Origin of the sequence: Micromonospora sp. NPDC000663 (genome assembly GCF_042898105.1) — a bacterium.
Lineage (GTDB): Bacteria > Actinomycetota > Actinomycetes > Mycobacteriales > Micromonosporaceae > Micromonospora.
In genome coordinates this window covers 225,978-339,678 of record NZ_JBIAYR010000005.1, presented here as the reverse complement: position 1 = coordinate 339,678, position 113,701 = coordinate 225,978, and the positions used below count along the sequence as shown (strand labels likewise).

105 protein-coding genes (2 of these 105 only partly in view) are annotated in these 113,701 nt (G+C 72.7%); 55 read left to right on the top strand and 50 right to left on the bottom strand.

The window, feature by feature from the left end; translation table 11 throughout:
- Positions 1-539, top strand: the 3' end of a protein-coding gene (locus ACFY1S_RS20110) for a phytoene desaturase family protein (RefSeq protein WP_387120054.1). Its footprint begins 949 nt before the window's first position; the window shows 539 of its 1,488 coding nt (coding positions 950-1,488); its start codon lies beyond the left edge, outside the window; its stop codon occupies positions 537-539.
- A 10-nt stretch (positions 540-549) separates the two neighbouring features.
- On the opposite strand, the gene ACFY1S_RS20105 is transcribed toward ACFY1S_RS20110, so the two are convergent.
- Entirely contained in the window at positions 550-1,263 is a 714-nt protein-coding gene (locus ACFY1S_RS20105) for a CDP-alcohol phosphatidyltransferase family protein (RefSeq protein WP_387120293.1), read from the bottom strand.
- Positions 1,264-1,284: 21 nt separating this feature from the next.
- The gene (gene metF / locus ACFY1S_RS20100) at positions 1,285-2,202 is read right to left on the bottom strand and encodes a methylenetetrahydrofolate reductase [NAD(P)H] (protein ID WP_364362575.1); all 918 of its coding nucleotides are present in this window, start codon (positions 2,200-2,202) and stop codon (positions 1,285-1,287) included.
- A gap of 247 nt (positions 2,203-2,449) precedes the next feature.
- Between metF and ACFY1S_RS20095 the strand changes: the two genes are divergently transcribed.
- Both ACFY1S_RS20095 and ACFY1S_RS20090 read left to right on the top strand, forming a co-directional pair.
- Entirely contained in the window at positions 2,450-2,842 is a 393-nt protein-coding gene (locus tag ACFY1S_RS20095; RefSeq protein ID WP_387120051.1) for a helix-turn-helix domain-containing protein, read from the top strand.
- A 9-nt stretch (positions 2,843-2,851) separates the two neighbouring features.
- A complete protein-coding gene (locus ACFY1S_RS20090) occupies positions 2,852-3,934 on the top strand; it encodes a polyprenyl synthetase family protein (RefSeq protein ID WP_387120048.1) in 1,083 nt (360 codons plus the stop codon).
- Between the two features lie 126 nt (positions 3,935-4,060).
- On the opposite strand, the gene ACFY1S_RS20085 is transcribed toward ACFY1S_RS20090, so the two are convergent.
- Entirely contained in the window at positions 4,061-4,450 is a 390-nt protein-coding gene (locus ACFY1S_RS20085; RefSeq protein ID WP_364362572.1) for an Rv2175c family DNA-binding protein, read from the bottom strand.
- A 188-nt stretch (positions 4,451-4,638) separates the two neighbouring features.
- On the opposite strand from ACFY1S_RS20085, the gene pknB reads away from it, so the two are divergent.
- Together pknB and ACFY1S_RS20075 are read left to right on the top strand one after the other, a co-directional pair.
- Positions 4,639-6,621, top strand: coding sequence for a Stk1 family PASTA domain-containing Ser/Thr kinase (pknB, locus tag ACFY1S_RS20080; protein ID WP_387120044.1), 1,983 nt, complete (start codon positions 4,639-4,641; stop codon positions 6,619-6,621).
- Complete coding sequence (locus ACFY1S_RS20075; protein ID WP_387120042.1) at positions 6,621-7,502, top strand: deoxyribonuclease IV; 882 nt, start codon at positions 6,621-6,623, stop codon at positions 7,500-7,502. Before pknB ends, ACFY1S_RS20075 begins: the two co-directional genes overlap by 1 nt.
- 64 nt (positions 7,503-7,566) lie before the next feature.
- Here the strand turns inward: ACFY1S_RS20075 and ACFY1S_RS20070 are convergent, their stop codons facing one another.
- The 4 genes from ACFY1S_RS20070 to ACFY1S_RS20055 form a co-directional block, all read right to left on the bottom strand.
- Complete coding sequence (locus ACFY1S_RS20070; protein ID WP_387120039.1) at positions 7,567-8,595, bottom strand: threonine aldolase family protein; 1,029 nt, start codon at positions 8,593-8,595, stop codon at positions 7,567-7,569.
- Positions 8,588-9,994, bottom strand: a complete 1,407-nt coding sequence (locus tag ACFY1S_RS20065; RefSeq protein WP_364362568.1) for a class II 3-deoxy-7-phosphoheptulonate synthase — start codon at positions 9,992-9,994, stop codon at positions 8,588-8,590. Before ACFY1S_RS20065 ends, ACFY1S_RS20070 begins: the two co-directional genes overlap by 8 nt.
- Before the next feature lie 81 nt (positions 9,995-10,075).
- Positions 10,076-10,624 carry a hypothetical protein gene (locus ACFY1S_RS20060; protein WP_387120035.1) on the bottom strand — a complete coding sequence of 183 codons (549 nt, stop codon included), beginning with the start codon at positions 10,622-10,624 and terminating at the stop codon, positions 10,076-10,078.
- Between the two features lie 179 nt (positions 10,625-10,803).
- Positions 10,804-12,414: a glycosyl hydrolase family 18 protein gene (locus tag ACFY1S_RS20055; RefSeq protein ID WP_387120032.1), complete on the bottom strand. Its 1,611-nt coding sequence runs from the start codon at positions 12,412-12,414 to the stop codon at positions 10,804-10,806.
- A gap of 162 nt (positions 12,415-12,576) precedes the next feature.
- On the opposite strand from ACFY1S_RS20055, the gene ACFY1S_RS20050 reads away from it, so the two are divergent.
- Positions 12,577-13,065, top strand: coding sequence for a glutathione peroxidase (locus ACFY1S_RS20050; protein ID WP_387120029.1), 489 nt, complete (start codon positions 12,577-12,579; stop codon positions 13,063-13,065).
- A gap of 35 nt (positions 13,066-13,100) precedes the next feature.
- On the opposite strand, the gene ACFY1S_RS20045 is transcribed toward ACFY1S_RS20050, so the two are convergent.
- On the bottom strand, positions 13,101-13,943 hold the full coding sequence (locus ACFY1S_RS20045) for a GNAT family N-acetyltransferase (RefSeq protein ID WP_387120026.1): 843 nt from the start codon (positions 13,941-13,943) through the stop codon (positions 13,101-13,103).
- 97 nt (positions 13,944-14,040) lie between these two features.
- Between ACFY1S_RS20045 and ACFY1S_RS20040 the strand changes: the two genes are divergently transcribed.
- Positions 14,041-14,715 carry an NADPH-dependent F420 reductase gene (locus ACFY1S_RS20040; protein WP_387120023.1) on the top strand — a complete coding sequence of 225 codons (675 nt, stop codon included), beginning with the start codon at positions 14,041-14,043 and terminating at the stop codon, positions 14,713-14,715.
- A gap of 28 nt (positions 14,716-14,743) precedes the next feature.
- Here ACFY1S_RS20040 and ACFY1S_RS20035 read toward each other — a convergent pair whose 3' ends face one another.
- A complete protein-coding gene (locus tag ACFY1S_RS20035) occupies positions 14,744-16,345 on the bottom strand; it encodes a glycosyltransferase 87 family protein (protein WP_387120020.1) in 1,602 nt (533 codons plus the stop codon).
- Positions 16,346-16,654: 309 nt separating this feature from the next.
- Between ACFY1S_RS20035 and ACFY1S_RS20030 the strand changes: the two genes are divergently transcribed.
- The gene (locus ACFY1S_RS20030) at positions 16,655-17,572 is read left to right on the top strand and encodes a DUF4397 domain-containing protein (protein ID WP_387120017.1); all 918 of its coding nucleotides are present in this window, start codon (positions 16,655-16,657) and stop codon (positions 17,570-17,572) included.
- Positions 17,551-18,213 (top strand): class F sortase, encoded by a 663-nt coding sequence (locus ACFY1S_RS20025; RefSeq protein WP_387120014.1) that lies wholly within the window; start codon positions 17,551-17,553, stop codon positions 18,211-18,213. The genes ACFY1S_RS20030 and ACFY1S_RS20025 overlap by 22 nt, the downstream gene beginning before the upstream one ends.
- Before the next feature lie 8 nt (positions 18,214-18,221).
- Here ACFY1S_RS20025 and ACFY1S_RS20020 read toward each other — a convergent pair whose 3' ends face one another.
- The 5 genes from ACFY1S_RS20020 to ACFY1S_RS20000 all read right to left on the bottom strand — a co-directional run bounded on the left by ACFY1S_RS20020 (position 18,222) and on the right by ACFY1S_RS20000 (position 21,779).
- Entirely contained in the window at positions 18,222-18,572 is a 351-nt protein-coding gene (locus tag ACFY1S_RS20020; RefSeq protein ID WP_387120011.1) for a DUF2203 domain-containing protein, read from the bottom strand.
- Between the two features lie 46 nt (positions 18,573-18,618).
- Positions 18,619-19,437: a pyrroline-5-carboxylate reductase gene (proC, locus tag ACFY1S_RS20015; protein WP_139584494.1), complete on the bottom strand. Its 819-nt coding sequence runs from the start codon at positions 19,435-19,437 to the stop codon at positions 18,619-18,621.
- Between the two features lie 73 nt (positions 19,438-19,510).
- Complete coding sequence (locus ACFY1S_RS20010) at positions 19,511-20,539, bottom strand: 6-phosphofructokinase (RefSeq protein WP_139584498.1); 1,029 nt, start codon at positions 20,537-20,539, stop codon at positions 19,511-19,513.
- Between the two features lie 161 nt (positions 20,540-20,700).
- Positions 20,701-21,204: a pyridoxamine 5'-phosphate oxidase family protein gene (locus ACFY1S_RS20005; RefSeq protein WP_387120007.1), complete on the bottom strand. Its 504-nt coding sequence runs from the start codon at positions 21,202-21,204 to the stop codon at positions 20,701-20,703.
- Between the two features lie 77 nt (positions 21,205-21,281).
- Complete coding sequence (locus tag ACFY1S_RS20000; RefSeq protein WP_387120290.1) at positions 21,282-21,779, bottom strand: polyadenylate-specific 3'-exoribonuclease AS; 498 nt, start codon at positions 21,777-21,779, stop codon at positions 21,282-21,284.
- Positions 21,780-22,040: 261 nt separating this feature from the next.
- Here ACFY1S_RS20000 and ACFY1S_RS19995 point away from each other — a divergent pair, with 261 nt between their 5' ends.
- The gene (locus ACFY1S_RS19995; RefSeq protein WP_007463121.1) at positions 22,041-22,733 is read left to right on the top strand and encodes a Crp/Fnr family transcriptional regulator; all 693 of its coding nucleotides are present in this window, start codon (positions 22,041-22,043) and stop codon (positions 22,731-22,733) included.
- A 76-nt stretch (positions 22,734-22,809) separates the two neighbouring features.
- Here the strand turns inward: ACFY1S_RS19995 and ACFY1S_RS19990 are convergent, their stop codons facing one another.
- Positions 22,810-23,007 (bottom strand): hypothetical protein, encoded by a 198-nt coding sequence (locus tag ACFY1S_RS19990; protein ID WP_139584492.1) that lies wholly within the window; start codon positions 23,005-23,007, stop codon positions 22,810-22,812.
- A gap of 161 nt (positions 23,008-23,168) precedes the next feature.
- On the opposite strand from ACFY1S_RS19990, the gene ACFY1S_RS19985 reads away from it, so the two are divergent.
- Entirely contained in the window at positions 23,169-26,693 is a 3,525-nt protein-coding gene (locus ACFY1S_RS19985) for an adenylate/guanylate cyclase domain-containing protein (RefSeq protein ID WP_387120002.1), read from the top strand.
- 6 nt (positions 26,694-26,699) lie between these two features.
- Here the strand turns inward: ACFY1S_RS19985 and ACFY1S_RS19980 are convergent, their stop codons facing one another.
- Positions 26,700-27,377, bottom strand: coding sequence for a lysophospholipid acyltransferase family protein (locus ACFY1S_RS19980; protein ID WP_387119999.1), 678 nt, complete (start codon positions 27,375-27,377; stop codon positions 26,700-26,702).
- Positions 27,378-27,799: 422 nt separating this feature from the next.
- Between ACFY1S_RS19980 and ACFY1S_RS19975 the strand changes: the two genes are divergently transcribed.
- The gene (locus tag ACFY1S_RS19975; RefSeq protein WP_387119996.1) at positions 27,800-28,651 is read left to right on the top strand and encodes a DUF308 domain-containing protein; all 852 of its coding nucleotides are present in this window, start codon (positions 27,800-27,802) and stop codon (positions 28,649-28,651) included.
- 159 nt (positions 28,652-28,810) lie between these two features.
- Complete coding sequence (locus ACFY1S_RS19970) at positions 28,811-30,292, top strand: trehalose-6-phosphate synthase (RefSeq protein ID WP_387119993.1); 1,482 nt, start codon at positions 28,811-28,813, stop codon at positions 30,290-30,292.
- 19 nt (positions 30,293-30,311) lie between these two features.
- On the opposite strand, the gene ACFY1S_RS19965 is transcribed toward ACFY1S_RS19970, so the two are convergent.
- The 6 genes from ACFY1S_RS19965 to ACFY1S_RS19940 form a co-directional block, all read right to left on the bottom strand.
- Entirely contained in the window at positions 30,312-31,106 is a 795-nt protein-coding gene (locus ACFY1S_RS19965) for an alpha/beta hydrolase (protein WP_387120287.1), read from the bottom strand.
- 126 nt (positions 31,107-31,232) lie between these two features.
- On the bottom strand, positions 31,233-32,627 hold the full coding sequence (locus tag ACFY1S_RS19960) for a flavin-containing monooxygenase (protein ID WP_387119990.1): 1,395 nt from the start codon (positions 32,625-32,627) through the stop codon (positions 31,233-31,235).
- A gap of 115 nt (positions 32,628-32,742) precedes the next feature.
- Positions 32,743-33,447 carry an endonuclease/exonuclease/phosphatase family protein gene (locus ACFY1S_RS19955; protein ID WP_364362552.1) on the bottom strand — a complete coding sequence of 235 codons (705 nt, stop codon included), beginning with the start codon at positions 33,445-33,447 and terminating at the stop codon, positions 32,743-32,745.
- Positions 33,448-33,458: 11 nt separating this feature from the next.
- Complete coding sequence (locus tag ACFY1S_RS19950; RefSeq protein WP_364362551.1) at positions 33,459-34,406, bottom strand: ROK family glucokinase; 948 nt, start codon at positions 34,404-34,406, stop codon at positions 33,459-33,461.
- A 76-nt stretch (positions 34,407-34,482) separates the two neighbouring features.
- Positions 34,483-35,175 (bottom strand): hypothetical protein, encoded by a 693-nt coding sequence (locus ACFY1S_RS19945; protein WP_387119987.1) that lies wholly within the window; start codon positions 35,173-35,175, stop codon positions 34,483-34,485.
- A gap of 28 nt (positions 35,176-35,203) precedes the next feature.
- Positions 35,204-35,659, bottom strand: a complete 456-nt coding sequence (locus tag ACFY1S_RS19940) for an SRPBCC family protein (protein ID WP_387119984.1) — start codon at positions 35,657-35,659, stop codon at positions 35,204-35,206.
- Positions 35,660-35,811: 152 nt separating this feature from the next.
- Here ACFY1S_RS19940 and ACFY1S_RS19935 point away from each other — a divergent pair, with 152 nt between their 5' ends.
- The 7 genes from ACFY1S_RS19935 (at position 35,812) to ACFY1S_RS19905 (ending at position 44,066) form a co-directional block, all read left to right on the top strand.
- Positions 35,812-37,620, top strand: a complete 1,809-nt coding sequence (locus ACFY1S_RS19935) for an AMP-dependent synthetase/ligase (protein ID WP_387119981.1) — start codon at positions 35,812-35,814, stop codon at positions 37,618-37,620.
- A 14-nt stretch (positions 37,621-37,634) separates the two neighbouring features.
- Entirely contained in the window at positions 37,635-39,326 is a 1,692-nt protein-coding gene (locus ACFY1S_RS19930; RefSeq protein WP_364362547.1) for a GAF domain-containing sensor histidine kinase, read from the top strand.
- 7 nt (positions 39,327-39,333) lie between these two features.
- Positions 39,334-40,002, top strand: coding sequence for a response regulator transcription factor (locus ACFY1S_RS19925; RefSeq protein ID WP_007072219.1), 669 nt, complete (start codon positions 39,334-39,336; stop codon positions 40,000-40,002).
- Positions 40,003-40,193: 191 nt separating this feature from the next.
- Complete coding sequence (locus tag ACFY1S_RS19920; protein ID WP_387119978.1) at positions 40,194-41,003, top strand: SAM-dependent methyltransferase; 810 nt, start codon at positions 40,194-40,196, stop codon at positions 41,001-41,003.
- Positions 41,004-41,082: 79 nt separating this feature from the next.
- On the top strand, positions 41,083-42,741 hold the full coding sequence (locus ACFY1S_RS19915; RefSeq protein ID WP_387120284.1) for a putative bifunctional diguanylate cyclase/phosphodiesterase: 1,659 nt from the start codon (positions 41,083-41,085) through the stop codon (positions 42,739-42,741).
- Positions 42,742-42,800: 59 nt separating this feature from the next.
- On the top strand, positions 42,801-43,385 hold the full coding sequence (locus ACFY1S_RS19910) for a TetR/AcrR family transcriptional regulator (protein ID WP_387119975.1): 585 nt from the start codon (positions 42,801-42,803) through the stop codon (positions 43,383-43,385).
- A gap of 12 nt (positions 43,386-43,397) precedes the next feature.
- Positions 43,398-44,066: a lysophospholipid acyltransferase family protein gene (locus tag ACFY1S_RS19905; protein WP_387119973.1), complete on the top strand. Its 669-nt coding sequence runs from the start codon at positions 43,398-43,400 to the stop codon at positions 44,064-44,066.
- Positions 44,067-44,079: 13 nt separating this feature from the next.
- Here the strand turns inward: ACFY1S_RS19905 and ACFY1S_RS19900 are convergent, their stop codons facing one another.
- The 4 genes from ACFY1S_RS19900 to ACFY1S_RS19885 all read right to left on the bottom strand — a co-directional run bounded on the left by ACFY1S_RS19900 (position 44,080) and on the right by ACFY1S_RS19885 (position 46,891).
- Entirely contained in the window at positions 44,080-45,204 is a 1,125-nt protein-coding gene (locus tag ACFY1S_RS19900) for a glycosyltransferase family 4 protein (RefSeq protein ID WP_387119969.1), read from the bottom strand.
- Positions 45,201-46,460: a M48 family metallopeptidase gene (locus ACFY1S_RS19895; RefSeq protein WP_387119966.1), complete on the bottom strand. Its 1,260-nt coding sequence runs from the start codon at positions 46,458-46,460 to the stop codon at positions 45,201-45,203. The genes ACFY1S_RS19900 and ACFY1S_RS19895 overlap by 4 nt, the downstream gene beginning before the upstream one ends.
- Positions 46,457-46,600, bottom strand: coding sequence for a hypothetical protein (locus ACFY1S_RS19890; RefSeq protein ID WP_387119964.1), 144 nt, complete (start codon positions 46,598-46,600; stop codon positions 46,457-46,459). Before ACFY1S_RS19890 ends, ACFY1S_RS19895 begins: the two co-directional genes overlap by 4 nt.
- Positions 46,601-46,672: 72 nt before the next feature.
- Complete coding sequence (locus tag ACFY1S_RS19885) at positions 46,673-46,891, bottom strand: hypothetical protein (protein ID WP_387119961.1); 219 nt, start codon at positions 46,889-46,891, stop codon at positions 46,673-46,675.
- A 249-nt stretch (positions 46,892-47,140) separates the two neighbouring features.
- On the opposite strand from ACFY1S_RS19885, the gene ACFY1S_RS19880 reads away from it, so the two are divergent.
- On the top strand, positions 47,141-47,641 hold the full coding sequence (locus ACFY1S_RS19880; RefSeq protein ID WP_387119958.1) for a hypothetical protein: 501 nt from the start codon (positions 47,141-47,143) through the stop codon (positions 47,639-47,641).
- Between the two features lie 20 nt (positions 47,642-47,661).
- Here the strand turns inward: ACFY1S_RS19880 and ACFY1S_RS19875 are convergent, their stop codons facing one another.
- Positions 47,662-48,381: a DinB family protein gene (locus ACFY1S_RS19875; RefSeq protein WP_387119955.1), complete on the bottom strand. Its 720-nt coding sequence runs from the start codon at positions 48,379-48,381 to the stop codon at positions 47,662-47,664.
- Positions 48,382-48,489: 108 nt separating this feature from the next.
- On the bottom strand, positions 48,490-49,941 hold the full coding sequence (locus tag ACFY1S_RS19870) for an NYN domain-containing protein (RefSeq protein ID WP_387119952.1): 1,452 nt from the start codon (positions 49,939-49,941) through the stop codon (positions 48,490-48,492).
- A gap of 127 nt (positions 49,942-50,068) precedes the next feature.
- On the opposite strand from ACFY1S_RS19870, the gene ACFY1S_RS19865 reads away from it, so the two are divergent.
- From ACFY1S_RS19865 to ACFY1S_RS19845, 5 genes are all read left to right on the top strand, one after another.
- Complete coding sequence (locus ACFY1S_RS19865; protein ID WP_387119949.1) at positions 50,069-51,823, top strand: DEDD exonuclease domain-containing protein; 1,755 nt, start codon at positions 50,069-50,071, stop codon at positions 51,821-51,823.
- Between the two features lie 128 nt (positions 51,824-51,951).
- Positions 51,952-53,745, top strand: a complete 1,794-nt coding sequence (locus ACFY1S_RS19860) for a RelA/SpoT family protein (protein ID WP_387120281.1) — start codon at positions 51,952-51,954, stop codon at positions 53,743-53,745.
- A 53-nt stretch (positions 53,746-53,798) separates the two neighbouring features.
- Positions 53,799-54,341: an NUDIX hydrolase gene (locus tag ACFY1S_RS19855; RefSeq protein WP_139585795.1), complete on the top strand. Its 543-nt coding sequence runs from the start codon at positions 53,799-53,801 to the stop codon at positions 54,339-54,341.
- Complete coding sequence (locus ACFY1S_RS19850; protein ID WP_387119945.1) at positions 54,338-55,201, top strand: NDP-sugar synthase; 864 nt, start codon at positions 54,338-54,340, stop codon at positions 55,199-55,201. Before ACFY1S_RS19855 ends, ACFY1S_RS19850 begins: the two co-directional genes overlap by 4 nt.
- Positions 55,202-55,280: 79 nt before the next feature.
- Entirely contained in the window at positions 55,281-55,568 is a 288-nt protein-coding gene (locus tag ACFY1S_RS19845) for an Lrp/AsnC family transcriptional regulator (RefSeq protein WP_139585793.1), read from the top strand.
- A gap of 68 nt (positions 55,569-55,636) precedes the next feature.
- Here the strand turns inward: ACFY1S_RS19845 and ACFY1S_RS19840 are convergent, their stop codons facing one another.
- The 5 genes from ACFY1S_RS19840 to ACFY1S_RS19820 all read right to left on the bottom strand — a co-directional run bounded on the left by ACFY1S_RS19840 (position 55,637) and on the right by ACFY1S_RS19820 (position 60,806).
- A complete protein-coding gene (locus tag ACFY1S_RS19840) occupies positions 55,637-56,326 on the bottom strand; it encodes a DUF4142 domain-containing protein (RefSeq protein ID WP_387119942.1) in 690 nt (229 codons plus the stop codon).
- 192 nt (positions 56,327-56,518) lie between these two features.
- A complete protein-coding gene (locus ACFY1S_RS19835) occupies positions 56,519-58,150 on the bottom strand; it encodes a cytochrome b N-terminal domain-containing protein (RefSeq protein WP_387119939.1) in 1,632 nt (543 codons plus the stop codon).
- The gene (locus tag ACFY1S_RS19830) at positions 58,147-59,235 is read right to left on the bottom strand and encodes a ubiquinol-cytochrome c reductase iron-sulfur subunit (RefSeq protein ID WP_387119936.1); all 1,089 of its coding nucleotides are present in this window, start codon (positions 59,233-59,235) and stop codon (positions 58,147-58,149) included. Before ACFY1S_RS19830 ends, ACFY1S_RS19835 begins: the two co-directional genes overlap by 4 nt.
- Positions 59,236-59,299: 64 nt before the next feature.
- Positions 59,300-60,136 (bottom strand): cytochrome c, encoded by an 837-nt coding sequence (locus ACFY1S_RS19825; RefSeq protein ID WP_364362534.1) that lies wholly within the window; start codon positions 60,134-60,136, stop codon positions 59,300-59,302.
- Positions 60,137-60,206: 70 nt separating this feature from the next.
- Positions 60,207-60,806 (bottom strand): heme-copper oxidase subunit III, encoded by a 600-nt coding sequence (locus tag ACFY1S_RS19820; RefSeq protein WP_139585788.1) that lies wholly within the window; start codon positions 60,804-60,806, stop codon positions 60,207-60,209.
- Positions 60,807-60,914: 108 nt separating this feature from the next.
- Between ACFY1S_RS19820 and ACFY1S_RS19815 the strand changes: the two genes are divergently transcribed.
- The 4 genes from ACFY1S_RS19815 (at position 60,915) to ACFY1S_RS19800 (ending at position 63,818) form a co-directional block, all read left to right on the top strand.
- Positions 60,915-61,835 carry a cytochrome c oxidase assembly protein gene (locus tag ACFY1S_RS19815; protein ID WP_387119932.1) on the top strand — a complete coding sequence of 307 codons (921 nt, stop codon included), beginning with the start codon at positions 60,915-60,917 and terminating at the stop codon, positions 61,833-61,835.
- 107 nt (positions 61,836-61,942) lie between these two features.
- Positions 61,943-62,338 (top strand): hypothetical protein, encoded by a 396-nt coding sequence (locus tag ACFY1S_RS19810; protein ID WP_357993430.1) that lies wholly within the window; start codon positions 61,943-61,945, stop codon positions 62,336-62,338.
- Between the two features lie 92 nt (positions 62,339-62,430).
- Positions 62,431-63,477 (top strand): anthranilate phosphoribosyltransferase, encoded by a 1,047-nt coding sequence (gene trpD / locus ACFY1S_RS19805; RefSeq protein ID WP_387119928.1) that lies wholly within the window; start codon positions 62,431-62,433, stop codon positions 63,475-63,477.
- Between the two features lie 134 nt (positions 63,478-63,611).
- Entirely contained in the window at positions 63,612-63,818 is a 207-nt protein-coding gene (locus tag ACFY1S_RS19800; protein WP_387119925.1) for a hypothetical protein, read from the top strand.
- Positions 63,819-63,912: 94 nt separating this feature from the next.
- On the opposite strand, the gene ACFY1S_RS19795 is transcribed toward ACFY1S_RS19800, so the two are convergent.
- Positions 63,913-64,338 (bottom strand): cytochrome c oxidase subunit 4, encoded by a 426-nt coding sequence (locus ACFY1S_RS19795; protein WP_387119922.1) that lies wholly within the window; start codon positions 64,336-64,338, stop codon positions 63,913-63,915.
- 10 nt (positions 64,339-64,348) lie between these two features.
- Positions 64,349-65,320 carry a cytochrome c oxidase subunit II gene (gene coxB / locus ACFY1S_RS19790; protein WP_387119919.1) on the bottom strand — a complete coding sequence of 324 codons (972 nt, stop codon included), beginning with the start codon at positions 65,318-65,320 and terminating at the stop codon, positions 64,349-64,351.
- A 311-nt stretch (positions 65,321-65,631) separates the two neighbouring features.
- Between coxB and ACFY1S_RS19785 the strand changes: the two genes are divergently transcribed.
- Entirely contained in the window at positions 65,632-66,783 is a 1,152-nt protein-coding gene (locus ACFY1S_RS19785; protein WP_387119916.1) for a cysteine desulfurase family protein, read from the top strand.
- The gene (locus tag ACFY1S_RS19780; protein WP_387119913.1) at positions 66,780-67,013 is read left to right on the top strand and encodes a sulfurtransferase TusA family protein; all 234 of its coding nucleotides are present in this window, start codon (positions 66,780-66,782) and stop codon (positions 67,011-67,013) included. Before ACFY1S_RS19785 ends, ACFY1S_RS19780 begins: the two co-directional genes overlap by 4 nt.
- A gap of 116 nt (positions 67,014-67,129) precedes the next feature.
- Here the strand turns inward: ACFY1S_RS19780 and ACFY1S_RS19775 are convergent, their stop codons facing one another.
- The 3 genes from ACFY1S_RS19775 to ACFY1S_RS19765 form a co-directional block, all read right to left on the bottom strand.
- Positions 67,130-68,107 carry a carbohydrate kinase family protein gene (locus ACFY1S_RS19775; protein ID WP_387119910.1) on the bottom strand — a complete coding sequence of 326 codons (978 nt, stop codon included), beginning with the start codon at positions 68,105-68,107 and terminating at the stop codon, positions 67,130-67,132.
- 163 nt (positions 68,108-68,270) lie between these two features.
- Positions 68,271-68,639, bottom strand: coding sequence for an iron-sulfur cluster insertion protein ErpA (erpA, locus tag ACFY1S_RS19770; RefSeq protein ID WP_007463211.1), 369 nt, complete (start codon positions 68,637-68,639; stop codon positions 68,271-68,273).
- Positions 68,640-68,810: 171 nt separating this feature from the next.
- Positions 68,811-69,950 (bottom strand): glycerate kinase, encoded by a 1,140-nt coding sequence (locus tag ACFY1S_RS19765; RefSeq protein WP_387120278.1) that lies wholly within the window; start codon positions 69,948-69,950, stop codon positions 68,811-68,813.
- Positions 69,951-70,018: 68 nt separating this feature from the next.
- Between ACFY1S_RS19765 and nadA the strand changes: the two genes are divergently transcribed.
- The 6 genes from nadA to ACFY1S_RS19735 all read left to right on the top strand — a co-directional run bounded on the left by nadA (position 70,019) and on the right by ACFY1S_RS19735 (position 80,097).
- Positions 70,019-71,218, top strand: coding sequence for a quinolinate synthase NadA (nadA, locus tag ACFY1S_RS19760; RefSeq protein WP_387119907.1), 1,200 nt, complete (start codon positions 70,019-70,021; stop codon positions 71,216-71,218).
- A 212-nt stretch (positions 71,219-71,430) separates the two neighbouring features.
- Positions 71,431-72,786 carry a UDP-N-acetylglucosamine 1-carboxyvinyltransferase gene (gene murA, locus ACFY1S_RS19755; RefSeq protein WP_387119904.1) on the top strand — a complete coding sequence of 452 codons (1,356 nt, stop codon included), beginning with the start codon at positions 71,431-71,433 and terminating at the stop codon, positions 72,784-72,786.
- 113 nt (positions 72,787-72,899) lie between these two features.
- On the top strand, positions 72,900-73,493 hold the full coding sequence (locus ACFY1S_RS19750) for a DUF3043 domain-containing protein (protein WP_364362524.1): 594 nt from the start codon (positions 72,900-72,902) through the stop codon (positions 73,491-73,493).
- 145 nt (positions 73,494-73,638) lie between these two features.
- Positions 73,639-74,199, top strand: coding sequence for a helix-turn-helix domain-containing protein (locus ACFY1S_RS19745; RefSeq protein WP_387119901.1), 561 nt, complete (start codon positions 73,639-73,641; stop codon positions 74,197-74,199).
- A 392-nt stretch (positions 74,200-74,591) separates the two neighbouring features.
- Positions 74,592-79,055 (top strand): WG repeat-containing protein, encoded by a 4,464-nt coding sequence (locus tag ACFY1S_RS19740; RefSeq protein WP_387119898.1) that lies wholly within the window; start codon positions 74,592-74,594, stop codon positions 79,053-79,055.
- Positions 79,056-79,098: 43 nt separating this feature from the next.
- Positions 79,099-80,097 carry an aldo/keto reductase family protein gene (locus ACFY1S_RS19735; RefSeq protein ID WP_387119895.1) on the top strand — a complete coding sequence of 333 codons (999 nt, stop codon included), beginning with the start codon at positions 79,099-79,101 and terminating at the stop codon, positions 80,095-80,097.
- A 55-nt stretch (positions 80,098-80,152) separates the two neighbouring features.
- On the opposite strand, the gene ACFY1S_RS19730 is transcribed toward ACFY1S_RS19735, so the two are convergent.
- Together ACFY1S_RS19730 and ACFY1S_RS19725 are read right to left on the bottom strand one after the other, a co-directional pair.
- Positions 80,153-80,950, bottom strand: coding sequence for a site-2 protease family protein (locus ACFY1S_RS19730; RefSeq protein WP_364362520.1), 798 nt, complete (start codon positions 80,948-80,950; stop codon positions 80,153-80,155).
- Positions 80,950-81,150, bottom strand: a complete 201-nt coding sequence (locus tag ACFY1S_RS19725; protein ID WP_007463228.1) for a hypothetical protein — start codon at positions 81,148-81,150, stop codon at positions 80,950-80,952. The genes ACFY1S_RS19730 and ACFY1S_RS19725 overlap by 1 nt, the downstream gene beginning before the upstream one ends.
- A gap of 177 nt (positions 81,151-81,327) precedes the next feature.
- On the opposite strand from ACFY1S_RS19725, the gene ACFY1S_RS19720 reads away from it, so the two are divergent.
- The 3 genes from ACFY1S_RS19720 to ACFY1S_RS19710 all read left to right on the top strand — a co-directional run bounded on the left by ACFY1S_RS19720 (position 81,328) and on the right by ACFY1S_RS19710 (position 85,345).
- Positions 81,328-83,211, top strand: a complete 1,884-nt coding sequence (locus tag ACFY1S_RS19720; RefSeq protein ID WP_387119892.1) for a bifunctional adenosylcobinamide kinase/adenosylcobinamide-phosphate guanylyltransferase — start codon at positions 81,328-81,330, stop codon at positions 83,209-83,211.
- Positions 83,201-83,974 (top strand): adenosylcobinamide-GDP ribazoletransferase, encoded by a 774-nt coding sequence (locus ACFY1S_RS19715; RefSeq protein ID WP_387119889.1) that lies wholly within the window; start codon positions 83,201-83,203, stop codon positions 83,972-83,974. The genes ACFY1S_RS19720 and ACFY1S_RS19715 overlap by 11 nt, the downstream gene beginning before the upstream one ends.
- Positions 83,975-84,040: 66 nt before the next feature.
- A complete protein-coding gene (locus ACFY1S_RS19710; RefSeq protein WP_387119886.1) occupies positions 84,041-85,345 on the top strand; it encodes a DUF2314 domain-containing protein in 1,305 nt (434 codons plus the stop codon).
- A gap of 57 nt (positions 85,346-85,402) precedes the next feature.
- On the opposite strand, the gene gcvT is transcribed toward ACFY1S_RS19710, so the two are convergent.
- Entirely contained in the window at positions 85,403-86,533 is a 1,131-nt protein-coding gene (gcvT, locus tag ACFY1S_RS19705; RefSeq protein ID WP_387119883.1) for a glycine cleavage system aminomethyltransferase GcvT, read from the bottom strand.
- A gap of 162 nt (positions 86,534-86,695) precedes the next feature.
- Here gcvT and ACFY1S_RS19700 point away from each other — a divergent pair, with 162 nt between their 5' ends.
- Positions 86,696-88,270 carry a leucyl aminopeptidase gene (locus tag ACFY1S_RS19700; RefSeq protein ID WP_364362515.1) on the top strand — a complete coding sequence of 525 codons (1,575 nt, stop codon included), beginning with the start codon at positions 86,696-86,698 and terminating at the stop codon, positions 88,268-88,270.
- A gap of 45 nt (positions 88,271-88,315) precedes the next feature.
- On the opposite strand, the gene ACFY1S_RS19695 is transcribed toward ACFY1S_RS19700, so the two are convergent.
- Positions 88,316-88,645, bottom strand: coding sequence for a hypothetical protein (locus ACFY1S_RS19695; protein WP_357991777.1), 330 nt, complete (start codon positions 88,643-88,645; stop codon positions 88,316-88,318).
- A 178-nt stretch (positions 88,646-88,823) separates the two neighbouring features.
- Here ACFY1S_RS19695 and lpdA point away from each other — a divergent pair, with 178 nt between their 5' ends.
- Together lpdA and sucB are read left to right on the top strand one after the other, a co-directional pair.
- Positions 88,824-90,215, top strand: coding sequence for a dihydrolipoyl dehydrogenase (lpdA, locus tag ACFY1S_RS19690; RefSeq protein WP_387119880.1), 1,392 nt, complete (start codon positions 88,824-88,826; stop codon positions 90,213-90,215).
- Between the two features lie 66 nt (positions 90,216-90,281).
- Positions 90,282-92,120, top strand: a complete 1,839-nt coding sequence (gene sucB / locus ACFY1S_RS19685) for a 2-oxoglutarate dehydrogenase, E2 component, dihydrolipoamide succinyltransferase (RefSeq protein ID WP_387119877.1) — start codon at positions 90,282-90,284, stop codon at positions 92,118-92,120.
- 65 nt (positions 92,121-92,185) lie between these two features.
- Here the strand turns inward: sucB and ACFY1S_RS19680 are convergent, their stop codons facing one another.
- Positions 92,186-93,121: an SDR family NAD(P)-dependent oxidoreductase gene (locus ACFY1S_RS19680; protein ID WP_387119874.1), complete on the bottom strand. Its 936-nt coding sequence runs from the start codon at positions 93,119-93,121 to the stop codon at positions 92,186-92,188.
- Between the two features lie 147 nt (positions 93,122-93,268).
- Between ACFY1S_RS19680 and ACFY1S_RS19675 the strand changes: the two genes are divergently transcribed.
- The 3 genes from ACFY1S_RS19675 (at position 93,269) to ACFY1S_RS19665 (ending at position 95,817) form a co-directional block, all read left to right on the top strand.
- Entirely contained in the window at positions 93,269-93,838 is a 570-nt protein-coding gene (locus ACFY1S_RS19675) for a TetR/AcrR family transcriptional regulator (RefSeq protein WP_387119871.1), read from the top strand.
- Between the two features lie 46 nt (positions 93,839-93,884).
- Entirely contained in the window at positions 93,885-95,222 is a 1,338-nt protein-coding gene (locus tag ACFY1S_RS19670) for a low temperature requirement protein A (RefSeq protein ID WP_387119868.1), read from the top strand.
- A gap of 61 nt (positions 95,223-95,283) precedes the next feature.
- Entirely contained in the window at positions 95,284-95,817 is a 534-nt protein-coding gene (locus ACFY1S_RS19665) for a hemerythrin domain-containing protein (RefSeq protein WP_387120275.1), read from the top strand.
- 3 nt (positions 95,818-95,820) lie between these two features.
- Here ACFY1S_RS19665 and ACFY1S_RS19660 read toward each other — a convergent pair whose 3' ends face one another.
- A complete protein-coding gene (locus tag ACFY1S_RS19660; RefSeq protein ID WP_387119865.1) occupies positions 95,821-96,186 on the bottom strand; it encodes a MerR family transcriptional regulator in 366 nt (121 codons plus the stop codon).
- Between the two features lie 56 nt (positions 96,187-96,242).
- Between ACFY1S_RS19660 and ACFY1S_RS19655 the strand changes: the two genes are divergently transcribed.
- Complete coding sequence (locus ACFY1S_RS19655) at positions 96,243-97,232, top strand: aldo/keto reductase (RefSeq protein ID WP_387119862.1); 990 nt, start codon at positions 96,243-96,245, stop codon at positions 97,230-97,232.
- Positions 97,233-97,374: 142 nt separating this feature from the next.
- Positions 97,375-98,292, top strand: a complete 918-nt coding sequence (locus tag ACFY1S_RS19650) for a TIGR01777 family oxidoreductase (protein WP_387119859.1) — start codon at positions 97,375-97,377, stop codon at positions 98,290-98,292.
- A 68-nt stretch (positions 98,293-98,360) separates the two neighbouring features.
- On the opposite strand, the gene ACFY1S_RS19645 is transcribed toward ACFY1S_RS19650, so the two are convergent.
- Positions 98,361-99,596 (bottom strand): PHB depolymerase family esterase, encoded by a 1,236-nt coding sequence (locus tag ACFY1S_RS19645; protein ID WP_387119855.1) that lies wholly within the window; start codon positions 99,594-99,596, stop codon positions 98,361-98,363.
- 211 nt (positions 99,597-99,807) lie between these two features.
- Here ACFY1S_RS19645 and ACFY1S_RS19640 point away from each other — a divergent pair, with 211 nt between their 5' ends.
- Together ACFY1S_RS19640 and lipB are read left to right on the top strand one after the other, a co-directional pair.
- Positions 99,808-101,634 (top strand): DUF2079 domain-containing protein, encoded by a 1,827-nt coding sequence (locus ACFY1S_RS19640; RefSeq protein ID WP_387119852.1) that lies wholly within the window; start codon positions 99,808-99,810, stop codon positions 101,632-101,634.
- A 60-nt stretch (positions 101,635-101,694) separates the two neighbouring features.
- Positions 101,695-102,336: a lipoyl(octanoyl) transferase LipB gene (lipB, locus tag ACFY1S_RS19635; protein WP_387119849.1), complete on the top strand. Its 642-nt coding sequence runs from the start codon at positions 101,695-101,697 to the stop codon at positions 102,334-102,336.
- Positions 102,337-102,376: 40 nt separating this feature from the next.
- Here the strand turns inward: lipB and aspS are convergent, their stop codons facing one another.
- Positions 102,377-103,663: an aspartate--tRNA(Asn) ligase gene (gene aspS, locus ACFY1S_RS19630; protein ID WP_387119847.1), complete on the bottom strand. Its 1,287-nt coding sequence runs from the start codon at positions 103,661-103,663 to the stop codon at positions 102,377-102,379.
- A gap of 443 nt (positions 103,664-104,106) precedes the next feature.
- On the opposite strand from aspS, the gene lipA reads away from it, so the two are divergent.
- Positions 104,107-105,102, top strand: coding sequence for a lipoyl synthase (gene lipA / locus ACFY1S_RS19625; RefSeq protein ID WP_139583263.1), 996 nt, complete (start codon positions 104,107-104,109; stop codon positions 105,100-105,102).
- A 53-nt stretch (positions 105,103-105,155) separates the two neighbouring features.
- A complete protein-coding gene (locus tag ACFY1S_RS19620; RefSeq protein WP_387119844.1) occupies positions 105,156-106,742 on the top strand; it encodes a hypothetical protein in 1,587 nt (528 codons plus the stop codon).
- Between the two features lie 60 nt (positions 106,743-106,802).
- Here the strand turns inward: ACFY1S_RS19620 and ACFY1S_RS19615 are convergent, their stop codons facing one another.
- Both ACFY1S_RS19615 and ACFY1S_RS19610 read right to left on the bottom strand, forming a co-directional pair.
- Positions 106,803-109,691 (bottom strand): AAA family ATPase, encoded by a 2,889-nt coding sequence (locus ACFY1S_RS19615; protein ID WP_387119841.1) that lies wholly within the window; start codon positions 109,689-109,691, stop codon positions 106,803-106,805.
- 122 nt (positions 109,692-109,813) lie between these two features.
- Positions 109,814-109,981, bottom strand: a complete 168-nt coding sequence (locus tag ACFY1S_RS19610) for a hypothetical protein (protein WP_387119838.1) — start codon at positions 109,979-109,981, stop codon at positions 109,814-109,816.
- 206 nt (positions 109,982-110,187) lie between these two features.
- Here ACFY1S_RS19610 and ACFY1S_RS19605 point away from each other — a divergent pair, with 206 nt between their 5' ends.
- Positions 110,188-110,874, top strand: coding sequence for a DUF4191 domain-containing protein (locus ACFY1S_RS19605; protein WP_364362497.1), 687 nt, complete (start codon positions 110,188-110,190; stop codon positions 110,872-110,874).
- Positions 110,875-111,313: 439 nt separating this feature from the next.
- On the opposite strand, the gene ACFY1S_RS19600 is transcribed toward ACFY1S_RS19605, so the two are convergent.
- Positions 111,314-111,712 carry an RDD family protein gene (locus ACFY1S_RS19600; protein WP_387119834.1) on the bottom strand — a complete coding sequence of 133 codons (399 nt, stop codon included), beginning with the start codon at positions 111,710-111,712 and terminating at the stop codon, positions 111,314-111,316.
- Between the two features lie 263 nt (positions 111,713-111,975).
- On the opposite strand from ACFY1S_RS19600, the gene glnA reads away from it, so the two are divergent.
- The gene (glnA, locus tag ACFY1S_RS19595) at positions 111,976-113,400 is read left to right on the top strand and encodes a type I glutamate--ammonia ligase (RefSeq protein ID WP_387119832.1); all 1,425 of its coding nucleotides are present in this window, start codon (positions 111,976-111,978) and stop codon (positions 113,398-113,400) included.
- Positions 113,401-113,481: 81 nt separating this feature from the next.
- Here glnA and ACFY1S_RS19590 read toward each other — a convergent pair whose 3' ends face one another.
- Positions 113,482-113,701 carry the 3' end of a tyrosine-type recombinase/integrase gene (locus ACFY1S_RS19590; RefSeq protein ID WP_387119830.1) on the bottom strand. It continues 563 nt past the right edge of the window, so 220 of the gene's 783 nt are visible here — the last part of the coding sequence; its start codon lies beyond the right edge, outside the window; it ends in the stop codon at positions 113,482-113,484.

Here is a 113,701-nt window from a genome sequence, read left to right as displayed (position 1 = left end):
TCGCCGGCAGCACCGGGCTGGCCCACCACAACGTCTTCTTCCCGGGCGACTACGACGCCGAGTTCGACGCCGTCTTCGGCGACCCGGGGCGGGGCGTACGGGCCCGACCGGCCGTCGACCCGACGGTGTTCGTCACGGTGGCCGACGACCCGACGGCCCGTCCGGCCGGGCACGAGGCGTGGTTCGTGCTGGTGAACGCCGCCCGGCAGGGCACCGCCGCGGGCGCGGTCGACTGGCGCCGCCCCGGGCTCGCCGACGCGTACGCCGACCGGATCCTGGAGGTGCTGGCCGAGCGTGGCGTCGACGTCCGGGACCGGTTGCTGTTCCGCGAGGTCCGTACGCCGGCCGACCTGGACGCGGCGACAGGCGCCCCGGGCGGCTCGATCTACGGCACCGCCGGCGGGCTGCTCCGCCCGGCCAACCGGGGCCCGGCGCACGGGCTGTGGCTCGTGGGCGGCTCCAGCCACCCCGGCGGCGGGCTGCCGATGGTGACCCTCTCCGCGCAGATCGTCGCCGACGAGATCGGCCCCGCCTGGTAGGGCCGGCCGCTCAGCCGGCGTCGAGCAGCGCGCGACGGACGGTGGACAGCAGCTGCCCCAGGCCGAAGGCGGCCAGCAGCACCCACACCGCTGTCGCCATGGTGATGGTGCCGGCGGCCAGGTCCGGCTCGATGAGCCCGGCCAGCCCGGCGACGAGCAACCCGACGAGCCCCACCGAGACCCGGGTGGGGCGCTCGCCCACTGTCACCGCACCGATCTCGCGCATGCCTGCCGAGACCGCGCGGGCCCGCACGTACTCGTGCAGCCAGGACAGCGCCCCGCCCGCCGCGACCAGCGCGCCCGGGGCGCCGAGCAGCCAGAACGCCAACAGCCACGCCACCTCACCGAGCCGGTCGGCGAGCGAGTCGTAGACGTAGCCGAGGCGTGTGGTGCGGCCGGTGGCGACGGCCACCGCACCGTCCACGCTGTCGGCCACGGCGGCGAGCAGGACGAACAGCGCGCCGAGGAACGGCCCGTCGCCCGGCCGGCCCACCAGCAGCGGTACGCAGAAGCAGAGCAGCACCCCGGCCACGGTGACGGCCGTGGGACCGACCCGCAGCCGGCCCAGCACGTACCCGACGTGGTACGCGAACCGCAGCCACGCGCGTACCACAGGCGCGGCGGCACGGGGGTCGAAACCGCCGTGCAGCCGCGCCCACGCCGTGGCGTACTGATCCCAGTTCAGCTGTGTGCCCACCTGGGGATCAACCGCCGTGCCGGGCATGAGGTGTCGCGGGACCACAGTTCACACCCGTGCGCCGACCTTCAGGTTCTGCCAGACCTCACGGGTGGCGGTGGACCGGTTCAGGGTGATGAAGTGGATCCCCGGCACGCCCTCGTCCAGCAGTCGGCGACTCATCTCGCTGGCCTGCTCGATGCCGAGCTGACGGACCGCCTCCGGGTCGTCGGCGACGCGCTCGAAGCGGGCCGCCAGCGCCGGCGGGAAGGGCGCCCCGGACAGCTGCACGGACCGCTCGATGGTGCCGATCTGGGTCACCGGCATCACCCCGGCCAGGATCGGCGTGGCACAGCCGGCGGCGGCCACCCGGTCACGCAGGCGCAGGTAGTCGTCGGCGTCGAAGAACATCTGGGTGATCGCGAACTCGGCGCCGGCCCGGCACTTGCGGACGAAGTGCGCGGTGTCGCTTGCCACGTCGGGCGAGCGGGGGTGCTTGTACGGGAAGGCCGCGACGCCCACGCTGAAGTCGCCGGAGTCGCGGACCAGGCGGACCAGGTCCTCGGCGTAGTCCACGCCCTCGGGATGGCGGACCCACTCACCGCCCGGGTTGCCCGGGGGGTCGCCGCGCACCGCCAGCACGTTGCGTACCCCCACCCCGGCGAGCCGGCCGATGACGTGCCGCAGCTCGGCGACGGAGTGGTTGACGGCGGTGAGGTGGGCCATCGGCAGCAGGGTGGTGTCGGTGGCGATCCGTTCGGTGACGGCCACGGTGGTGTCCCGGGTCGAGCCGCCCGCTCCGTAGGTGATCGACACGAACGACGGGCGCAGCGACTCCAGCTCGCGGATGGCCTGCCACAGCAGCCGCTCCCCCGCCTCGGTCTTGGGCGGGAAGAACTCGAACGAGAAGGTCGGCTGGCGGTCACGGATGAGCTCCCCGATCGCCGGTTGGGGATTGGGGAGTACCGAGGGAAGACCGAGCGCCACGAACCGACTCTAGCGGGCGACGCCACCGCGACCCAGGCGCTTCCCACAGCGGGGGCGTGGCACCGCCGCGCGGGCCGGTCCGGCGGGCGCGAAGGCGTCGTACCCCCGGGGTAGGAATGGGTGGCGCGTACGGGTCGACGGGGGCCGACCGGGCTCGCGCGGGGGTCGGCAGCCGCGTGGTGGCGGTCCGGTTCCGTCCGGTCGGGCGGGTGGTCGTCACCGCGCCGACGCACCGCCGGGAGGACCGATGACCCCGCACCCACCACCGCGCCCGGCGCAGCTCGGGCCGCTGCTGGCCCGCCGTCGGCTGGCCCTGGGCTGGAGCCAGCAACGCACCGCAGCCGAGTTGTGCGCCGCCGCCGGAGTGCCGACGTTGAGCCGGCACGAGGTGTCGAGGTGGGAGCGGCAGCGGCGGGTGCCCGGCGGTTTCTGGCTCGGCTGGCTGGCCGTCGTGCTTGACGTACCCCTGGTGGTGCTCGCCGCGGCCGCGGCCGCCACCCGGCGGGCCGCCCCGGCGCGTGCCGCCGGGCCGGGTCGGCGGGCCGCCGGGCCCGGTGGCCGCCCGGCCGGGCGGACGGGTCCGGGTCGACCCGTTGGGAGTACGCGTGGCGGTGCACCACGCGCGTCGGCGACCGGCTAGCGTCGGGGCGTGACCCACGCTGCTCCCGTTTCTCCCGTCGACCGCGCCGGCCTGCGACAGCGTGTCGACAAGGCTCTCACCGAGTTCCTGGCCGGCCAGCGGACCCGGCTGATCCGGGTGGACGACGCCCTGGTCGAGGTGGCGGAGGCGATCGAGGCGTTCGTGCTCGGCGGTGGCAAGCGGCTGCGTCCGGCCTTCGCCTACTGGGGTTTCCGGGGCGCCGGCGGGGTGGATGGCGACCATGTGCTCACCGCCCTCGCCTCGCTGGAGTTCGTGCAGGCCAGCGCCCTGATCCACGACGACCTGATGGACCGCTCCGACACCCGCCGCGGTGATCCGGCGGTGCATCGTCGGTTCGCCGAGCAGCACCGGACGGCCGGCTGGGGTGGTGACCCGGACGGGTTCGGCGACGCCGCCGCGATCCTGCTCGGCGACCTGTGCCTGGTCTGGTCCGACGAGCTGCTGCACTCCGCCGGGCTGGACCTGCGGGCGGTGGCCCGGGCCCGGCCGGTCTTCGACGAGATGCGCACGGAGGTCACGGTCGGGCAGTACCTCGACGTGTTGACCCAGGTCACCGGGGACACGTCGGTGGAGCGGGCCAGCAAGGTCGCCAGGTACAAGTCGGCGAAGTACACGGTCGAGCGGCCGTTGCTGCTGGGCGCCGCGCTGGCCGACGCGCCGCCGGAGGTGTGCACCGCCTACTCGGCGTACGGGCTGCCGCTGGGCGAGGCGTTCCAGCTCCGCGACGACGTGCTGGGGGTCTTCGGTGACCCGGCGCTGACCGGCAAGCCGGCCGGTGACGACCTGCGCGAGGGCAAGCGCACCTATCTGGTGGCGGCGGCCGTGGAGACCACCGACGACGCCGGGCGGGAGCTGCTGCTCAGCCAGCTCGGCGACCCCGAGCTGGACGAGCGGGGGGTGGCCCGGCTGCGCGAGCTGATCACCGCGAGTGGCGCTCTGGCCCGTACCGAGCAGCGGATCGTCACGCTCACCGACACCGCGCTGGCGGCCCTGAGCGCCGTGGACCTCGACACCGAGGCCCGCCAGGCCCTGGTCGACCTGGCGATAGCGGCAACCCGCCGAGCCGACTAACCTCCCACCCCACCCCCGGCTCCCGCTGGGTTGATCATGAAGTTAGCGGCACTGGCCTCGGCGTGTCGCGCCGCCAACTTCATGATCAACGGAGGGCGCGGGGCCGGGGGGCGGGGTGGTGGGGGGTTAGAAGCCGACGGCTTGGGCTCGGCGCTTGACCTCGCGGGCCTGGTCCCCGGACAGGGCCGCCGCCGGGGTGTTGCCGGGGAGCGTGTCGTCGGGCTCGTAGAGCCAGCGCAACGCGGCCTCGTCGTCGTAGCCGTTGTCGGAGAGCAGGTTGAGCACGCCGGGCAGGTGCTTGAGTACGGTCTCGTTGGCCACCAGGTCGGCCGGGATCCGGCGGACGCCGTCGCGGCGGACCGCCAACAGCTCCCGGTCGCGGATCATCTGGTGCACCTTGCTGATCGACACGTCGAGGCGCTCGGCGACGTCGGGCAGGGTGAGCCAGCCGGCCGGGTCGGCGGGTCCGGCGAGTTCGGGGCCGGGCACGGCCTGGTCGGGTACGGGTTCGGTCACCTGGACACCCTGTCACGCCGCCGCCGCGTCGGGCCACCGGCACCCCGGACGACCTGATGGAGCTTCGTCCCGCGTACGCCGCTGACCAGGGGACGAGGACCCGCGAGTGCGGCGGGACGGACCGTGTCGGCCGCCGGCTGTAGCATCCTGTTCAACCTTCACCCCCTGGACACATAGACTCCCTGCCGATGGACACACAGGTCGCCGACACGTTGCTGGGCTCGCTTATCGACGGGCGCTACCGCATTCGCGGTCGCGTGGCCCGTGGCGGCATGGCGACCGTGTACACCGCCACCGACGAACGCCTCGAGCGCACCGTCGCAGTCAAGATCATTCATCCGACCCAGGCACCTGAGGCTCGGGCCCGGATCGCCAACTTCGTGGCCCGGTTCACCGACGAGGCGAAGACCATCGCCCGGCTGACCCACCCGAACGTGGTGGCGGTCTACGACCAGGGCACCCACGCCGGCCTGCCGTACCTGGTGATGGAGTACGTGCGCGGTCGTACGCTGCGCGACGTTCTGGCCGAGCGGCGCCGCCTCAACCCGGACGAGGCGTTGGCCATCGCCGAGCAGATGCTCGCCGCGATCGCCGCCGCGCACCGGGCCGGCCTGGTGCACCGCGACGTCAAACCGGAGAACGTGCTGGTCGCCGAGGCGCCCACCGGTGGCGTCGCCAACCTGGTCGACAGCGTGGTCAAGGTGGCCGACTTCGGGTTGGCCCGGGCCGTCGAGGCGAGCGCCGACGACGAGCAGGGCAACCAGCTGATGGCCACCGTGGCGTACGTCGCCCCGGAGCTGGTCACCGAGGGCCGCGCCGATCCGCGCACCGACGTCTACTCGGCCGGGATCGTGCTGTTCGAGATGCTCACCGGTCGGGTGCCCTACGACGGCGACCGCCCGGTGGATGTGGCCTGGCAGCACGTCGACCGTGACGTGCCGGCGCCCTCGACGCTGGTGCCGGGCCTTCCGTCGGTCCTCGACGACCTGGTGCGGCGGGCCACCCGACGCGACCCGGCCGCCCGGCCGGCCGACGCCGGTGCGCTGCTGGCCGACGTGCAGGTGGCGCGGGACAACCTGGGTGACGCCAACAGCCGCACCACTGTGTTGAGCCGGGTCACCGACGAGCCGTCGGTCTCCCAGCCGACAATGATGGTCGCCACGGTCCGGCCGGCCGAGCGCCCGGCCTGGGCCAGGCTGCCGGAGGGCGGCCAGGGGCCGGGCCGGAGGCGGGCCGCGCCGGAGCCGGCGGAGGGGCTGTGGGCCCGGCTGACCGAGCTGCGGACGAGCGTGATGGGCGACCCGCGTGGCCGGCGGGCCGTCGCGGCAGCGGTGGTGGCGTTGGGCCTGGTGGTCGCACTGGGTGGTTGGTGGTTCGGCGTCGGGCGGTACACGTCCGCCCCGCAGCTGGTCAGCCTGACCAAGGCCGAGGCGCAGGCGCAGGCCGACCGGGCCGGGCTCACCCTGGCGTACGGCGAGCCGCGTTTCGACGAGAAGGTCCCGAAGGACAGCGTGCTGGGGCAGAGCCCGGGATCCTCCGCCAAGATCGTCAAGGGTGGCACGATCACCCTGACCCTCTCGCTGGGTCCGGAGCGCTTCCCCGTGCCCGACGTGATCGGCAAGGAGTACGAGCTGGCCGAGGCCGACCTGGTCAACGCGAAGCTGGTGGTGGCCAAGGGCGCCACCCGCTATGACGACACCCTGCCGGCCGGCGTCGTCCTGGACAGCAACCCGAAGGTGGGCGCCGAGGTCAAGCCGGGCACGAAGATCACGCTCATCCTGAGCAAGGGTCGCGCCCCGGTGTCGGTGCCGAACCTGGTCGGCAAGAGCCTCACCGAGGCCCGTACCACCCTGACCGGGCTCGGCCTGGTGGCGGTGGAGACGTACAAGGACTCCGACAAGCCCAAGGACGAGATCCTGGGGCAGAGCCCGGCCGACGGCGCCGGCGTGGAGAAGGGCACCCAGGTCAAGCTGGAGGTCAGCAAGGGTCCACCGCTGGCGGTCGTGCCCCGGGTGATCGACCTGCCCTGCCAGCAGGCCAAGCAGGTGCTGGAGAGCCAGGGCTACCCGGTGACCATCGCGCTCAACCCGAACGCGGTTGTCCGGATCCAGGCCCCCGGTGAGAATTCGCAGGTGCCGCCGGGCACCCCTGTCGTCATCACGTGCTTCTGATGCCGACGGTCCACTCGCGTCCGGTGGGCGCGCACACCTCCACCTCCGGCGGGCTGGCGAAGGCAGCCCTGCCGTACGCCGACGTGACGGGCGCGCAGGTGGTGCAGGTCTACGTCTCCAACTCGCGGGGCTGGGCGCTGCCCACCGGTGACCCGGCACAGGACGCGCTGTTCCGGCAGGGCTGCGTCGAGCGGGGCATCCCCGCGTACATCCACGCGTCGCTGCTTGTCAACCTGGGCTCACCCACCCCGGCCACTGTGGAGAAGTCGGCGCAGACGCTGGCGCACGCGCTGCGCCGGGGCGTGGCGATCGGCGCCCGGGCGGTGGTGTTCCACGCGGGCAGTTCGGTGGACGAGGGGCACGCCGAGGAGGCGATGCGGCAGGTCCGCCGGGAGCTGCTGCCGCTGCTCGATTGGGCCGCCGAGACCGGTGGGCCGATGCTGCTTGTCGAGCCGAGCGCGGGCGGCGGTCGGTCGCTCGCCTCCCGGGTGGAGCAACTCGGACCGTACCTGGACGCGGTGGACCGGCACCCCATGCTCGGGGTCTGCTTCGACACCTGCCACGCGTGGGCGGCCGGGCACGACCTGGCTGCCGAGGGCGGCATGACTGCCACCCTGGACACGCTCGTGGCGACAGTGGGGGCGGACCGGCTGCGGCTGGTGCACGCAAACGACTCGAAGGACCTGTGCGGCTCCACCCGGGACCGGCACGAGAACATCGGCAAGGGCACCATCGGCGAGCCGGCCTTCGCTGAGCTGATGGCCCACCCGGCCACCGCGGGCGTCCCGATCGTCGTGGAGACCCCCAGCGGCGACAAGCACGAGGGCCACGCCGCCGACATCGAAACGCTCATCCGCCTGCGCCCGTCACCGCCGGGCTGATCACGAGGTTCGCGTCATCCGGAAGCCGGAGTCCGACGCGAACCTCTTGATCACCAGGTTCCGGTCAGGCGGACAGGATCCGCGGCAGGGCTTCGACCGCGCGGTCGATGTCCGCGTCGTCGACGCCCAGGTGGGTGACCAGGCGTGCGGTACGGGGGCCGAGCACCGAGATCAGGATGCCCTCGGCCCGCGCGGCGGCGGCCAGGGCACGCGCGTCGAGCGCGTGCTTCGTCAGATCCAGTGCGACGAGGTTGGTGCGGGCCGGGGTGGCGAGCACCCCGAACGGCGCGATCACCTCGGCGAGCCGGGCCGCCCGGGCGTGGTCGTCGGCCAGCCTCTCGATGTGGTGCGCGAGCGCGTACCTGCCGGCGGCGGCGAGAACACCTGCCTGACGCATACCGCCGCCCATCCGCTTGCGGATCGTCCGGGCCCGGCCGATCTTCTCGGCGCCGCCGACCACGAGCGACCCGACGGGCGCGCCGAGCCCCTTGGACAGGCAGACCGACACGGTGTCGAAGAGCTGGCCGTACTCGATCAGGGGAACCCCGTCCGCGACGTGCGCGTGCCAGATCCGGGCGCCGTCGCAGTGCAGCGCGACCCGCGCCTCGTCGGCGACGGCGCGCAGGTCCCGCAGCGTGGCGAGGGGGATCACCCCACCGCCACCCCGGTTGTGGGTCTGCTCGACGGCGATGGCGCGGGTGGAGACGGCGAAGTAGCCGTCCGGACGGATCATCCGGGCGACCGTCTCCGGGTCGATGTCCGCGCCGACCGCCGGCCAGGTCCGCGAGGAGATCCCGCCGTACGCGGCTGCGGCGCCGATCTCGTACGTCACCACGTGCGCGTCGGCGTCGCAGAGCAGCTCGTCACCGGGCGACACCAGCAGTTGCAGGGCGATCTGGTTTGCCATCGAGCCGCTCGGGGCGAACAACGCCGCCTCGTGGCCGAACAGCGCGGCGACCTCGGCTTCGAGGGCGTTGACTGTCGGGTCCTCGCCGTAGACGTCGTCGCCGACCTCGGCGGTGGCCATCGCCTCCCGCATCCCGGCGGTGGGCCGGGTCACCGTGTCGGACCGCAGGTCAACAAGATCAGCCACGCAACATCTCCGCTACCAGGAAGGCCAGCTCCAGCGACTGCTGGGTATTCAGTCGCGGGTCGCAGGCGGTTTCGTACCGGTCGGGCAGGTCGAGGTCCTCGATGCCCTGGGCGCCGCCGAGGCACTCGGTGACGTCCTCTCCGGTCAACTCGACGTGCAGGCCACCGGGGTGGGTGTCCAGGCCCCGGTGCACCTCGAAGTAGCCAAGCACCTCGTCGACGATCCGGTCGAAGTGCCGGGTCTTGTACCCGTTCGACGACTCGTGGGTGTTGCCGTGCATCGGGTCGCACTGCCAGACGACCTTCGCGCCGGCGGCGGTGACCTTGGCCACGATCGGCGGGAGGGCGTCGCGTACGCGGTGGTTCCCCATCCGGCTGATCAGGGTGAGCCGGCCGGGGACGTTGTCCGGGTTGAGCTTCTCGCACAGCTCGATCGCCTCGTCCGGGGACGTGGTGGGGCCGAGCTTCACACCGATCGGGTTGGCGATGCGGGAGATGAAGTCGATGTGCGCGCCGGTGATCTGCCGGGTGCGCTCGCCGACCCAGAGGAAGTGCCCGGAGAGCCCGTACGCCCGGCGGTCGGAGACCCGGGTCAGCGCCCTGTCGTACTCCAGGGCGAGGGCCTCGTGGGAGCAGTAGAGCGTGACGGTCCGCAGCGCCTCGTCGTCGGTCATCCCGCAGGCCCGGATGAAGGCCAACGCGCGGTCGATCTCCCGGGCGATCGCCTCGTAGCGTTCCCCCGCCGGGGAGTTCTTCACGAACCCCTTGTTCCAGTCGTGCACGGCGTGCAGGTCGGCGAGCCCGCCGGCGAGGTACGCCCGGAGCATGTTCATGGCCGCCGCCGAGTTGGCGTACGCCCGGATCATGCGCTGCGGGTCGGCGACCCGGGCGGCCGGGTCGGCCTCCAGCGAATTGATCATGTCGCCGCGGTAGGCTGGCAGGCCGCGCGCGTCGGTGGGCAGCGAACGGGGCTTGGTGTACTGGCCGGCCACCCGGGCGACCTTGACCACCGGCAACGACGCGCCGTAGGTGAGCACGATCGCCATCTGGAGCAGGGTGCGGGCGTTGGCCAGCAGGTGGCTCTCGGTGTTGTCGACGAACGTCTCGGCGCAGTCACCGCCCTGGAGCAGGAACGCCTTGCCCTCGCAGACCAGGGCCAGCTTCTGCCGGAGCTGGTCCACCTCGTAGGGCGCGACGACCGACGGCACGGTGTCGAGCACCTTGCACACCTCGGCGACGGTCGCCGGATCGGACCACGGCGGGGTCTGCTCGCGGGGCAGCTCCCGCCATCGGTCCAGGCCGAGGGCGGCGTCCTCGGCGGAGTCGACTGTCGGTCGGCTGGTCTGCAGGCCCGGGCTACCCACCGCGGGATGGCTCAGCTGATGCCACTCATGGCGCATGAGAGAAAGCGTACGGCGACGCTCGGCGTGCCTGGTCGGCGAGGGGGATGGTTCCGGCAGATGGGAGATCGATCGGGTGGGTCAGGACGCGGGCGGTGACGGCGCGCCGCCCGGTGCCCCGTCACCGGGTGCCGGGGCGCCAGCCGGCTGCGGAGGGCCAGCGGGTGCGGAGGCGTCGCCGGACGCCTCGCCGGCGATGCACCAGTCACCGCCGTCGCGGGTGACTGTGAACACCAACGGCCGGGTGATCGTGCGCTTGCCGGCGGCCACCGTGACCGAGACGCTGACCTCCTGCCCGCGTGGGCCCGGCGCGACGGCGTCGATCGTCGCCCCGGGCACTTCGAAGTGGTCGGCGAAGTCGCCGTTCGGGCCGGTGGCGCTCAGGTCGAAACCCTCCTGGAGCAGCGCGCAGAGCTGGCTGCGGCCGGCGGCGGCGTCCTTGGCGGTCATCGCGTCGAGGTACGCCTGCACCCGTTCACGGGAGCGGGTGGCGGCCTCCTCGGCGGGTGCCCGCTCGGGCTTGGCCGCCTCCTGCTCGTCACCGCCGCCGATGCCGCAGCCGACCAGGGAGACCGGCAGCAGCACAAGCCCGGCGGCGGTCGCCGCCAGCCTGCGGTGTGTCGGGCGCATGTCCACCTCCGTCGACCGTGCCATCGAGACGTGCCGAGCCGCGAGTCTGCCACATCCCGGCAGTCCCGCCCAACGCCGTCGGCCCGGCCGACGCGGGGCGTCGACCGGGCCGGTGCGTCACGGGCGGGGAGGGACGGTGCGGACCCTCCCCGCCGTGTGGGTACTGCGTCGCCCTCGGCTCAGCCGAGGCCGCCCTTGATGGCGCCGATGAGCTCCCCGTTGCTGGTGTCACCGGAGAGTTCCCAGAAGAACGCGCCACCGAGGCCCTGGTTGTTCGCGTACGTCATCTTGCCGTTGATGGTCGACGGGGTGTCGTAGCTCCACCAGTTGCTGCCGCACTTGGCGTACGCGGTGCCGGCGATCGTGCCGGTGGTCGGGCAGGTGTTCTTGAGGACCTTGTAGTCCTCGATGCCCGCCTCGTACGTGCCAGGTGCCGCGCCGGTGGCGCTGCCGCCAGGTGCCGCCTGGGTGACGCCTGTCCAGCCCCGTCCGTAGAAGCCGATGCCGAGCAGCAGCTTGTTGGCCGGGATGCCCTTGCTCTTGAGCTTCTGGATCGCCGCGTCGGAGTTGAAGCCCTGCTGCGGGATGCCCGTGTACGAGGTCAGCGGCGAGTGCGGGGCGGTGGGGCCCTGGGCGTTGAACGCGCCGAAGTAGTCGTACGTCATCGGCATGAGCCAGTTGAGGTTGCCGATCGCGCCGGCGTAGTCGGTGGCGTCGATCTTGCCGCCGTTGCTGCCGTCCGCCGTGATGGCGGCGGTGACCAGGGCGTTGGAGCCGAACTTCGACCGCAGCGCGCCGATCACGTTCTTGAAGGCGTTCGGGCCGCTGGCGTCACAGCTCAGGCCGCACGCGTTCGGGTACTCCCAGTCGACGTCGATGCCGTCGAAGACGTCCGCCCAGCGCGGGTCCTCGACCAGGTTGTAGCAGCTCTCGGCGAAGGCGGCCGGGTTCTGCGCGGCCTGCGTGAAGCCACCGGACCAGGTCCAGCCGCCGAACGACCAGATCACCTTGAGGTGCGGGTTCATCTGCTTGAGCTTGCGCAGCTGGTTGAAGCTGCCCCGCAGCGGCTGGTCCCAGGTGTCGGCGACACCGTCGACGCTGTCCGCCGCCGTGTACGCCTTCTCGTAGTCGGCGTAGCTGTCACCGATCGAGCAGCGGCCACCTGTGGTGTTGCCGAAGGCGTACAGGATGTGGGTCAGCTTGGCGGCCGAGCCGCTGGTCTGGATGTTCTTGACGTGGTAGTTGCGGGCGTAGACGCCCCACTCGGCGAAGTAGCCGACGACCTTCCTGCCACCCGTGTTCGGCGGTGGGGTGGTCGGCGGCGGGGTGGTGGGTGGCGTCGTGGTGGGCGGGGTGGTGGTCGGCGGCGTCGTGGTCGGCGGGGTGGTCCCGCCGCCGCACGCGGCGCCGTTCACCGTGCAGTTCAGCGGCGCCTTGTACGCGCCGGTGCCGTTGTAGCCCCAACTGAACGAGGCGCCGGGGGCCAGGCCGCCGGCCCAGCTCTTCTTGACCGCGACGTAGTGGTTTCCGCTGCTCGTGACGTCGGCGTCCCAGGCGCTGCTGATGGTGGTCCCCGACGGCAGGTCGAATTCGATGCGCCAGGTGCTGACGGTGGCGCCGGAGCCGTTGGTGATCGTCACCTTCGTCTCGTGACCGGTCCCCCAGTCCTGCGCCTTGGTGAACGTGGTGGTGACCGTGCCGGCGCCGAAAGCGGTGGTCATCGGCACCGCTGCGACGGTCACGGCGACCACGGCACCGGCCCAGAGGGCCCGGCGGAGCGATCTTTTCATGAGGCGTCTCCCGAACTGTTAGGAAACTTTCCAAAAGAGATTGGTGAGACGGTACTCACAGCGTCATCACTTCGTCAAGATGCGCATGTTTCGATTGCCCGATGCGTGGAGTCCCCCGCGCCCGTTCCGAGCCCCCGAACGCCTGACGCGTAGCCTCGGACCATGACCGTCTTCGACATCCCGATCGACGCCCTCAACGGCGGCCCCGCCGACCTGGACCGCTACCGCGGCAAGGCGCTCCTGGTCGTCAACGTCGCCTCCCGCTGCGGCCTCACCCCCCAGTACGCGGGCCTGCAGGCGCTCGCCGACTCGTACGCCGCGCGCGGTCTCGTGGTGCTCGGCGTGCCGTGCAACCAGTTCGCCGGTCAGGAGCCGGGCAGCGCCGCCGAGATCAACGACTTCTGCCAGGTCAACTACGGCGTGACCTTCCCGCTTACCGAGAAGGTCGACGTCAACGGCCCCGAGCGGCACCCGCTCTACAGCGCGTTGGTCGACACCCCGGATGCCGACGGGCACACCGGGGACGTGCGGTGGAACTTCGAGAAGTTCCTGGTGGCCGCGGACGGGTCGGTCGCCGCCCGCTTCGCCCCCACGGTCACCCCCGACTCCGACGACCTGCGCGCCGCCATCGAGAAGGTCCTCCCCGCCTGATCCGGCGCGGAAAGGCGCCGGATCAGGCGGGGCGGTCAGGCGCGCAGCAACCACTGGCCCGCGTCCGCGACGGGCGCGTAGCCGAGGGCCTGGTAGATGTGGTTGCTCGTGGGGTTGGCCAGGTCGGTGTAGAGGGTGCAGGTCGTCGCGCCGGCGCTCAGCGCGTACCGGCTGGCGTGTGCCACGCAGCCGCCGGCGAAGCCTCGCCCCCGGTGCTCCGGTGGCGTGTAGACACCGCTGACCCGGACCACGCCCGCCACCTGCCTGCTCAGCCAGGCCATCGAGACCGGGGTGCCGGCGACCTCCCAGAGCCAGAGCAGGTCCCCGTGCGGCAGCCGGGCGTCCACCTGCCCGGACAGCTCCACGGCCGGCCGCCCCGTCGTGGTCTCCGCGGCGTACGCGGCCGCCCAGGCCACCAGCAGGTCGCGGTCCGCGGCGGTCGCCGGTCGGGCGTGGCCGGGTACGCCGGCCGGCGGCCGGACCGTCTCCAGCCGGAAGATCCGCTGCGCGGTTCCGGGTACGGCCAGCAGGCCGGCGCGATCGGCGTACCGCCGCGCGAACTCCACGATGGCCGGGACCGGCCCGTGCACCTCGACAAGCGGCGGCGCCGCCCGGACGAAATGCTCGGCAAGCGACCGCGCGGCCGCCACCGGCACCGCGCCCAGGAGCGGCCCGCGCGGCGGCGTCCACACCGCCGCGCCCACCGTCACCCCGCCGTCGACCACCCGCACGAACCGCTCGGCACCGGAGAGTGGCACGTCCCCGGAGAGCCGGTCGGCGACGAGCGTGAGCAGTACGTTGTGCAGGACGGGCTCGCGGCACAACCAGGCGCCCGCCCTACCGGCGAAGGCCGCGAGATCCTCGACGAGACAGCGCATGCCCGGCAGTGTGCGCAGCCGGACGGCGATGCGGCAACCGGATAACCCACCAGACCGGTCGGGAATGCGTCGCGGGTGGAGAGAGTTGGGACCGAGCATGACAACAGTGGGACTGATCGGCAGCGGCAACATCGGCGGCACCGTGGCCCGGCTGGCGGTGGACGCCGGCTACGACGTGGTGCTGAGCAACTCGCGGGGGCCGGAAACCCTCCAGGGTCTCGTCGACGAGCTGGGCAATCAGGCCAGCGCCGGCACCGCCCGGGACGCGGCCCAGGTCGGTGACCTCGTCGTGGTCAGCGTGCCGCTGAAGGCGTACCGCGCGGTGCCCGTCGAGCCGCTGGCCGGCAAGGTCGTCATCGACACCAACAACTACTACGCGCAGCGCGACGGGAACCTCCCCGAGCTGGACTCCGGCGAGACCACCAGCAGCGAGCTGCTCCAGCGGCACCTGCCCGACTCGCGGGTGGTGAAGGTCTTCAACAACATCTACTTCAAGGGCCTGGCGACGCTTGCCCGGCCGTCCGGCGCCGCCGACCGCAGCGCCCTCGCCATCGCCGGTGACGACGCCGCCGCGAAGGCCGAGGTGACCGCCTTCCTCGACCGGATCGGCTACGACGCGGTCGACGTCGGCCCGCTCGCCGAGGGGTGGCGCTACCAGCCCGACACCCCGGCGTACGGCCTCCTCTACGCCGCCAGCCCCACCGACTGGGAGCACCCGGTGCCTGGCGACGCCGAGAAGCTGCGCACCGCCCTGGCCGCCGCCACCCGCTGATCCACCGCCGCCGCCCTCCGGCGACCGCCTACCTGGTGGCCGTACGGAGGGCTGCGGCGAGTTCGTCGTCGTAGCTGGCGATCGGCTGGCTGTCCGAGGCGTAGGCCACGAGCCGCCCCTGTGCCATCGTCGCCGAGCGGAACGAGAAGGTGCGCGTCCCCGGGTAGGCGGCGAGCAGCGGAATGGTCCGGGGCGCCCCGCCCGGGGCGGAGTAGTACTCCAGGCGGGTCACCTGCGGTGAGACCACGCCGTTCACCCGGACCTTGGTCTTCTCCGCACGGGTGCCGAAGGTGACAGGCGCGTCGGTGCCGTACGCGGCGCACTCGGCAGCTCCCCGGCAGACGAAGAAGTACCTGGGGTTGACCACGTCGTCGAGGGTGTACGCCTTGAAGGTCGGGTCGGCGCCGGCCGGCAGCGGCTGCACGGCGAAGAACGCGACAGCCACGGTCGCCGTGACGCCCACCCGCAGCCACGCCCGCCCGGCGGCCGGTCGTCTGCTCGTCCGCCGGGCGGCGACGGCGACACCGCCGAAGCCGGCCAGGCACAGCAGGCACACGCCGACGGCGCGGGCGTTCTCGAACAGGAACTGCACGCCCGGCCGCGTCGAGACCGGGCTGAGCACCGCGCCCAGCGAGACGACCATGGCGGCGAGCAGCGCCGCGCCAGCGGCCCGTTGGGCGACACCTGACGCACCGATCAGCAGCATCGCGGCGAGCACCGGCCACACCTGGTGGTGGGTCCAGGACACCGGCGACGCGGCCACCGTGGCGCAGCCGACGAGCACCGCGGCGTGCCCGGGGCGGCCCTGCCGGGTCAGCTGCCGGGCCCGCAGCAGCGCCGCCGCGCAGATGACCGCGACAAGGCCGGCCCAGAGCAGGGGCAGTGTGGACTCCTCGACGCCGACCCGCAGCAGCATCCCGTGCAGGGACTGGTTGCCCAGCGAGGCCAGGTTGCCGATTCGGGAGGTCTGCCGGACGGCCTCGGTCCAGTACGTCCAGCTCTCGCCGGGAAGCACGATCGCGGCGAGCGCGGCGCAGGCCACGAACGTCCCGGCGGCCCGGGCGGCGTCGCGGTAACGGCCGACGGCGAGGAAGTAGACCACGAACAGCAGTGGGGTGAGCTTGATGGCCGCGGCCACCCCGACGAGGGTCCCGCGCAGCCGGGGCGGCAGGACGCCCATCCCGTCCAGCAGGGCCATCAGCACGATGAAGATGCTCACCTGACCGAACCGCAGGTTGCTCTGCACCGGCGCGGAGAGCATCAGCACCGTGGCCGCCACCGCCACGACCAGCGGCCGCCGGGACGGCCGGGTGCTCAGCGCGACACCTACCGACGCGGCGATGGCGACAACCGCGGCGCACGTCGCCACCAGCCAGAACCCCTGCACCACGCCCTCGCTGACGGCGGTCATCGGCCCCAGCACGAGGGCGGCGAACGGCGGGTAGGTGAACGGCCCCCCGTTCTGGGCCACATACCCGTACAGCGGCCTGCCGGCGTGCAGGTCGGACAGCGCGCCGTAGTAGATGTGCAGGTCGGAGAGACGATCCGGACGGTCCAGGACGAGCAGACAGGACACCAGCGCGACGACGACGAAGGCCGCCCACGCCATTGCCACCCGGCGATCCCGCATCGACCGAGAATAGGCGAACAGGAACGCCTTAGGTGTCCCTCCCGCCCCGTGGATTCGGCGTCGGGTCGTGCGCGGCGCGGGTCAGCGGCGCTCCGGCGCGGACGCTACTTCTGAAACAGCACCGATGTGACCTCCGCGATGACGCCGAAGGCCCAAGCAAGCTGCGGGCAGTCATGACGGCCTCGGCACTCCAGGCAACCGCGGCGCGGGAGAAAACTTGCCGCGGCAACTTGCGCTTAAGTCCTGTGCACGGGACTCTGATTCCCGGGTGTTGCCGCCCGCTCACCGAACGTGCTCCCCGGAGACGACATGCACACGCTTCGTACCGCGCCCCGCCGGCTGCTGGCCGGCGCTGGCACGCTCCTGCTCGGCACCACCCTCGCCGCCGGCGGCACGCCGGTGCCGGTCAGCGCCGCCGGCACGTCCGTGCCCGTCGGCGCTGACGCTCAGGCGTCGGTCAGCGCCGCCGGGGCGGACACCGTCGGCTACGTCCGGCTCGCCCACCTCTCCCCCGACACGCCCGCCGTCGACGTCTACCTGTCCGCGCCCAGCGCCCCGAAACCACAGGTCTTCCCCGGCGTGGGCTACGGGGTCGTCTCGGACTACCTGTCGCTGCCTCCCGGCCGCTACGCCGTGGCGATGCGCGAGGCCGGCGCGCCCGCCACCGATCCCCCGGTGCTCACCACCGAGGTGGCGGTGACCAGCGGCGACGCCTACACGGTGGCGGGTGTCGGCCGACACGCCGACCTCGGTCTGCGGGTGCTCACCGACGACCTCAGCGCACCCACCGACGGCCGCGCCAAGGTCCGTGTCGTGCAGGCCTCGGTGCGCACGCCGGTGCTGGACGTGGCGGCCGCCGACGGTCCGATGATCGCCAACGGGGTGCAGTTCGCCACGACCACCGACTACCAGCAGGTCGAGCCGGGCAGCTGGCGGCTGAAGCTGACCGGCGCGGGCGGGCCGAGCACCGACGCCGAGGTTCGGCTCACCGGTGGCGCCGTCTACTCGCTGCTGGTGCTCGACTCCCAGCAGGGCGGGCTCACCGCCGAGCTGCGCCGCGACGCCGAGGGCGGGACTGTCGTCCCGGCGGGCGGGGTGGACACCGGCGCCGGTGGCACCTCCAGGAACGGGCTCGACGCGTACCCCCTGGTGGCCGGCGGATTGAGCGCGGCGGCCGTCGCGGCGGCGCTGCTGTTCTGGCGCCGGTGGCGGCGCACCACCTGGTGAGCGTCGGGCCGGGCCTGTCGATCCGGCGGCACCGCGACCGGCGGGTGCCGCTGGCCGCGCTCGTCGCGGCCGGCGCGGCCGTCTGCCTGGCCGCCGGCACCGGTGTCGGGCTGGCCGGCACCGGTCCACCGCCTCCGGCGGCGAGCTGGCGCCCCGGCTGCATCGACGACTGCCCGTCGGTGGCCACCGCTTCCGCGCCGCAGGGTCCACCCACCCGGGTACGCGTGCCGCGCATCGGCGTCGACTCCCCGCTCACCGAGCTGGGCCTGGACCGCGCGGGCGCGCTGGCCCCGCCTGACGACTTCGCCACCGCCGGCTGGTACGGCGGTGGACCGGCCCCCGGCGACACCGGCCCTGCCGTGCTCGCCGGGCATCTGGACTCGCGACGCGGCCCGGCGGTGTTCGCCCGGCTCGGCGAGCTGCGGCCCGGTGACCGGGTGCAGGTGTGGCGCGGCGGGCAGTGGTTGTCGTTCCGGGTGACCGGGTCACTGCGGACCGGCAAGGACCGCTTCCCCACGGCGGCGGTCTACGGGCCGACGCCCGGCGCGGAGCTGCGCCTGGTCACCTGCGGGGGCGACTTCGACAGGCGACGCGGGCACTACACCGACAACGTGGTGGTCTTCGCGGTGGCCGAGCTCTGACCGGCAGGTCAGACCGGGCGGCGGCCGGCGAAGCCGCACTCGGCCCGGTGGTACCAGCGCACGTCGGAGTCGCCCTCCAGCCAGCACCACAGCACCGAACGGCCGGCCCGCTCACCGGGGAAGTCGAGCAGCACCGGCGCGATGCCCTTGACCTGGATGTCGTGCTGGTGCAGCTCGTCGACGACGGCGTGCAGGCGTGCTTCCAGTCCCTTGACCTCGGCCAGACCGCCGAGGACGCTCACCCCGTGGTCGGCCAGGTCGGCGCGCAGCTCGGCCAGGTCGGCCCGGACCCGGATCAACTCGTCGACGCGTGGTTGCAGGGTGGCCACCAGGTGCCGGGCCTGGGCGAGTGTGAACACCGCGCCAGTATGCGCCACGCCCGGCTCCGCGACGTGCCCGCAACCGTCAGTCGGACTGGGCGGCCAGCTCGCGGGCGCGGTCCCGGGCGGCCTCCAGCGCGGCGAGCAGCGCCGCCCGGACGCCGTGCTTCTCCAACTCGCGGATCGCGGAGATGGTGGTGCCGGCCGGCGAGGTGACCGCCTCGCGCAACTTGACCGGGTGCTCACCGGAGTCACGGAGCATCACCGCGGAGCCGATGGCGGTCTGCACGATCAACTCGTGCGCCACCTGCCGGGGCAGCCCGAGCAGGATCCCCGCGTCGATCATGGCTTCGACGAGCAGGTAGAAGTAGGCCGGGCCGGACCCGGAGAGCGCGGTGACCGCGTCCTGCTGCGACTCGGGCACCCGGATGGTCTGCCCGAGAGGCTTGAACATCTCCTCGGCCAACGCCAGATGCGCCCCGGTGGCGTACGCGCCGGCGGAGATCGCGGTCATCGCCTCGTCGACGAGCGCCGGAGTGTTGGTCATGACCCGGACCACCGGGGTGCCCTCGGGCAGCCGGCGGTTGAAGAAGCTGGTGGGCAGCCCGGCGCAGAGCGAGATGACGAGCTTGTCGGCAGGCACCTTGGGGCCGATCTCGTCGAGCAGCGCGGCGGCGTCCTGCGGCTTCACCGACACGGCGAGCACCGCCGCCTCGTCGACGGCGGTCAGGTTGTCGACCACCCGTACGCCGTAGCGGGCGGTCAGCTCCTCGGCCCGCGCCGGGCGACGGGCGGTGGCCAGCAGCCGGTCCACGGGCCATCCCGAGCGCAGCAGCCCGGAGAGCATCAACTCGCCGATCTTGCCCGCGCCGATCACCGCGACCGTGTGCACACCGGGTGACATCTGAGCCGTACCCCCTCGCGTCGGATCGCGGCGCGGCGGACCCGCAGGCCCGCCGCGCCGCCCTACCGGTCGATCAGCTACCGAAGAAGACCTCGGCCTCGGCGTACCGCTCCAGCGGCACGGTCTTCAGCTCGCGGGTGGCCTCGGCGAGGGGCACCCGGACGATGTCGGTGCTCTGCATCGCGACCATCTTGCCCCAGTCGCCGTCGTTGACCGCGTCGATGGCCTGCAGGCCCAGGCGGGTGGCGAGCACCCGGTCGAACGCGGTAGGGGTGCCGCCGCGCTGGATGTGACCCAGCACCACGGTGCGGGCCTCCTTGCCGGTCTTGGCCTCCAGCTGCTCGGCCAGCCACTGCCCGATGCCGCCGAGGCGGACGTGGCCGAACGAGTCGAGCTCCTGGTTGGCGAGCACCATCTGGCCGTCCAGCGGCTGGGCGCCCTCGGCGACCACGACGATCGGGGCGTACTGGTGTTGGAAGCGCTTCTCGACGTAGCCGGCCACCTGGTCGACGTCGAACTGCCGCTCCGGCAGCAGGATGACGTTGGCGCCACCGGCCAGGCCGGCGTGCAGGGCGATCCAGCCGGCGTGCCGGCCCATCACCTCGACGACGAGGGTGCGGTGGTGGCTCTCGGCGGTGGTGTGCAGCCGGTCGATGGCCTCCATCGCGATGTTGACAGCGGTGTCGAAGCCGAAGGTGTAGTCGGTGGCGCCCAGATCGTTGTCGATCGTCTTCGGCACGCCGACCACGTGCACGCCCAGCTCGTAGAGCTTGGTGGCGACGCCGAGGGTGTCCTCGCCGCCGATCGCGATGAGCGCGTCCACGCCCTGTTCGGCGAGGTTGTCCTTGATCCGCTCGACGCCGTTCTCGATCTTGAACGGGTTGGTGCGGGACGAGCCGAGGATGGTGCCGCCTCGGGGCAGGATGCCCCGGACGTCCGCGATGTCCAGCGGACGGGAGAGACCCTCGAGCGGGCCCTTCCAACCGTCCCGGAAGCCCACGAACTCGTGACCGTAGGTGGCGACGCCCTTGCGGACCACCGCCCGGATGACCGCGTTGAGACCCGGGCAGTCGCCGCCGCCGGTGAGCACGCCGATACGCATGATCCGCTCATCCTCCTGGAGCATCAGGGTAAAGCCCGATTTGCCCCAGGATATGTGTCAGGTCAGACCATCGGCGCCGTTGCCGGCCCGGGGCGGGCCGTCAATGCGCACTGTAGTCGGCCTGCCTGTGCGATGACAGCGCGCCCCGGGACGGCTGCAGGTCAGTAGCTCACCTCGTGGTTCTCGCCGACCTCCGGCGGCTGGCCGGTGACGGCGGCCTTGGCGAACCCCAACAGGTTGACCACGCTGCTGCTCGGCGAGTCCCAGTACTCGGCGGAGCTGGCGTGCACCTTGATCAAGGTCAGGCCGGGAGTGTCCAGCCCGTCCGGGAACCACGTCTTGAGCAGCGGGTTCCACAGCCGCTCGGCGCGAGCCCTGTCGAACTCGTCCCTGGCGGTGCCGGAGACGGAAACCCAGACGTTGTGCTTCTGGTCCGAGAACGAGACGTTGACCTCCGGGTTCACCCGGATCTGGCGGACCTTGGCCGAGTCGGCGGAGGCGAAGAACCAGAGGTCCCCGTCGAACTCGGCCTCCTGAAGCCCCATCGGCCGGCTCATCTGCCGCCCGTCCAGGCCGATGGTGGTGAACATGCAGATCCGCGCGTCCCGGACCAGCTCGGTGACCCGGGCGCGGGCCTCGGTGGCGCTGGTCGGTTCCTTGCTCATGGCAGTCTCCCTCGGCTCGACTGGTCGAACCGATGCCCGGGACAGAACCGGTCAAACCTGCAAAGGTACGACGACTGTCAGCGGGACGTCATCGCCCGCCAGCGGGCCAGGTTGTGCCGGGCGTCGACCAGGGCGTCGTGCCGGGCCGCGTCGGCGTCCGGCAAGGCCGGCCGGCCACGGTCGTCCCAGAGCTGCCGCAACTCCTTGGTGAACCGGGGGATCTCCCGGGGCAGCGCCGGCATCGCACCCCAGAGCTGGGCGAGCACCACGTGGTCGTACGCGGCGTACCAGGCCCACAACTCCAACTGCTCCCCCGGCCGGTCCCGGATCGGCTCCATGAGGAAGTCGTACAGGTCGTCGCGGATGCGCTCACGCGAGCGCCAGGCCCGGTCGGCAGGCGAGGGCAGCTTGTCCAGCACGTTGCGCCGCACCCACGGCACGGCGCGGGAATCGTCGTACTCGGTGGAGACCGCGTAGAACTCGCGGCCGTACTCGTCGACGACACCTATCGACACGAGGTCGACGAGCCGGCCGTCCTCGATGAACTCGCAGTCGTAGAAGTAGCGGTAGACCATTCCGGCCATCCTCGCCCACCGGCTCGCGGCGGTGCCCGGCGGGGGGCGACCGGTGGCCGCCGGAGGCCGACGACGAGGGGGTACGCCGCAGCTGGCGACGGTCACGGAAGTGCTTCGAGGGGTGTACAGCAAGCGACCGGACCGTCATGATCTGATGTGTACCGCTACCGGACGCCGAACCGGTGTCAGTTCACCTTGTCAGGGCCATCAGGTTCACCCGGTGAGCGAGTTTGTGGTCCATGACCGGGGAGGGGTTGGACCGTGGAGATGCGCCTGCCGGAGCCGGGTGACGCGCTCACGGGTGTCGAGATGTTCGCCGGGCTGGAGCCCGAGGTGCGGCAGCGTGTCATCGCCGCCGCCGTTCCGCGCACCTACCGCAAGGGCCAACTGCTCTTCGTCGAGAACGACCCGGGCGAGTCGCTGATCGTGCTGCGCCGCGGCGCGGTCGCCGTCTTCCGGACCGCGCCGACCGGCGAACGGGCCGTGCTGTCGGTTATCCGTCCGCCCGACGTGCTCGGCGAGGTCTCCCTGCTCGACGCGTCCACCCGGTCCGCCTCGGCCGAGGCCATCGAGGACTGCGCGGCGCTCGCGCTCTCCCGGGGGGCGTTCATGGAACTGGTGCACTCCAACCCCCGCATCCTGGACGCGGTGATGCGCTCGCTGGGCGGGCTGATCCGCCGGCTCACCGAGCAGAACGCCGACCACGTCTTCCTCGACCTGCCCGGCCGGGTGGCCAAGACGCTTGTCCGGTTGGCTGGCGAGAGCCAGGCCCCGATGATCACGATCGAGCTCAACCAGAGCCAGTTGGCCGAGATGGCCGGCGGTTCCCGGCAGAGCGTCAACCAGGCGATCGGGTCGTTCGCCAGCCGGGGCTGGCTGCGCACCGAGGGCCGCCGGATCGTGGTGACCGACGTGGCCGCGCTGCGCCGACGCGCCGGCATGAACGACCGCTGATCCACGGGTACGCGCACGACGCGGTCGGGTCACCCGTGGGCGACCCGACCGCGTCGGCGCGTCACTGAGCGCGGGATCAGACCCCGGAACTGCCCGGGCCGGCCCACTTGTCCGGGCCCTTGCCGTCGCCGCCCGGGCCGTGGGACTGCTCGCTGACGATGCCCTCGGCCTGGAGCGTGGCGAGCGTGGCGGCGTCGACGTCCACCGACTCGCCCGCGGAGTGGCTGACCCCGTTGCCGTCGGTCCAGTCGCTCTCCAGCTTGACGTACACCATTGACCTGTCCCCCTCTGGTCGCTGATCGACATGTGGCTGACTGAATGTAGTCCGCATCTGGCCTGATGGACTGTCCACAAGCCAACAGGCCGGTACCTGACAGGGTCGCCGACGGTGATACTCCTACCAGGCGACGTCGTGGGCGTCGACCGGTACCGCCAGTGGAGGGTGTCATCGCCGCGCAGTGTGAGCGCTGTGGACGGACGGCCGCCGACGGCGACCGCTTCTGCGGTGGCTGCGGCGCCGAGCTGGGTGCGGTCTGCCCGCACTGCCTGCGTCCACTCGCCTCCGACGTCACGTTCTGCACCTCGTGCGGGTCACCCCGGCCGGGCGCGGACCGGCCCGCCGCGGTCACCCCGCAGGAGGACCGCCGCCGGGTCAGCGTCCTGTTCGTCGACCTGATCGACTTCACGCCGTACGTCGAGCGGGCCGACCCGGAGCAGGTGCGCGGCATGCAGACCGGGTTCTTCTCCGCCGCCCGCCGGGTCGTCGGCCAGTACGGCGGGGTGGTGGAGAAGTACATCGGCGACGCGGTGATGGCGCTCTTCGGCGCGCCGATCGCCACCGAGACGGACGCCCTGCGCTGCGTACGGGCCGGCCTGGAGCTGCAGCGGGTGCTCACCCGGTTCGCGCCGACCGGCAGCACCGAGCTGCGGTTCCGGGTGGGGGTGGCCACCGGCGAGGCGCTCGTCGACGTGGCAGCCGCCCGCGACGGCGGGCAGGCGATCGTGGCCGGGGACGTGGTGAACACCGCCTCCCGGATGCAGTCCGTCGCACCGCCGGGCGGGGTGCTGGTGTGCGGCACCACGCACGCGTTGACCAAGGACGCGGTCCGGTACGAGGAGCAGCCACCGGTCACCCTGCGCGGCCGGTCCTCGCCGACCGAGGTGTGGCTCGCCCTGTCCCCGCTGCGACGCCAGCCCACCGACCGGGAACCGGACACCACGCCGCTCGTCGACCGGGAACACGAGCTGGGCATGCTGGTCAACGCCCTGCACCGGTCTCTGCGGGACCGGCTGCCGCAGGTGGTGACGATCTTCGGTCGGGCCGGCATCGGCAAGAGCCGCCTGCTGCGCGAGTTGTACCGGCACACCGGCCGCCTCGTCGACGAGCCGCTGACCTGGCGGATCGGGCGCTGCCCGCCGTTCGGGGAGAACGTCACGTACGCCGCGCTCGCCGACATCGTGAAGTCCGAGGCCGGCATCCTGGACACCGACCCGGCCGTCAGCGCGGCGCAGCGGCTGGCCGCCGCCGTCGCCGAGCTGATCGGCCCTGGCGAACGGGACCGGGTCGTCGACGCGCTGCGCCCGCTGGTCGGGCTGCCCGGCACGCCGCTGCCCGCCGAGGAGGCGGAGTCGGCGTGGCGGCGTTTCCTGCTGGCGCTGACCGCCCGCCGCCCCACCGTGCTGGTCTTCGAGGACCTGCACTGGGCCGACGACGCCATGCTGCGCTTCGTGGAGCTGCTCGGGTCGGCGGCCCGCGAGGTGCCGTTGCTGCTGCTGTGCACCGCCCGTCCGGAGCTGGTCGACCGCGACCCGAGCTGGGCGGGCACCATCACCGGCTCGGTGACCATCACCCTGCCGCCGCTGCGGGACACCGGGATCGCCGCGCTGTACGCGCACCTGTTCGGCCAGGCGGCGTTCTCCGCCGACATGTTGAGCCCGCTGATCGAGGTGGCCGGAGGCAACCCCCTCTACGCCCACGAGTACGTCCGGATGCTCATCGAGCAGGGCGCGCTGCGCCAGTCCGGGCGGGGCTGGTCACTGGACAAGCACCTCGAACTGACCATGCCGGAGAGCGTGCACGCGGTGATCGCCAACCGGGTGGATCTGCTCGACGCGAAGGACCGCGCCGTGCTGCTGGCCGCCTCGGTGGTCGGGGTGCAGTTCTGGCCCGGTGCGGTGGCCGCCGCCCTCGGCCAGCAGGTCGAGTCGGTCGAGCGCGCGCTGCGCCGGCTGGAGCAGCGTGACTTCGTGCACGAGCAGGCCGCCTCCACGATGGCTGGGCAGGCGGAGTTCCGGTTCCGGCACGTGCTGGTGCGCGACGTCTGCTATCAGCGGCTTCCGCGTACCGAGCGGGTGGCCCGGCACGAACGGGCCGCGGACTGGCTCGACGCGTTGTCGCACAGCCGGGACACCGACCTGGCCGAGGTGCTCGCGCACCACCGCTGGGCGGCGCACGAGATCGCCCGCTCCCTCGGCATGGAGGTCCGCCGGTACGCGGCGCCGGCCCGGCAGGCGCTGCACCGCGCGGCCCGCCGGGCGTACGCCCTGCACGGGCTGGACGCGGCGGCCGCCCACGCGGGCCGGGCGCTCGGCCTGGCCGACGACAGCGACCCGGTCGGCCGCCTCCAACTGGAGTTGCTGAGTACCGAGATCTCGTTCTACCGCGACGGCAACGCGTTCCTCTCCGGTGGCGGGCCGGAGCAGGTGCACGCGCTGGCCGGGCGGCTGTCGGCGCACGGCGACGACGCGTGCGCCGCCCGCGCCTGGACGCTCCTCGGCCAGGCCGCCTGGCTGCGCGCCGACCGGGCCGACGCCCTGGTCTGCCTGGACCGGGCCGTGCAGTTGTTCGAGTCGCTGCCGGACACCCCGCAGAAGGCGGACGCGTACGCGGAGCTGGGCCGGCTGCACATGCTCAACTACGAGCGGGACGCGGCAGTCGCGGCGGCGGAGATCGCCGCGGAGATCGCCGAGCGGCTGGGCCTGACCGAGACCCGCACCAACGCCCGGATCACCGCCGCGACCGCCCGCTACCAGGCCGGGGACCGGGTCGGCCTGGACGAGCTGCACGCGATAGTGGAGTTCAGCAGGGCCGGTCAGTTGCTGGCGCTGCCCCGCGCCACCCAGAACCTCGCCTGGGCGATCCGGGAGGAGGGCGACTGGCTGCGCTCGGACGCCCTGCTCTCGGCCGCGCCGGCGCGGACGGCCAGCGGCCAGACGTTGACCACCAGCTACTCGGCGGAGGCGATGCGCGCCTGGTTCGAGGGCGACTTCGGTCGGCTGCTCACCGCCGCCGAGGCGTTCGTGGACACGCCCACCGGCAGTTGGGACATGCAGGTGCGGGGCCTGCGCTGCTGCCTGCTGGTGCTGCGTGACGACGACGACCCGGACGACCTGGGCGACGCCCTGGACACCGCGCGGCGCAGCGGGTTCCACCGGCTGCGCTGGACGATGGTGGGCATGGCCGCCCTGTGCCGGGCGTTGCAGGGTCGCGCCGACGAGGCGGCGGAGCTGATCGACGAGTTGGACAGGTCCTGGTCGGAGGTGCCGGCCCTGGCCAGCGGGGAGTGGATCGCGGCAGCCGCGTACGCCGCCGCGCTTGCCGGCCGGGACACGGCGGTGCGGGTCCGGGCGATGCTGGGCCGGGTCGGGCATCGTACGCCCTGGTCGGAGGCGGCGCTGCGGACCGTGACGGCGGCGCTGGCCGCGGCCGACGGCGATCACCGGCGCTCGGCCGAGCTGCACCTGGCCGCCGCCGAGACGTACGGGCGGATCCCCGATGTCAGTGACCGGGTGCTGGCGCTGGCACTGGCGGCGGCCGAGCTGACCCGTGCCGGTGACCCGGCGGCAGCCCGGGCGCCGCGCGCCGAGGTCCGCACCTTCGCGCTGCGCAACGACGCTCCCGGCCTGCTGGCGCTCGCGGGGCGGCCGATCAGCCCGGCCGGACCGGCCGTGGCCTGCTGAGCCGGCTCAGGCGGCCACCAGTTTGAGCTTCTGCGCGTAGACGTCGACGTATTCGCGGCCGGACAGCTCCATCAACTCGTACATGATCTCGTCGGTGACCGCCCGTTCGACGAACCGGTCGCCGGCCATGCCCGCGTAGCGGGAGAAGTCCAGCGGCGCGCCGAAGCGGATCCGCACCCGGTCGATCCTGGGGATGAGCTTGCCGGGCGGCTGGATCTCGTCGGCGTTGAGCATCGCCACCGGCACCACCACGGCACCGCTCTCCAGGGCGAGCCGGGCCACCCCGGTCTTGCCCCGGTAGAGCCGCCCGTCGGGGGATCGGGTGCCCTCGGGGTAGATGCCTGCCACTCCCCCGGCGCGCAGCACCCGCAACTGGGTGTCCAGCGCGGCCCGGGCTGCCCGGCCACCTGAGCGGTCCACCGGGACGGTGCCGGTGCCGACGAAGAACATCCTGGTCAGCCAGCCCTTGATGCCCTTGCCGGTGAAGTACTCGGCCTTGGTCACGAAGGTGACCCGCCGCGAAATGATCAACGGTGTGAAGATCGAGTCGGAGAAGGAGAGGTGGTTGCTGGCCAGGATCACCGGGCCGGTCGCCGGCATGTGACGCAGGCCCTCCACCCGCGGGCGGAAGATCAGCTTGAGCAGCGGACCGAGGAGAACGTACTTCAGCAGCCAGTAGAGCACAGGCGTCCTTTCCCGTGGTGTGCCCCGCGACGGCACCGTGCCCGGGAGCGCCGCCGTCGCCGACGAGCGTACGAAGCGAGCGCTCTCACCACAACGGACGGACACTCACCACCGCCGCGCGGACGACCCCGGCCGCGAGGCGGCGGCGAGGGGGACACCGGGACCATCTGGCCGCCGCGAACCGCCCACCCCGACCCCTGGCGGACCAGCCGCCTGACGATCATCGAGATCGCACGTGTCGCGCAAGAACGGACATCGGAGCACCGCCGCGACCTGCGATGGCAGCCGTGACTTTGCAAGACGCGACACAACGCACTCCCGGAACCGACCCCTGACGTGTCACGATTCAGAGCACGGCGTGCGTACGGGCGTCGAGGGGGCAGGGTGGCCGCGCCGCACGGCGCGTTGAGGAGGATGTCCGGGTGTCAGCGGGTGGGGCCCGCCGGGGACGGCGGGACAACGGGCTCGACGCGAGCGAGTACGCCGTCGTCGGCGACGTCGATCCGCGCGTCGGCGAGCACCTGCTCGACGTGCTGGCCGCCGGTGGCATCGCCGCGTACCTGCAACCCTCGGCCGACCTCAACCCGGTCACCCGCACCACCACCGTCCCGGCCCGTCCGGTCGACCGGCTGTACGTCGACCGTTCGCATCTGACCACGGCACGGGACTATCTGACCCAGCTCGCCGACGAGACCTCCCCGGAGCAGCCCCCGGCGCGTGACGAACCGGACATCGACGCCGAGTGGGCGCGGATCGTGGCGGGCTTCCACACCACGTCGACCGTCGGTGAGCACCCGTGGCCGGCCTCGGAAAACGTGGACGATCCGGACACGCGGGACGAGCCGGCGGCCGGCCCCCTGGCCCGCTCCGGCGTCGACGAGCCCGGCCCGACTGCCACCGACGTCCGGCGGCTGCCGTCCGCCACCGACATCTCCGGCATCTCGGTCGGGCGGGGCACCCGTCCGGACGAGCCGTCGCTGCTCGACGGGTTGGACACGTTCGGTGCGGACCTGCCCGACGACGAGGACGACGAGGGCTACCACCCGCCACCCCCACCGCCGCTGCCCCGGATCTCGAAGTACGCGGTGGTGGGCATCCTCGCGGTGGTGGTCGGGTTCGTGCTCTTCCTCTTCCCGTCACTGGTCCCGGTGGACCGCTCGGCGGTCACCCTGTTCGGGTTCACCGGCATCCTCGCCGGTTTCGTCACGCTGATCTGGCGTCTGCGCCCCGGCGACGAGGAGGACGACGACCCGGACAACGGCGCCGTCGTCTGACCTCCGGCCCGCATCGCGGGACGACACCGCCCCGCCCGGCGCGTAACAGTGGTGTAACTTACTGTCAGTAGGAATACCGCTGTACGTCACTTCCCCCGCTGACTGACCGGTTTTCTCCTGCTCGTGGCGGTCAGTCCTCTGCTGATCGGAATGCCCGAGATGCGACAGAGTTCCCTCGTGGTGGTGGCCAACCGCCTCCCCATCGACGACAACCAGGCGCCCGACGGGGCCTGCGAGTGGCGACGCAGTCCAGGGGGCCTGGTCAGCGCGCTGCACCCACTGCTGAAGCACACCCCGGCGACCTGGGTCGGCTGGGCCGGCGGCACCGGGCCCGCCCCCACCCTGCCCGACGTGGACGGCGTCCGCATGCACGCCGTCGCGCTCAGCCAGGACGACCTCCGCGACCACTACGAGGGATTCGCCAACGCCACCCTCTGGCCGCTCTACCACGACTCCGTCGAACAACCGCAGCACCACCGCCGGTGGTGGGAGGCGTACCAGCGGGTCAACCAGCGCTTCGCCGAGGCGACAGCCGAGGTGGCCGAGCAGGGCGCCGTCGTCTGGGTACAGGACTACCACCTGCATCTGGTCCCCGGCCAGCTCCGCGCGCTCCGGCCGGACCTGCGCATCGGGTTCTTCCTGCACGTGCCGTTCCCACCCCCGGAGCTGTTCATGCAGCTGCCCCGGCGTGCCGAACTGCTGCGCGGGATGCTCGGCGCCGACCTCGTCGGCTTCCAGCGGATCCAGGCGGCGCACAACTTCGCCCAGCTCGTGACGAGGGTCCTGGAGCTGCCGGCCACCGACCGGCGGATCGGCGTCGACGACCGGGTGGTGCGCATCGGCGCGTTCCCCGTCTCCATCGACACCGCCGAGATGGCCGCGCTCGCCTCCCGCCCCGACGTCGCCGCCCGGGCCCGCCGACTCCGCCAGGACCTCGGCGACCCCCGACAGGTCATCCTCAGCGTCGACCGGATGGACTACACCAAGGGCATCGAGCAGCGGCTCAAGGCGTACAGCGAACTGCTGGCCAGCGGCGACGTCAAGGTCCGCGACACCGTGCTCGTGCAGGTGGCCATGCCGAGCCGGGAACGCGTCGGCCAGTACCAGATCCTGCGCGAACGGATCGAGCGTGAGGTCGGCCGGATCAACGGCGAGTTCGGCCGGGTCGGCGAACCCGCCATCCACTACCTCACCCAGCCCTTCGACCGGGCCGAGCTGGCCGCTCTCTACCGGGTCGCCGACGTGATGGCGGTGACCCCACTGCGGGACGGGATGAACCTGGTCGCCAAGGAGTACGTCGCCGCCCGGGTGGACGACGACGGTGCGCTGCTGCTCAGCGAGTTCGCCGGCACGGCCGCGGAACTGTCGCAGGCGTACCTGGTCAACCCGCACGACCTGGAGGGGCTCAAGCAGGGCCTGCGCGCGGCGCTGCGGGCCAGCCCGGCCGACGTCACCGAACGGATGCGGGCGATGCGCGCCCACCTGCACGAACACGACATCCGGGCCTGGGCGCGCTCCTACCTCAGCGCGCTCGACGAGACCGGCGCCCTGGTCAGCCTCCTGACCAGCACCGACGACGCGGTCCGGGTGCCCCGCCCGGCGACCCGGGCCACCCCCGCCGCACACCACAGCGGCGGCTGACCGGCCGTCGGCCGCCAGCTCAGTGCGCGGCGGGTTCCTTCTCCAACCAGTCCAGGATGGCGTCGATCGGCTCCACCCACCGCGCGTCAAGCATCAGGTCGTGCCCCATGCCGGGGAAGAGCAGCGGCGCCGAACCGTACCCGCGGGCCACCCGGGTCAACGTCGACGCCGGCACCACCCGGTCGTCCGGGCTGCCCATCACCAGCACCGGCGGCGCGCCCACTGCCGGTTCGGCCGCCGGCTCGCCCAGCAGGGCCCACTGCGCCCGCCGACCGGCCCGACCGAGCCGACCGACATACCGCCGGGCCTCCTCCTCGGGCAGCTCCCGGCTGAACAACTGCCCCCGGCTGAGGCGCAGCGGCCCACCGAACACCGCAGGCAGCGTCCCGGCCGGATTGCGGCGCAGCGCCGCCCCCAGCACCCCCCAGCCACCGAAGACCGGTGCCACAAGCACCGCGCCCCGCGCCGGGTAACGCGCCAACGCGTGCGCCACGACAAGCGCACCGGCGCCGTGCCCCACCAGCACCGCCTGCCGCGGCAGGCCCGCCGCCACCTGGACCACGTCATGGGCGTACGCCCGCAACGTCGCCTCCGGCGCCGGCTCGCTGGCACCGTGCCCGCGCAGACTCATCGCGTACGCCGGGAACCCCCGCGACGCCGCGTGCCCCAACCAGTGCTCGGCGAACGCCCACGCGCCGTGCCCGAACCCGGGAACGAACAGCAGCGGCGGCCGCCCCTGCTCCACCTCCGGTACGGCGCTGAGCACCTCACGCCGCGCCGGCCGGACCGGTCGGGCCCACTCCCGACCCCGCATGATCCGCAGCTCACTCACCGGTCCAGCCTTTCGTTCGCGACTGCGGGGCTCGCAAGCTCACTCCTCGCGCTCACCGGTCCAGCCTTTCGTTCGCGACTGCGGGGCTCGCAAGCTCACTCCTCGTGCTCACTTGGCCTCCAGATCGTGCAGGGCGCGCTGGACAGCGCGCAGATAGTCGGCGTGGCCGACCTCGAACCAGTGCCGGCTGCTCTCCTTGACCTGACCGGAGTACCGCTCGCCGGCCCGCTCCCGCACCCGCTGCGCGAACGCCGCGGCACGCTCCGGGCGGTCCCGGCGGGCCTGCAACACACGCGCGAAGAGCACCGTCTGCCAGTGCGCCAGGGTGAACATCCCGGAGTCCGGCTGCAACAGACCGGCCACCGCCAACGTCGGATGGCCCGGGGTGAACGCGTTGAGCCACAGCGTGGGCCGACCCGCGCCGGCGCTGTCGGCGAACACCGACGCGTCGAGGAACTCGAACCGCGGCAGGTACCCGGTGGCGAAGATGACCACCTCGGGGTCGATCTCACGCCCGTCGGTCAGCTCCACCGCGTACGAGTGGAATCGGGCGATGTCCGGCACCGGGCCGATGGCGCCGTGGCCCACGTAGTAGACGAGCTGGCTGTTCGCGATGGGGTGCGTCTCGTACACCCGGTGGTCGGGCTTGGGCAGGCCGAAGCGGGTCAGGTCACCGACGGTCAGGCGCAGCGTCCAGTGGTAGAGCCACTGCCGCAGGCGCAACGGCACCCGCATGGCCAGCAGCGCGTCGTTCACCTGGTCGGCCGGGCGGCCGAACACGTACTTCGGGGCGTACCAGTAGCCGCGCCGGCTGGAGTGCCAGCAGCGCGACGCCTGCTGGGCCGCCTCGACGGCGATGTCGCAGCCGGTGTTGCCGGCACCGACCACCAGCACCCGCTTGCCGCGCAGCTGCGCCGGGTCCTTGTAGGACGAGGCGTGCATGATCTCGCCACGGAACTCTTCGAGGCCCTCGTAGCGGGGCAGTTTCGGCGACCAGTTGTGGCCGTTGGCGATCAGCACGGCGGCGTACCGGGAGGTGCGCTCCGGACCGTACCCGCCTGTGGAGCGGGTCGTGACGTCCCAGCGGTCCCCCTCGGCGGGTTCGACCCGGACCACCTCGGTGCCGAACCAGATGTGCGACCGCAGGTCGAAGTGGTCGGCGTACCGCTCGAAGTAGGAGAGCAGCTGACTGTGGTGCGGGTAGTCCGGCCACGAGTCCGGCATCGGGAAGTCGGGAAACTGGGTGAACGGCTTCGACGACAGCAGGTGGGTGCTGGCGTACACCGGGCTGCGGTCGTGGCGCCAGTTCCAGGCGCCGCCGACGCCGGTCTCCCGCTCGTAGCAGTCCACGCCGAACCCGTGCTCGCGCAGATTCTTGATGGCCGTCAGGCCGCTGGCCCCGGCCCCGATGACGCAGACCGTGTCGCCCCGGTCGGAGACGGGGGCGGCGTCGCGGCCCTGCGCGGACGGATCGGGCCGGCCGTGGTCGGTGGAGGTGGACACCGGGACATCTCCTTTTGTGCGGCACGCGTGCCGGTCGCCGCGAAATCCTCTCCACATCGGAGCCGGATGTCCAGCGCCGGCGCGGACCGATCGGCGGGTCCCGGCCGGTGGGGGGTCAGCCGGTGGTGGGCAGCAGCAGGTCGACCAGGACCGGGAAGTGGTCGCTGGCCCGGCGGGTCTGCGGGGTGTCCACCACGTCGTAGTCGACAACTGTGATCCGCGGGTCGACGAAGAGCGCGTCGATGCGCCGACGCGGGTCGGCGCAGGAGTAGGTGAGCCGGTCCGCCGCGTCGGCCGCCACCGCGGCGTCGGTCAGTCCGCGCGCCACGGCGGCCCACGCCGGACCGTCGGGGCCCTCGTTGAGGTCGGCGCCGGCGAGCACCGGGCTGGTCGCCGCGTCCAGCCCGCGCTTGAACTCGGCGGCCTGCGCGGGGCGCTCCGCCGGGTCGGTGGACAGGTGCGAGCCGGCGAGGGTGAACCGGGCGCCGGCGACCCGGCAGTCGGCGTACGCGGCGCCGCGCAGGTGCCGGCCGGGGGTCAACGGGAAGCGCTGGCACCTGGTGCCCGTCACCTGGACGCGCAGGCTGGTCAGCAGCAGGTTGCCCAGCGCGGGCAGCCCACCTGCGGCCACCACCAGACCGAACGACTCGGCAAGCGTGGCCGACTTCTGCCGCCACCGGAACCGGCGCGGCCCCTCCTGCACGATCACCACGTCCGGGCGCGCGGCCCGGACCACCGCCGCCAGCGCGGCCGTGTCGTCGCGCTGGCTGTGAATGTTGTACGACACCACGCGCAGTGGTACGCCGGCAGCCTCGCCCATCGGTCCCCGCCTCAGATCCGGCGGGCCAGGTCGGCGGCGCCGATCACCCCGGCGCTGTTGCCCAGTTCGGCGGGGAGCACCTCGGCCACCGGCAGGCGGCCGCGCTGCGCGAGCGCGTCGAGGTACGAGCGGCGGGTGGGGCCGAGCAGCAGGTCGCCGGCCTCGACCACACCGCCGCCGACCACCAGGGTCTGCGGGTCGAGGATCTGCGCCATGTCGGCGAGGCTGGTGCCCAACCACCTGCCGATCTGCGCGAACGCCTCGGCGGAGATCGGGTCGCCGTCCTGCGCGGCGGCGGTCACCATGTGACCGGTGATCGCCTCGGCCTCGCCACCTGCCAGCTCCAGCAGCGCGGTCGCCCGGTTCGGTTCCTGTCGGGCGCCGGCGCGGGCGAAACGGACCAGGGCGCTGCCGCTGGCGTACTGCTCGATGCAGCCCAGCCGTCCGCAGCCGCACTGGTGCCCGTCCGGCACGGCAAGCATGTGACCCAGCTCCGCGGCGACGCCGTGCGCGCCGCGCATCAGCTCGCCGCCGAGGACGATGCCGCCGCCGACGCCGGTGCCGATAGTGAACATGATCATGGAGTCGTCGGCGTCGCGGGCCGCGCCGTAGCGGAACTCCGCCCAGGCGGCGACGTTCGCGTCGTTCTCGACGATGACCGGCAGACCCACCGCGGCGCTGACGTACTCGCGCAGCGGCTCGTCGCGCCAGGCGAGGTTCGGGGCGAAGAGCACGGTGGACCGGGTGGCGTCGATCCAGCCGGCCGCGCCGATCCCGACGGCCTCGATCGTCCGCCCGGCAGCGAGTTCGCCGACCAGATCGATGATGACGTCGCGGGTCTTGCCGACGTCATCGGCGGGAGTGTCCCGTCGGGTCTGCACGAGTACCGCGCCGGTGTCGTCCACGACACCGCCGGCCACCTTCGTGCCTCCGACGTCGACTCCGATGGTCAGCGTCACCGCTGCCGCTCCCCTCTGCTGTGCTGTCCGGCCCGCGCACCGACGAAACGTCGGTCCGGGTCGGGATGTCCCGCGGTCAGGCCTCGTCGCCCGGTGCGTCCGCGCCGGCGTCGTCGGGCACCCGCGACGCGGGCACCACGGGGCGGGTGGTCGGCCCCGGTGCGGCCACCGCCCCGGCGTCGTCGACGGGTGGTGCGGTGGGCGGGGCGAGTGGGTCCGCCGTCCGGGTGGCGGCCGACCAGACATCCCCTTCCGGCGCCGGCTGAGAATCATGCCCGGTGCGGGTGGCATCGCGCCACACGTGGTCGTCGCCGGCGTCGGACAGCCGGTCGGTCGGCGCGGGCCGCGGGGCCTCGCCGTCGCCGGTCGGGGCGGGTGCCGGCCCGGCCGGCGCGGCGGAGTCGGAGGTGTGCGCCGGGGGCGGCTCCGGCGGGGAGAACGCGCGCAGCAGGCTGGCCACACCTGCCGCGAGGTCACCGGCGCCGGTGGCGAGCCGCTCGGCGAATTCCGGACTCGGGTCCCGCAACGCGGCGATGCCCCGACAAACCGGACACACGCAGCACTCAGGGGAAGCGGTGGCGAAACCTCCGGTCCCACCGGGCCGGCCGGCGGGGGTGTCGCTGTGACCGAGGACACCCGCCAGCAGGCCACCGAGCGGGCCGGACGCGCCACCCGCCGACCCGGCGGCGGCCAGCCGCGCCCCCGCGAGCAGGGTGGCGACAAGCCGCTCCGCCTCGTGCCGGGCCGAGCCCGGATCTGTGCCGCTCAACCTCGGCTCCTCCGCCCTGCCGGACGCGTCACTGCGCCGCACCGGATGCTTCTACCCGGCGCTTGAGCTGCTTCAACGCGGTGTCCATGATCATCTTTTCGGCCTTGCGCCGGAACATGCCGAGCATGCCCACCGACAGTTCGACCTCGAGGGTGTACGTCACCGTGGTGCTGGCGTCCGGGTTACCCAGCAGGTCGTACGAACCGCGCTGGCTCTTCTGCATCTTCGACGGCGCGACCAGGTGCCACTCGATCCGCGACAGGTCCTCGGCGTACTCGTAGGCCAGGACGTACTCGTCGGCCATCACCCCGGCGTCGATGGTGAACCGCACCTGGCTGGCGTAACCGTCCTCGTACTCCTCGACGACCTCGACCCGGCGCACCGCCTCGGTCCACTCCGGGTAACGCGGGAAGTCGCAGATGACCGCCGCCACCAGGTCCGGTGACGCGCCGATGATGATCGACTGGGTGGAGGAGTCCGCCATGGGGGGAGGCTACCCGGCGGGTGCCGCCCCCGCGGCGCGCCGCCCCCGCCGCGCCCTGCCTACGGCACCGTAACCACCCGCCGGGTAGGTTTCGATGGGACGGACGCCGTGGTGGCGACCGGTCTGACCAGTGCGAGCACGAAGGAGTGCAGGTGCGCGAGTTCTCCGTTCCGCCGATCGTCACCGTTGGCGACGCGGCCAACCTCACCGATCCGGTCTGGGAAAACGCCGAGGTCGCACCGGACACGGTCCAGTTCGCCCGCCGCACCCGCACCGCCGACGGCACCACCTGGGCAGAGGTGACCTGCCTGCAGTTCCGCGACGAGGTCGTGGCTGTGGCACGCGGGCTGATCGCCTCCGGCGTCCAGCCGGGTGACCGGGTCGGGTTGATGAGCCGCACCCGCTACGAGTGGACCCTGCTGGACTACGCCATCTGGACGACAGGCGCGATCACCGTGCCGATCTACGAGACGTCAAGCGCCGAGCAGGCCGCGTGGATCCTCGCCGACTCCGGCGCGGTCGCCGTCATGGTGGAGACCGACAGGCACGCCGAGCTGATCGCCGATGTGCGCGACCGGCTGCCCGAGCTGAAGCACCTCTGGCAGATCGAGCTCGGCGGAGTCGACGACCTGGTCACCGCCGGCGCTTCGGTCGAGCTGGTCGAGGTCGAGCAGCGCCGCAGGGGGGTCCGCTCCCGCGACGTCGCCACCATCATCTACACCAGCGGCACCACCGGCCGGCCCAAGGGCTGCGTGCTCACCCACCGCAACATGTACGCCGACATCGCCAACGCGGTGCCGGTGCTGCCGAACCTGTTCAACGCCGGCGCGAGCACCCTGCTCTTCCTGCCCCTGGCGCACGCCTTCGCCCGGCTCATCCAGATCGGCGTGGTGCAGGCCCGGGCCACCATGGCGCACTGCGCCGACCCCAAGAACCTCGTCGCCGAGCTCCAGGAGTTCCGGCCGACGTTCGTGCTCTCCGTACCTCGGGTGTTCGAGAAGGTCTACAACGCGGCCAAGCAGAAGGCCGAGGCGGACGGCAAGGGCCGCATCTTCGCCCGGGCCGAGCAGGTCGCCATCTCGTACAGCGAGGCGCTGGAGACGCCGGGCGGGCCGGGCCTGGCGTTGCGGGCCCAGCACGCGGTCTTCGACCGGCTGGTCTACCGCAAGCTGCGCGCGGCGCTCGGCGGACGGTGCCGCGACGCGATCTCCGGCGGCGCGCCGCTCGGCGCCCGGCTCGGCCACTTCTTCCGGGGCATCGGCGTGCCGATCCTGGAGGGCTACGGCCTCACCGAGACCTCGCCCGCCGCAGCGGCGAACCTGCCCACCGGCACCCGGATCGGCACCGTCGGCCGCCCGCTGCCCGGCGTGACAGTGCGGATCGACGACGACGGCGAGATCCTGATCTCCGGTGAGCTGATCTTCCAGGGCTACTGGCACAACGACGCGGCGACCGCCGAGACGCTCAGCGCCGACGGCTGGTTCCGCACCGGCGACCTGGGCCAGCTCGACAACGACGGGTACCTGAGCATCACCGGCCGCAAGAAGGAGCTGATCGTGACCTCCGGCGGCAAGAACGTCGCGCCGGCGGTGCTGGAGGACCAGGTCAGGGCGCACCCGCTGATCAGCCAGTGCGTCGTGGTCGGCGACCGCCAGCCGTTCATCGCGGCGCTCGTCACCCTCGACGAGGAGGCGCTGCCCGCCTGGCTGGCCGGCGCCGGGCTGCCCGCCGACACCACTGTCGAGCAACTGCGGGAGCACGAGGGTCTACGCGCGGAGATCCAGTCCGCGGTCGACGCCGCGAACCGGGCCGTCTCCAAGGCCGAGGCGATCAAGGTGTTCCGGATCCTGCCCCACGACTTCACCGAGAGCACCGGCGAGCTGACCCCGTCGCTCAAGGTCAAGCGGCAGGTCGTCCACAAGACGTACGCGGCGGAAATCGCCGACATCTACCAAGGCTGACTACCATCCGTCACGTGCCCGCATCGACATCCGCCGCACCGCACCCGCATCCCCTCGCCGCGGCCGCCCGCCTGGTGATGCTGGCGCTGGTCGCCGTCCTGACCCTGTTCGCCACCCGCGACGTCGCCCAGCTGTGGTGGATCGCGCTGCTGGCCGTCGCCGGGCTGCCGTCGCTGCTCGCCCCGCAGCACCGGCTGATCGGCCCACTGAGCCGGGTTGCCGAGGTCGTGGTGCTGGGGCTGGCCGCGAGCCAGGTCGCCGCGGACGCGGCGATCGGGGGCGCGGTCGCCGGCCTGGGCGCGTCGGCCGTGCTGCCGTACCTGGCGGTCCCGGTGACAGTCACCGCGCTGCGCCGCCGCTTCTCCGAGGGCGCCGCCCTGCTCGCCGTCACCGCCGCCACCCTGCTGGTCAGCGGCGCGCTGACCGAGGTCGGCGGGGGGCGCCAGCTCGGCCAGCCGGGCTACCTGGCGGTGTGCGCGCAGTGGCTGATCCTGGCCGCCCTCGGGCTGTACGCCGCCGGCACCCTGCACCGGGTGATGGCGGTACGCGGCGAGGGCAAGCCCCAGCCGTACGCCGAGGCGACCCGGCTGCTGACCCAGCTGCGCACGGTGGCCCGGCAACTGCCCGGCGCCACCCTGGACCCGGGCGGCATCTCCGAGCACCTGATCGAGGAGCTGCGCACGGTGGCCCGGGCCGACCGGGGCGCGGTGCTGTCGGCCAGTGGGGGCGGCCGGCTCGTGGTGCTCGCCCAGGCCGGGGTAGACCGGGTGGACTGGGAGACGACAGTCGACGCGGACTCGGCGATCGCCGACGCCTGGGCCAGCCAGCAGGCCACCACCGCCGCCCGGTCGCAGTCCCGGACGCACCGCGGCGGGGACGTGTCCGCGCTGATCGTGCCGCTGGTCGCCGGCGTCCGCACGGTCGGGCTGGTGGTGCTGGAGGCGGACGTCGCGCAGGCGTACCCGCCGCCGGTGGTGGACCGGGTGACCGCGCTGACCCGGCCGGCCGCGCTGCGGCTGGAGGCGGCGCTGCTCTTCGACGAGGTCCGCTCGCTGGCCACCAACGAGGAACGGCAGCGGCTGGCCCGGGAGATCCACGACGGGGTGGCGCAGGAGCTGGTGATGGTCGGCTACGGCATCGACAACGCCCTGGCCACCGTCTTCGACGACGCCGACGAGACCGCCGAGGCGCTGCGGACGCTGCGAGGCGAGGTGACCCGGGTGATCACCGAGCTGCGGTTGAGCCTCTTCGAGCTGCGCAGCGAGGTGGACCGGCAGGGCGGGCTGGCCGCCGCGATCGCCGAGTACGCGCGCACGGTGGGCGCCTCCGGCGGGCTGCGCGTGCACCTGTCGCTCGACGAGTCCACGGCGCGGCTGCCGGCGGCCACCGAGGCCGAGTTGCTGCGCATCGCGCAGGAGGCGGTCACCAACGCGCGCAAGCACGCCGGCGCGTCCAATCTGTGGGTCACGTGTGAGGTGGACCCCCCGTATGCGCAAATAGAAGTGTCGGATGACGGTCAGGGGATGGCTGACCAGCGCCCCGACGGACGGTACGGTCTTGCGATCATGGCCGAGAGGGCGGAACGTATCCGAGGCCGGTTGGAGATCAGGCCGCGGCAACCCAGCGGCACGACCGTGGCGGTGGTTCTCGGCACCTCGTCCCGGCGAGATAACGTGCGCGACAGCGCAGCACCAGAAGGGGAGTAACCCGAGGATGACCACAAGTCCGACACCGGCCACCCGCACCAAGGTCCTCCTTGTCGACGATCACGACCTGATTCGCAAGGGCCTGCGGCACGCGTTCGAGCGCGACAGGCAGTTCGAGGTCGTCGGTGAGGCCGCCACGGCGGCAGAGGGTGTACGTCAGGCCGGCGCTCTGCAGCCGGACGTGGTGATCATGGATCTGCGCCTGCCCGACGGCAGTGGCCTGGAGGCCACCCGCGCGCTGCGCAAGTCCAGCGCGTCCATGGGCATCGTGGTGCTGACCATGTACGCAGGCGACGACCAGCTCTTCGGCGCCCTGGAGGCCGGTGCGAGCGCCTTCGTACCGAAGACCGCCCCGGCCGACGAGGTGGTGGCCGCCGCCCGGCACGCCGCCTCCTCCCCCAGCGCGTTCACGGCCGCCGACCTGGCCGAGGCGATGAAGCGTCGCCTCGCCCCGTCCGGTCCGCAGCTCTCCCCCCGGGAGGGGCAGGTGCTGCGGCTGCTCGCCGACGGCATGAGCGTGGCGGGCATCGCCAAGCAGCTGTTCGTCAGCGAGTCCACGGCCAAGACCCACATCTCCAAGCTCTACGAGAAGCTCGGAGCGGCCAACCGGGCTCAGGCGCTGATGACGGCGCTGCGGCTCGGCCTTCTCGAAGCGCCGGACGCCCCGAAGTTCTGACCAGCCCCCGCTCGTCGAGCGGGACACCGCGACCGAAGTCCGCGCCAGCCTCACCGCCGGCGCGGACTTTCGCATATCGACCGACGTCGGCGGGAGACCTGGCGGCAGGCTATGGTCTGGCGGGCGTGTCGGGGGCACAATACCCGCGCGGGCGACGACGCCCACGACGCCGACTCGGAAGGGGTGAGCGCATGCAGCGGCCGGACTGGGCGCCCGACACCATCGACATCGAGCGCCCGAGCGTCGCGCGGATGTACGACTACTATCTCGGCGGCTCGCACAACTTCGCGGCCGACCGGGCCGCGGCGCAGGCGATGGTGGCCGCGGTGCCGGAGGCGCCGCTGATGGCTCAGGCCAACCGCGCGTTCCTGCGCCGGGCGGTGCACCACCTGGCCGAGGCCGGGATCCGGCAGTTCCTGGACATCGGCTCGGGCATCCCCACTGTCGGCAACGTGCACGAGATCGCCCAGCGGATCGACCCGGCGTCGCGGGTGGTCTATGTGGACGTCGACCCGGTGGCGGTGGCGCACAGCCGGGAGATCCTGTCCGGCAACGACCGGGCCGTGGTCGTCCAGGAGGACCTGCGGCACCCGGAGGCCATCCTGGGCCACCCGGACGTGCGCAAGCTGCTCGACCTGAGCCAGCCGGTGGCGGTGATGATCGTGGCGGTGCTGCACTTCGTCCCCGACGACGACCGGCCTGCGGAGCTGCTGGCGACCCTGCGCGACGCCCTGGCCCCCGGCAGCTACCTGGTGTTGTCGCAGGCCAGCGACGACGGGCACAGAGCCGACGAGCGGGCCGAGGCGGAACGCGTCTACAGGCGCACCGACAGTCCCCTCTGGGTCCGCAGCCGGGCCGAGCTGACCGCGTTGTTCGACGGGTTCGAGCTGCTCGACCCGGGTGTGGTGTGGGTGCCGCAGTGGCGACCGGACACTCCGGACAGCGCGGAGGACGCCGAGCGCGCGGTCTTCATGGGCGGCGTCGGGCGACTCGGTGGCTGAATCGCCCGAGGCGGCGTCCCGTCCGAGCACGTTCGCGCGGGCCTGGGCGAAAGCCGTCTCCGGCACCAGCTACCTGCCGATGACGCAGGCGCAGCTCGAGGCGCTGCTGCACCGGCTCACCGGCCAGTTGGCAGGCGCGCTGCTCGCCGAGCCGTTCGACCTGCGCGCCGGGCACCGGGTGGGCGCCGAGCTGGTCGCCGCGCACATCGCCTCGGCGGAGGGGTTGGGCCGGACCGTCGAGGTGATCCAGCTCCGGCTGGTCCGCGACCTGGGCCTGGTGGCCGATGACGTCGAGGACCGGATGGCCCGGCTGCTGGCCGCCGTGGCGACGGGTTACGCCCGCGCACTTCGCGACCGGACGCTCGACGAGCAGGAGTCGATCCGTCGGGCCGCCATGATGGCGCGTACGCAGGCGGAGCGGGCCCTGCGGGCCAGCGAGGCGCGGTTCCGGCACCAGGCGACGCACGACCCGCTCACCGGCCTGCCCAACCGGACGCTGTTCACCGAGCGGCTGGCCGCCGCCCTCAACGAGCCGGGTCGGGGCGCGCAGCGGGTCGGGGTGTGCTTCCTCGACCTGGACCGGTTCAAGGTCGTCAACGACACGCTGGGCCACCAGGTGGGCGACCGACTGTTGACGATGGTGGCCGAGCGGCTCTGCCAGGACCTGGGCGAGCACCTGGTGGCCCGGCTGGGCGGCGACGAGTTCGTCATCCTTGTCGAACGGACCGGCGGCACCGACGACATGGTGAAGGTGGCCGAGACGGCGCTGGCCGCGGTGCGAACCCCGGCGCTCGTGGACGGGCACGAGTTGCAGGTCTCGGCGAGCATCGGCATCGTCGAGAGGCAGGTGGCCGGCGCCAATCCCACTGATCTGATGCGGGCGGCCGACGCGACCCTGCACTGGGCGAAGTCGGCCGGCGGGGACCGTTGGGCGCTCTACGACGCCGAACGCAGCCGGCGGGAGCTGGCCCGGTACGCGCTCTCCGCGGCGATTCCCGCCGCTCTGGAGCGGGGCGAGTTCTATCTCGACTACCAGCCGCTGACGTCGCTGCGCGACGGCCGGCTGCTGGGTGTGGAGGCGCTGGTGCGGTGGCGCCATCCGGAGCTGGGTGTGCTGCGTCCGGACAGCTTCATCGGGCTGGCGGAGGAGACCGGCCTGATCGTGCAGTTGGGCGGGTGGGTGCTGGCCGAGGCGTGCCGGGAGGCGGAGGCGTGGTCGGCCGGCGGGGTCCAGGCGCCGTTCGTGAGCGTCAACCTGGCAGTTCGGCAGGTGCACCGGCCCGGTCTCGTGCAGGACGTGCTCGCCCTGCTGCGGCAGACCGGGTTGCCACCGGAACGGCTCCAGCTGGAGATCACCGAGAGCACGATGATGAGCACCGCCGAGGAGCCGGTACGCGCCCTGCGGGTGCTCGCCGACCTCGGTGTGCGGATCGCCATCGACGACTTCGGCACCGGCTACAGCAATCTGGCGTACCTGCGGGACCTTCCGGTGACCGAGTTGAAGGTGGCCGGGGAGTTCGTGGCCGGGCTGCGGTCCCCGGCGGTCGGGCGTACCGACGAGCGGATCCTGGCCTCGCTCGTGTCGTTGGCGCACGCCCTGGATCTGACGGTGACGGCCGAGGGTGTGGAGACCGCCGGGCAGGCCGAACGGCTGCGGGCGATCGGCTGCGACGCCGCCCAGGGCTGGCACTTCGGCAGGCCGGCGCCGGCCGACCGGATCCTGGCCCGCATCCGCTGATCGGCACCGGGAAGGGCGGGGAGTAGACACCGTCTACGCCATCCTGGTAGACACTGTCTATGAACGACGGGGACGCGGGCGTCCGGGCCCGACTGGTCGCCGCCGGGGTGGACCTGGTGCTCCGCGAGGGCCAGTCGGCCGTGTCGCTGCGGGAGATCGCCCGCCGGGCCGGCGTCTCCCACGGCGCGCCGCGACGATACTTCCCCACCCACGTCGACCTGCTCTCCGCCATCGCCCGCGAGGGCTTCGCCGACCTCACCACACGGGTCCGGAAGACGATGCGCGACGCCGACCCGGACCCGCGTACCCAACTGACCGCGCTGGCCCGGACGTACCTGGACTTCGCGGCCGCGCATCGCGGCATGTTCGAGCTGATGTTCCGGCACGACCTGCTGGACAGCGGCCGGCTGCGGCTGCGCGAGACGAGCCTGCCGCTGTTCGCCGTCCTGGCCGACCTGGTGGCCCAGGTACGCCGGCCCGACGACGTCCCCGCCTCGGTGCTGGCCGGCGCGCTCTGGGCCAACCTGCACGGCATCGCCCAACTCTGGGCCTGGGGCAGCCTGCCGCTGGCCACCGGCGTCACCGACGACGACGCCCTGCTGCGCGCCACGCTCGACGCCCACCTCGGCCCCGCCCCGCACTGAACCGGAGGACACGTGCCCCTGCTGTACGACCTCAGCAAACTGACAGTCGGCACCGTCCTGCGGGCGGGCTGGCGGCCCCGCGTGGAAGGGCTGGAGCATCTGCCGCGACGCGGCGGCGCGATCCTCGCGGGCAACCACCTGTCCGTCGCCGACGAGGTGTTCCTCGCCTGCCTGACACCGCGACACGTCACCTTCTGGGCCAAGTCCGAGTACTTCACCGCGCGGGGACCGGGCGGCTGGGTCAGCCGGGGGATCGTCGCCGGCATGGGCGCGATCCGGGTCGAGCGCGCCGGCGGACGGGCCGCCCTCACGGCCCTCGACGCCGCCGGTCCGGTGCTGCGCGGCGGCGGTCTGGTCGCCATCTACCCGGAGGGCACCCGCTCCCCCGACGGCCGCCTCTACCGGGGCCGCACCGGCATGACCAGGCTGGCCCGCGACGCCGGGGTGCCGATCGTCCCGGTGGGCGTTCTCGGCACCGCCGAGGTGCTGCCCGTCGACGCGCGACTGCCCCGCCGGCACCCGGTCACCCTGCGGTTCGGTCCGCCGATCCCCGTCGCCGGTCGGATCAACGGGCCACGCGACATCCGGGTCGTCACCGACGAGGTCATGGCCGCGATCCAACGGCTGACCGGCCAGGAGTACGTGCCGCGCTACGCGCCACCCCGGGCGGGCACCACCTGAGCGGGACAGGTGGTCAGCCGGCGAGCAGCTCCGCCATCCGCTGCGCCTGCGTCTCCCAGCGCCACTCCCGCTCCACCCAGGCCCGGCCCGCCGCACCCAGCTGACGGGCCAGGTCCCGGTCGGCGAGCAGCCGGGCGACCCGGTCGGCGAGCTGGGCGACGTCCCGCCCACCGACCACGTAACCGGTCTCGCCCTCGCGGACCGCGTCCGGCGCGCCCCCGGAGTCGCCGGCCACCACCGGAAGACCCGTGGCGGACGCCTCCAGGTAGACGATGCCCAGCCCCTCCACGTCGAGGCCGCGGTTACGGGTGCGGCACGGCATGGCGTACACGTCGCCTGCCGCGTAGTGTGCCGGCAACTCCGCCGACGGCACCGAGCCGGTGAAGACCACGTCGCGTTCCACGTCGGTCTGCCGGGCCAGTTTCTCCAACGTTGCCCGGTACGGGCCACCGCCGACGATCAGCAGCGCCGCGTCGGGCACCCGGCGGCGGATCTCCGGAAGCGCCCGGATCAGCATGTCCTGTCCCTTGCGGGGCACCAACCGGGACACGCAGACCACCACCGGCCGGTCGGTGAGCCCCAGCCGGGCCCGGACCTGTTCACCGTCCACAGTGGGGTGGTAGGTGTCCACATCCACCCCCGGTGCCAGGCGGCGCAGCTCGGTCACCCCGTCCAGCACGCGGGCGAGCCGGGTACGGGTGTACTCACCCAGGTACGTCGTGACGTCCACACCCCTACCGATGCGGCGCAGCGCCGGCCGGGCCGCCGGCACTGCCGCCCAGCCGACCTCGTGACCGTGGGTCTGCGCCACCACCCGGCGTACGCCCGCCCGCCGGCGCAGACCCGCGGCGAGCAGCCCCAGTGGTGCCGCCGCGCCGAACCACACCGTGTCGCAGTCGTACGCGCGGGCCAGCCGGGCCGCCCGGCGGGCGATCAGCGGGGTCGGCAGCAGGACCCGGGTGCGTTCCCGGATCACCTCGAACGGCTGGTCGGCGTCGAACTTCGCGGCACCCCGCCAGCTCGACGCGTACACGACAACCGAACCGGCCGGCTGGCGCAGGGCGAGGTTGTGCACGAAGGACTGGATGCCCCCGGGGCGGGGCGGGAAGTCGTTGGTGATCAGCAGCGTACGGCTCATCGGCCAGCCTCCCGGGCGTACGCGCGGGCGGCGGCCATCCGCTCCACGGTGGACGGATGCGAGGCGGAGTAGAGGTATTCCCAGCGCGGCGGGTCGGGGTCACCCAGGTTGACCGAGCCGAGCCGCCGCTGCATCGACTCGAAGGCCACCGGGTCGCCGGTGAGCGCGAGCGCGTGCGCATCGGCGCGCGCCTCCACCCGGCGCGACATCAGCGCCTGCACCGGCGCGGCGACCAGCCCGGCCACCGTGACGAGGGCGAGCAGCAGCGGGAACGCGCGTGGGTGGGCCACCGAGTCGACGCCGGCCAGCCGCAGCAGCGGCCCCCACGAGCCGAGCAGGTAGAGCGCCACCACCGCCGCGGCGGCGCCCAGCGCCCCGGTGAGCGTGCCGACGGCCACGTCGGAATCCTTCGCGTGCCCCAGCTCGTGCGCCACCACGGCTGTCACCTCGGCCGGGGTCCCCTCGGTCAGCAGCGTGTCGTAGACGACCACCCGCCGGGTCGGGCCGAGACCGGAGACGTACGCGTTCACCGCCCTGGTGCGGCGGGAGGCGTCGGCGACGAGCACGTCGCGCACCGGCACCCCGTCGCGCGCGGCCATGCTTATCAGCTCGGTGCGCAGCGGACCCTGCTCCATCGGCGTGAACCTGTTGAACACCGGCTCCACGAGCACCGGCAGCACGAACGACAGCAGCACCACGAGGAGGGCGGCGCCCGCCGCGCCGAACGCCCACCACCAGCGCGGCGCGAGCCGGATGACCGCGTAGAAGCCGAACAACGCCACCGCGCCGATCACCGCGCTCACCGCGTACGACTTGAGCAGGTCGACGGCCCAGCCGCTCCAGCCGTTGGTGCTCAGCCCGTAGCGGGTGAGGACGCTCTGCCGCCAGGCGGCGAACGGGAGGGTGACCAGGTCGGCGACGAGCACCACGGCCAGCCCGCCGAGCACGGCCTGCGCGGCCCAGTGCCCGCCGAAGGGTCGGCCCACCAGCTCGACCAGGCGGCTGCCCAGCGGGGTGAGCCCGAGCGCGAACGCGATCAGCAGGCCGACGGCGAGCGCGGTGTAGGCGCCGGGGCGCAGCGCCGAGCGGAACTCCCGCCCCCTGGCCACCTGCTCGGCGGGCAGGTCACGCAGCGCGGCGAGCTGGTCGGCCCGGGGCGCGGGTGGCCGATGCCACGGGATGAGCAGCGCGGCGACCACCACCAGCGCGACGGTCAACCCGGCCAGGGTCAGCACCGCCCAGCCGCGCGGGGTCACGCGGACACCGCCGCACCACGGGGCGGCACGCTGTCGCCCGGGACCGGCACGCCACGCCGGGCGGACAGGCCCTCGACCGTCGCGGTGCCGCCGAGCGTGTGCCCGACGGTCCTGCCGTCGTCGCGTCGTACCCCGCTCATGCCGCCGCTCCTCCCGCCGTGACCGCCCATCCTATGGCCCGCGGAGGGGTCGCTCCCGGCGCGGTGCCGCGCTCAGGCGACCCGGCGGGTGGCGGGACGGCCGGCGTCGCCGGGACGGTGGGGCGCGGCCAGCACCTCGACGTCGAGGCCGGCCCGGGCGAGCACCTCGATCGCCTGGACCTCGGCGGCGACCAGCCCGGCCGCCGGGGACGTCTCGTCGAACAGGGCGGCCAGCAGGCAGTCGGAACAACCGTCACCCCGCTTGGCGCACCCGTCGCAGTCGATGAGCATCAGGCCTCCTGATCGTTCGCGGCGCACGGCCGACGCCCTGTCGTCGTCACCCAAGCACCGTCGGTGACATCGACGCTAACCGCCGGGTACGACAGAAACCCCGCCCGAACGGCCGTTGCGGGCGAGATCCACCTCAGTTCAGCGATAACGGGGTAACCCGACCGCCCGCACACCGCCACGTCGCCGAGCCGGGTGTCGGTCACGCGGCAACTCCGTTTGGCGCGACGGCCAGCCGGGCAGAGCACGACGATGAGCAGCGTCGATGCCGCGTCCGTCGTGGACTTCCACTGCTCGCCCGCCCGACGCCGGACGACCGTCGCCGTCGTCACGGTGGGCGCGGCAGCGCTCCTCGCCGGGTACGCGGCGGCGTTCGACGAGCCGTGGTGGCACGCGCTGCTGCGGTTCGGCGGGATCGGCCTCGTCAGCGCGGCGGTGATGCGCTGGCAGCTGCGCCGTCAGCCCCGACTCCCCCTGCGGTTGACCGAGGAGTCGCTGCGCCTGACCGGGCCGGACGGAACCGCGCTCACCATCGACTGGACGAACGTGGCGAGCGCCCAGGTTCGCGGCGCCCTGGACCCACGACTCGTGGTCAGACCCCGCGACCCCGGGCAGACCCGACCCCCGATGCGGCCCGGCCAGTGGTCGACACCCGGGCGCGGACCGTACGAGCTGGTCGTCCCGCTCACCTGGATGACCCCGGACCGCCACGTCCTGCGCCGCGAGCTGGCCCGGCGGCTACCACCCACCTGACGAACCCGCCAGCCCCGGCGTCAGCCCTGGGCGTCCAGGTCACGCAGGGCGTAGCGGAGGTGCTGCCACTCCTCGTTGAGGATCACGTGGACGCACTTCAGGGCGGACACGTGCTGCTCCGGCGACCAGACACTCGGGCGCTCCTCGGCCAGCAGCTCAGGTGTGGCGGTCGCGAGGAAGTCACGCACCATGGCCTGCCGCTGCGCCCGGACCTCGAGGACCTCGTCGAAGGTCGGCTGCCCGGGGGCGAACACCGACATGTCGAAGCCGTCCGTCTCGTACTCGGCGTGCGACTGACCGAGCGGATGGAACGGCTGCGGCAGGCGCAGGATCGCCTTGCCCAGCCACGCGTCGGTGGCGAACACCAGGTGGCGCAGCGTCTGCGCGAACGACCACTCGCCACCGATCTGGACATCGGCGGCGCCCTCGGGCAGGACGCGGACCCGATCCACGGCCGCCGCCCAGGCTCGCTCGGTGGCCGCCCACGCCGCGCGCAGGTCGGCCGGGTCGGTGGCCCGCCTCAACTCTCGGCCGGGGAACCGCCGGTTGAGCTCGGCCTCGACGAACGGCACGACGTCGATGCCGTTGACCACGAGCGTCGAGCCGGCCAACCAGGGCGCGTCGATGTCCAGACCGGCCACCTCCACGCCGCGCATCACCGCACCGGCGAGCGTCGACCTGGTGAAACGCGCACCGCGTAGATCCTGGTCGACGAAGACCGCGACGTCGTCCTGACCCATCGTGACTCCCCTCCTCGACGGTGCGGCGATGCTAGCGCCCCGGACCGACACGCGGGGGGCCGGCGGGCACGCACGATTTGGCCGGGTCAGGGCGGGCAGCGGGCGCGGTCAGGAGCGGGCGAGGCGCCGCAGCAGCGAGTCCGCGCCCAACGGGTACGCCCCGTGCCGGCGCACCCCGTCGGCGACCTCGCGGTCGGAGGAGACCACCACCACCGGACGGCCGGCCGGCTCGGCGCGGACCAGCCGCCGGATCAGCTCGTCGGCGGTCTCGCCCTTGCGGGAGAAGAGCACCCGTACGCCGCGCGGCGCGGGTGGCAGCCCGTGCATCCGCTCGGCGCCGTCGAAGACGACTGTGACCTCGTCGCCGGTCTGCGCGGCGATCCCGCCCAGGCCGGTGATCAGACGCTTGCGCTGCTGTTCCAGGGACATCTCACCGAAGCCCCGCTTGGTGACGTTGTAGCCGTCCACCACGAGGTGCGCCCGGGGCAGCGCGAGCAGCTGATCGAGCCGGGCCGGGTCGTCGGTGTCCCGGGCACGGGCGGCGGGGCTGGCCGGGGCGCTGCCCGGCTGCTCGGCGAACGCGTCGGCCACGAAATCGGCGGGGAGCTTGTCGACCGGGTCGAGCGCCAGCTCGCGGCGCAGACCGACGGCCGCCTGGCCGATGGTCTCCAGCAGCAGCCAGAGCCGGGCGTCGTCGACCGAACGGGCCTCCTTGGCACTGGCCCGGGCCACCCCTGCGGCGGCCTCCGCCTCGGCCAGTCGAGCCCGGGCGCGGCGCAGCTCGGCGTCCACGTCGGCGCTGGCGCGGGCCGCCCGGCCGCGTTCGGTGGCCAGCAACTCGGTGGCCTTGCGCTCGCGGGCCTGGGTCTCGCGCAGGGTGCGGGCCACCTGCCGGGACTCCTCGCGGAGCTGACCCAGCTCCTCCCGGACGCGGGCCAGCTCGTCGCGCAGCTTCTCTGCCTCGACCCGGGCCACCGCCCGGTCGTGCTCGGCGCGGGTGGCCCGCTGCTCGGCCTCGCGGACCAGCTCGGCGACGACCGCGCTGTCCGCCTCGGCGCGCACGGCCGCGCCGCTGGCGTCGATCAGCTCCCGCCAGCCGCGCGGACGGGCCAGGTAGGCCAGGGCGGCGACCTCGACCGGGTCGGCGGCGGCGGGCGCGGTGCCCTCGACGACTGCCGCGCCGAGGTCACCGGCGTCGGCCAGCACGCGGGCGGTGACCCGCTGCCGGAACAGGGGGTCGGCGGTGAGCTGGGCGGCGATGGCAGGCGCGCCGAGCCGGGCCCGCCGGTTCGGGGCGAACTTGGCCACCCGGCGCAGCGGCACCGGCACCTCGTCGGCGGGCAGGGTGGGCAGCACCGCCGCGGTGAGCGTCACGATCCGCTGGCGCACCGCCTCGGGCAGTGTCGGCTCGGGCTCGACGCCCGCACCGTCGTCAGGTGTCCTGGGGGCGGATGCGCCCGATGGGTCCGTGACTACGTTGTCGTCCGGGTTGCCCGCACCGTGGCGCGCGACCGGATCCTCCTGCGGGAGGTGGTCGTCGTACGGCTCGGTGAGGGGCATGTGGCAAGTCTCCCACCGCGACCGGGCCCACCGCCCGGTGAGTGAGCCGATCTCTCATCCTACCCCCATGGTGACTGGTGGGGACGTTGCGACAGGAGTGTCGGACCGTGGCGCTAGCGTGCCGCCGATGGCACAGGCGGAGTACGTCCAGGAGTCACTTGCCGGTCTCGACCCGGTGACGGGCGGGGTGGACCCGGCGCTGCCGCTCTACGCGACCACCTTCGTGGTGGTCGACCTGGAGACCACCGGCGGCGCGCCGGACGGCGGCGGCATCACCGAGATCGGCGCGGTCAAGGTGCGCGGCGGCGAACAGTTGGGCGTGCTGGCCACCCTGGTCAACCCCGGGCAGCCGATCCCCCCGTTCATCACCGTGCTGACCGGGATCACCCAGGCCATGCTGCTGCCCGCCCCGCCTATCGAGCAGGTGCTGCCGAGCTTCCTGGAGTTCATCAGCGACGCCGTGCTGGTGGCCCACAACGCCCCGTACGACGTGGGGTTCCTCAAGGCGGCCTGCGCCAAGCACGGTTACCGCTGGCCCAACCCCCGGGTGCTGGACACCGCGGCGCTGGCCCGCCGGGTGCTGACCCGCGACGAGGTGCCTAACCGCAAGCTCGGCACCCTCGCCGCGTACTTCCGCACCGCCACGCAACCCACCCACCGCGCGCTCGACGACGCGAAGGCCACCGTCGACGTGCTGCACGGGCTGATCGGCCGGCTCGGTGGGCACCGGGTGGACACGATCGGCGACGCCATCGAGTTCGCCCGGGCGGTCACCCCGACCCAGCGCCGCAAACGACACCTGGCCGAAGGGCTGCCCAAGGTCCCGGGCGTCTACATCTTCCGGGCCGCCGACGACCGCCCGCTCTACGTGGGCACCTCCGTCGACATCGCCACCCGGGTGCGCAGCTACTTCACCGCCGGCGAGAAGCGCGCCCGGATCTCCGAGATGCTGGCGGCGGCCGAGCGGGTCGAGGCAGTGGAGTGCGCCCACTCGCTGGAGGCGGAGGTCCGCGAGCTGCGCCTGATCGCCGCGCACGCCCCGCCGTACAACAGGCGGTCGAAGTACCCGGAGCGGATGGTCTGGCTCAAGCTCACCGACGGTCCGTACCCCCGGCTGTCGATCGTCCGCGACCTGGCCCCCACCGACACCGCGTACCTCGGGCCGTTCACCTCCCGGCGGGCCGCGGAGCTGGCCGCCGCCGGCTTCCACGACGCGGTGCCGCTGCGCCAGTGCACGCACCGGCTCTCGCTGCGCACCGTCACGCCGGCCTGCGCGCTGGCCGAGCTGGGTCGCTGCGCGGCGCCCTGCGAGCACCGGATCACCCCCGAGGAGTACGACGACAGGGCCGTCCTGCCGTTCCGCACCGCCACCGCGAGCGACCCGCAGCGGGTGGTGGACGCGCTGCTGGCCCGGATCGACGTGCTCTCGGGCGACCAGCGCTACGAGGAGGCCGCCGTGGTGCGGTCCCGGCTGGCCGCGGTGCTGCGCGCCACCGTGCGGATGCAGCGACTGGCCGCGCTGACCGGGATCGTCGAGCTGGCGGCGGCCCGCCCGGCGGCCAGGGGTGGCTGGGAGCTGGCGCTGATCCGCCACGGCCGGCTGGCCGGCGCGGGGGTGTCCCCGCCCGGCGTCCACCCGCGACCCACCCTGACCGCCATCCGGGCCACCGCCGAGACGGTGGCGGGCGGGCACGGGCCGGTGCCGGCGGCCACGGCCGAGGAGTCCGAGCGCATCCTGTCCTGGTTGGAACGACCGGAGACGCGGCTGGTGGAGATGTCGTCCGGTTGGTCGTCGCCGGTGGGTGGCGCGGGGCGCTTCCGTGACCTGCTGGCGAAGGCCGAGAACGCTCCGTCCCACCAACTCTCGACCGAACGCTCATGACCAAGTGACCGATCGGACTACGTCGACTCGCTTAGGCTGTTGGAGAAGTGCAGTCCTGCCCGATTCGTGGGCCTGCTCCCGGCCGTCGGTCTCCGGCGTCGTGGAGCCGGGGTGAGGAGGTGTCCCTCGTGGACGTCGACGCCGGACACGGCGCCGCCCTGGGGGGCGCCCTTCCGACCCAGCCGGGTGAGCTGCCGCTCGCCCGCCGGCTGCGGTCACTGCTCACCTGGCCGACAACCGACTCCGACCCGGTCACGCAGCTGGTCCGCACCCACCGGGGCATCCACGCCGGCACCGACCCCGCGGTGCTGCGCCGGGCGTACACCATCGCGGAGAACATGCACCGCGGGCAGTTCCGCAAGAGCGGCGAGCCGTACATCACCCACCCCCTCGCGGTGGCCCAGATCTGCGCGGAACTGGGGATGGACACCACCACCCTGGTCGCGGCGCTGCTGCACGACACGGTGGAGGACACCCGCTACACGCTCCAGGCGCTCTCGGAGGACTTCGGCGGCGAGGTGGCCCACCTGGTCGACGGGGTGACCAAGTTCGACAAGGCGTTCTACGGCAAGGCCGCCGAGGCGGAGACGGTCCGCAAGATGATCGTCGCGGCCGCCAAGGACGTCCGGGTGCTGATCATCAAGCTGGCCGACCGGCTGCACAACATGCGCACCCTCGGGGTGCGCTCCGCGTCGTCGCGGGAGCGGATCGCCCGCAAGACGCAGGAGGTGCTGGTCCCGCTCTGTGACCGGCTGGGCATCCAGACCCTCAAGCGCGAGCTGGACGACGTGGTGCTGCTGCACCTGGAGCCCGACGAGCACGCCCGGCTGGCCCGGCACGTGCACGACCGGCCGGGCTGGGACGCGTACCTGGACTCGGTGGTCGCCCGGGCCAGGGTGGCCCTGAAGCGCAGCCGGGTCGACGCCGAGGTGAGCCCCCGCCCCCGGCACCTCTACTCGATCTGGAAGGACACAATCGCCGGCGGCCACACCGCTCCGTACGATCTGCCGCGCATCGTGGTGGTCGTCGACGGCCCGGCCACCGACTGTTACGCCGCCCTGGGCGCGATCCACGGCACGTGGCGGCCCGTCCCCGGCCGCTTCAAGGACTTCATCGCCTCACCGAAGAACAACCTCTACCGCTCGCTGCACACAAGCGTCTGCGGCCCGCAGGACCGCACCGTGGAGGTGCTGATCCGCACCGAGGAGATGCACCGCTCGGCCGAGTACGGCATCGCCGCCGACTTCCGCTTCCCGCGTTCGGGCAGCAGCAGCGCATCGGCCCGCGCCGAACAGCTGGACTGGCTGCGCCGGGTGCTCGACTGGGAGCCGGAGGCCGCCGACCCGGCGCAGTTCTACGAGTCGCTGCGCTGCGACCTGGCCGAGGGGCAGATCCAGGTCTTCGCCGACGGGCGGCAGGTGGTGCTGCCGGCCGGCGCCACGCCCGTCGACCTCGCGTACGAGCTGGGCAACGAGCGTGGCGACCACTGCCTCGCCGCCCGGATCAACGGCCGGTTGGCGCCGCTGAGCTCGGAGCTGGACGAGGGCGACGTGGTGGAGATCTTCACCGAGAACGACGGCGACAACGGTTTCGAGGCGGGCGTGGCGCCGCGCGGCCCACGCCGGGAGTGGCTCGGCTTCGTCAAGTCGCCGCACGCGCAGATGCAGATCAACAGGTGGTTCGCCGAGCACACCGAGCCGGGCATCACGATCAGCGACAAGGTGCGGCTCGGACGGGCCACCATCGGGCTGGCCCTGCGCCAGCACAACCGGGGCCTGGCCAGTGACCTGCCGCTGCTGCGCCTCTCCGAGGAGTTGGGCTACCCCGACCTGGAGACGCTGCTCGTCGCGGTCTTCGACCGGGTGATCGAACCAGACACCGTGGTACGCCAGCTCATCGACCTGGTCGACCATCGGCAGTGACCGGGCCGGCCCCAGCACGTCCGAAGGACATTCGTGACCACTAGCCTGGAGTCATGATCCCCCGCTCCCGCGCCACCGGTCGGGCCATCTTCTACCAGGCCTTCTACCGGCTGCCTCTGCCGGTACGTCGGCGCCTGGTCAAGCTGGCCGTACCCAAGTACATCGTCGGCGCGGTCACCCTGGTCCGCGATTCCGAGGCGACGGGCGCGGGCCGGCTGCTGATGCTGCGCCAACCGCCCGGCAAGGGTTGGTCGCTCCCCGCCGGCCTGCTGAACAGGGGCGAGGCGCCGGTGGTGGGCGCGGCCCGGGAGCTGTTCGAGGAGTCCGGCATCCGGCTTGCCCCGTCCCGGCTGCGCCCCGCCGTACCGAACGCGATAGTGCACGCCAAGGGCTGGGTGGACGTGGTCTTCGAGGCGGAGGTGCCGGCGTCCAGCACCGAGCTGGTGGTCGACGGCGCGGAGGTCTTCGAGGCGGCCTGGCATCCGCTGGACGACCTGCCCAAGCTGAGCTGGTCGACCGCCCGGCTGCTCGCCTACTACGACATCGGGCCGCTGGCCGGGCAGTTTCCGCCACCGGTGCCCGACACCACGCCATGACCGGGGCGGGCCTGCCGGAGGACCTGTGCGCGGTGGTGCTCGCCGCCGGCGAGGGCACCCGGCTACGTCCGCTCACCGAACGGGTCCCCAAGGCGCTGTGCCCGGTGGGCAACGTGCCGCTGCTGGACCGGGCGCTGGCCCGGCTGACCGGGCTCGGCCTGGCCGGGCCGGGCCGCGTCGCGGTGAACGCGTGCTATCTCGCCGACCAGGTGGTCACCCACGTCGGGGACCGCGCCCACCTGTCGGTGGAGCCCGGTGAACCGCTGGGCACGGCGGGCGGGGTGGCCAACCTGCTGGACTGGATCGACGGCCGGCCGGTGCTGGTGGGCAACGCCGACGCGTACCTCGCCGACCCGGCCGCTCCCCCGGGCCCCGACGTGGCCGCGTTGGTCGACGGGTGGGACGGACGCACCGTACGCCTGCTCGGCCAGCCCGCCGCGGACCCGACGGCGCCGGGCACCTTCGACGGGCACTGCTTCACCGGGTTCTCGTTGCTGCCCTGGCGGCTGGTCCGCGACCTGCCGGTGGTCTTCTCCGACCTGGTCCGCGTGCTCTGGCGGCCCGCCGAGGCGGCCGGCGAGCTGGAGGTGGTGCCCTACCCGGGCACCTTCTTCGACACCGGCACCCCGGCCGACTACCTGGCGGCCAACCTGCACGCCGCCGAGGGCGGGGTCCTGGTCGACCCGTCGGCGACGGTGACCGGTCGGTGCGTGGAGTCGGTCGTCGGCGCCGGCGCGCGGGTGGACGGCGACGTGTGCCGCACCGTCGTGTGGCCGGGAGCCGTCGTCCGGGCCGGGGAACGGCTGCACGACGTGATCCGGTTCGGGGACCGTCGCACCGTGCCCGCCGCCCGGGGCTGAGCCGCGACGGCTCCCGGCTCCGGGGGCGACCGGGAACATCTAGCATGGGCGACGACGCCGACGAACGGAGAAATGCCCCGTGATCACCGCGATCGTGCTGATCGACTGCGCCACCGACGCGATTCCCGAGGTGGCGGAGACCCTGGCCAACCTTCCCGGCGTCAGCGAGGTCTACTCGGTGGCCGGGCACGTCGACCTCATCGCCATCGTCCGGGTCCGCGAGTTCGACCAGATCGCCCAGGTCATCGCGGGCAGCATCTCGAAGGTGCCGGGCGTGCTGAACACCGAGTCGCACATCGCGTTCCGGGCGTACTCCCAGCACGACCTGGAGGAAGCGTTCGCGATCGGCCTCGCCGGCACGGACTGACCACCGCCTGACGCACGGCGGCCGGTCCACCCCGCGCGGGGTGGACCGGCCGTCTGCTTGCCGCTACGTCAGCTCTCGCTGGGAGCCGGCGTCTCGGTGGTGCCGCCGCCCGGAGCCGGCGACTCGGTGGTGCCGCCCGGAGCCGGCGACTCGGTGCCCGTACCACCCGGAGCCGGCGACTCAGTGCCGGTGCCACCCGGGCTGGGCGTACCGCTGGCGCTGGTCTGCGGGACCGGGATGCCGAGCTGGTTGGCGAGCTGCACCAGCTCGTCGTAGTGCGCCTGGAGCGTCGGCAGGGCGGTCTGGGCCAGCTGGACCACCGACTGCTCGGAGCCCTGCGAGATCTCCGTCTGGGTGGCCTGGATGGCCTGGACGTGGCCGGCCAGCTCACTTGTCACCCAGAGCCTGTCGAACTCCGCGCCGCTGGCGTTGTTCAGCTTGTCGAGGACCGCCTGCTGATCGGCGCTGGGCTCGTTCGGCAGTTCCACGTTCAGCTGGGACGCGGTCTGCTGCACCGTCTGGTCCAGCTGGGTGTGGTCGGTCTTCAACATCGCACCGAGGTCCTTGACCCCCTGGTTCTGGCCCTTCTGCTGGGCGAGGTCACCAGCGGTGATCTCGAACAGGTTCACCTGGTGCACCGCCTGCAGATACTGGGTGTCCTGCGTTGACGGCTGTGCCGCGGCCTGCGCGGCCGCGGCCGGCGCGACGCCGACCAGTACCAGCGCGGCCAACAGGCCGAGGCGTTTGATACCCAACATGTTCCCCCCCTTGAGACGTTGGACCGCACGGATACCCGGCTCACCGGGGTTATTCCTGCGATCCCCCGACGCGCGGGGTCGACCGGTCCTGCCGTGGCCGTCCGACTCCTGGTCGGATGGGCGGTGGACGCGGACACGACGGGGCGCCCGCCGGAATTCCGACGGGCGCCCCGTAACCGTGCGATCAGGCGATCAGCGTCGGCTCTCGCCGCTGCCGATCTCCTCGCGCTCGGGCCGGGCCTCGACCGGCGGGTGCCCCGGCGAGACAGGCGCCTCGACCGGCTTCTCGATCGGGTAGAAGAAGCCCCTGATGGCCGGGCCGAGTGCACCGAGCCGGTTCATCTTCTTGGGCACCACCCAGCCGACGTACTCCAGCTCACCGTGGCCGTCCGTGTGCCCATCGGACGCGCTGAGCGGCTGGTGCACCTCGACGAACCGGCCGTCCGGCAGGCGCCTGATGATGCCGGTCTCGACGCCGTGCGCGAGCACCTCCCGGTCGTGCTGCTGCAGACCGAGGCAGAGCCGGTAGGTGATGTAGTACGCGATCGGCGGGACCACGAGCAGGCCGATCCGGCCCGCCCAGGTCATCGCGTTCAGGCTGATCTGGAACTTGTCCGCGATCACGTCGTTGGCGCCGGAGAGCGTCAGGACGATGTAGAAGGCGACGGCCATGGCGCCGACGGCGGTACGGGCCGGAACGTCCCGGGGACGCTGGAGCAGGTTGTGGCTCTTGCGGTCCTTGAGCTGCCGGGCCTCCAGGAACGGGTACATCGTCGACAGGCCGACCAGGATGCCGGGCAGGACGACAGTCGGCCAGAACAGCGGCGGGATGACGTACCCGTCGCCGATCGGGATGTTGATCTCCCAGGCCGGCATGAGTCGGGTCGAGCCGTCGAGGAACATGACGTACCAGTCGGGCTGGCTGGCGGCCGAGACCACCCACGCCTCGTACGGGCCGAACAGCCAGATGGGGTTGATCTGGAACAGACCACCCATCAGCGCGATGACGCCGAAGACGACCATGAAGAAGCCGCCCTGCTTCAGCGCGTAGCGCGGGAACATCCGCTCGCCGACCACGTTGTTGTTGGTCCGGCCGGGGCCGGGCCACTGGGTGTGCTTCTGCTTGAAGACCAGCCCCAGGTGGACGCTGATCAGCGCGACGAGCAGACCCGGGATGAGCAGCACGTGGGCGATGAAGAACCGGCTGATGATGATCGTGCCCGGGAACTCGCCACCGAAGATCGACGAGGTGACCCAGGAGCCGATCACCGGGATGGACAGCATGATCGCCGAGGCGATCCGCAGGCCGGTGCCGGACAGGCCGTCGTCCGGCAGCGAGTAGCCGGTGAAGCCGGCCAGGAAGCCGACCCAGAACAGCAGCGAACCGATGATCCAGTTGGTCTCGCGCGGCTTGCGGAAGGCGCCGGTGAAGAACACCCGCAGCATGTGCACGACGATGGCGGCCATGAACAGCAGCGCCGCCCAGTGGTGCATCTGCCGCATCACCAGACCGCCGCGGACGTCGAACGAGATGTCCAGGCTGGAGGCGTACGCGGCGGACATCGGGGTGCCCTGCAACGGCGCGTAGCTGCCGTCGTAGACCACCTCGGTCATCGCCGGCTCGAAGAAGAAGGTGAGGAACACACCTGTCAGCAGCAGCACGACGAACGAGAACAGCGCGATCTCGCCGAGCAGGAAGGACCAGTGGTCCGGGAAGACCTTGTTCAGCAGCTTGCGCAGCGGCGTGGCCACCGCGAAGCGGTCGTCCACTCCCACCGCGGCCTTGCCCGGCGTGGCTGCCAGGTCAAACTTTCGACGCTTCATGGCCGCTCCCAGAAATCAGGCCCGACGGTCTCGGTGTAGTCGGACTTCGCCACGAAGAAGCCCTCGGAGTCGACCTCGATGGGCAACTGCGGCAGCCGCCGGCTGGCAGGGCCGAAAACGGGCTTGGCGTTGTCGGTGATCAGGAACTGGGACTGGTGGCACGGGCAGAGCAGACGGTTGGTCTGCTGCTCGTACAGGCTGGCCGGGCAACCGGCGTGCGTGCAGATCTTGGAGAACGCCGCGTAGTTGCCCCACATGTAGTCGCCGTGGCCGATCCGCTCGTTGGCCCGGCGCGACTCCTGCGCGTCGGAGTCCCGAAGGTGGATCAGGAGCGTCGGCGAGTCGGCGTGCCTGTTGCTCACGCCGTGGTCGATGCCGGGGAAGACGGTCAGCTGGCCGCCGGCACTGATGTCGGCCGGGCGGATCGGGCGACCGTCCTCACGGACCAGGCGGATCCGTTCGCCACCCTCGGCGGCGGCGAAGCCGGTGGTGAACATCTGGTTGTTCTTGTGCGGCTGCGAGATCAGACCGCCGACCAGGGGCGCCGCGGCGACCGCGCCGACCGGCGCGAGACCGGCCAGCAGCGAGATGCCGAGCAGCGGGCGGCGCTTCACACCCAGCTCGTCGGCCATGTAGAGCATCGTCTGGCCGGTGATCGTACGGCCCTCGGAGTCCACCTGGCCCTCGTGCCGGTCCTGGATCGAGACCTCCTTGGGCAGCAACTTCTTGCCCCAGGTCAGGATGCCGAAGCCGACGGCGAGCAGGGCCACGCCGAGGGTGGCGCCGAGCAGCGGCGTGTAGAACTTGTCGCCGCCACGGCCCGGCTCGTACTGCCACGGCCACCAGATGTAGATGGCCAGGAAGGCGGTCGCCGCCAGACCGGTGATCAGGAAGAACCCGGCCACGACACGGGTCAGCCGACGCTCGGCCTTCGTGCCGGGCAGCACCTGCGGCTCGTAGTGCACGATCTCGATGTCGTCCCGGCGCGCGCCCTCGCGGACGATGTCGAACCGGGTCAGCTTGGGGTCGTTCACGTCGAGCGGCTCCCGGCCCTGCGGGGCCTGGTGCTCGGTGTGGGTGCTCATGCCGTCACCTCGCTACGGGTGGCGCCGCTCGGCACCACAGCACTGAATCGGATGATCCGCTCGGTCACGACTTGCCCGCAATCCACAGGCTGGCGAAGACGAGCGCCACGATGCCAACCAGGAAGATCGCCAGGCCCTCGGTGGACGGCCCGTACCGACCGAGGTTGAACCCGCCCGGGTCCTGGTCGTGCTTCAGGGTCTCCTGGATGTACGCGATGATGTCGGCCTTCTGCTCCGGCCGGAGCTGGTTGTCGCCGAACACCGGCATGTTCTGCGGGCCGCTCAGCATCGCCGCGTAGATCTGCCGGTCGGTCGCCGGGTGCAGGCTGGGTGCGAACTTGCCCGAGGAGAGCGCGCCGCCACCGCCGCCGAAGGCGTGGCACTGCGAGCAGTTGATCCGGAACAGCTCACCGCCGGCCGCGACGTTGCCGCCGTCACGCAGCTCGTCACCCTCGGGGACGACCGGGCCGCCGCCGAGTTCCTGGATGTACTGGGCCAGCTGGCGGGTCTGCTCGTCGGTGAAGACCGGGGGCTTGCGGTGGGCCTGGGCCTCCTGCCGGGCCATCGGCATCCGGCCGGAGCTGACCTGGAACTCGACAGAGGCCGCGCCGACGCCGACCAGGCTCGGTCCGCGACCCTCGACGCCCTGGGCGTTGCGTCCGTGACAGGTCACACAGCTCACGTCGAACAGCGCCTTGCCCTCGGCGGCGGCGCCGGTCAGCGGCGGGTTGTCCTGTGCCTGCGCACCGGGGGCGAAGACGGTGTAGGCGCCGCCGGCGAGCATCAGCGCGGCGAACAGCCGGACCGCGGCGCCCAGCCGGCGGCGGCCCCTGCTGCGCGCGGCGGGCCGCCCGCGCAACCGCGCGAGCAGGCCGCGTCGGCGGTCGTTGTCAGAAGTCATGAGCGGTGTCCTTAACCGGTTGGACCTGTCTCAGGGGACGGAGCAGCAGTGCGGAGTGTGACGCGCAAGATCACTGAAGCCAGTAGATCATGGCGTACAGCCCGATCCACACCACGTCGACGAAGTGCCAGTAGTACGACACGACGATCGCCGAGGTCGCCTGCGCCGGGGTGAACCGGCCCATGGTCGTACGGACCATGAAGATGATGAAGGCGATCAGACCGCCGGTCACGTGCAGACCGTGGAAGCCGGTGGTCAGGTAGAACATCGACCCGTAACCGTCTTCGTTGATCTTGACACCCTCGTGCACCAGCTCGCGGTACTCGTTCAGCTGGCCGAGCACGAAGATCAGGCCCATCACGAACGTGACGGTGAACCAGCGCCGCAGCGCGTGCACGTCACCCTTCTCCGCCGCGAAGACACCGAGCTGGCACGTCACCGACGAGAGCACCAGGATCACGGTGAAGGTGGTCGCGTACGGGATGTTCAGGTGCTCGGTGTGCTTCTCCCATTGCTCCGGCGCCGCAGCGCGGATCGAGAAGTACATCGCGAACAGCGCCGCGAAGAACATGAGTTCGCTGGAGAGCCACACGATCGTCCCGACGCTGACCATGTTCGGTCGGGTCAGAGAGTGGATCCGGCTCTTGTCAATGGCTGGGGCCGCAGTCACGCCGTCATTATTGCCCCTGACCGGGGCCGGCGATCAGCGGGGTGGCAAACCTGCGCCTTCCGTGGCCCCGGCGTCGAGGTCCGGTTCGCCTGGCCTAGCCTGAAAAGCGTGCTGCACGTCGATCCGATCTTCGCCGCCACCTCGGCTCCGCCGCCGTTCACCGTCGGTCGGGTGCTGACCGAGACCAGGCTGGACAGCTGGCTGGCCCTGGGCCTGGTGCTCGCCGCCGGCCTGTACCTCTACGGAGTGCACCGGCTGCGCGTACGCGGCGACCGCTGGCCGGTCGCCCGGACGGTGTTCTTCCTCGGCCCCGGCCTGGGCGGCATCGCGGTGGTCACGATCAGCGGACTGCACGCGTACGACACCGCGCTGCTGTCGGTGCACATGATCCAGCACATGGTGCTCTCCATGGTGGCGCCGATCTTCCTGGCGCTCGGCGCGCCGATGACGCTTGCCCTGCGCACCCTGCCGGTCGGGCCGCGCAAGCGCCTGCTGGCGATCGTGCACAGCCGCGTCGCCCGGGTGTACAGCTTCCCGCTTGTGGCGTTCGCCATCTTCGTGGTCAACCCGTTCGCGCTGTACTTCAGTGATCTGTACCGCTTCACCCTGGAGCACGCGTGGGCGCACGAGCTGGTGCACGCGCACTTCATCCTGACCGGCTGCGTGTTCTTCTGGCCGCTGCTCGGCCTCGACCCGCTGCCCGGCCGCTGGCCGTACCCGGCGCGGGCGCTGCTGATGCTTCTCTCCGTGCCGTTCCACACAGTGCTCGGGCTCACCATCATGCAGAGCAGCACCCTCTTCGGCGGCGACTGGTACCCGTCGCTCAACCTGAGCTGGTCCGACCCCTGGGACGACCAGGTGGTCGCCGGCGGCATCCTGTGGGCCGGCGGCGAGTTCGTAAGCGTCACCATGCTCGCCGTGCTTGTCGTGCAGTGGGTCAAGCAGTCCGAACGGGAGGCCCGCCGGGTCGACCGCGAGTTGGACCGCCAGGAGGCCCGCGAGCGCGCCGCCGGGCCCGCGGCCGTCTGAGCTGCGCAGACGGTACGCCGACCGGACGGCGTCGGGCGCGGTGTCGACTGCGTCACGTCGACCGGTACGATCGGCGGGCAGCTACGAGGTGGAAGCGGAGTGCCGGCATGAGCGATCGTCTTTGCACCGTTTTGCTCTACAGCGACGACCCGCAGGTCCGGGACCGGATGCGGCTCGCCGTCGGCACCCGGCCCGCGCCCGGGCTGCGCATCGAGTTCGTCGACGCGTCGACGTACGCCGAGACCATCCGGCTGGTCGACGACTACGAGATCGACCTGCTGCTGCTCGACGGTGAGGCCAGCCCCGGCGGCGGCATCGGCATCGCCCGGCAGATCAAGGACGACCGGGAGGACGCTCCCCCGACCTGCCTGGTGATCGCCCGCGCCGCCGACCGATGGCTGGCCGCGTACGCCGAGGTCGACGCCACGCTGGTGCACCCGCTCGACCCGGTGACCACCGGAGGCACGGTGGCCGAGCTGCTGCGGACGCACGCACCCGCCTGACGTCCCCGCCCTCCGGCACCGTCACCCCCGGCGCCGGACGAGTCGGCGCCGGTTCCAGCCCACCCGCACTTCGTACGCTCGGGAGGCCCGCCATGGGCGATCGGACCTGGCCGCACCTGCTCAACGCGCTGCTGCGCGGCGAGGAGCTGACCACCGCCGACACCGCCTGGGCGATGGACGAGATCATGACCGGTTCGGCGAGCCCGGCGCAGATCGCCGCGTTCGCCGTGGCGCTGCGGGCCAAGGGTGAGACGCCGGGCGAGCTGGCCGGTCTGGTGGAGGCGATGCTGGGCCGCTCGGTCCCGGTGGTGCTCTCCGAGGATCTGCGCCGTACCGCGCTCGACGTGGTCGGCACCGGCGGTGACCTCGCCCACACGGTGAACATCTCCACGATGACGGCGCTGGTGGTGGCCGGCGCGGGCGTACGCGTCGTCAAGCACGGCAACCGGGCCGCCTCCTCGCTGTGCGGCACCGCCGACCTGCTGGAGTTCCTCGGCATCCCACTGGACCTCGGCCCGGAGCAGGTGGCCCGCTGTGTCGAGGAGGCAGGCATCGGGTTCTGCTTCGCGGCCCGGTTCCACCCCGGGATGCGGCACGCCGGTCCGGTCCGCCGTGAGGTGGGCGTGCCCACCTTCTTCAACTTCCTCGGCCCGCTGACCAACCCGGCCCGGCCCCGGGCCGGCGCGGTCGGCTGTTTCGACTCTCGGATGGCCCCGGTGATGGCCAGCGTGTTCGCCGCCCGTGGCGACTCCGCGATCGTGATGCGCGGCGAGGACGGGCTTGACGAGTTCACCACCGCCGCGCCGACCCGGGTCTGGGTGGCGCAGGGCGGCACCGTACGCGAGGCCGTGCTGGACGCCACGGACCTCGGGGTTCCCCGGTCCACCCTCGCGGACCTGCGCGGCGGTGACGCCGCCTACAACGCCGGCGTGGCCCGTCGCCTGCTGGCCGGTGAGACCGGTCCGGTCCGGGACGCGGTGCTTGTCAACGCGGCGGCGGCCCTAGCCACCCAGGGGCCGCTGGACGGCGACCTGACCGAGGCGCTGCGCGCCGGCCTGGACCGGGCCGCCGAGTCGATCGACTCCGGGGCGGCGGCCGCGAGCCTGGACCGCTGGATCGGCACCGCCACCGCCGTCTGACCCCACAGCCTGGGGTACCGGGCGGGGAATTGTCGGACCCGGGTGGGAAAGTACAGCCGAGTAGTTCTCCGCTCCCGTCCGTGCGCTGCTGTCGCATCCGGGGAGCGGTTCGCCCGGAGTGAGAGGAGACGCCCGTGTCGCACCGCGAGCTCTACTGCGACGTCTGCGAGGGCGTGGCTGCGTTCGAAGCGCCGCCCTGCGTCGACGGCCACGGCACCGACTGTCCCGAGCTGATCTGCACCGGCTGCGGTGCCGCCGTGGTGGTCGCCACGTTCGCGTCCCCGGTCACCCGGCTGGCCGACCGCCGACGCCGTCCGCCCGCCCGTCGCCGCGCCGCCTGACCCGTCCGGGCCGGGGCATGACGAAGGCCCGCTCCCCCACCGGGGAACGGGCCTTCGTGGCGTCCAGGGCCGGCCGCGACGGCGACCGGGTGGATCAGTGCTCGGCGGTGCGGCGGGTGCCTGTGTAGTACTCGAACAGCAGCCCGCAGGCGGCGAAGACGACAGCCACCAGGCCGGCGCCGATCAGCCAGTACTGCCAGAACACCAGGCCGAGCGCGGCGATCGCGGCGGCCAGCGCCAGACCGAACGGCCAGTAGCTGCCCGGGCTGAAGAAGCCGACCTCACCGGCGCCGTCGGCGATCTCGGCGTCCGGGCGGTCCTCCGGACGCAGGTCGATCCGGCGGGAGACGAACCAGAAGAAGCCACCGCACATCGTGCAGAGCAGGAATGACAGCAGCAGGGCCACGGTGCCCACCCACTCGATGCCACCGGACTCACCGTTGGTCCACGCGGCGTAGAGGATGGTGGCGCCGAAGAGGAACCCGGCGATGATCAGGAAGATACGCCACTCGGTCTTCATGCGGCTGCCCTCAGCTTCCCGGGAAGGCCGGAGCGTCGTCCGGGTTGAAGTTGCTCTGCGTCCGCCGGGTGTCGAACGGTCGCGTGGTCTCCGCGTACGGCTCCTCGCCGATCGCGGAGAGCGCGTCCTGCGTCGACTTGCCGCTCTGCTTGGCCGCCAGGAACTGGTCGTACTTCTCCGGCGAGACGACCCGCAGCTCGAAGTTCATGAACGCGTGGTAGCTGCCGCACAGTTCGGCGCAGCGCCCGACGTAGGCGCCCTCGGTCTCCAGGCTGGAGACCTCGAACACGTTGCGGATCTTGCCGGGCATGACGTCCCGCTTGAAGAGCAGCTCCGGCACCCAGAAGGAGTGGATGACGTCGCGGCTGGTCTCCTCGAACCGGATCGACCGGTTGGTCGGCAGCACCAGCACCGGGATGACCTCGCTGGTGCCGAGCGTCGACGCGGTGGTCTTGGCGTCCACGCCCTGACCGTCGCGGTAGTTGAACTGCCAGTTCCACTTGAACGCGACGACCTCGACCGTGACGTCCGGGTTCTTCGACAGCTTGTCCACGTCGGTCTGCACGATCGCCGTGTAGTAGAAGAGCACCGAGACGATCAGGATCGGCGCGATGGTGTAGAGGAACTCCATCGGCATGTTGTAGCGGGTCTGCACCGGCAGCGCGTTGCCACGCTTGCGGTAGCGCACGACGCACCAGAAGATCAGGCCCCACACGAACACACCGACCGCCAGGGCGGCGATGCAGGAGGCGATCCACAGGTCGTACATCCGCCGGGACTCCGCCGAGATGCCCCCCTGCGGCCAGCCGAAGCCGTCGAACGCCGCACCGACGTCACAGCCCGTGAGCAGGACCAGCAGCGCCACGCCACCGAGACCGAGCCCGGCCAGCCGACCAGCACCGCGCCGCCGGCGCCCACCGGCCCCTGGGGAAGCGCTGTGCCGTACGGCCGACGGCCGTACCTCCGAACTCCTTGCGACCACCTGGTCCTGCCTCCCTAGCGCGCCGCGGTGCGTCTTTCCTCGGCACCGACGGCAAAGGCGTCACCGACGGTCGCAGATTACTCGACCATGACGGACTCGGCCGTGGTGGGGTCGCTGTCCGCCCCCATCGGGGGATCCTGGGCATACCGCCGCGATAGCGTGGGGATCCGTGAGCGCGAGGAGTGAGCCGGGTTTGCGAGCCCCACAGCCGCGAACAAAGAAAACCCCGTGAGCGCGAGGAGTGAGCCGGGTTTGCGAGCCCCACAGCCGCGAACAAAGAAAACCCCGTGAGCGCGAGGAGCAGAGGTCCCGTGAGCGCATCCCCGGTCTACCTGGACGCGGCGACCGCCGCGCCGGCGCATCCGGTCGCCCGGCAGGCGCTGCTGGCCGCCCTCGACGACGGCTGGGCCGACCCCGGAAAGCTCTACACCCAGGCCCGCCGCGCCCGGCAGCTGCTCGACGCGGCCCGCGAGGCCACCGCGCAGACGCTCGGCGTCCGCGCCGACGAGGTGTCCTTCACGTCCAGCGGTACGACTGCCGCGCACGGGGCGGTGCTCGGCGGCCTGGCCGGGCGGCGCCGGGTCGGGTCGACGCTCGTGCACTCGGCGATCGAGCACTCCGCTGTGCTGCATGCCGCCGAGCGGCACGTCGCGGCGGGCGGCACCGCCGACGAGGTGCCTGTCGACCGGCTGGGCCGGCTGGACCTGGACGCCTGGTCGGCTGCCGTCCGTGCTCCAGGTGTCGCGCTGGCGGCCCTGATCAGCGCCAGCCACGAGGTGGGCACCGTGCAACCGGTCGCCGAGGCCGCCGCGGCCTGCGCCGACGCCGGGGTGCCGCTGTACGTCGACGCGGCGCAGTCGGTCGGCCGGGTGCCGCTTCCCGCAGGCTGGTCGGTGCTCACCGCCAGCGCGCACAAGTGGGGCGGCCCGCCCGGGGTGGGTGTGCTGGCGGTGCGCAAGGGCACCCGCTGGGAGTCACCGTGGCCGGCCGACGAGCGGGAGGGTGGTCGTACCCCCGGGGTGGTGAATCTGCCCGCGGTGGTGGCGGCGGCGGCGAGCCTGCGCGCGGCGGCGGCCGACGCCGCAGCCGAGGAGGCCAGGTTGGCGCCGCTCGTGGATCGGATCCGGGCGCGGGTCGCGGCGGAGGTGCCCGACGTGGAGGTGGTCGGCGACCCGGTGCTGCGGCTCCCCCACCTGGTGACGTTCTCCTGCCTGTACGTCGACGGCGAGGCGCTGCTGCACGCGCTGGACCGGCGGGGCTTCGCGGTGTCGTCCGGCTCGTCCTGCACGTCGTCCACGCTGCGGCCCTCGCACGTGCTGGAGGCGATGGGGGTGCTCTCGCACGGCAACGTCCGGGTCAGCCTGCACCGGGAGACGACCGAGGCGGACGTGGAGCGGTTCCTCGCCGAGCTGCCCGGGATCGTCGCGGGGCTGCGCGCCGAGGCCGGGGTGGTGGGGCTGTGACGATGCCCGACGAGGTGCTCGACTGCCGGGGCCAGCGCTGTCCGCTGCCGGTGATCGCGGCGGCCCGGCGGATGCCCCAGGTGCCCATCGGGACTGTCGTGCGGGTGCTCGCCGACGACCCGGCCGCGGCGGTCGACATCCCTGCCTGGTGCCGGATGCGCGGCCAGGAGTTCCTGGGAGCCATAAGCGGCTCCGAAGGCTCCGCCTACGACGTCCGCCGCCTGCACTGACCCCGGCCCCGACCCCCGCCCCTCCCCCGGCGATCTTGCGTTTTCGGTCGCCATCTCGCGGCTTCTGTGGGCTTTCGTCCCCGCAGAAAGTGCAAGATCGCCGAGGCGTGGGCGGGTTACGGGATCAGGTGGGGGCGGATCTCGTCTGCTGCGGTGTCGCCGTAGGACTCGGCCAGGCGCTTCACGAACAGGTCGCGGCGGACGTCGTACTCCTGGGTTCCTACCGTCTCCAGGACCAGCGTGGCCAGCAGGGAGCCGACCTGGGCGGCGCGCTCCAGGCCGACGCCCCAGGACAGCGCGGTGAAGAAGCCGGCCCGGAAGCCGTCCCCCACCCCGGTCGGGTCGACAGCCCGGATCTCCCGCGCGATCGGCACGTGGATCGGGTCGATGCCACGGCCGGCGATCTCCACACCGTGCTTGCCCAGCGTGGTGACCCGTACCTTGACCAGGTCCAGCAGCTGGTCGTCGCTGAGCTGCGCCTTGCTCTGCAACAGCGACTTCTCGTAGTCGTTGGTCATCAGGTACTCGGCGCCCTCGATCAGGGCCACCACGTCCTCGCCGCCCATCCGGGCGAGCTGCTGCGACGGGTCGGCGGCGAACGCGTACCCGCGGGTGCGGCACTCGGCCGAGTGACGCAGCATCGCCTCCGGGTCGTTGGCGCTGACCAGCACCAGGTCCAGACCGCCGAGCCGGTCGGCGACCGGGGCCAGCTCGATGTTGCGGGCCTCACTCATCGCGCCCGCGTAGAACGAGGCGATCTGGCACATGTCGGTGTCGGTGGTGCAGACGAACCGCGCGGTGTGCGCTACCTCGCTGACGTGCACCGAATCACAGTCGACGCCGTGCCGCTCCAGCCAGGAGCGGTAGTCGGCGAAGTCGGCGCCGACCGCCCCGAGCAGCACCGGGCGCAGGCCCAGCTGCCCCATGCCGAAGGAGATGTTCGCCGCCACACCGCCACGGCGGAGCACCAGATCGTCCACCAGGAAGGAGAGGGACACCTTGTGCAGCTGATCGGCGATGAGCTGGTCGGCGAAGCGACCGGGAAAGCTCATCAGATGATCGGTGGCGATCGAGCCGGTCACGGCGATCTTCATGTCAACCCTCGGGGTCGGGAGCAGGGCGCGGTCAGCCTACCGGCCCGGTGAACCGGTGGTGTCCGGTCGGTCGGACAACGACTACCGGTCGGGACCGCTCCCGGCACGACGACGGGGCCGCCCCGAAGGACGGCCCCGACGTCGCTGGTGCGTGGCGCGTGACTCAGTTGAACGAGTCACCGCAGGCGCAGGAGTTGCCCGCGTTGGGGTTGTCGATGGTGAAGCCCTGGGCGTCGATCCGGTCGGCGAAGTCGATCGTCGCGCCGGACAGGTACGGGGCGCTCATCCGGTCGACGACGACCTCGACACCACCGAAATCGGTGACGACATCACCGTCGAGCGAACGCTCGTCGAAGAACAGCTGGTACCGCAGGCCGGAGCAGCCACCCGGCTGCACCGCGACGCGGAGCCGCAGGTCGTCGCGGCCCTCCTGCTCGATCAGGGCCTTGACCTTCTGCGCCGCGACGTCGGTGAGGACGACGGAAGTAGGGGCCTGGGCCTCGGTCGACTCGGTCTGCGCTGGCGTGGTCACGTGGAAGTCTCCCTGCGCGGTTTGGGTCCGGACGCACTGGCCAACGTCGCACGCCGACCAATGATTCCCGGTTGTGGTCCTCTCCCGATCGTACGCCGCCTCGGCCTGGTGCACCCGCGTGGCGTGATCGCCGCCGCAGGTCGGCCCGGTCGACGGGGCGACCTGCGGCGCTCAGCGGCTCCACTGCCGGGCCAGTCGGGCACCCATCTCGCGCAGTCCGTCCGCAGGGCGGCTCAGCGCGGCGTCGAGCCCGCCGGCCTGTTCCCCGCCGAAGTGCTCCACCAGGCTGTACGCGTCGGTGACCCCGGCCGACGCGGCCTCGCGCCGGCCGGTGCTGACCTGGCCGGCCACCACCACGCAGGGCACACCCCGGTCGCGGGCCGCGCCGGCCACCCCGGCGACCACCTTGCCGCGCAGCGACTGGTGGTCGAAGGACCCCTCCCCGGTGATCACCAGGTCGGCGGCGTCCAGCGCGGCGTCCAGCGCGGTGGCCCTGGTGACCAGGCCGATGCCCGACTCGCAGCCGCCGCCGAGGGCGAGGATCGCCGCGCCGAGCCCACCCGCGGCACCGCCGCCGGGCAGGGCGCCGAGCCCGGCCGGACAGCCGGGCAGGTCCCGCTCCAGGACCGCCGCGAAGCGTTCCAGGGCGGCGTCGAGCAGCAGCACGTCGGCGCGGTCGGCGCCCTTCTGCGGGCCGAACACGTTGCTCGCGCCGTGCAGGCCGAGCAGCGGGTTGTCCACGTCGGTGGCGGCGACCAGACGGGCGTCACGCAGCCGGGGCGCGCCGTCGAGGGCGTCGACCAGGGCCAGGGTCGCCCCGCCGTACGGCAGCGCGGCGCCCGCGGCGTCCAGTGGCGTCACGCCCAGCGCGGCGAGCATCCCGGCGCCGGCGTCGTTGGTGGCCGAGCCGCCCAGCCCGATCACCACCGTCCGTGCCCCGCTCTCCACCGCGGCGGCCACCAGCAGGCCCAGCCCGTACGAGGTGGTGGTCTTCGGGTCGCGTTCGGCCACCGACAGCAGGTGCAGCCCGCACGCCTGGGCGCTCTCCAGGTAGGCGGTCGAGCCGTCGGCGGTGAGCAGGATCTCACCTGCCGCCGGCCGTCCCAGCGGGTCGACGGTCGGCACCGGCACGCGCCGCCCGTCGAGAGCGTCGGCGAGCACCTCCACGAAGCCCGGCCCGCCGTCGGCGAGGGGCCGGATCAGCAGGTCGTCACCGTCGGCGACGGAGCGCCAACCGGCGGCCACCGCGTCGGCCACCTCCGGTGCGGACAGGGTGCCGGCGAACTTGTCCGGGCAGAGCAGCACGCGCATGCCGAGCAGTGTGGCAGCCCACACCGAGCGAAGCTGCGCCGTGCTCGCGCTGTGGGACCATGGGCTACGTGACTTCGACCTGGGTGGAACCCTCCAACACGGCGACGGCTCTGCTGCTGCTCGGCCGGGGCAGCGACCCCGACACCGAGCGCGGCGTCGAGTGTCCGGGCGATCTGCCGGCGCCCAGCGATCCGGATCTGGTGGCCCGCGCCACCGCCGCGAAGGCGAAGCTGGGCAGCAAGGTCTTCGTGCTGGGGCACCACTACCAGCGCGACGAGGTGATCCAGTTCGCGGACGTGACAGGCGACTCGTTCAAGCTGGCCCGGGAGGCGGCCGCCCGTCCGGACGCGGAGTACATCGTCTTCTGCGGCGTGCACTTCATGGCCGAGAGCGCCGACATCCTCACCACCGACACCCAGCGGGTCATCCTGCCCGACCTCGCGGCGGGCTGTTCGATGGCGGACATGGCCGTGCTGGGGCAGGTCGAGGCCGCCTGGGACACGCTCACCGAACTGGGCATCGCCGGCGAGACGGTCCCGGTGACGTACATGAACTCCTCGGCCGACATCAAGGGCTTCGTCGGCCGCAACGGAGGCGTGGTCTGCACGTCGTCGAACGCCAAGCGCGCCCTGGACTGGGCGTTCGAGCAGGGGCAGAAGGTGCTCTTCCTGCCCGACCAGCACCTGGGCCGCAACACGGCGGTGCTGGAGATGGGCCTGTCGCTTGACGACTGCGTGCTCTACGACCCGCACAAGCCCGGTGGCGGGCTGACCCCGGAGCAGCTGCGCGACGCCAAGATGATCCTCTGGCGGGGGCACTGCTCGGTGCACGGCCGGTTCACGCTCGACAGCGTCAACGACGTACGGGAGCGGGTGCCCGGCGTCAACGTGCTGGTCCACCCGGAGTGCCGGCACGAGGTGGTAACCGCGTCCGACTACGTCGGTTCCACGGAATACATCATCAAGACGATCGAGGCGGCGCCGGCCGGCTCGGCGTGGGCGTTGGGCACCGAGCTGAACCTGGTCCGCCGGCTCGCGCTGGCGCACCCGGACAAGCAGATCATGTTCCTGGACAAGGCGGTCTGCTACTGCTCGACGATGAACCGGATCGACCTGCCGCACCTGGTCTGGGCCCTGGAGGAGCTGGTCGCGGGCCGGGTGGTCAACCAGATCACGGTGGACGCCGACACCGCCCACCACGCCCGGGTGGCACTGGACCAGATGCTCGCCCTGCCCGGCGCGGACACTCCGCCACCGAGCGCCGGCTGATCACTTTCCGTAGCGTCGTTGGTACGCAAAAGTGCCGGATCACCGATTAATGCCACACACGCCGGTGTGACCGAGTCCTTTTTCGTCACCGAGGGCTATGCTGCCGGAGCGACGACGCGAGCGGGCCGTTTCGATATGGCCGCATCCGGGGTAGCGACAAGGTTCACGCTCCCCACCATCAACACAGCAGCACCGAAGCGCTGGAGGTTGCGTTGACCGACGACGTCCTGGTCGTGCACGGAGGCACTCCGCTCGAAGGGCGGATCCGCGTGCGCGGCGCGAAGAACCTGGTTTCGAAGGCGATGGTCGCCGCGCTTCTCGGCGACACCCCGAGCCGACTGTTCGACGTGCCAAAGATCCGTGACGTCGAGGTGGTCCGGGGTCTACTCGGTCTGCACGGCGTCAAGGTGACCGACGGCGTCGAGGACGGCGAACTCGTCTTCGACCCCGCGAACGTGGAGAGCGCGAGCACCGACCAGATCAACGTGCACGCGGGGTCGAGCCGGATCCCGATCCTGTTCTGCGGTCCGCTGCTGCACCGGCTCGGGCACGCGTTCATTCCGGACCTGGGCGGCTGTCACATCGGCCCGCGTCCGATCGACTTCCACCTGCAGGCGCTGCGCGAGTTCGGCGCGACTGTCGACAAGCGGCCCGAGGGCCTGCACCTGTCCGCGCCGAACGGTCTGCACGGCACCAAGTTCGCCCTGCCGTACCCGAGTGTCGGCGCCACCGAGCAGGTGCTGCTGACCGCGGTGATGGCCGAGGGTGTCACCGAGCTGCGTAACGCCGCGGTGGAACCGGAGATCATCGACCTGATCTGCATCCTGCAGAAGATGGGGGCGATCATCAAGGTGCACACCGACCGGGTGATCGAGATCCAGGGCGTGCCGAAGCTGCACGGCTACACGCACCGGCCGATCCCGGACCGGATCGAGGCGGCGAGCTGGGCCGCCGCCGCGCTGGCCACCCGTGGCCACGTCGAGGTGCTCGGCGCGCAGCAGGCCGACATGATGACCTTCCTGAACATCTTCCGGTCGGTCGGCGGCGAGTACGAGGTCACCGACGCCCGCGCGCCGAAGCTGGGCGACCCGGGCCAGGAGGGCGGCATCCGCTTCTGGCACCCCGGTGGCGAGCTGAACGCGGTGGCGCTGGAGACCGACGTGCACCCCGGCTTCATGACCGACTGGCAGCAGCCGCTGGTCGTGGCGCTGACCCAGGCCCGCGGCCTGTCGATCGTCCACGAGACGGTGTACGAGCAGCGGCTTGGATACACCGAGGCACTGAACTCGATGGGCGCCAACATCCAGGTCTACCGGGACTGCCTCGGTGGCACCCCGTGCCGCTTCGGCCGGCGCAACTTCAAGCACTCGGCGGTCATCGCCGGGCCGAGCAAGCTGCACGCCGCCGAGCTGGTCATCCCCGACCTGCGGGCCGGGTTCAGCCACCTGATCGCGGCGCTCGCGGCCGAGGGCACCTCCCGGGTGTACGGCGTCGACCTGATCAACCGGGGCTACGAGGACTTCGAGGCCAAGCTCGCCGACCTGGGCGCGCACGCCGAGCGTCCGTAACCCCGATCACCAATCGTTCGACGACGACGGCTCCAGGTCGCACCGCGGCCTGGAGCCGTCGGCCGCTGTACCGCGATGTGCACCGGGCTCCTGTCGTTGGCTACCCTTGCCGCGTGCCGTCGCTCTTTCGCCGCAAGTCCACCGACCTCGTCGACGAGGCCGTCACCTCGGTGACCCCCGAGGAGACCGCCGACCGTCCCCGGGGTTACACCCCGGCCAAGGGTCGCGAGACACCGAAGCGGCCCACCGTCGGCCGTCGCCCGGCCGGGCCCAGCCGTCCTCTGACCAAGGAGGAGGAGCGGGAGCGCCGCCGCCAGCTGCGTGCCGAGGCCGCGTCGGAGTTCCGCCGCGAGGGCGGCCCCCGCGACAGGGGCCCGGAGCGGCTGCTGGCGCGCAACGTGGTCGACTCCCGTCGTACCGTCGGCACCTGGTTCTTCGGCGGCGCGCTGATCGTGCTGATCGGATCGAACGCGGCGATGCCGGCCCCGGTGCGGTTGATCTCCAACCTGCTCTGGGGTGCGTTGGCGCTGGGCGTGGTGATCGACTCCGTGCTGATCTGCCGCAAGATCGGCAAGCTGGTCCGCGAGCGCTTCCCGAAGACCGACCAGCGGATGGGTTCGCTCTACCTGTACGCGGTCATGCGGTCGATCACCTTCCGGCGGATGCGGGCCCCGGCTCCCCAGGTGAATCTGGGCGACAAGGTCTGAGCGCCCGCGCCGCGCGAGCGGCATCGGCCCAAGCCCGTCACGAAGCATCCGGGGCCCGGATGTTCGTTGTACCGTACGCGTAGTTCACCCTGGTGAACAGGTTGTCGCTGGTCGGCCGACGAACACTGATCCCTGGAGCGCAGCCATGCCCGCTGAGCCGGACGGCCCCCTCGCCACCATCGCCGGGGCCCTGCGTCGGGAACGCGAACGGGTGGGCATCTCGCTTACCGAGCTCGCTCGCCGGGCCGGGGTCGCGAAGTCCACACTCTCCCAACTGGAGTCGGGCACCGGCAACCCGAGCATGGAGACGTTGTGGGCGCTCAGCAGGGCGCTCAACGTGCCGCTCGGCCAACTGGTCGAGCCGGCCACGGGCGGCGTGCGGGTGATCAGGGCCGGCGACGGGCCGCAGGTCGGCTCCGAGCAGGCCGACTTCACCGGCAGTCTGCTCAGCGCCGGCGCGGCGCACCTGCGCCGGGACATCTATCTGATCAAGCTGGAACCGGGCGCGATCCGGACCGCCGACGCGCACACACCGCGCAGCGTCGAGCATGTGGTGCTGGCCGCCGGACGGCTGCGGGTGGGCCCCGAGTCGGGCCCGGTCGAGATCGAGCCCGGCGACTACGCGGCGTTTCCCGGCGACGCGCCGCACCGCTACGAGGCGCTGCTGCCCGGCACCGTCGCGGTCCTCGTCATGGAGCATCCCTGAGCCCCGGGCGGGCGCACCGCCCCGGCCCCGGCCCCGGCTCGACGGTGGGAGTATCGTCGAAAGCCAGATTCGGTTATACGCCCAAATGTCCGAAACTATGGGATAACGTTTGCGCCCGTGGGCGGTGCCACAGTGGCGGTGGGAGAGCCCACGCCGTTACCCTCCATCCGCAGCCACGCCCTGCCGGGACGGGCGAACCGGAACCGGTACGCGAGGCCCCAGCGCGACAATTTGCAACGAGGTGACAACGCCGTGAGCGAGCGGACGCGAGCCGGCCACCGGGGCGTGGCAGGCGGCGACCGGACGCCCGGCGGTCACCGGCGTACGAACGCGGACGGCCCACCACCGGCGGGGGTCGACCGAGCGGTCGGGTGCGGCGACGGGCTCGACGGATGAGCGGCCGCTACACCGACCGGTGGCGGGACCCGAACGAACCGTCCTGGGTGCTCGAACCGACCACCGAGTGGCATCCCCAGTTCCCCGGCCAGCGCTACCCCGGCGACATCGGGATGTCCCACCAGCCACCCCCGCCGTCCCGTGGTCGGGCCACAGTGGTCGGCCGCGCCGACGTGCCACCACTGGCGCCCACCCGCCCCGACGGCACCTACCTGGGCCGGTCGTGGGCCGACGAACCCCCGCCCGAGCAGGACCCGTACGGCCGGTCCTGGCCCGACGAGGAGCAGCCCCACGGCCGATCGCGGCTTGACGACGACAACGGCTACGGCCGCCTCCGCGGCGACGAACGTCCGGCCGAGGCGTCCGGCCACGGCCCCTCCACAGACACCCGCCACTACGACCACGAGCCGTACCGGCGGCCACTTCCCGAGCCACCCCGCCGCGACGACCGCCGCTCCGAGCCGGACCGGCGGACCGCCTGGTCCGACCGGCGCCCCGGCGACGAGCGCGCGCCGGCCCGCGAGGCCGCCTGGCACCGCGACCAGCCCGCCACCGAGCGGTACGACAGTCGCCGGTCCCGCCACGAGCCGGCCGAACGGGACCGGGGATACCCGGGCACGCAGCCGGTCTCCCCCGCTCCCCGCGTCGATTCCGGCTGGGTACCGGAACCCGACGAGCCGCCGCGCCGCCGTGGCGCGCAGGACCGCCCGGCCGCCGGCTACGACCGGCACCCCTCCGACGGGTACGGACCCCGCCCCGCCCGGGGTCACGACGGTCGCCCGGTCGACGGCTGGGCCGCCGAGGGCGCGGGCCAGTGGGCGCCCGTGGACAGCCGCTCGCGTCACCGCCCGGACGAGGGCGCCGGCGCACCGCGGACACCCGACGACGGACGCCGCCGCCGGCCCGACCCTGAGACGACGGGCCAGCCGCGCAGGGACGACGAGCGTCGGCGCTCCGACGCCGACCCGCACCGGCAGCAGCCACGCGAGGCGGCGGCCCGCGCCGAGACGTACCCGGACCGGCGTCCCCGCGAGGAGGTACGGCCGGACACCTACCACGAGGCCCGCCCACGGCCCGGTCACCGGCCGGACGGCGACCTGCCGTGGCCGCCCCCGGGCCCGGTGCGTCAGGACCGCGCCCGCGAGACCGGTCCCCGCCCCGAACCGCCCAGGCCCGCCGAACCCGGCGTCGCGGCGCGACCGGCCGCCCGTTCCGAGCGCGCGCCGGCCCCACCGCCCCGGTACGACGAACGACAGGCACGTCCGGCGGCCGCCGCGCCACCGCCGACCACCCACGGTCGGGCCGCTCCGATGCCGCCGGCACCCGTGTCCCCCGCCACGCCGGGCCGGCCCACTCCCGCGCGCCCGGAACGACAGGTGTCCCCCGCGCCTGTCCCGCCGGCCGCGACACCCGGATGGGACCGACCGGTCTCGGCCGCACCGGTCTCCCCCGCGTCGACGGATTACGGGCACCGGCCGGCCGAGCACCTCCCACCCGCTCGCCCGGACGGGGACCGGCCGGTCTCGGCTGCCCCCGTCTCGCCGGCGACCGACGGACCCGTCTCCGGCCCACCGGCCGCCCGCCTCCGGCTGGAGTTCCTGCCCGCGCCCGTGGATCCACCGCTGCCCGACGAGCAGCCGCAGACGCCTCCGCAGCCCCAGTCGCCCTCGCAGTCGCAGTCGCCGTCGCCGTCGCAGTCGCCGTCGCAGTCGCCGTCGCCGTCGCCGTCGGGCGAGCGTCGGACGCCGTCCGGCCCGGCGCCGACGGCCTCGGCCCCGCCGGCCGCGCCGCCGCGCTACCCAGGTGTGAGCCAGGCGAATCGCCAGGCCGACGACGAACGGCGCAGCGCGGAGCGGGCACCCGAGGCGCGGCCGGTCGGTGAACCGGCCCCGCCCGCCTGGCAGCAGCCGGACCGAACCACGCCCCCAGCGGCCCCGGAGGCCGCCGCGCCGTCGGCGGACGCCGAACCGGCGCTCCCGATAGCCCCGGGCGTGCCGCGTCGCTACGTCCCACCACCGCCCTCGGAACCGTCGGTACCGCCCGCCACCGAGCCGGCCGAGGCACCGGCGCGGGGGCCGGACGCCTGGTTCAGCCCCGTCCAGACGGCCGAGTCCGACCGGGACGGTACGACGGCGGACCAGCCGCCCACAGCGGGACGGCCGACCCTCGACGACCCGATCGTCGAGCCGGCCGCACACCCGGTCTCCGCGCCACCGGCGGTCCCGATCTCCGCGCCGCCGGTCTCCGCACCGCCCATCTCGTCACCACCGGCGGCCTCGGTCCCGGCACCGCAGGTGCGCCCGGTCTCCGCGCCGCCCCTCTCGAACCCGCCGACACGGCCCGTCTCCGCACCACCGGCGGCCCAGGTCCCCGCACCGTCAGCGCGCCCCGTCTCCGCGCCGCCCATCTCCGCGCCTCCCGCCGCGGCATCGTCGGCCGGGCCGGTCTCCGCGCCGCCGGCCACAGATGAGGACGACGCACGCTGGGCCCAGGATCCCTTGGCTGACGATGTCGCCGAGGACGGGGAACCCGCGTACGGTCCGGCGGCGCTCGACCCGGTCTCCGGCCCACCGGCACGCCCGGTCTCCGGGTCGCCGGAGGTCACGCCGTCCGGCCCGCGCAGCGAGCCTGACGCCGAGCGTCCCGGCTCCACCCCCGACGTTTTCAGCTCGTGGACGGAGGTCGCCGACCCCGAGGCAGCGGCCCAGCCACCCGCGCCGCCGGTGTGGGACGAGCACGACCCGGCGGTGGGGGTGACCTCCGCGCGGCCCGGCGAGGACCCCGAGCGGCCCGATCCGGCAGAGCCGGTGTCCGCAGCGCCGATGTCCGCACCGCCGATGTCCGCACCGCCGGCGTCCGCAGCGCCGATGTCCGCAGCGCCGGTGTCCGGGCCGCCGTTCCCGTCCGGACCGGTCTCCGCACCACCCGCCCCGGCCACGCCGGTGTCCGCGCCGCCGGTGTCCGGGCCACCCGCCCCGACGACACCCGTGTCCAGCCCGCCCGCAATCGACGTACCCGTGTCCGCGCCGCCCGTCTCCGCGCCGCCCGCAATCGACGTACCCGTGTCGGGTGTGCCGGCCGCGGCCGTTCCGGGGCCGCGGACCGGGTCCCCCGCCGAGAGCGCACCGGTGTCCGCGCCGCCGGAGCCCGCCCGCCCGTCGCTTGCCGACGAGGGTGACCCGGAGCAGGTCCTGGGGGCGTACCGCTGGCGGCTGGACCCGGTCACCCTGCGGGAGGAGTTGACCGAGCCGGATGATCTGCGGGCCATCCGGCGGCGGTTGACCGGGAAGTTGGGCTCGGCCGTCGACAACCGGGCGCGGGCGCGGCTGCTCAGCCTGCGGGCGGTGGCCTCCCGGATCCTCGGCGAACTGGACGACGCGCTTGCCGACGGCCGGCTCGCCCTGACGTACGCCGAGGCCACCGGCGAGCTGCGCCGGACCGCGCTGGCCCAGGCCCGGCTGGCCCACGTGCTGCGCTGGCGCGGCGACTTCGCCGAGGCCGACCTGTTGTTCGCCCGGGCGAACTCGATCGAGCTGCCCGACCGGTTGCGGGCCGCGCTGCACGAGCACGCCGGACGGTCCTGCTACGACCAGGGCCGGCTGATGGAGGCCTGCCACCACTTCGAGCGGGCACTCGACCTGCGCGGCGCCGGCGACGCCGAACTGCTCGACCGGATCCGGGTGGCCCTGGACGCGGTCGCCGCCCGCGCGTCGGCGGACGGCTTCGGGCCGTACCCCAGGAGTCGGGACGACATCCTCGACCGCGACCGGCCCCCGGTGCCGGGGCAGGACGGAGCCCTGTGGGGGTACACCGACGCGGACGGCGACCTGGTCATCCCCGCCCGGTACGCGGAGGTGCAGCAGTTCCACGACGGGCTGGCCTGGGTACGCCGCCCCGACACCGACAGGTGGTCGCTGATCAACCTGCTCGGTACGACTGTGATCCCTCCGTCGTACCGGATGGCGCGTCCGTTCAGCGACGGCCTGGCGTGGGTGGTCGGCGAGGGCGGCTGGACGGCCATCGACGCCACCGGCTCGGTGCAGGTGCCGCCGAACTTCGCCGACGTGCGCCCGTTCCGCAGGGGCGTGGCGGCGGTACGGCGGGAGGGGTGGGGTGCCGTCGACCGGACCGGCCGGATCGTGGTGGCGACCCGTTACCACGGCTTCCACACCGAACTCGCCGGTGGGGAGCAGATCGACGGGTTCACCGACGAGGGGCTGGCGGTCGTGGACGTGGCGGGTCGGCGCGGTGTGGTGGACCGCACGGGGGCGGTGCTGGTGCCGCCGGCGTACCCGACGCTTGTCATCCACCCGGTGGCGTTCCTCGTCGAGACTCCCGGCGGGCGGTGGGGCGCGTTGGACCGGCGCGCCGAGCCGCTTATCGACCCGGTGCACCCCGACCGCGCGGCGGTGCTCGACGAGATCGACAGGTTGCTCGCCGACGCGAATCCGGTGCTCTGAACGCCGGTCGGCGGTGTTCACCTGGCGGGTCTAGGGTCGGGGAATGGAATTCCGACACCTGGGCCGTTCCGGCCTGATGGTCAGCGAGATCTCGTACGGCAACTGGATCACCCACGGTTCGCAGGTGGAGGAGGACGCCGCGTTCGCCTGCGTGCGGGCTGCCCTGGACGCGGGGATCACGACCTTCGACACCGCGGACGTGTACGCCGGCACCCGAGCGGAGGACGTGCTCGGCCGGGCGCTGGAGAACGAACGCCGGGAGGGCCTGGAAATCTTCACGAAGGTCTACTGGCCGACCGGGCCGGGTCGCAACGACCGTGGCCTGTCCCGCAAGCACATCATGGAGTCGATCAACGGCTCGCTGCGCCGGCTGCGTACCGACTACGTGGACCTGTACCAGGCCCACAGGTACGACTACAGCACGCCGCTGGAGGAGACGATGGAGGCCTTCGCCGACGTCGTGCACTCCGGTAAGGCGCACTACATCGGGGTCTCCGAGTGGACCGCCGAGCAGCTGCGCGCCGCGCACCCGCTCGCCCGGGAGCTGCACGTCCCGCTCGTCTCCAACCAGCCGCAGTACTCGATGCTGTGGCGGGTCATCGAGGCCGAGGTGGTGCCGGCCAGCGAGGAGCTGGGCATCGGGCAGATCGTCTGGTCGCCGATGGCGCAGGGCGTGCTCTCCGGCAAGTACCTGCCGGGCCAGCCGCCGCCGGCCGGTTCCCGCGCCACCGACGAGAAGTCCGGCGCGGGCTTCATCTCCCGGTTCATGAACGACGACGTGCTGACCCGGGTGCAGCGGCTCAAGCCCCTCGCCGAGCAGGCCGGGCTGAGCATGGCCCAGCTCGCCGTGGCGTGGGTCCTGCAGAGCCCGAACGTCTCCTCGGCGATCATCGGCGCGTCCCGCCCGGACCAGGTGCACGACAACGTGAAGGCGGCCGGGGTGAAGCTCGACGCCGAACTGCTCAAGGCGATCGACGAGATCGTCGAGCCAGTCACCGAACGGGACCCGGCGAAGACCGAGTCTCCCGCGCAGCGTCCCTGACGCCGGTCCGGCCCGGTCGGCGCGTCACCCGTCGCGCCGACCGGGTCGGGTCAGCTCAGCTCTGCCAGAAGCGGATCAGATCCAGGCCGGTGGCGTAGAGCCACGACGGCAGGCCGAGCAGGTCACCGACCGCGAAGACCGCGTCGAAGAACCACCCTCCGATGCGCGGGTTCCACAGCAGCGCGAAGAGCAGGATGAAGCCGTACGGGGCGAACAGGTCGTACATCCGCCGCCACTGCGGGTTGAGCCACGGTTGGATCATGTTGCCGCCGTCCAGGCCGGGCACCGGCAGCAGGTTGAGCACGCTCGCGGTGAGCTGGAGGAACGCCAGCAGCGCCACCCCGGCCCAGAACTCCACAGGGCCACCCGAGGACGTACCGAGTCGTACCGCCAGCACCAGCAGCAACGTGAACAGCACGTTCGTCGCCGGGCCGGCGAGGCTGACAAGTGTGTGCCGCAGCCGCCCCGGGATGGAGTGCCGGTCCACCCACACCGCCCCGCCGGGCAGGCCGATGCCGCCGAGCAGCACCACCACCACCGGCAGCACGATCGACAGCAGCGGGTGGGTGTACTTGAACGGGTTGAGCGTCAGGTAGCCGCGGTGGGCGATGTCCCGGTCACCGGCCCGGTAGGCGACCACCGCGTGGGCGTACTCGTGCAGGCAGAGCGAGACCAGCCAGCCGGAAACCACGAACAGGAACACGTTGAACCGGGCGTTGCCGTACCCGTTCCAGCTCAGCACGCCGCTGACGGCGAAGAGCGCGACCAGGCCGAGGAAGACCGGGCTGGGCCGGAACGCCGCCTTCGGCACGCCGAGCACCAGCCCGTCGGCGCCCGGCCGGTCGTAGCTCATCACTCGGCCGTGGGCAGCAGGCTCATCCGGTAATCCACCCGGTCGTCCTCCACGAGCGCGACCGATGTGACGCCGGACGCCGCGAGCTCCCGCCAGGTCTGACCGATCCAGGATTCGGCGTCGGCCTGACTGCCGAACGACTCCGCAGGTCCCTCGACCGTCTGCCCGTCCGTGCCCTCGTACCGCCAGCTCCACGCCATGCCGCGTCTCCCCTCGCCGCTGAAGTCCCCGTGGGACGAACCCCCGCCAGCGTAGTCGGCCCCGCGCCCGACGGCCGCTCGCTCGCCTCCGCCGCGACCGGTGGGTTGATCAATCCCGGTCCGCCACGGCGCCGGGCCGGCAGGCAGCGCGACCCCGGCCGGCCTTAAGGTACGGGCATGTCCGTTGACGGGTGGAACACGGTCCTGGTGCTCGGCGGCACCCGGTCCGGCAAGTCGGAGTTCGCCGAGTCCCTGGTCATCGACGCACCGGTGGTCCGCTACCTCGCCACCGCGCCGGAGGGCGACCCGGAGGACACCGAGTGGGCGACGCGGCTGGCGTCGCACCGCGCCCGCCGGCCGGGCAGCTGGACGACCGAGGAGACCGCCGAGGATCCACGCCGGCTGGCGGACGTGCTCGCGTCCGCCGAGCCCAACGAGACGCTGCTCGTGGACGACCTGGGCGGCTGGGTGACGGTGCTGCTCGACCCCGAGCACCAGCCGGCCGACGACGTGGCGACGATCGCCGAGCTGGCCGAGGCTGTCCGCACCTGCTCGGCGAAGGTGGTGCTGGTCAGCCCCGAGGTGGGGTTGTCGCTGGTGCCGACCACGCCGCTGGGTCGGGCGTTCACCGACGCGCTCGGCGCGGCGAACCGCGCGGTAGCGGACGCCTGCGACGCGGTGGCGCTGGTGGTCGCCGGCCAGCCGGTGTGGCTGAAGCCGACCGACCAGGCGGTGCCGGCGGCGACCGCGACCGCGACGGCCACCGCACGTGTCGCCCCCCAGCAGGTCCCGGCCGACACCGACACCGAGCCCACCCCCGAGGTGCAGCTGCCCGAGGTGCTGACCCATCCGGCGCCGCCCGCCCCGAACCAGGAGCCCGGCAACCCGTGGGCCGCGCCCACGATGGCGCTGCCGATGGTCGCCACCGGACTGGCCATCCAGCCGGGCATGGAGCTTCCGATGCCCGACGAGTACGCCGGCCCGCAGGCCGTCGACCGTCTGGCCACGTTGGACGTACCTGGCGCCGGGCTGGGCGTCCTGGACCGGGTGGTCGGCTTCGCGGCCGCCACCCAGGCCACCTCGACGCCGGCCCCCTGGGGCTCGGTACGGGTGCTGCTGCTGCACGGCGACCACTCCGGCGGGGCGTCGGCCGGCGCCGTCCCCGGTGAGTCGGCGCGCCGGGCCCGGCAGGCCCGCGCCGGTCAGGGCGCGTTGGCCCGGCTGGCCGCCGAGAGCGGCGCGAGCCTCCAGGTGGTGGACGCCCCCACGGCGGCGGCCATTGAGGACGAGCCGGCGCTCAGCCCCGAGCAGGTCGAGTCGGCGCTGCGGTACGGCTGGCGGCTGGCGGAGCAGGCCGCCGACGCCGGCGTACAACTGCTGGTGCTGGGGGCGTGCGGGGCCGGCACCGAAGCGGCGGCCGCGGCGGTGCTCGCGGCCACGGCGGGCGCGGAACCCCCGGCCGTGCTCGGTCGGGTGATCACCGACTCCGGCGAGATCGACGACGCGGCCTGGATGGTCCGCTGCGCGGCGGTACGCGACGCGTTGCACCGCACCCGTCGTTCGCCCCGAGGCGCCAAGGACGTGCTTGCGGAACTGGGCGGCGGTGACGTGGCGGTGGCCACCGGTGTGCTGCTGGGCGCGACCGCCCGGCGGGTGCCGGTGCTGCTGGACGGGCCGGTCGGGCTGGCCGCCGGAATGGTCAGCCGCGACCTGGCCGGGCAGGCCCGTCACTGGTGCCTGCTCGCCGACCACGGCGGGCACCCAGCGGTGCGGCTCGCCGCCGACGTGCTCGGCCTCACCCCGCTGCTGGATCTTCGACTGGATCTGGGCGAGGGCGCCAACGCGCTTGTCGCGTTGCCGCTGCTGCGCTCGGTGCTGGCGCTTGCCGCCGCGCTGCCGACCCACCCGTCGCTGGGCGGCGACGAGCCGGCGTCCGAGGAGCCGGAGTACACCGACGAGGAGTACACCGAACCGGACTTCGCCGAGCCGGAGCCGGACGGGCCGGGCCCGGCCAGCACCGGCGCCGACGAGCAGCCGGCGTCGGGCTGGCGTGCCGGCTGAGTCGCGGCTCGTCGCGGGCGCCCGACTGGCGGTCACCACGTTCAGCACCCTGCCGGTGCGCGCCGGGCGAATCGACCGCCCGGTGGCCGGCACCGCCATGGCGCTCGCCCCGGTGGTCGGCGCGCTGCTCGGGGCGCTGTTGGCCGGGGTGCTGCTGCTCGTCGGCGCGCTCGCCGCACCGCTGGTGGCCGCCGGGGTGACGCTGGGGGCCGCGGCCCTGCTCACCCGCGGGCTGCACCTCGACGGGCTGGCCGACACCGTGGACGCCCTCGGCTCGTACCGGCGGGGCGCGGCGGCACTGGAGATCATGAAGAAGCCGGACGTCGGCCCGTTCGGCGTGGTCGCCCTGGTGGTCGTCCTGCTGGTGCAGGCGGCGGCGCTCACCGAGCTGGCCGGCCGCCCCTGGCCGGCGTGCCTCGCGGCGGTGGTCGCGGCGACGGCCGCCGGGCGGCTGGGCGTGACCGTCGCCTGCCGTCGGGGCGTACCGGCGGCCCGACCCGACGGGCTCGGCGCGCTGGTGGCCGGCACTGTCGGCCCGCTGGCACTGGCCGCCGGCGCGGTCACCGTCGCGCTGCTGGCGGTGCCCGCGGTGCCGGGCCGTCCGTGGCAGGGGCCACTGGCCGTCGTCGTCGCGATCGCCGTCGCGCTCGCGCTGCTCCACCACGTGGTACGCCGGTTCGGCGGCATCACCGGCGACGTGCTCGGTGCGACGGTCGAGGTGGTCACCACGCTGGTCTACCTGGGTCTGGTGCTGTCCGCCTGAAGCGGGCGCGGCGGGCCGGGTAGCGTTCGGCTCGACAGCACCGGCACGGCAACCGGGGGAACCCACATGCTCATCACTGACGACTTCCTGCCCGTACCGGTGCCGGAGTCGCTCAGCGCGACCTACCTGGTGCCGATGGTGGGGCTGCCGAAGGTCAGCGCGAAGACGGCGGTGGCGGCGCTCACCGGCCGGCTCGCCGAGCCGGTGCACGGGCTCGCCCGGCAGATGCTGGACAGCCCGCTGATGAGCGTGGACACCAGGCCGATCTCTGAGTTCCCCGAGCTGCCACCGGATCTGCTCACCGCGTTCGGCGCCACCGAGGAGCAGCTGGCGCGGCTGGCGGCGGCGACGCACCTCGTCGTGGTGCAGGCCGAGTACCGGCCGGGCTGGCCCCCGGCGCACGAGTGGGCGGCCCGGGCGGTCGCGGCGGCGGTCGCCGAGTCCGTCGACGGCGACGTGGTGGACGTGTTCGGCCTCCAGTTCCTCGACCCGGCCACCGCGCTGCGCTCGCTCCCCGACGAGCAGGGCCGGATCCGGCTTGTCGACTGGGTGCTGGTGCCGTACTCCTCGGACACCGAGGGGCTGTGGTTCACCACCAAGGGGCTGCGCCGCTTCGGCCTGCTGGAGTTGCAGACCCAGGGGGTGCCCGACCATCTGACCCGGGCCTGGGGTGCGGTGATGACCGGCGCGGCGCGTCGGCTCCTGCGGGACTGGACCGACGGGCTCACCGGCGACGAGGTGCCGGCGTTCGTGCAGCTGCCGGTGCTGGCCACCGTCACCGGGCACGACATCGCGGTGGCGTACGGCAACCCGGAGCAGCACGGCGCGACGGCGCCTGTGCTGCTGCGCCTGGAGCTGGACCCGGCGACCGATCCGGAGGCCGACTCGTTCCTGAGCCTGCGCCCGCCGGCCGGGCATCCCGGCCCGGACGGGCGTTACTACGCCGCCGCGTGCGCGACGCTGTTCTCCGGGATCCAGCCGGACGTGCGCTACGCCCGGTCCGGTGACGCGATGAGCCGGGCGGTCGCCACGGCCCGCGCGGCGCTGGGCGACGCGCGGGCACGCTTCGTGGCCGGCCGGTTGCCCGCCGAGTCGCAGCTGGTGGTGAAGTACGGCCTTCCCGGCGACGACGGCCCGGAGTACGTCTGGGCGGGTGTCACCTCGTGGGAGGCTCCGGAGCGGATCGTCGGCGTGAGCGCCAGCGACGCCAACACCGACCCGAGCGTGCGCATCGGCGCCCCGGTGGTGGTGGAGGCGACCGACGTAGTCGACTGGGCCGTCCTGGACGCGACGGGTGTCATCGAGGGCGGCTGGACCCAGGCGGTCCTGGACTCGGGCGAACCCCCCACCCCACCCGACCAGCAGAGTTGATCATGAGGTTGACGGCGATTTCGATCTCCGAAGAACCCGTCAACCTCATGATCAAGCTCAGCGTACGGAGGGGGTTACGAAGGGGGGCTTCGTCAGCGTCAGCGGGGCTCGACGGCCTCGGATGTCGATCTCGACCTCGTCGCCGTCCGCGAGCTTGGCGTCGGTGTCCAGCAGGGCCAGCGCGATGCCCTGCTTCCTCGTCGGGCTGAAGGTGCCGCTGGTCACCACGCCCACCTGCTCGTCGCCGACGTGCAGGGTCATCCCCGGCCGCGGGATGGCGCGGTCGACTGCCACCAGGCCGCGCAGCGTACGCCGGGGGCCGGCGGCCTTCTCGGCGAGCAGCGCGTCGCGGCCCCAGAAGGCCTGCTTGTCCCAGCCGACCGCCCAGCCGGAGCGGGCCTGCACCGGGGTGATGTCAAGCGACAGGTCCTGCCCGTGCAGCGGGTAGCCCATCTCGGTGCGCAGCGTGTCCCGGGCCGCCAACCCGCAGGCGCGCAACTCGAACGCCTCACCGGCGGCGAAGAGCGCGTCCCAGACGGCCACCGCGTGCTCCGCCGGCACGACCAGCTCGTAACCCAGCTCGCCGGTGTAGCCGGTGCGGCAGACGGTCAGCTCCACCCCGGCCAGGGTCGCCGCCGAGAAGCTCATGTAGCCGTGCTCGGTGGGCAGGCCGAGGGCGGCCAGCAGCTCACCCGAACGGGGGCCCTGCACGGCCAGCACCGCGTACGCCTCGTGCTCGTCGGTGACGGTGACCGACTCCGGCGCGGCGGCGCGCAGCCGGCGCACCACCTCGGCGGTGTTCGCGGCGTTCGGGATGAGGAAGACGTGGTCGTCGGCGTACAGGTAGGCGATGATGTCGTCCACCACGCCGCCGGTGGCGTCGTCGCAGCAGAGCGTGTACTGCGCCCGGCCGGGCCCGATCCGGCCCAGGTCGTTGCTGAGGCAGGCGTTGACGAAGTCGGCCGCGCCGGGGCCGCTCACCCGGGCCTTGCCCAGGTGCGAGACGTCGAAGACCCCCACCGCCGTACGCACCGAGGTGTGCTCCTTGAGCACCCCGCCGCCGGCGTACTCCAGCGGCATCTCCCAGCCCCCGAAGGGGGCGAACTTGGCGCCGGCGGCGGTGTGCCGCTCGTGCAGCGGGGAACGGCGCAGCCGGGTCGCGGCGGCGTCGGAGGTCACGTCGGTCATGGGTGGGAACTTACCGGGGGCAACGTGGCTGGTTAGCATCGGCGGGACCCTGCCGGCACGATCGGCGGGACAGCCCTGACGTCCGGCGGGTAGGTTCCGCCGGAGACCTTCATCGCCGGTACGCGACGCCGCGGCCGGCCCGGCCCGCCCGGAGTAGCTTCAGTGACATCGCCCCGCACCACCACCCTGAGCCTGGTCGACACCGACCCCGCGGAGCTCGCCGTCGACGCGATCGTGATCGGCGTGCACAGCCAGACCGGAGAGCAGGGCGCCACCAGCGGCCTCGCCGGCACCCTCCTGCTCGCCAGCGGCGCGGAGAGCATCGCCGCCGCGTTCGACGGCAAGCTGACCGAGACGCTGGCGCTGCTCGGCGCGACAGGTGGCCCCGGCGAGGTGATCAAGCTGGCCACGTTGGGCACGGTCACCGCCCCACTCGTCGTCGCCGTCGGGCTCGGCCCGGAGCCGTCCGGCGCCGCCCCGGCGCCGGAGACGCTGCGTCGTGCCGCCGGCTCGGCCGTCCGGGCCCTGGCGGGCGCGCCGAAGGTGGCGCTGGCCATGCCGCTGCCCGACGACGCGGACGCCCCGGCCGCGCTGCGCGCGGTGGCCGAGGGTGCGCTGCTGGGCGGGTACCGGTTCGCCGGCTACAAGACCCGGCCGCAGCCGGCCCGGCGGGAGCCGGTGGCCGAGGTGGTCATCGCGGTGCCGGACGCCGCCGACGAGGGCGCCCAGGCGGAGATCACCCGGGCGCAGGCGGTGGCCGGCGCGGTCCGGCTCAGCCGGGACTGGGTGAACACCGCGCCGAACGAGCTGCGTCCGCCGTCGTTCGCCGACGCCGTGGCCGGCGCGGCGCGCGAGGCAGGCCTCGAGGTCGAGGTGCTCGACGAGGCGGCGCTGGCCGCCGGCGGGTACGGCGGCATCATCGCCGTCGGGCAGGGCTCGGAGGCGCCACCCCGGCTGGTGAAGCTCACCTACACCCCGCAGGGCGGCGGCAACGGCAAGCGGGTCGCGCTCGTCGGCAAGGGCATCACCTTCGACACCGGCGGCATCTCGATCAAGCCGGCGCAGGGCATGTGGGAGATGAAGTCCGACATGGCGGGCGCCGCCGCGGTGGGCGCGGCCATGCTGGCGATCGCGGCGCTCAAGCCGTCAGTGGCGGTGAGCGGGTACCTGCCGATGGCGGAGAACATGCCGTCGGGCACCAGCTACCGGCCGGGTGACGTGATCAGCATGTTCAACGGCAAGAAGGTGGAGGTGCTCAACACCGACGCCGAGGGCCGGATGGTCCTTGGTGACGCCATGGCCCGCGCCTGCGCCGACGGCACCGACTACCTGTTCGAGACCTCCACCCTGACCGGCGGTCAGGTGATCTCGCTGGGCAAGCGGATGGCCGGCGTGATGGGCACCCCGGAGCTGTGCGAGCGGGTCCGGGTGATCGGCGACGCCGTCGGCGAGCCGGCGTGGCCGATGCCGCTGCCCGACGACGTACGCAAGGGCATGGACTCGGACGTGGCGGACATCTCGCAGGTCAACGCCGGGATGGACCGGGCCGGTCACATGTTGCAGGGCGGCGTGTTCCTGCGCGAGTTCGTGACCGACGACGTGGCCTGGGCGCACATCGACATCGCCGGGCCGGGTTACCACTCGGGCGAGCCGGTGGGCTACTGGACCAAGGGTGGCACCGGCGTTCCGGTCCGCACCCTCGTACAGCTCGTCGAGGACGTCGCCGCAAACGGCTGACGGAACTGAGCGAGGGGCCCCCGGTCGATGCCGGGGGCCCCTCGCTCAGTACAGCTCGGGGCGGCGCTTGCGACGCTCGTTGAAGTCGCGCATCCGCTGCGGGTAGCCCATCAGCCGGACGTCGTACACCGGGATGCCCATCCGGTACGCGAAGCGCCTGGCACCGTCGGGGCCGTCGATCCGCCGGCGGGTCCACTCGCCGTCGTCGGCGATCAGGATGACGGTGGTCTCCGTCACGGTCGTCCGTGGCTCGATGAACGCCTCGACGCCGCGGCGACTCCGGATGAAGTTCTCCAGATGGGCCAGATCGCCTCGGTCGGCCGCGCGGTCGTGGCTCGGCACACGCGCCTGCTTGCGGCGTCGGAACAACCCCACCGAACGTCTCCCCCATGCTGCGTCATCGACAACGGTGCCAAGGGTACGTGTCGATGACGTGTCGTTGGGCACCTCGGTACGCACCCTGTGCCCGGTGGTGACAAGATGACCGAGGTGGGGTGTGTCCGTGTTACAACCCCGTGACCCCCGATGCAGCGACGCGACCTGGGAGTTGGACGTGAGCGAGCCGAACGAAGCGACCTTCGACATCGTCATCCTCGGAGGTGGCAGCGGCGGCTACGCGGCGGCGCTGCGTGCCGCCCAGCTTGACCTCTCCGTCGCGCTGATCGAAAAGGGCAAGCTCGGCGGCACCTGCCTGCACAACGGCTGCATCCCCACCAAGGCGCTTCTGCACGCGGCCGAAATCGCCGACCAGACCCGCGAGTCGGAGCAGTTCGGTGTGAAGGCCGAGCTGGTCGGCGTCGACATGGCAGGGGTCAACTCGTACAAGGACGGTGTGATCTCCCGCCTGTACAAGGGCCTGCAGGGCCTGGTGGGCGGCTCGAAGAAGATCACCTTCGTCGCGGGCGCCGGCAAGCTGGTCGACAGGAACGTGGTCGAGGTGGACGGCAAGCGCTACACCGGCCGGAACATCGTCCTGGCCTCCGGCTCGTACGCGAAGAGCCTGCCCGGCCTGGAGGTCGACGGCGAGCGGATCATCACAAGCGACCACGCGCTGACCCTGGACCGGGTCCCGTCGTCGGTGATCGTCCTCGGTGGTGGCGTGATCGGCGTCGAGTTCGCGAGCGTGTGGAAGTCGTTCGGCGCGGACGTGACGATCGTCGAGGCGCTGCCCCGGCTGGTCGCCGCCGAGGACGAGGAGTCGTCCAAGGCGCTGGAGCGGGCGTTCCGCAAGCGGAAGATCAACTTCAAGGTCGGCAAGCCGTTCGAGAAGGTCGAGAAGACCGAGAACGGCGTCAAGCTGACGATCTCCGGTGGCGAGACCGTCGAGGCCGAGCTGCTGCTGGTCGCCGTGGGTCGCGGCCCGAACACCGCCAACCTCGGGTACGAGGAGCAGGGCGTCAAGATGGACCGCGGCTACGTGCTGACCGACGAGCGGCTGCGTACCAGCGTGCCGAACGTCTACGCGGTGGGCGACATCGTGCCCGGCCTGCAGCTCGCGCACCGGGGCTTCCAGCAGGGCATCTTCGTCGCCGAGGAGATCGCCGGTCAGACCCCGGCCGTGATCGACGAGGTCGGCATCCCGCGGGTCACCTACTGCGACCCGGAGCTGGCGTCGGTGGGGCTGACCGAGGCCAAGGCCAAGGAGCAGTACGGCGCCGACAAGGTCTCGTCGTACAACTACCCGCTCGGCGGCAACGGCAAGAGCCAGATCCTCAAGACCACCGGCTTCGTGAAGCTGGTCCGGGTGGAGGACGGCCCGGTGGTCGGCGTGCACATGGTCGGTGCCCGGGTGGGTGAGCTGATCGGTGAGGCGCAGCTCATCTACAACTGGGAGGCCTACCCGGCCGAGGTCGCCCAGCTCGTGCACGCCCACCCGACCCAGAACGAGGCCCTGGGCGAGGCGCACCTGGCCCTCGCCGGCAAGCCGCTGCACGCGCACGCCTGATCACCCAAACCGCGGCGTCCGGCGACGGGCGAAGATCCCCTAGGGGAATGAAGGAGTCTGGAGAACATGCCGGTATCGGTCACCATGCCCCGGCTCGGCGAGAGCGTCACCGAGGGCACCGTCACGCGCTGGCTCAAGCAGGAGGGCGACACGGTCGAGGTCGACGAGCCCCTGCTCGAGGTCTCGACCGACAAGGTCGACACCGAGATCCCGTCCCCAGCTGCCGGCGTGCTGAGCCGGATCGTTGTCGGTGAGGACGAGACCGCCGAGGTCGGCAGCGAGCTGGCTGTCATCTCCGGTGAGGGCGAGTCGACCGGCGGTGGCGAGGCCGCCCCGCAGGAGCAGGCCCCGGCCGAGGAGGTCGAGCCGGCCGCCGAGCCGACCGCCGCCGCCGAGGGCACCGCCGACCAGGTGGCCCAGGACGAGGCGCCGGCCGAGACGCCGGCTCCGGCCGCCGCGCCGTCCGGCGAGGGCACCCCGGTGAAGATGCCCGCCCTGGGTGAGAGCGTCACCGAGGGTACGGTCACGCGCTGGCTCAAGCAGGTCGGCGAGACCATCGAGGTGGACGAGCCGCTGCTGGAGGTCTCCACCGACAAGGTGGACACCGAGATCCCGTCGCCGGTCGCCGGCACCGTGCTGGAGATCAAGGTCGCCGAGGACGAGACCGCCGCGGTCGGCGCCGACCTGGCCATCATCGGCGTCGCGGGCGCGGCCCCGGCGAAGTCCGAGCCGAAGCCCGAGCCGAAGGCGGAGGCCACGCCGGCCCCGAAGGCCGAGCCGAAGCCGGAGCCGAAGGTCGAGGAGCCGACCCCGGGCATGTCGTACAACGAGCCGTCCGCGGAGGCCGAGACGTCGGCGGAGCCGGCGAAGGCCGAGCAGGCGGCGCAGCCGTCCGCGCCGACCGCGGCCCCGCAGCGCCCGTCCGCCCCGGCCCAGGGTGACGGCGAGGAGGCGGCAGGCTACGTGACCCCGCTGGTGCGCAAGCTGGCCAGCGAGCACGGCGTCGACCTGTCCACGCTCAACGGCACCGGTGTGGGTGGCCGGATCCGCAAGCAGGACGTCCTCGACGCGGCCGAGAAGGCGAAGACCGCCCAGGCCGCACCGGCTCCGGCGGCTGAGCCGACCGCCGCGCCGTCGGCCGCCGCGCCGAAGCCGGCCGCCAAGCCGCAGCCCAGCGCCAAGCGGGGCACCACGGAGAAGCTGCCGAGGATCCGGGCGACCATCGCCAAGCGGATGCAGCAGTCGCTGCACGAGACGGCGCAGCTGACCACTGTCGTCGAGGTGGACGTCACCAAGGTCGCCAAGCTGCGGGTGAAGGCCAAGGACTCGTTCCAGGCCAAGCACGGCGTGAAGCTGTCCTTCCTGCCGTTCTTCGCCCTCGCCGCCATCGAGGCGCTCCAGACCCACCCGATCATCCAGGCCAGCATGGACCTGGAGGGCGGCACGATCACCTACCCGGCCGCCGAGCACCTCGGCATCGCCGTGGACACCGAGCGCGGCCTGCTCGTGCCGGTCATCCACAACGCCGGTGACCTCAACATGGGCGGCATCGCCAAGCGGATCGCCGACCTGGCCGAGCGCACCCGGGCCAACAAGATCACCCCGGACGAGATGGCCGGGGCGACCTTCACGCTCACCAACACGGGCAGCCGGGGCGCTCTGTTCGACACTCCGATCGTGCCGTCGCCGCAGTCGGCGATGCTCGGTACGGGTGCCGTGGTGAAGCGTCCGGTCGTGGTGAACGACCCGGAGTTGGGCGAGGTCATCGCGGTCCGGTCGATGGTCTACCTGGCCATGTCCTACGACCACCGCCTGATCGACGGCGCCGACGCGGCCCGCTTCCTGACCTCGGTCAAGGAGCGGCTGGAGGCCGGCAACTTCGAGTCGGAGCTGGGCCTGGCCTGATCCCCGCGCCAACGCCGAAAGGGCGCCCCGGTCGTCGACCGGGGCGCCCTTTCGTCTGCGGGGACTCAGCCCTTGAGCAGGGTCTCGGAGACCTCCCAGAGTTGTTCGGCGGCCTGCGGGTCCAGCGCGTACTCGGCGACACCGGTGCGCCCGCCTGGCTGGGCCGGGGCGGCCTGCTGGCAGTCCTCGAAGTAGCGCCCGCCGACACCGTCCAGCAGCGGCGACGCGGCGACCAGCACCGAGGTGGCGGCACCCTGCTCGACGGTCTTCCAGGCGGCCGCGTTGCCGGAGCGCATCCGGGTCAGCTCCTCGTCGCTGACGTACCGCTGGAGGTTGGTCCGGATCGCGCCGGGCATCAACGAGTTGGTGAAGATGCCGTCGTCGGCCCAGCGGCGGGTCGCCTCCACGGCGAACAGCACGTTCGCCGTCTTCGACTGCCCGTACGCCTGCCAGGGGTCGTACTCCCGGCGGTCGTACTGGATGTCCTCGAAGACCACCGGGGAGCGCAGGTGGGCGGCGGAGCTGACCGAGACGATGCGGGCCCCGCCGGCCGCGGCGAGCGCCGGGCGCAGCCCGGTGGCGAGCGCGAAGTGCCCGAGGTGGTTGGTGGCGAACTGCATCTCCCAGCCCTGCGGGGTGCGGCTCAGCGGCGCGGCCATGATCCCGGCGTTATTGACCAGGATGTGCAGCGGGCCGTCCCAGTTGGCCACGAAGTCGGCGACCGAGCCCTGGTCGGCGAGGTCGAGCGGGGCCACCAGGATGCGCTCGTTGCCGGTGGTGGCGGTGATGTCGTCGGCGGCCTTCTGGCCGGCGTCGGGGTTGCGCACGGCAAGTGTGACCTCGGCGCCGGCGCTGGCGAGGGCACGGGCGGTCTCCACGCCGATGCCTGACGATCCGCCGGTGACGACCGCCCGCCGCCCGACGAGGTCCACGCCCTTGATCACGTCCGTGGCCGTGGAGTGATGGGCGAACGGGGTGGTGATCGGGTTGCTCGTCGTCATGATCCATCCTTGTTCGGGGAGGGCGGGCCGGTCGGCCCGCCGTACGATGGAAGCGGAGGATCCTCCGCTATGGCCGAGACTAACCGGAGTTTCCTCCGGTTACCACCCGACGGGGAAACCGTCGGCCCGCACAGCCAAGGAGGAGACGTGCCGGAGACCAGCCCCCGCCCCCTGCGGGCGGACGCGCTGCGCAACCGCGAGCGGCTGCTGGAAGCCGCGGTCCAGGCGTTTTCCCACCCCGGCCCGGAGGTAACGCTCGACGCCATCGCCCGGCAGGCCGGTGTGGGCATCGGCACCCTGTACCGCCACTTCCCCACCCGAGAGGCCCTGGTCGAGGCGGCCTACCGCAACGAGCTGGGCAAGCTCTGTGACGCCGCACCGGACCTGCTCGACCGGTCGCCCCCCGACCAGGCGCTGCGCGCCTGGATGTCCCTGTTCGTCGACTACCTGGCCACCAAGCGCGGCATGGCCGACGCCCTGCGCCTGGTGATCGCCTCCGGCGCCAACCCGTACGCCCACAGCCGCGACCGACTGCTGGAGGCACTCGGCCGGCTCCTCGACGCCAGCGTCACGGCCGGCACCGTCCGGGCCGACGTCGACGTCGCCGACGTGCTGGCCGGCGTGAGCGGGATCAGCCTCGCCACGGGCGAGCGCGACCAGGCCGACCGGCTGCTCGACCTGCTCATGGACGGCCTGCGACACCGCCGGACGGACTGAGCCCGTTCCGGCCTCCGGCCAGGCCGGACGCTGCCAGAGTGAGACAGTGGGTGGCTACCGGCGGGGTGGGCAACTGGGCCCGGCCGTCCCGATCGCCCCCGGCGCGCGGGTGGACAAGTTCGAGGTCTTCTTCGACCTGGTGTTCGTCTTCTCGTTCTTCATCATCACCCGGGCCACCGCCGCGAACGTCTCCGGCCGACAGTTGCTGCACGCGGCCCTGGTGTTGGCGGTGCTCTGGTGGTGCTGGGTGGTGCACAGCCTGGTCGCCACCCGGGTACGGCTCGGCGAGGGTTACGTCCCGGTGCTCATGGTGGTGGCGATGGCCGCCCTGTTCGCGTTCGCGCTGGCGCTGCCGCAGGCGTTCAGCGACCCGAAGGGCAGCGCCGCCGGCCCGATGCTGGTGGCCATCAGCTACGTGGTGGTCCGCGGCATCCACTGGGTCCTCTACCAGCATGTCGTGCGGGACAGCCCGCAGGAGCGCCGGCAACTGCGCCGGTTCGCCCCCGAGCTGGCGGCGAGCATCATCCTGCTGCTGGCCGCCGCGCTGATCCCGTCGCAGATCGCCGACCCGAACCAGGCGGCGATGATCCGGGACGGCCTGTGGATCGCCGTGGTGGTGGTCCAGTTCGCCACCGGTTTCATCGTCGGCACCTGGGGCTGGGGGGTGACAAGCGCCGAGCACTGGACCGAACGGTATGACCTCATCCTGATCATCGCGCTGGGCGAGTCCGTCATCTCCACGGGCGTGGGCGGCAACCTGCTCGGCAAGCCGGCGACCTGGCCGGCGGTGACGGCCGCCACGCTCAGCATCGTGGTCACCGCCGCCCTCTGGTGGGCGCACTTCGACTTCATCGGCCCGGCCGCCCGGATCGCCCTGCACGCGGCCGAGGGCGCTCCCCGGGTGGCGATGGCCCGCGACGCGTACGCGTACCTCTACCTGCCGATGATCGCCGGGATCATCCTCTTCTCCATCGGCAACGAGGAGGTCCTGCACAAGATCACCGACCCGGCCGGTGGAATCGCCGAGAAGGTCGAGGGGCCGGCCGTACTGATGCTCTTCGGCGGGCTGATCTGCTACTACGCCGTCAACATCCTGTTCCAGCTCCGGACCCTGCACACCCTCTCCTGGACCCGGGTGGGCGTCATCGTGGTGTTGACAGCGGCCCTGCCGATCGGTAAACACCTGCCCGCGCTGGGGGCGCTCACCCTGGCGACGGTGATCTGCGTGGCGCTCGTGGCGGCGGAGGTGCTGGTGATGTCGAAGTCCCGGCACGCGCTGCGTGCCGCCGTCTTCCACGAGCGGATCAGCCACGAGGCCCACGAGGCCGCCTGGCGGGCCCGCTGGCACGACCTCCCGGAGCCGGACGAGCCCACCACGCCGTGAGCCGTCCGGGTAGGCTCCGGCACAGCGTCGCGGTGCACCCGGCACGAAGGCCGCCGTGGGCATGGAGGCGCGGGGACAGCATGGGACGAACGTGCACCCGAAGAGTTCACCCGCCGACCGGCTCGCCGCCGTCGGCAACCAGATGATCGAGATTCACCTCTGGCTCGGCGCGGAGTTGGCCCGCCTACGGGAGAGCCTCGACGACCCCGACGGCGCCGGCAGGTCACGGGACCTGCGGGCACACTGCCTGAGCTTCTGCGCCGCACTCGGCCGGCACCACACGGGCGAGGACGACGGCGCGTTCCGGCTGCTGGCCGACCAGGTCCCCGAGCTACGCCCGGTCATCGCGAACCTGATCACCGACCACGAGGTGGTGGCGGGGATCCTGCACCGGGTCGAGGCGCTGCTGGGCACCGACACGTCCCTGCCGGCGGCCCAGGTGCGCGCCGAGCTGGACGGGTTGGCCGCGCTGCTGGAGTCCCACTTCCGGTACGAGGAGAAGCGGCTCGTGACCGCCCTGAACTCCCTCAGCGGCCAGCCCGGGACGGCCGAGGAACTGCTCGGCCTGACCGCGCCACCCCGGCCGGCCGACTGACGGTCACCGGCCCGGCAGGCGCTCGTAGAAGCGGATCTTCTCCCGCAGGTGGTCGTACTGGCGCTGGAGCAGCCGCATCTGCTCCTCCACCTGCTCGGCATGCCGGCGCAGCAGCTCCAGGCGCTCGTCCACGGTGTGGTTGCCCTCGCGGGCCAGCTGCGCGTAGCGGCGCATCTGGGCGATCGGCATCCCGGTGTCCCGCAGGCAGCGGAACAGCACCAGCCACCCGAGATCGTCGTCGGTGAAGACCCGCTGCCCGCCCGCCGTGCGTTCCACGTCGGCGAGCAGACCGATCTTCTCGTAGTACCGCAGGGTGTCCAGACTGAAGCCGCTGCGCCGAGCGGCCTCCGCGGGGGCGTAACCGGTCATGGCCGCCGATGGTAGCCCTTGACCTCGAGTGCACTCCAGGTTGGAGGCTGGGCCGCATGACCATGACACGGACGCTGGGACGCAGCGGCATCGAGGTGAGCGCGATCGGGATGGGCTGCTGGGCGATCGGTGGCCCGCTCTGGGGTGACGACGGGCAGCCGTTCGGCTGGGGCGAGGTGGACGACGACGAGTCGATCCGCACCATCCACCGGGCCCTCGACCTCGGGGTGACCCTGTTCGACACCGCCAGCAACTACGGCGCCGGGCACAGCGAACGGATCCTCGGCCGGGCACTCGCCGGCCGACGCGACAGCGCGGTGATCGCCACCAAGTTCGGCAACGTCAGCGACGAGGCGACCCGACGGGCGCTGGGCACCGACGCCAGCCCCGCCTTCGCGGTCCGCAGCCTGGAGGACTCGCTGCGCCGTCTCGGCACCGACCACGTCGACCTCTACCAGCTGCACATCAACGACCTGCCGGTGCCCGCCGCGCTCGAGCTGGTCGGCACCCTGGAGGACCTGGTCGACCAGGGCAAGATCCGGGCGTACGGCTGGAGCACCGACAACCCGGCCTCGGCCGAGGCGTTCGCGGTGGCCGGGGCGCGCTGCGTCGCCATTCAGCACGACGAGTCGGTGCTCAGCGACAACGCGGCGGTGCTTGCCGTCTGCGACAGGTACGACCTGGCCAGCCTCAACCGTGGGCCGCTGGCGATGGGGCTGCTCACCGGCTCGACCCGGGCGCTCGGCGCGGACGACGTCCGTGGGCGGGCACCCGAGTGGCTGCACTGGTTCACCGACGGAAAGCCGACCCCGCGCTGGGCGGCACGGGTCGACGAGGTACGCGCGGCGCTCACCGCCGACGGGCGGACCCTCGCCCAGGGCGCGCTCGGCTGGCTGCTGGCTCGCAGCCCCCGTACGGTGCCGATTCCCGGCCTGCGCACCGTGGCCCAGGCCGACGAGAACCTGGCGACGCTGGCGCGAGGCCCGCTGAGCCCCGACGCGTACGCCGAAGTGGAGCGCCTCCTGGCCGACCTGCGCAAACCCTGATCCCCCACCACCTTGCCGATCTTGTACTTCCGGTCCCGGCGAACCTCACCTTTCTCCGCGAATCGGCGACACGAAGTGCAAGATCGGCGAGGAGTGGGGCCGGGGCGCGTCAGTGGCCGGTGTTTTCGACGAAGATGGGGGCATGCGGATCCTTCTGGCCGGCGCGTCCGGCTTTCTCGGCACCCGGCTGGCCGACCGGCTCGCCGTGGACGGGCACCAGGTCACCCGGCTCGTCCGGCGGGCGCCAGGCGGGCCGCAGGAGCGGCAGTGGAACCCGGCCGCCGGGCAGCTCGACCCGGCCGCGGTCGCCGGGGCGGACGCGGTGGTCAACCTGGCCGGCGCGGGTGTCGGTGACAAGCGCTGGAACGACGACTACCGGCGGTTGATCCGGACCAGCCGGGTGGACAGCACCACCACACTGGCGACCACAGTGGCCGGGCTGCCCGCCGCCGACCGTCCCGCGGTGCTGCTCAACTCCTCGGCCGTCGGCTGGTACGGCAACACCGGCGACCGGGTGGTCGAGGAGGACGCGCCTGCCGGCGAGGGTTTCCTGGCCGACGTCTGCCGGGTCTGGGAGGCCGCGACCCGACCGGCCGAGGACGCCGGGGTACGGGTGGTGCGGCTGCGGACCGGCCTGCCGCTGCACGGCGACGGAGGACTGCTCAAGCCGCAGTTGCTGCCGTTCAGGCTGGGGATCGCCGGCCGGTTGGGCAGCGGTCGGCAGTGGCTGCCGTGGATCTCGATGGACGACTGGCTGGACGCGACGCTCTTCCTGCTGGCCCGCGCCGACATCGCCGGCCCGGTCAACGTGGTGGGCCCGAACCCGGTGACCAACGCCGAGTTCACCCGCGAGCTGGCCCGCCAGCTGCACCGGCCGGCGATCATCCCGATCCCCGCCCTGGCCCTCAAGGTGGCCCTCGGCGGCTTCTCCCACGAGGCCCTCACCAGCACCCGCGTCCTCCCCGGCGTCCTCACCCGAGCGGCCTTCCCGTACCAACACCCCGACCTACCCAGCGCGCTCCACGCAGCCCTGACACCCACCCCCCACCCCTCGCGTTGATCAAGAGGTTTGCGTCATCCGGACGCCGGAATCTGACGCGAACCTCTTGATCAACAGGCCAGAGGGGGTCAGCAGCCGATCACCCAGTAGTTGGGGGCGGTCTGCTTGAGGGCGCTCGTGTAGAAGGTGTTGTAGAGGCCCATCCGCTGGTTCGAGCCGTTCGCATAGGCGTAGCCGCCGGACTGGTACGCCCTCCCGGCGGTGACGTGGGCGTAGTTGCTCGCCGTCACGCAGGTCGCCGGAGTGCTCGGGGTGGGGGTCGGCGTGGGCGTGGCCGTGGGGGTGGGCGTCGGGGTGGCCGTGGGGGTCGGGGTCGGGGTGGTGCCGCCGCCGTTCAGGCCGAAGAAGATCGCGTCCCGGTACGTCGAGCAGATGGTGTCCAGGAAGTACGCGCCGGCGGTGCCGCACTGCTCGGCCGCGGAACCCGGATCGACAGGGGTGCCGTGCCCCATTCCGGAGACCCGGTACAGGCGTACCTCGTCGTTGCCGTACACCTCCAGGCTGGTGTTGCCGGGCAGCGAGGAGGTGCTGGTCGGGGTCTGTAAGATCCCCCGCACGTTTGTCCACTGGTCCCGGGACTCGGTCCCGTTGAGCGGCGTGACAGTGGTGTCCGAGGTGCCGTGCCAGATGGCCACGCGGGGCCGCGGGCCGGTGTAGCCGGAGTACGCGCCACGGACCAGGTCGCCCCAGGCGGCAGGGGTCTTGTCCGCGCCCGGGTTCATGCAACTGAACGCGTTGACAGTGCTGGTGGCGCAGCGGTACGGGATGCCCGCGATGATCGATCCGGCGGCGAAGACGTCCGGGTAGGTGGCGAGCATGACAGCGCTCATCGCCCCGCCCGCGGAGAGGCCGCTGACGTAGACCCGGGAGCCGTTCACGCCGAAGTTCGTCTTGGCGTGGTCGACCATCTGCTTGATCGACAGCGCCTCGCCCTGACCCCGCGTGGTGTCCCCCGCCTCGAAGAAGTTGAAGCAGGAGTTGGCGTTGTTGCCGGAAGGCTGCTGGGCGACGATCAGGGCGAACTTCCACTGGTCGGCGTACTTCTGCCAGCCGGAGTTGGCGAAGTAGCCGGAGGCGTTCTGGGTGCAGCCGTGCAGCAGCACCACTGCCGGGGAGTTGGCCGGCAGGTTGTCCGGCCGGTAGGCGTACATGGCGAGGTTGCCCGGGTTGGAGCCGAACCCGGTGACCTGGGTGAGGGTGGCGGCCTGGGCGGGGGCGGCGAGGGTGATCGCGCCCGCCGCGGCGAGGACGAGCCCGGCGACCGCGCCGATCAGGCGGTGGAGGGTGGACGAGGAGCGGCGCACGGCGGCCTCCTGAGGGGCGGACTGTGAACTGGGTCACTGTCGAATTGCCGCGACGTTACGTCCATGTGTCGTCGGCATGACATGGCGCAGGCGCACACATTCACGACCGCCGGTGTGTACGAGGGACCCGAATGTTCCCTCATCAACAACAGCGGTCCCCTCCTCGCAGGTCTGACCGGCCCGTCCAGGTCCGGTTGGTAACGTCCGCTGCGTGCCGTCCTCCCCGTCGCTGGCCACCGGGCCCGCACCCGCGTCGCCGCCGCGTGCCGTCCGGGACCGCCGGGCCGACCTGATCGTCGTGCTGGTGGCGCTCGCGCTCGCCGTCTGGGTGACCAGCGGCCTGTGGCGGGACCCGCACGTGCGCACCATCACCGTCAACTCCAGCGACCAGGCGCTCTTCGAGTGGCTGCTGGCCTTCGGCGGGCATGCGGTCACCCACGGGGAGAACCCCCTCTTCACGTACCTGATCAACGTCCCGGACGGCGTCAACCTCGCGGTCAACACCTCGATCACGGTGTACGCGGTGGTCTTCGCCCCCCTCACGTACCTGATCGGGCCACCGGCGACGTTCCTGGTGATCCTCACCCTGAACCTGTTCGCGACAGCGCTGGCCTGGTACTGGCTGCTCTCACGGCACCTGGTCCGCAGCCGGCTGGCGGCCGGGGTGGGCGGCCTGTTCATCGCCTACTCCCCCGGCATGGTCTCGCACGCCAACGCCCACCTGAACTGGACGGCCGGCTGGCTGGTGCCGCTGCTGATCTGGCGGCTGTTCGCGCTGCGCCGCCCCGGGCACTGGCTGCGCGACGGGGTGATCCTCGGTCTGCTGGTGGCGGTGGCCTTCTCGATCGCCGCCGAGGGCCTCTTCTTCACCGCGCTCGCCCTCGGCATCTTCGTCGCCGCCTGGGCGCTTCACCCCGCCCGTCGGGCCGAGGCCCGTGCCGCCCTGCCCGATTTCCTGCGCGGGCTCGCGGTGACGGCAGTGGTGGCCGGGGTGCTGCTGTCGTACCCGCTGTGGCTGCACTTCGCCGGGCCGCAGCGGTTCCACGGCACCGGCTTCGACCCGGTGATCCACTCCGAGGACATCGCGGCGTTCGCCGCCTACCCGCGCCGCTCGCTGGCCGGCGAGGTCGGCCTGGGCACCTCGCTGGCACCGAACCCGACCGAGGAGAACTCCTTCTTCGGCATCGGGCTGCTCGTCCTCACCGTGGTCTGCTTCGTGGTCCTGTGGCGACGCGCCGACCCCGGCCGGCGCGCCACCCTCTGGGCGCTGGGCATCCTCGCGCTGGTCTTCACGGTGCTCTCCTTCGGGCCGGTCGCGAAGATCGACGGGCGGCGCACCGACCTGCCGATGCCGTTCGACCTGCTCGGGCAGCTGCCGGTGGTGAACGCCGCGCTGCCCGCCCGGCTGGCCCTGGTGGTCGCACCGGTGATCGGGGTGCTGCTGGCGTTCACGGTCGACCAGTTGCGCGCCGCGCCGCCACGGCACCGCTCCACGGAGCTGGCCTGGGCGCTCGGGTTCGCGGTGGCCCTGCTGCCGCTGCTGCCCACCCCGCTGTTGACCCACGAGCGGGAGCCCATCCCGCAGTTCATCACGTCTGGCACCTGGCGGCAGTACGTGTCGCCGGACGGCGTGCTCACGCCGGTGCCGCTGACCGTGGACATCTACCCGGACGGTCAGCGCTGGCAGGCGTACGCGCTGTCGCACCGGCAGGGCGAGTTCGCCATCCCGGGCGGGTTCTTCCTCGGCCCCGGCGGCCCCGACGGGCGCGGCCGGATCGGCCCGGTGCCACGCACCCTGAGCGCTCTCATGGACCAGGCCGGCCGCACCGGGCTGGTGCCGATCATCACCGACGGCACGCGGCGGGAGGTCGAGTCGGACCTGCGACACTGGCGCATCGAGACGGTGGTGCTCGCCGACGAGGTGCACGGCGCGAAGTTCGGAGTCGACGAGGACGCCGTCCGGCGTACGGCCACCGCCCTGTTCGGCGAACCGCAGCGCGTCGACGACGTCTGGCTCTGGCGCATCCCGCCGGCCTGACCGGTCCGGTGAGGCGGCTCACCGGGGATCGCGGCCGTCGGCGGGACTAGGCTTGACGCCGTGACGACGACGACCCCCGGCCTGACGGCCGTTCGTGCCGGCCTGCTGGACTACCAGGCCGCCTGGGACGAGCAGCGACGCCTGCACGAGTCGGTGGTGGCCGGCGAGCGCGGCGACACGGTGCTGTTGCTGGAGCACCCGAGCGTCTACACCGCGGGCAAGCGCACCGAGCCGTGGGACCGGCCGATGGACGGCACTCCGGTCGTCGACGTGGACCGCGGCGGCAAGATCACCTGGCACGGGCCGGGCCAACTCGTCGGCTACCCGATCCTGCGCCTTCCCGACCCGGTGGACGTGGTCGCCTACGTGCGCCGGACCGAAGAGCTGCTCATCGACGTCTGCGCCGAGTTCGGGCTGACCGCCGGCCGGGTCGAGGGGCGCAGCGGGGTCTGGGTGCCCGCCGACGACCGGGGGCCGGCCCGCAAGGTGGCCGCCATCGGCATCCGGGTGGCCCGGGGCGTCACCCTGCACGGCTTCTCGATCAACTGTGACTGCGACCTGACGTCCTTCGACCGGATCGTGCCGTGCGGCATCCGGGACGCCGGCGTCACCTCGCTCACCGCCGAGCTGGACCGCCCGATCACCGTCGCCGACGTGCTGCCGGTGGTCGAGCGACGACTCTCCACCCTCGTCGAGGTCTGACGCGGGCGGCCCTCGGCGCCACCGCCGGAGGCCGCAGCCGTCACGGCGTCAGCCGGTGCAGGTCGCGCGGGAACGCGGTGACCTCCCGGATGTTGGCCGCGCCGACCAGGCGGGCCACGAACCGTTCCAGGCCGATCGCGAAACCGCCGTGCGGTGGCATGCCGTGCCGGAACGCCTCCACATACGCGGCGACCGGCTCGACCGGCTCACCTCGCGCGGCCAACGCCGCCAGGTAGTCGGCGTGCCGGTGCAGCCGCTGCCCGCCGGTGACCAGCTCGACGCCGCGAAAGAGCAGGTCAAAACCGTTCGAGTACGCGGGCCGCTCCGGGTCCGGGTGGGTGTAGAAGGGCCGCTTCGCCATCGGGTAGCCGGTGACGAAGAGGAAGTCCGATCCGTGTTCGCGCCGGGCCCACTCGCCCAGCGCCCGTTCGTGGGCGGGCGCGAGGTCCGGCTCGTCGGCGGGCGCGCCGGCGATCGTCAGCGCCTCGGTGAAGTGCACCGCCGGGATCTGCGCCGGCACCTGCGGCGGCGTGACGCCGAGCGTCGCCAGGGCGGCGCCGGCCCGCCCGCTGACCGCGTCGAGCATCCCGGCCACCGCGTCGCGCAGCACCCGCATCACGTCCCGGTGGTCGGCGATGAAGCCCAGTTCCGCGTCGAGCGACGTGTACTGGGCGAGGTGCCGGACGGTGTCGTGCGGCTCGGCCCGGAAGACCGGCCCCACCTCGTAGACACGTTCGAAGACGCCGACCATCAGCTGCTTGTAGAACTGCGGTGACTGGGCCAGGTACGCGGGCCGGCCGAACCAGTCCAGCGCGAACACGTTCGCTCCGCTCTCGGTGCTGGAGTTGACCACCTTCGGTGTGTGGATCTCAACGAAGTCCCGGGTGTCCAGGGCGGCCCGGAAGCCGGCCACCGCCGCCGCCGAGATCCGCAACGCCGCCGACCGGGTGGGGTGCCGCAGCGCGGTGGGCGCGTTGTCGAGCTGGGTGGGCAGGCTAGCGGTCAGCGCCGACCGGTACAGGTCGAACGGTGGCGGCACGGCGGGCGGCCCCAGTGGACGTACCGTCGGGTCGGTCAGCTCGACCCCGGCGGGCGCCGTTTCGTTCGCGGTGACCGTCGCGGTGACCTCGACGACCGTCTCCTCGGGGAGTTTCTCCAGCTCGGCGCGGACGGCCGGGTCGGTGACGACCACCTGGGCGAGGCCGGTGGCGTCGCGCACGATCAGGAAGGCCACCGACTTGAGCAGTCGGCGGCGGTGCACCCAACCGGCGATCCGCACTGTCGTGCCGATCCGGGTGGGCAGGTGGTGGGACAGGGTTCGTTGCATGGCGGGCTGCTCCTCGGTCGATCGCCACGCCTTCGCCGCCCTGGGGAAGCGAAGCGTCGCATCAGCCCCAGGGAGGTGTGGGCGAGCGGGAACCTCGCGGTGCCACCACACCTTCACCCCCGCCGAAGCGGGAGCCTCGTTCGTCGCCTGATGACCGGGGCCAGCCGGGCGGGCTCTACTAGGCGTTTCGCCGTTCTGCCCGCAGCTCGGGAGGGTCTTCGCACACCGGCGCCAGACCGCCTCTCAGCACCGGCGGCTCTCTGCACTGGCGGGTCGGCGCGCTACTCGGCTCCGTCGTCGCTGTTGGCGGTGACCGTAGCACCGGAGCCGGCGCGTGTGACGCGAATTTTCGGCAGCGCGGTGGCCGGCGTCACAAGGCTCACGGCGTGACGCCGGTCGCCTGACGCACATAGACGACGGCCGTCCGGCGTAGGCTCGTTTTCGTGACGATCGAGCACTCCGCGCCGACGACCGGCCAGGCAGCGCGTACCGCAACAGCCGCCCCCGAGGGGCGCCGGCTGCTGCGCATCGAGGCGCGCAACGCCGAGACGCCGATCGAGCGCAAACCTCCATGGATCAAGGTCAAGGCCAAGATGGGGCCGGAGTACACCCAGCTGCGCGGGCTCGTCTCGCGCGAGGGGCTGCACACCGTCTGCCAGGAGGCCGGCTGCCCCAACATCTACGAGTGCTGGGAAGACCGTGAGGCCACCTTCCTCATCGGTGGCGACCAGTGCACCAGGCGCTGCGACTTCTGCCAGATCGACACCGGCAAGCCTGCCGAGTTCGACGCCGACGAGCCGCGCCGGGTCGCCGAGTCGGTCGTCTCGATGGGCCTGCGCTACGCCACCATCACCGGTGTCGCCCGCGACGACCTGCCCGACGGCGGCGCGTGGCTGTACGCCGAGACCGTCCGACAGATCCACGCCCTCCAGCCCGGCTGCGGCGTCGAGCTGCTGATCCCCGACTTCAACGCCGTCCCCGAGCAGTTGGCCGAGGTCTTCGGCTCCCGCCCGGAGGTGCTGGCGCACAACGTGGAGACCGTGCCGCGCATCTTCAAGCGCATCCGGCCGGCGTTCCGCTACGACCGCTCGCTGGACGTCATCCGGCAGGCCCGCGCCGACGGCCTGGTCACCAAGAGCAACCTGATCCTGGGCATGGGCGAGGAGCGGGCCGAGGTGTCGCAGGCGCTTCGCGACCTGCACGAGGCCGGCTGCGAGCTGATCACCATCACGCAGTACCTTCGCCCGTCGCCCCGGCACCACCCGGTGACCCGCTGGGTCAAGCCGGAGGAGTTCGTGGAGCTGCGCGAGGAGGCCGAGGAGATCGGCTTCGCCGGGGTGATGAGCGGGCCGCTGGTGCGTTCGTCGTACCGGGCGGGCCGGCTCTACCGGCAGGCGCTCGACGCCCGCGCCGGGGCGGCCGTCACCACCGCCGGCTGACCCGCCGGCAGCGCCGCACGGGCCGTGCGGCGTCCGAGTGCCATGATCGTGCGATGACCGTCGGCGTACGCGAACAGCCGCGCGGCGCGGACTCCCCGCGCCCGCGGCCGGGTACGCGCTCAAAGCTGGTCGGCTGGCTCACCGCGTTGGCCGTGCTCGCCGGGGTGGGTTACCGGCTCTGGTTGCTGGTCAACGCCGCGCCGCCGACGAACAGCGACGAGGCCACCATGGGGCTGGCCGCGCTGCACATCTCCCGGGGCGAGGGTTTCCCTGTCTGGTTCTACGGCCAGCAGTACATGGGCACCCTCGAGGCGTACCTGGCCGCGCCGGTGTTCGCGCTGGCCGGCGGCCCGTCGCTGTTCGGCCTGCGGCTGCCCACCCTCGCGCTGTACGTGCTGTTCCTGTTGTTGACGTGGCGGTTGACGCTGCGGCTGACCGGGGACCGCTGGTTCGGGCTGCTGGTGGTGGTGCTGCTGGCGCTGGGCTCGGACCGGGTGGTCAAGAACCAGCTGATCGCCGGTGGCGGCTACCCCGAGATGAACGCGGCCGGGGTGGCGCTTGCCGTCCTCGCGGTGGATCTGGCCGCCGGCCGGCCGGGATGGCGGCTGGCGCGGTGGGCCGGGTGGGGGTTCCTGGCCGGCCTGATGCTCTGGGTCGACCCGCTCGTGCTGCCGTACGTGGCGGCGACCGGGGTGGCGCTCGTCGGGTTCTGCCACCGGGAGCTGCGCGGTGCCGCCGGAGCGCTGCTCGGGGCGGCTGCCGTGCTGGGGGCGGCCCCGCTGCTGCTGCACAGCCTGTCGACCGGGCGGAACCCGGTGCACGCGGTCCTCGCCGCCGGCGGTGCGGACGCCTCCGCCGGCTGGGCGGACCGGCTGCACGGCGGCCTGCTGCTGGGACCGTCGCTGGGCATGGGCTTCTGCGCTCCGGGGCGGTGCGCCACCTGGCAACTGTGGTGGTCGTACGCCCTGCCGGTGCTGCTGGTCGCCGCCGCCGCGACGGCCTGGTGGACGATGCGCCGCCGGACCGGCGCTCAACTCCGGGTGGCGGGGGCGATCCGGTTGGCGCTGGTGCTGGCCGCGGTGGCCACCCTTGTCGCGTACACGGTGAGCAGCGCCGCCGGGCGGACCCCTGTGGAGAGTTCCCGCTACCTGTCCTGCCTGCTCCTCTCCCTGCCGGCGCTGCTCTGGCCGGCGTGGACGGCTCTACGCGACGGCCCGAGGATTGTCCGACCGGTCGCGGTCGTCCTGCTCGCCGCCACGCTGGGCACCGCCACGTACGCCACCTGGCAGGAGGCGCGGACCGCACCGGCGAGCCGGGCCGCCGAGGCCCGCCACGACGAGCTGGTGGCCACCCTGGGCGACCTCGGCGTACGGCACGTACGCGCCGGCTACTGGACGTGCAACCGGCTCACCTTCGCCAGCGACGAACGGATCGTCTGCGCGGTCGTCGACGACACGCTGCGCCAGGGCTTCGACCGCTACCCGGCGTACCGGCGGGAGGTGGACGCGGCGCCGGCCCCGGCCTTTGTCGCTCCCACCGGATCCCCGTTGGCGGCCCGGCTCGACGAGCGGCTCGGAACGGCAGCGGGCAGCCTGGAGCTGGTCACCATCGAGGGCTGGCGGATCTACCTGCCGCGCTGACCCCGCCGGGGGTCAGCGCGCGACCCGGTGTCAGCGCGGCCCGGCGTGTGCGGCAAGGCGTCAGTGCGGCTCGGCGAGCAGGCCGAGGCGGTGGGCCAGGGCGGCTGCCTCCGTCCGGTTGGTCACGTCGAGTTTCGCGATGATCCGCGAGACGTGCACGCTCGCCGTCTTCGGGGAGATGAACAGCCGCTCGGCGATCCGGCTGTTGCTGTGGCCCTCGGCGACCAGCCGCAGCACCTCCCGCTCCCGGGCGGTCAGCAGATCGGCGCCGGCCCCGCCCTGACCCGTGCCCCGCAGGCCGACCCGCCGCGCCAGGGTCGCTGCCGCTTCGGCCAGCGGCGCGGCGCCCAGCCGTCGGGCGATGTCCGCGGCCTCGGTGACGGCCGCCGCCGCCTCGTCCCGCTCCCCCGCTCCGGCGGCCGCCTCGGCGAGGGCGAGCAACGCCCGACCGAGCGGGTACGGCTGCCCGTCGGCCCGCCACGCCCGCACCGCCGTCCGCCAGGCCGGCAGCACCTGATCGCCGGCCGCCAGCAGGGCGGTGACCTGGGCTGCGTGCGCCCGTGCCGCCGGATGCCGGGCGGGCAGGTCGGCGGCGAGCGCGGCGACGGCGCCTGCCAGTTCCCGGTCACCCACCCGGGCGGCGGTACGGGCGACGGCGCTGAGCACCGGCCAGCCCTCGCGGGGCAGTTGCGGCAGCCGCTCGTCGGCCACCGCGACGCGGGCTGCCCGGACCGCCTCGATCTTGTCGTCGGCCGCCAGCGCCGACTCGATCGCCAACTCGTGCAGCGGCAGTCGGTGGTTCGGCCACAGGTAGGGCCGGCTGAGGAAGGCCAGCGCCCGGTCGACCAGTTCGTCGGCGGCAGGGTGTGCCCGGGCCAGCCGCAGCCCGGCGCCCAACTGGAGCCAGTGCAGCCCGGTGACGCCGGACAGGTCGATCCGGGCGGCCTCCGCGCACACCGCCTCGGCCTCGTCCCACCTGCCCAACGCGATGAGCGCCTCGGCCCGGTTGGACAGCAGGTACGCCCCGGTCGAGCGGCTGATTCCCACCCGTCGGGCCTCGGCCACCCCGGCCTCGGCGGCCTCGGCGGATTCGCCGTAGCGGCCCAGCTCGCAGAGCATGTCCGACTGGAACACCTTGGCGAGCACCAGGGTCGGCACGTCACCTGACGCGCGGGCGGCCGCCTCGGCGCGGGTCAGCTCCGTGAGCCCCTGCTCCAGGTCCCGTTCACCGTGGCAGAGCAGGGCGATCCGGGTCGCCAGCAGCGCCGGTTCCGCGCCGAGCGCCTCGGCGTCCGTGGCGGCCTCGGCGGCCACCCGGGCCGCCTGCTCAGGATCGATCTTGACCAGGTGGGTGGCGATGTCGGCGAGCAGCCGGACCCGCTCGACGCCCTCCGGCCCACCGGCCGCCAGCCGGTACGCCTCATCGAGCTCGCGCCTGCCGTCGCTCTTGCCGAGCAGGGCCAGCATCCGGCCCCGCTGGTCCAGCAGTCGGGCGGCGCGCAGCGGCGCGGCATCGGCGTCCACCTCGGCCAGTCCGGCCCGGGTCAGCGTGATCGCCCGGCTGAAGTCGCCCGCGATGACCGCGGCGTCCACCGTCTGCTCCAGCAGCGCCAGGTGGTCCATGCCGAGCAGGTCGGCGGCGTCGGGCACCAGCTCCCACAACTCAAGCGCCCGTTCCAGCAGCCGGCGTTGCTCGGCGTACGCGTACCTGTCGGCGGCCGCGCCCGCCGCGGCCAACGCGGCGACCAGGGCACGCGGGTGGTCGTGCGCGGCGTACCAGTGGTGGGCGATCTCGGCCGGTGCGCGGCCGGCGGCGACCAGCTGCGGCTGCGCCTCGATGGCCGCCGCGAAGCGGGCGTGCAGCCGGGCGTGCTCCCCGGGCAGCAACTCGTCGTGTACGGCCTCGCGGACCAGGGCGTGCCGGAACTCGTAGTCGCCGTCGGGGTTCGCCACCACCAGCTGGGCGGCGACGGCGGCGCGCAGCGCGTCCTCCAGCTCGGTCTCGGGCAGCCCGGCGACCTCGGCGAGCAGGTCGTGGGCGAACCGGGTGCCGCCGGCCGCGGCGATCCGCAGCACCCGCTGGGCCGGTTCGGGAAGCCGGTCCACCCGCGCGAGCAGCAGGTCCCGCAGTGTCTCGGGCAGCGCCGCGCAACCGACCGGGTCGCCGGCCACCGCCAGCTCCTCGATGAAGAACGGGTTGCCCTGGGTGCGTTCGTGGACGTCGTCGACGGCGCGGGCGAGCGGCTCGGCGCCGAGCAGGTCGGCGAGGATCGCGCCGGTGCCGTCGCGGTCCAGCCGGCCCAGGTCGACCCGCTGCACGCCCCGGACGCGATCCAGTTCGGCGAGGAACGGCCGCAACGGGTGGCCGCGCTGCAACTCGTCGGTCCGGTAGGTGCAGACCAGCAGCAGCCGCCCCGGCCGGGCCGCCCGGACCAGGAAGCCGATCAGGTCGCGGGTGGAGCGGTCCGCCCAGTGCAGGTCCTCGATCAGCAGCACCAGCGGCCGGGCGTCGGCGAGCCGCTGGAACAGCTCGGCGACCAGGTCGAACAGGTAGCCACGCGGGGCGTCGCCGAGCGACGTGGCGTTGGGCGCGGCACGCTCGGCCGTCACCCGGCCCAGCTCCGGCAGCAGCCGGGCGAACTCCGCCTCGTACCCGGCGAAGACCTCCGGGCCGTCGACGCGCAGCACCGTCCGCAGGGCGGCGGCGAACGGGGCGAACGGCAGACCCGCCTCGCCCAGCTCCAGGCACTGGCCGACCAGCACCCGCGCCCCGGCGCCGGTGGCCCCGCCGGCGAACTCCTCCAGCAGCCGGGTCTTGCCCACGCCCGCCTCGCCACCGACCAGCACGGTGCTCGGCTCACCCGCGCGTACCCGGGCCAGCGCGTCGCGCAGCGCCGCCAACTCGCGGTGGCGGCCGACGAGGACGGAGCTGGCGGCGCGTACGGTCACGGGAACGAGCATGCCAGAACGGCCGCCATCAACGGCCCCGCCGCTCGGCGGGTGGCCGAGCGGCGGGGTGGACTGCGGTGGACCGGCCGGCACGGCAGGAGCCGTGGCCGGGGCGGGCGCCGTCACCGGCGGGCGTCGGTGCGGCGGGCCGGCTGGCGGCGACCCAACCAGGTACGGCCCGGCCGCTGCGACACCGCGCGGGCGAGCCGGTCCGCGGCCACCTCGGCGCGCAGCTCGGCGGCGTGCGTACGGTGCAGGGAGAGCAGGAATTCCGCGTCGTTGCCGAACATGTCAGGCTCCTTCGTGGCGTTGTCATCTTCTGCCGATGACTCTCCGCGCGAAGGCCCCACCCGGGCATGGGCACAGCGCCTCATCTTCCCCGGCGCCACCCTCCTTACCCGCCCCGCCCGGGCGGCTGAGGCGACGTAAGGTACTCAGTCCCCCGGCACCCGGACGCGGATCAACGGGGCGGACGGCGACCACTAGACTCTGCGGCATGGCAAAGCCCCAGGAGAAGGTCTCGTTCGGCCAGCGGCTGAAGCAGATCGGGATGGTGTTCCAGTTCACCGCCAAGCAGGACCGGTGGTTCGCGCCGCTGGTCGCCGCCGCGGTGCTCATCCCGCTCGCCCTCACCGTGGTCGCGGTCATCCTCTGGAGCTGGATCTGGCTGCCGATCGGCATCCTGTTCATCCTGCTCGCGGTGCTGATCGTGCTCAACCTGCGGTCCAACCGGGCGATGATGAACGCCGCCGAGGGGCAGCCCGGCGCGGCAGCGCAGATCATGGAGAACATGCGCGGCGACTGGCGGGTGACCCCGGCGGTCAGCTCCACCACCCAGATGGACATGGTCCACCTGGTGATCGGCCGGCCGGGCGTGATCCTGCTCGCCGAGGGCAACCCGCAGCGGGTGCGGGGTCTGCTCGGGCAGGAGAAGCGGCGGCTGTCCAAGGTGATCGGCTCGGCGCCCCTGCACGACTACGTGATCGGCCAGGACGAGGGCGAGCTGCCCATCCGCAAGCTGCGCACGACGCTGCTGCGCCTGCCCCGCGCCCTCTCCGGCAAGGACGTCAACTCGCTCGACAAGCGGCTCAAGGCCCTCACCGCCCGCCCGCAGATGCCCAAGGGCGCGATCCCGAAGAACATGCGGCCGCCTGGCGCGTTCCGCCAGTCGCGGGGCCGCTGACCCCCCAGGTGTACGCGAAAGAGCCGGACCCGTGCGGATCCGGCTCTTCTCGTCGTGACGTCGAACGCGGACGGTCCCGCCGCCCTCGCGCCCTTCTTGCCTCGCGTCCTTCGCGCCTCGCCTCACGCCCCGCGCCCTTCGCGCCTCGCGCCTCACGCCTCACGCCCCGCGCGCTTCGCGCCTCGCGTCCTCGCGTCCTCGCGTCCTCGCGTCCTCGCGTCAAGATCTCCGCAACTTCCCCGATGTTGCTGTCTCCGCCGTGCGGGAGGCGCCAACATCCCTGATGTTGCGCGAATCTTGATGACGTGCGCCCAGGCGGGTAGCCGCGAGGGCTCGACGACCCCAAGATCGTGCTCGAACCAGGACGTAGTGGCCTCAGCGACGTGGCGATGCCACTACATCAGTGATCGAGCGCGATCTTGGGGTCGTCGAGGCAGGCTCAGCCGCGCGGTGCCTCGGCGATGACCGAGTTGGCGAGCCTGTCGTGCAGGCCGCGACGGTGCTCGTCCATGATCAGCGCGGGGACGACGAGGGCCAGCAGGAGGCCCCGGATCAGTCCCCGGAGCACCCCGATGCGGCCTCCGTCGTGCCAGTTCACGCAGCGGATCTTCGTGATGTACATGCCCGGGGTCTGGGCGAACAGGCCAAGGAAGAGGCCGTACACGACGACCAGCACCAGCACGGGGGCCCAGCCGTCGCGCACCGGGTCGGCGAAGATGTTCGACACCAGCAGGCAGAGCACCCAGTCGATGATCAGCGCCCCGAACCGCTTGCCGAGGCTCGGTGGGGTGAAGGTGGGATCGGTGGCCGGTGCTGCCGGGACGTGCGGAATGGTCACAGCGGTCAAGGGTATCCGCGCCCCTGACGACGGCCCCGAGGGCGTCACCACCACTCCGTGCCGATCAGGACCAAAGGCATCAGATGTCACTACACTGGTACAGCCGGTACGACGCTCGCGGCGGGCCGGAAGCGTGGACGGGGCGTCGCTGACGCTCCGCGAGGGACGTAACACGGCAGAAACACAGGAGACATGGCCGGGCAACCCCCCGGCCATAGCGTCGCCAGAAGCCTAGCCACCCCGTGGACGTGCCAGGAGGATGTGTGTTCGCCAACCCCGAGGAACTGCTGCGATACCTCAAGAACGAGGACGTGAAGTTCGTCGACGTTCGTTTCTGTGACCTGCCCGGCGTGATGCAGCACTTCAACCTGCCGGTCGAGTCCGTCAACGACGACCTCTTCACCGACGGCCTCGCGTTCGACGGTTCGTCGATCCGCGGTTTCCAGGCGATCCACGAGTCGGACATGCTCCTGCTCCCGGATGTCGCCACCGCTTTCATCGACCCGTTCCGCGCGCAGAAGACTCTCGCGCTCAACTTCTTCATCCACGACCCGTTCACCCGCGAGGCGTACAGCCGCGACCCCCGCAACGTGGCGAAGAAGGCCGAGGCGTACCTGGCGGCGAGCGGCATCGCCGACACCGCCTACTTCGGCGCCGAGGCGGAGTTCTACATCTTCGACTCGATCCGCCACGAGACCTCGGCCCACCAGTCGTTCTACTACATCGACTCGATCGAGGGCGCGTGGAACACCGGCCGCGAGGAGCCGGGCGGCAACCGCGGTTACAAGACCGCGTACAAGGGCGGCTACTTCCCCGTGCCGCCGGTCGACCACTACGCCGACCTGCGCGACTCGATCGTGCGCCGGCTCGTCGACACCGGCTTCAGCGTCGAACGTTCGCACCACGAGGTGGGCACCGCCGGTCAGTCCGAGATCAACTACCGGTTCTCCACCCTGCTGCACGCCGGTGACCAGCTCCAGCTCTTCAAGTACATCGTGAAGAACGAGGCCTGGGCCAACGGCAAGACCGCCACCTTCATGCCCAAGCCGCTGTTCGGCGACAACGGCTCCGGCATGCACACCCACCAGAGCCTCTGGCTCAACGGTGAGCCGCTCTTCTACGACGAGACCGGCTACGCCGGCCTGTCCGACATGGCCCGCTGGTACATCGGCGGTCTGCTGCACCACGCGCCGTCGCTGCTCGCCTTCACCAACCCGACGATCAACTCGTACCGTCGTCTGGTGCCGGGCTTCGAGGCGCCTGTCAACCTGGTCTACTCGCAGCGCAACCGCTCCGCCTGCACCCGCATCCCGGTGACCGGCAGCAACCCGAAGGCCAAGCGCGTCGAGTTCCGCGTCCCGGACCCGTCGGCGAACGTCTACCTCGCGTTCTCGGCGATGATGATGGCCGGCCTGGACGGCATCAAGAGCAAGATCGAGCCGCCGACGCCTATCGACAAGGACCTCTACGACCTCCCGCCGGAGGAGTGGGGCGACGTCAAGCAGGTGCCGGGCTCCCTGTCGGCAGTGCTCGACTCGCTGGAGGCCGACCACGACTACCTGCTCGACGGTGGCGTCTTCACCCCCGACCTGATCTCCACCTGGATCGACTGGAAGCGCGCCAACGAGGTCGACCCGGTGCGCCTGCGCCCGACCCCGCACGAGTTCGCCATGTACTACGACTGCTGAACCTGATCAAGGCTCTGACCTGCACCAACAGGATCACTACTGATCTTGGGTACAGGTTGGGTACAACCTCACGGACGGCGGTCATGCCCGGCTCACAGCCGGCGTGGCCGCCGTTTCGTGTTGACCGAGCGCACCGTCGATGAGCAGCCGGGTCCGGTCGAGCACGTCCGGCCACTCGTGCACGTACGTGTTGAGCGTGATGGTCGGTGTGCTGTGCCCCAACGCGAGCTGCACCGTCTTTACCGACGCGCCCGCGTGGATCAGGACCGTCGCGTAGTAGTGCCGTAGTCCGTGAATCCCC

What these genes read in the sequence shown, in the direction of transcription:
- ACFY1S_RS20105 (WP_387120293.1), bottom strand. Translation starts at nt 1,263, where the DNA reads ATGCCCGGCACGGCGGTTGATCCCCAGGTGGGCACACAGCTGAACTGG.
- ACFY1S_RS20095 (WP_387120051.1), top strand. Translation starts at nt 2,450, where the DNA reads ATGACCCCGCACCCACCACCGCGCCCGGCGCAGCTCGGGCCGCTGCTG.
- pknB (WP_387120044.1), top strand. Translation starts at nt 4,639, where the DNA reads ATGGACACACAGGTCGCCGACACGTTGCTGGGCTCGCTTATCGACGGG.
- ACFY1S_RS20075 (WP_387120042.1), top strand. Translation starts at nt 6,621, where the DNA reads ATGCCGACGGTCCACTCGCGTCCGGTGGGCGCGCACACCTCCACCTCC.
- ACFY1S_RS20065 (WP_364362568.1), bottom strand. Translation starts at nt 9,994, where the DNA reads ATGCGCCATGAGTGGCATCAGCTGAGCCATCCCGCGGTGGGTAGCCCG.
- ACFY1S_RS20060 (WP_387120035.1), bottom strand. Translation starts at nt 10,624, where the DNA reads ATGCGCCCGACACACCGCAGGCTGGCGGCGACCGCCGCCGGGCTTGTG.
- ACFY1S_RS20055 (WP_387120032.1), bottom strand. Translation starts at nt 12,414, where the DNA reads ATGAAAAGATCGCTCCGCCGGGCCCTCTGGGCCGGTGCCGTGGTCGCC.
- ACFY1S_RS20050 (WP_387120029.1), top strand. Translation starts at nt 12,577, where the DNA reads ATGACCGTCTTCGACATCCCGATCGACGCCCTCAACGGCGGCCCCGCC.
- ACFY1S_RS20045 (WP_387120026.1), bottom strand. Translation starts at nt 13,943, where the DNA reads ATGCGCTGTCTCGTCGAGGATCTCGCGGCCTTCGCCGGTAGGGCGGGC.
- ACFY1S_RS20040 (WP_387120023.1), top strand. Translation starts at nt 14,041, where the DNA reads ATGACAACAGTGGGACTGATCGGCAGCGGCAACATCGGCGGCACCGTG.
- ACFY1S_RS20035 (WP_387120020.1), bottom strand. Translation starts at nt 16,345, where the DNA reads ATGCGGGATCGCCGGGTGGCAATGGCGTGGGCGGCCTTCGTCGTCGTC.
- ACFY1S_RS20030 (WP_387120017.1), top strand. Translation starts at nt 16,655, where the DNA reads ATGCACACGCTTCGTACCGCGCCCCGCCGGCTGCTGGCCGGCGCTGGC.
- proC (WP_139584494.1), bottom strand. Translation starts at nt 19,437, where the DNA reads ATGTCACCCGGTGTGCACACGGTCGCGGTGATCGGCGCGGGCAAGATC.
- ACFY1S_RS20010 (WP_139584498.1), bottom strand. Translation starts at nt 20,539, where the DNA reads ATGCGTATCGGCGTGCTCACCGGCGGCGGCGACTGCCCGGGTCTCAAC.
- ACFY1S_RS20005 (WP_387120007.1), bottom strand. Translation starts at nt 21,204, where the DNA reads ATGAGCAAGGAACCGACCAGCGCCACCGAGGCCCGCGCCCGGGTCACC.
- ACFY1S_RS20000 (WP_387120290.1), bottom strand. Translation starts at nt 21,779, where the DNA reads ATGGTCTACCGCTACTTCTACGACTGCGAGTTCATCGAGGACGGCCGG.
- ACFY1S_RS19990 (WP_139584492.1), bottom strand. Translation starts at nt 23,007, where the DNA reads ATGGTGTACGTCAAGCTGGAGAGCGACTGGACCGACGGCAACGGGGTC.
- ACFY1S_RS19970 (WP_387119993.1), top strand. Translation starts at nt 28,811, where the DNA reads ATGCGACAGAGTTCCCTCGTGGTGGTGGCCAACCGCCTCCCCATCGAC.
- ACFY1S_RS19965 (WP_387120287.1), bottom strand. Translation starts at nt 31,106, where the DNA reads ATGCGGGGTCGGGAGTGGGCCCGACCGGTCCGGCCGGCGCGGCGTGAG.
- ACFY1S_RS19955 (WP_364362552.1), bottom strand. Translation starts at nt 33,447, where the DNA reads ATGGGCGAGGCTGCCGGCGTACCACTGCGCGTGGTGTCGTACAACATT.
- ACFY1S_RS19940 (WP_387119984.1), bottom strand. Translation starts at nt 35,659, where the DNA reads ATGGCGGACTCCTCCACCCAGTCGATCATCATCGGCGCGTCACCGGAC.
- ACFY1S_RS19925 (WP_007072219.1), top strand. Translation starts at nt 39,334, where the DNA reads ATGACCACAAGTCCGACACCGGCCACCCGCACCAAGGTCCTCCTTGTC.
- ACFY1S_RS19920 (WP_387119978.1), top strand. Translation starts at nt 40,194, where the DNA reads ATGCAGCGGCCGGACTGGGCGCCCGACACCATCGACATCGAGCGCCCG.
- ACFY1S_RS19915 (WP_387120284.1), top strand. Translation starts at nt 41,083, where the DNA reads ATGACGCAGGCGCAGCTCGAGGCGCTGCTGCACCGGCTCACCGGCCAG.
- ACFY1S_RS19910 (WP_387119975.1), top strand. Translation starts at nt 42,801, where the DNA reads ATGAACGACGGGGACGCGGGCGTCCGGGCCCGACTGGTCGCCGCCGGG.
- ACFY1S_RS19900 (WP_387119969.1), bottom strand. Translation starts at nt 45,204, where the DNA reads ATGAGCCGTACGCTGCTGATCACCAACGACTTCCCGCCCCGCCCCGGG.
- ACFY1S_RS19890 (WP_387119964.1), bottom strand. Translation starts at nt 46,600, where the DNA reads ATGAGCGGGGTACGACGCGACGACGGCAGGACCGTCGGGCACACGCTC.
- ACFY1S_RS19885 (WP_387119961.1), bottom strand. Translation starts at nt 46,891, where the DNA reads ATGCTCATCGACTGCGACGGGTGCGCCAAGCGGGGTGACGGTTGTTCC.
- ACFY1S_RS19880 (WP_387119958.1), top strand. Translation starts at nt 47,141, where the DNA reads ATGAGCAGCGTCGATGCCGCGTCCGTCGTGGACTTCCACTGCTCGCCC.
- ACFY1S_RS19875 (WP_387119955.1), bottom strand. Translation starts at nt 48,381, where the DNA reads ATGGGTCAGGACGACGTCGCGGTCTTCGTCGACCAGGATCTACGCGGT.
- ACFY1S_RS19870 (WP_387119952.1), bottom strand. Translation starts at nt 49,941, where the DNA reads ATGCCCCTCACCGAGCCGTACGACGACCACCTCCCGCAGGAGGATCCG.
- ACFY1S_RS19865 (WP_387119949.1), top strand. Translation starts at nt 50,069, where the DNA reads ATGGCACAGGCGGAGTACGTCCAGGAGTCACTTGCCGGTCTCGACCCG.
- ACFY1S_RS19855 (WP_139585795.1), top strand. Translation starts at nt 53,799, where the DNA reads ATGATCCCCCGCTCCCGCGCCACCGGTCGGGCCATCTTCTACCAGGCC.
- ACFY1S_RS19850 (WP_387119945.1), top strand. Translation starts at nt 54,338, where the DNA reads ATGACCGGGGCGGGCCTGCCGGAGGACCTGTGCGCGGTGGTGCTCGCC.
- ACFY1S_RS19840 (WP_387119942.1), bottom strand. Translation starts at nt 56,326, where the DNA reads ATGTTGGGTATCAAACGCCTCGGCCTGTTGGCCGCGCTGGTACTGGTC.
- ACFY1S_RS19835 (WP_387119939.1), bottom strand. Translation starts at nt 58,150, where the DNA reads ATGAAGCGTCGAAAGTTTGACCTGGCAGCCACGCCGGGCAAGGCCGCG.
- ACFY1S_RS19830 (WP_387119936.1), bottom strand. Translation starts at nt 59,235, where the DNA reads ATGAGCACCCACACCGAGCACCAGGCCCCGCAGGGCCGGGAGCCGCTC.
- ACFY1S_RS19825 (WP_364362534.1), bottom strand. Translation starts at nt 60,136, where the DNA reads ATGACTTCTGACAACGACCGCCGACGCGGCCTGCTCGCGCGGTTGCGC.
- ACFY1S_RS19810 (WP_357993430.1), top strand. Translation starts at nt 61,943, where the DNA reads ATGAGCGATCGTCTTTGCACCGTTTTGCTCTACAGCGACGACCCGCAG.
- trpD (WP_387119928.1), top strand. Translation starts at nt 62,431, where the DNA reads ATGGGCGATCGGACCTGGCCGCACCTGCTCAACGCGCTGCTGCGCGGC.
- ACFY1S_RS19795 (WP_387119922.1), bottom strand. Translation starts at nt 64,338, where the DNA reads ATGAAGACCGAGTGGCGTATCTTCCTGATCATCGCCGGGTTCCTCTTC.
- ACFY1S_RS19775 (WP_387119910.1), bottom strand. Translation starts at nt 68,107, where the DNA reads ATGAAGATCGCCGTGACCGGCTCGATCGCCACCGATCATCTGATGAGC.
- ACFY1S_RS19765 (WP_387120278.1), bottom strand. Translation starts at nt 69,950, where the DNA reads ATGCGCGTGCTGCTCTGCCCGGACAAGTTCGCCGGCACCCTGTCCGCA.
- ACFY1S_RS19745 (WP_387119901.1), top strand. Translation starts at nt 73,639, where the DNA reads ATGCCCGCTGAGCCGGACGGCCCCCTCGCCACCATCGCCGGGGCCCTG.
- ACFY1S_RS19740 (WP_387119898.1), top strand. Translation starts at nt 74,592, where the DNA reads ATGAGCGGCCGCTACACCGACCGGTGGCGGGACCCGAACGAACCGTCC.
- ACFY1S_RS19735 (WP_387119895.1), top strand. Translation starts at nt 79,099, where the DNA reads ATGGAATTCCGACACCTGGGCCGTTCCGGCCTGATGGTCAGCGAGATC.
- ACFY1S_RS19730 (WP_364362520.1), bottom strand. Translation starts at nt 80,950, where the DNA reads ATGAGCTACGACCGGCCGGGCGCCGACGGGCTGGTGCTCGGCGTGCCG.
- ACFY1S_RS19725 (WP_007463228.1), bottom strand. Translation starts at nt 81,150, where the DNA reads ATGGCGTGGAGCTGGCGGTACGAGGGCACGGACGGGCAGACGGTCGAG.
- ACFY1S_RS19720 (WP_387119892.1), top strand. Translation starts at nt 81,328, where the DNA reads ATGTCCGTTGACGGGTGGAACACGGTCCTGGTGCTCGGCGGCACCCGG.
- ACFY1S_RS19710 (WP_387119886.1), top strand. Translation starts at nt 84,041, where the DNA reads ATGCTCATCACTGACGACTTCCTGCCCGTACCGGTGCCGGAGTCGCTC.
- gcvT (WP_387119883.1), bottom strand. Translation starts at nt 86,533, where the DNA reads ATGACCGACGTGACCTCCGACGCCGCCGCGACCCGGCTGCGCCGTTCC.
- sucB (WP_387119877.1), top strand. Translation starts at nt 90,282, where the DNA reads ATGCCGGTATCGGTCACCATGCCCCGGCTCGGCGAGAGCGTCACCGAG.
- ACFY1S_RS19680 (WP_387119874.1), bottom strand. Translation starts at nt 93,121, where the DNA reads ATGACGACGAGCAACCCGATCACCACCCCGTTCGCCCATCACTCCACG.
- ACFY1S_RS19665 (WP_387120275.1), top strand. Translation starts at nt 95,284, where the DNA reads ATGGAGGCGCGGGGACAGCATGGGACGAACGTGCACCCGAAGAGTTCA.
- ACFY1S_RS19660 (WP_387119865.1), bottom strand. Translation starts at nt 96,186, where the DNA reads ATGACCGGTTACGCCCCCGCGGAGGCCGCTCGGCGCAGCGGCTTCAGT.
- ACFY1S_RS19655 (WP_387119862.1), top strand. Translation starts at nt 96,243, where the DNA reads ATGACCATGACACGGACGCTGGGACGCAGCGGCATCGAGGTGAGCGCG.
- ACFY1S_RS19650 (WP_387119859.1), top strand. Translation starts at nt 97,375, where the DNA reads ATGCGGATCCTTCTGGCCGGCGCGTCCGGCTTTCTCGGCACCCGGCTG.
- aspS (WP_387119847.1), bottom strand. Translation starts at nt 103,663, where the DNA reads ATGCAACGAACCCTGTCCCACCACCTGCCCACCCGGATCGGCACGACA.
- ACFY1S_RS19620 (WP_387119844.1), top strand. Translation starts at nt 105,156, where the DNA reads ATGACCGTCGGCGTACGCGAACAGCCGCGCGGCGCGGACTCCCCGCGC.
- ACFY1S_RS19610 (WP_387119838.1), bottom strand. Translation starts at nt 109,981, where the DNA reads ATGTTCGGCAACGACGCGGAATTCCTGCTCTCCCTGCACCGTACGCAC.
- ACFY1S_RS19605 (WP_364362497.1), top strand. Translation starts at nt 110,188, where the DNA reads ATGGCAAAGCCCCAGGAGAAGGTCTCGTTCGGCCAGCGGCTGAAGCAG.